This is a genomic window from Streptomyces echinoruber (genome assembly GCF_014651135.1).
Taxonomy (GTDB): Bacteria; Actinomycetota; Actinomycetes; order Streptomycetales; family Streptomycetaceae; genus Streptomyces; species Streptomyces echinoruber.
Window position 1 is genome coordinate 78398 of record NZ_BMWH01000016.1, and the last position, 85293, is coordinate 163690.

The window sequence follows — 85293 nt, forward strand, 5'->3', positions numbered from 1 at the left end:
CGGTGGCGGCTCCGCCCGCCTGACTACACTCACGTGGACGGGCCGCTGCCGCCACCGGCGCACCACGACGCAGTGAGGAACGCTCCCATGACCGACGCGAAGGACGCCCGCCGCCCGGCCGGCGAGCTGGAGGCGAGCGTCCTGGCCGTCCTGTGGGCCGCCGACGGGCCGCGCACCCCCGGCCAGGTGCAGCGCGGTCTCGGCGCGGGCCTGGCCCGCACCACGGTGACGACGATCCTGACCCGCCTGCACGACAAGGGCATCGTCGCCCGCCGGCGCCAGGGCCGCGGCTACGCCTACTACCCCGTCCAGGACCCGCAGGGCTTGACCGCCCGCCGTATGCACTCCGAGCTGGCGCGCGGCGGCGACCGCGAGCGCGTCCTGGCCCGGTTCGTGGAGCAGCTCAGCCCCGACGACGAGCGCATCCTGCGCGAACTGCTCGACCCGCGGTCCGGTGAACGATGACGGCCCTGCTGCTTGTGCCGCTGCTGCTGCCGTGCGCCGTGCCGCCGGCCGCCCGGCGCGCCCTGGCCCGCCTCGCCCCGGTCACCGCGCTGTGGGTGCTCACCGTCTGCGCCCTGGTGCTGGCCGCCTGCTCGCTCGCCGCACTCGGCACCTTCGTCCTGGTCGGCCTGCTCAAGCTGCCGGCCTGCGCCGCGCTCGGCGAACTCGTCCATCCCCTGCGCACGCCGTCCGACCTCGTCGTCGTGCCCGCGGCGGCGGTGTCCGTCGGCGCGCTCGCGGTGTGCGCCGTAAGCCTTGCGCGCAGTGCGCTGCGGCAGGCGCGGGCCTGGCGCGCCGCGCGCAGCGAGGCCGCGCGCGGGCCCGCCGCCGGCGACCTGTGCGTGGTGGACTCGCCGCACCCGGACGCGTACGCGCTGCCCGGCCGCCCGCACCGCATCGTCGTCACCACCGCGATGCTGCGCAGCCTCGACGCCGCCGAGCGCGAGGCGCTCTTCGCCCACGAACGCGCCCACAACCGCGGCGGCCACCACTACTTCCTCGCCGCCGCCGAACTCGCCGCCCACTGCCACCCCGCGCTGCGCCCGGTGCGCGCCGCGATCCGGCTCGCCGCCGAACGCGCCGCCGACGAGGCCGCCGCCCGCGCCGTGGGCGACCGGCGGCTGACCGCCCGCGCCATCGCCCGCGCCGCCCTGGCCGGCCGGGCCGCCCGCGGCAACCGCCCGGACGTGGCGGCGGCCGCCGCCGGCGGCCCCGTCCCGCAGCGCGTCGAGGCCCTGCTGGCCGGCCCGCGCGTTCCCCGGCCCTCCGCCGTCCGCGCCGCCGCCCTGCTGCTGGCCTGCGTCGCCGTCTCGTGTGCCGCCTCCACCACCGGCGTGGCCGAGGTGCACCACCGCGTCGAGGTCGCGCAGGGCGAAGCGCCCCGCTGAGGCCCGTTCCGGCCGCCGCACCGACCCCGGGCGGGAGCGGCTGGCGCCCGTGAAGTTTTACGTATAACCTCTCGCGTCGACCGCACCGCCGCCCCCGTCCCGGAAGGCCCGATGAGACGCATCGCCCTGGTCACCCTCGTCGTCGACGACTACGACGAGGCGATCGCCTTCTACACCGGCGCCCTCGGCTTCCGCCTCACCGAGGACACCCCGCGCCCCGACGGCTCCCGCTGGGTGGTCGTCGAACCCGGCGGGGACCGGCACGGCACCGGCCTGCTGCTGGCCCGCGCCCGGGACGGCGCCCAGCGCGCCCGGGTCGGCGACCAGACCGGCGGACGGGTCGGCTTCTTCCTGCACACCGACGACTTCGCCCGCGACCACGCCCGCATGACGGCCGCGGGCGTGGCCTTCCTGGAGGAACCGCGGCACGAGCCGTACGGCACCGTGGCCGTCTTCCGGGACCTGTACGGCAACCGCTGGGACCTGCTCCAGCCCACCCCCGACGAGCCCGACGAGGAACAGCACGCATGACCGCGCCCCGCATCGACACCGAGACCATCCGCCGGCTGCCCAAGGCGGTGCTGCACGACCACCTCGACGGCGCCCTGCGCCCCGCCACCGTCGTCGAGCTCGCGCGGGAGGCCGGCCACACCCTGCCCACCACCGACCCCGACGAGCTGGCCGCCTGGTACTACGACGCCGCCAACTCCGGTGACCTGGTGCGCTACATCGCCACCTTCGAGCACACCCTCGCCGTGCTGCAGACCCGCGAGGGCCTGCTGCGCGCCGCCGAGGAGTACGTCCTCGACCTCGCCGCCGACGGCGTCGTCTACGCCGAGGTGCGCTACGCGCCCGAGCTGATGGTCCGGGGCGGCCTGACCCTGGACGAGGTCGTCGAGACCGTCCAGGAGGGCCTCGCGGCCGGCATGGCCAAGGCGGCCGCCGCGGGCACCCCGGTCCGGGTGGGCACCCTGCTGTGCGGGATGCGGATGTTCGACCGCACCCGCGAGACGGCCGGCCTCGCCGTCGCCCACCGCGACGCCGGCGTCGTCGGCTTCGACATCGCCGGCGCCGAGGACGGCTTCCCGCCCGCCGACCACCTGGCCGCCTTCGAGTACCTGCGGCACGAGAACGTCCCGTTCACCATCCACGCCGGCGAGGCGCACGGCCTGCCCAGCATCCACCAGGCCGTGCAGGTGTGCGGCGCCCAGCGCATCGGGCACGGGGTGCGGATCGTGGACGACATCGTGGACGGCAAGCTCGGCCGCCTCGCCGGGTGGATACGCGACCGGCGCATCGCCCTGGAGATGTGCCCGACCTCCAACCTCCAGACCGGCGCCGCCGCCTCGATCGCCGAACACCCCGTCACCCTGCTGAAGGACCTGGGCTTCCGGGTCACCGTCAACACCGACAACCGCCTGGTGTCGGGGACCACGATGACGCGGGAGATGGCGCTGCTGGTCCAGGAGGCGGGCTGGACGGCCGAGGACCTGCGCACCGTCACCGTGAACGCCGTCAAGAGCGCCTTCCTCCCCTTCGACGAGCGCACCGCCCTGCTGCGCGAGGTCGTCCTGCCCGGCTACGACGCCGTGCTCTGAAGGAGCCCCTTGAGGTAGGCCGCCTGCCCGACGTGCTGCAGGTCGTCGGACAGGACGCTCACCAGCCGCACGCCCAGGCTGACCGGCGGGTCCCAGCGCTCGTCCACGATGCGCTCCAGGTCCTTCGCGCTCAGCCCGTGCAGCGCCGAGAGCGTCTGCTCGTGCACGGCGTCGTGGTAGCCGGCCAGCAGGCCGGCGCTGTCGACGCGGACCCGGGCGACCTGCGCGGGGGAGTGGCCGTAGCCCGTGTCGTCCCGGCGCAGGCCGAGCCCGAACCGCTTCTCCCAGCCCTGTGCGAGCCACACCTGCTCCAGGCCGAAGGCGTCGGCGACGTGGTCGTCCTGGACGCGGGTGAGGTGCCACAGCAGCCAGGCGACGGAGTTGGCGCCGGGCGCGGGACGGGCGTTGAGGTGCTCCGCGGTGAGGCCGTCGACGACGGCGTGGACTTCTTCCCGGATCCGGCCATAGCCGTCGATGAGGATGTCCTTCGCATGCATACCGTCCACCATGGCGCATCCGCCCGTCCCGCGCGTCCGGTGTCCGGCTTCCGCGGCGGCCGGGCGTCCGCCCGCCCGACCGGGCGGACGCGGGCGACCGGCGGGCCGAGGGCCGCCGGCTCCCGGGCGACCGGTGCGAACGCGCCTACCGGAGCCTGTCCTCCCCGATGCGCTGGCACCCGGCGCCCTCGGTCTCCAGCAGCCTCATCAGCGCCCGCGCCGCCGGGCTGGTGGCCTGCGGCGGCGGCAGCAGCGCCACCGTCTCGTACACCGCCTCGCCGGTGCCCTTCAGGGGCAGCGCGGTCAGCGACGGCCGCTTGTGCCGGAAGTGCCGCGGCACCACCGCGACGCCGAGGTCCTCGCCCACCAGGTCCAGCAGGCCGTGCACGTCGTTGACCTCCAGCGGCACCGAGCGCCGCACGCCCGCGGCGGCGAAGACCGCGTCGGTGACCCGGCGCGGCCCCCAGTCGGGGTGGAAGTCGACGAAGGGCTCCTTGCCGACGTCCCCGGGCGTGAGCGCGGCCCCGGCGCGGGCGAGCCGGTGGCCGGGATGGCACAGCACCGTCATCGGCTCGCCGGCCAGCGGCACCGAGCGCAGCTGATCGGTGTCCGCCCGCGTGCGGTAGGCGAAGGCCAGGTCGAGCCGTCCGGCGGCGACCTCCTCGGCCAGCGCGCACGACCCGGCCTGCCGCAGCCGCACCTCCACGTCCGGGTGCCGGCGCCGGAACGCCGCCAGCAGCCGCGCCACGTGCACCCCGGCGATGCACTGCTCGGTGCCCAGCGACAGCGTGCCGCGCAGCACGCCCTGCACCGCCGCCACCGCCTCGTGCGCCGCCCGCACCTGCGCCAGGATCCGCTCCGCCTCGCCCAGCAGCGCCCGCCCGGCCTCTGTCAGCGTCACCCGCCGTGTGGTGCGCACGAACAGCGGGGCCTGCAACTCCCGCTCCAGCGCCCGGATGGACGCCGACAGACCCGACTGGGACACCAGGAGCCGCTCCGCCGCGCGGGTGAAGTGCCGCTCCTCGGCGACGGCCACGAAGTGCTGGAGATGACGCAGTTCCACGACTGAGAAGCCTATGTGCTGAATCCCATCGGATTCTTCTGTTGGACCGCTGCGCCCAGGTCGCGCCAGAGTGGAGCGACGGTTTTCGGCGTTCTGGACCTGAGGGAGACGCGTTGTACACCCCGCACCCCGACCGCTACGCGGACATGCCCTACCGGCGCACCGGACGCAGCGGCCTGAAGCTCCCCGCGCTGTCGCTCGGCCTGTGGCACAACTTCGGCCCCGACCGCCCCGCCGCGGTCCAGCGCGCCATCCTGCGCCGCGCCTTCGACCTGGGCATCACCCACTTCGACCTGGCCAACAACTACGGCCCGCCGCCGGGCGCCGCCGAGTCCGCCTTCGGCGAGGCGCTGCGCTCCGACTTCGCGCGCCACCGCGACGAACTGGTGATCTCCACCAAGGCCGGCTACCTGATGTGGCCCGGCCCGTACGGCGAATGGGGCTCGCGCAAGCACCTGCTGTCCTCGCTCGACCAGAGCCTGAAGCGGATGGGCCTGGACTACGTCGACATCTTCTACTCGCACCGCCCCGACCCCGACACGCCCCTGGAGGAGACCATGGGCGCGCTGCACTCGGCGGTGCAGCAGGGCAAGGCCCTGTACGTCGGCGTCTCCAACTACTCCCCGGAGCAGACCCGGGAGGCCGCCCGCATCCTGCGCGAACTGGGCACCCCGCTGCTCATCCACCAGCCGCGCTACTCGATGCTGGACCGGCGCCCCGAGGAGGGCCTGCTGGACGTCCTCGACGAACTGCGGGTCGGCTCCATCGCCTACTCCCCGCTGGAGCAGGGCCTGCTCACCGCCCGCTACCTCGACGGCATCCCCGAGGACTCCCGCGCCGCGAGCGACAGCCCCTTCCTCACCGGTGACGCGCTCACCGAGGACCTGGTGGCCAGGCTGCGCGAGCTGAACGGCATCGCCGCCGCCCGCGGCCAGTCGCTCGCGCAGCTGGCGCTGGCCTGGGTGCTGCGCGGCGGCCGGGTCACCTCGGCCCTCGTCGGCGCGAGCAGCCCGCGGCAACTGGAGGACAGCGTCGCGGCCATCCGCAACCTCGACTTCGACGCCGAGGAACTGGCCCGCATCGACGCGATCGTCAAGCCGTAGCGCGCCGCACCGCGGGAGGAGGGCGGCGCGGCCGCCCTCCTCCCGCGTTCCGCGCGTGCGCCCGCCGGACGCGCGGTGTCGCCTTTCGGCCACGCAACGCGGTGAATATGCCAGGAGACTGGCCGGAAAGACGTGGTGACACTGATTCAGTAGTCAACATACTCAAAAGTCATGGGCGTCTCGCCGCCTCCGCACATCGTCAGGAGCCAGCCGAGCCGCCCGGGAGAGCGAGGCACGGCGAAGGCACCACCGGCGCACGACCGACGATGCGGGGGAGGGACGCGTGCACGACGAGTTCCTGTGCCATGTCACCGCGTACGGCGTCTGCGGCGGCCGCCGCATCGGCGTCCCCCTGGGCACCTACCGCGCCCCCACCCTGGCGCTGGCCCTGTGGTGGCTGCGCGACCGCGCCCTGTGGATCGCCGAGCGGCTCGACCCCCGGCCCGAGCAGGCGTACTACCCGCCCGGCGCGCTCGTCCCGGTCGCCGACACCGCCGCCGACGTGCCGACCGTGCTGCGGTCCTGGTGCGCCGACGTGGCGCAGCAGGAGCAGGTCGCCGACGAACTGGTCGCCGGGCACCTGGTGCGCATCGCCACCAGCGACGACACCACCGAGTACGAACTGCTCGCGGAGTCCGTGGACGCCCTGCGCATGCAGCGGATGGGCCCCTCCCTCGTCGTGCCCGCCTGACGCCCCCGGCCCCGCACCGCACAGGCACCCGAACGCGTGAACCGATGGCATCCGGGGCACGGCGCTACGGCCGGTCGTGCCGACCTCGCCTTCCGCGCCGTCAGGGCCGCCCCGCCGCCGAGGCCGCCGCGCCGCCGAGACCGCCGCGCCGGTCCGCGCCGGGCCGCGCCGGTCAGCGAGCCGTACGGCCGAGCCGCTCGGTCACCTCGCCGCGCCGCGGCACCGTGCGGGCCGGCAGCGCCCCCAGGAACCCGGCGGCCAGGCCCCACAGCACGGCCAGGCCCAGCGCCCGCCCCAGCTCCGGGCGCAGCAGCAGCCGCGCGGACAGCCCGCCGCCCAGGGCCGCGGCCCAGCCGTGCCGGGCCTCGGCCGGGGCAAAGGCGGCGCGCGCTCACACCGCCACGTTAAGCAGCCCCCGCCGGCCGCGCCCGCCGGGCGGCCGCGCACCGGAGGGGACAAGGGGACGCGGCGAAGGGCCGCGCCGGGGAGAAGACCTCGTGGGCGTCGAACCGCCGTCGTCGGGGACGTGACCGGAATCGCCGGGCCCGGCGGCAGGGACGGGAGGGGCGCCGGAGACCGTGGGGAGTGCGCGGCCCGGCTCGGGGTACGAGCACTGGTGCAGTAGCGACCGGCCACTCCGGCTTCGAGAGGGCTTCGAGAGAGAACAGCATGATCGACCACCTGGACGGGGCAGTGATACCGACCGGTTTCGACGTACCCGTGGAACCACTGCGGCGGGCGGCACACTTCACCGGAGAGCCCGGTTGCATCGCCGAGGCGCGGTCCTTCGCGGCGCTCTTCCTCGAACAGCTGAGGACCGAGTGGTGCGCGGAGATCGACCAGCGGGCCGACGGCGAACTGCTCCTCGTGGTGAGCGAGCTCGTGACCAACGCGGACCGGCACAGCGACGGGCCGTACATCCTCGAGCTGGAGGGCACCGACTCCGCGGTGACGGTGTGCGTCTACGACAGCAGCCCCGCCCTGCCCCGGCGTTTTCCCCCGGACCCGCGGCGGGTCGGCCGGCACGGCCTGGAGATCGTGCACGCGGTCGCCTCGCAGGTGACCGTGGAGCGGGTGCCGGTGGGCAAGCGGGTGCGCGCGGTCGTCGAGCTGAAGCGCTGATACCCGCGGACGATATCCGCGGACGGCACACGAGCCTTTCCGTCCCGTTCGTTCCCGTTCGTTCTGGTTTGTTCTGGCGCGTTCCGATCTCCGCCCCGGTTGCGCCTTCCGTGCCGGAACGCCGCACGGGTGGTGTCCCGCGTCCCGGTCTCCCGGAGCGGGGCACCACCCGTGCGGGTGCCGTGCGGCCGTGTGCGGGCGCGGCCGGGCGGACGCCGTCAGGCGCAGCCCAGCTCGCCCAGCATTCCCTCGCGCAGCCGTGTGATGATGCGCTTGATCAGGCGGGAGACGTGCATCTGCGAGCAGCCGAGCCGCTCGCCGATCTCCGCCTGGGTGGCCTCCTCCACGAACCGCATGTGGATGATCCGCCGGTCCCGCTCGCTGAGCTCGGCGACGAGCGGCGCGAGGGTCTGGAAGTCTTCGACGAGCCGGAGCCCGTCCTCCTCCACGCCGATGAAGTCGGCGAGGACCGCCTCGCCGTCCTCGGGCCCGTCCCCGGTGAGGGCGGCGTCCAGCGACGCGGAGTTGTAGCCGTTGGAGGCGATCTGTGCCTCGACGACCTCGCTCTCGGACAGGTTCATCAGGGTGGCGAGCTCGGCGGTGGTCGGCTCGCGGTCCAGGCGGCTGGAGAGCTCCTCGCGGGCCCGGGCCAGCTCCACGCGCAGTTCCTGCAGTCGCCGCGGCACGTGCACCGCCCACGTCGTGTCGCGGAAGAACCGCTTGATCTCGCCGACGATGTAGGGCAGCGCGAACGAGGTGAACTCCACCTCGCGGGTCAGCTCGAACCGGTCGATCGCCTTGATCAGGCCGATCATGCCGGTCTGGACGATGTCCTCCATGTCGTCGCCGCGGTTGCGGAACCGGCCGGCCGCGAACCGTACCAGGGACATGTTCATCTCGATGAGGGTGTTGCGCACGTACTGGTATTCGTGCGTGCCCTCCTCGAGTTCCGTCAGACGCTGGAAGAACTGGCGGGACAGCTCCCGGGCGTCCCGCGGGGCCACCGTCTTCGGGTCCACGACGCCCGGCAGCGGTCCGGCACCCGTCGGAGTGCCGGCGGTCTCCTCGACCGCCTCGGACCGGCTCACGTCAGTGGCGGCGGTGGCGGCGTCCATTACCTCTCCCACGAAAGTCACGGTGCGACCTTGTCTCGTCGACCTCTGCTCAGGCTCCACGTCGGGCTCTGCGTCCGTCCGTGCGTCACGGCCCGTGCGGGCCGCGCCACGCGCGTACCCGGGATCGCGGAAAGTATGCGTCTCACATCCGCGATGCTTCGGAACCGCTCCTCGTGCCGTCCGGCGTCCGCGCACCTCGTGGCGCGGGGACGTGCCGAGCGGATACCCCGGGTGACGCCCGTCATGCATTCCGCATCCGGCGACGGTGGAGAGCACCGGTACCGGTGGCCGCGTCCGCCCCGGGCGTCGCCCCGGGCTCCGGCGGTACGGCCGGCGCCCGGTGTTCGCGGCACTTCCGCGCCCCGCCGGAGACGTCCCGCGGCGCCGCCGTCGTTCTTCCCGCCTCCTGTGCCCTCTGCGTTCCTCCCGCCCTCCCGCGCCCTCCGCCCGGCTTCTCCCAGGGCGGAACGACGCCCCCTTCCCCGGGCGTTCGGAGCTCCTAGGCTGGGACGGTGAGCAACCAGGTGAGCAACCACGTGCCGAAGCCCGCCCGCCTCCTGTCGCCGCGCCCGCCCGCCGGGCGCCCCGACGCCTCCACCCACCCCGTGCCGCAGCGCCCCGACGCGGTCGCGCCCGCCCGCCGGGCGCCGCAGCGCCCCGACGCGGCCCCCGCGCCCCGCGAGCCGCTGTGGCGCGACCTCGTCGGAGAGGTGCTGCGCCGCGAACGCCTCGCCCAGCGGCGCACGTTGAAGGACGTCGCCGAGGCGGCGCGGATCTCCATGCCGTACCTGTCGGAGGTGGAGCGGGGCCGCAAGGAGGCCTCCTCCGAGGTCCTCGCGGCCGCCGCCCGCGCCCTCGGCCTGGGCCTGGGCGACCTGCTGGCCCGGACGCACGGGGAACTGGTGCGCGTCACCTCCCGTGCCGCGCACCAGGTCCGCCCCGTGCGCACCGCGCCGCGGGCGTCCCGCGACGGGCTGTGCCTGGCCGCCTGAGGCGCCCGGCGCGTCTCAGACGCCCACCAGCCGTCGGCTGAGCACCTCGTCGGCCAGTCCGTACGCCACCGCCTCCCGGGCGGTGAACACCTTGTCGCGGTCCATGTCCGCGCGCAGTGCGGCCACGTCGTGGTGCGTGTGCCGGGAGAGCACCTCCTCCACCTGCGCGCGGATGCGGATCATCTCCTGCGCCTGCAGCGACAGGTCGGACACCGTGCCCTGGCGCACCCCGGACGCGGGCTGGCCGAGCAGTACGCGCGCGTGCTCCAGCACGAACCGCCGGCCCGGGTCCCCGCCCGCCAGCAGCACCGCGGCCGTGGAGGCCGCCTGCCCCACACAGAACGTGGAGATCGGCGACCGCACGAACGTCATCGTGTCGTAGATCGCCATGAGCGAGGTGTACGAGCCGCCGGGCGAGTTGATGTACAGGGCGATCTCGCTCTCCGGCGCCGCCGACTCCAGGTGCAGCAGCTGCGCGATGACGGTGTTGGCCACCCCGTCGTCGATCTCGGTGCCGAGGAAGACGATCCGCTCGTTCAGCAGCCGGCTGAACACGTCGTACGACCGCTCGCCCTGCGCGGTGCGCTCCACCACGTACGGAACCGTGTACGTCCCCATCACCGCAGCCCCATCCTCGGCCGGGTGGCGGCCGGGCGGACGTCGACGAGCGACTCCACGACCCGGTCGACCATTCCGTACTCCTGCGCCTCCTCGGCGGTGAACCAGCGGTCCCGGTCGCCGTCCCGGGCGATCGTCTCCGGGCTCTGCCCGGTGTGCTCGGCGATGAGCCTCTCGATGGTCCGCTTGGTGTGCTCCAGGTTCTGCGCCTGGATCTCGATGTCGGCGGTGGTGCCGCCGATGCCCGCCGACGGCTGGTGCATCATGATCCGCGCGTGGGGCAGGGCGTAGCGCTTGCCGCGGGTGCCGCAGCTGAGCAGGAACTGGCCCATGCTGGCGGCGAAACCCAGGGCGAGGGTGGCGACGTCGTTGGGGATCAGGCGCATCGTGTCGTAGATGGCCAGGCCCGCGTGGACCGAGCCGCCGGGGCTGTTGATGAACAGGCTGATGTCGGTGCGCGGGTCCTCCGCCGACAGGATCAGCAGCTGGGCGCAGACCCGGTTGGCGGACACCTCGTCGACCTGCGTGCCCAGCAGCACGATCCGCTGCCCGAGCAGCTGCGCGGCCAGGTGGTCGTCGAACCGGGTCGGCGGGGTCTCGCCCTCCTCCGCCCGCGGCAGCAGGGCCGGCCACGGGCCCGCGGTGGGTGGGGTCATCGGTGTGCTCCTCGTGTCGTGAAAGTCGTGAAAGTCATGGGAGTTGTGGGAGGCGTAGGAGTCGTCGAAGCGGTGTGAGGGACGGCGATCGGCCGCGTGGACGCGACCGGTTGCGCGGGTGCGACCGGTTGCGCGGATGCGGCCGGTCCCTCTCGTCCCACTCTTGGCCCGCCGCCGCCCCCGGGACCCGTTTCTCTGCCCGCGGCAGATTCGCCGCGGGCGTAGCGCCCGCCCGGCCGGCGCCCCGTCCGGCCGGGCGGAAAAGGGCCGGGGCCGGGCGATGAGTTCCGGCGCGGGGCGGAGTCGGTACAGGTGACCGCTTTTTCCGCCCCACGAAGGAGGCCCCCCATGACCGACGACGGTTTCACCACGTGCCTGTGGTTCGACGGCCAGGCCGAGGAGGCCGCCCACTACTACGTGTCGGTCTTCAAGAACTCCCGCATCGGGCGCGTCACCCGCTCCACCGAGGCCGGACCGGGCCCGGCCGGCTCGGCGCTGACCGTGGAGTTCGTCGCCAACGGGCAGAAGTTCGTCGCGCTCAACGGCGGCCCGGAGTTCACCTTCAACGAGGCGATCTCCTTCCAGATCCACTGCGACGGCCAGGAGGAGGTCGACCACTACTGGGCCAGGCTCACCGAGGGCGGCGGGCAGCCCGGCCCCTGCGGCTGGCTCAAGGACCGCTACGGCGTGTCCTGGCAGGTCGTCCACAAGCGGCTGTTCGACCTGGTCGGCGACCCCGACCAGGAGAAGGCGGCCCGTGCCACCCGGGCCATGCTCGCCATGGGCAAGCTGGACATCGCCGCGCTGGAGAAGGCGCACGCGGGCGTGTGACCGGCGGGCCGGCGTGTGACCGGCGGCCGGGGCGCCGCGGCCGAGGCACCGCGGCCGGGGCGCCCCGCCCGGGGCGTCAGGAAAGGTCGTTGACCAGGACCGCGGCCCCGTCGAAACGGCCCGCCTTCAAGTCCCGCAGCGCCTGCGGCGCCTGCGAGAGCGGATAGGTGTGCGTCGTCGCCCGCACCCCGTGCCGGGCGGCCAGCGTCAGGAACTCCCGTGCGTCGGCACGGGTGTTGGAGGTGACGCTGCGCAACTCCTTCTCGTAGAACAGCTCGTCGGTGTAGTGCAGCGGCGGGATGTCGCTGAGGTGGATGCCCGCGACGGACAGCACGCCGCCGCGGTCCAGGGCGCGCAGCGCCGACGGCACCAGGTCCCCCGCCGGCGCGAACAGGATCGCGCCGTCCAGCGGCTCCGGCGGCATGTCCCGCGCGTCCCCGGCCGAGGCGGCACCCAGCTCCAGCGCCAGCCGCCGGGCGGCCGCGCCCCGCGTCAGCACGTGCACCGTGGCGCCCTCGGCGAGGGCGAGCTGCGCGCACAGGTGGGCGCTGCCCCCGAAGCCGTACAGCCCGAGCCGCCCGCCCGGCGGCAGCGACGTCCGTCGCAGCGCGCGGTAGCCGATGATGCCCGCGCACAGCAGCGGCGCGAGGGCGACGTCGGCCACGTCGCCGGGCAGGGGATGGGCGAACGCCGCCGGAACGGTCGTGTACTCGGCGTAGCCGCCGTCGGCGTCCCAGCCGGTGTGCTCGGAGGCCGGGCACAGGTTCTCCGCGCCGCGGGCGCAGTACCCGCAGGTGCCGTCGGTGCGGCGCAGCCACGCCACCCCCACCCGGTCGCCCGGCCGGAACCCGGTGACGCCCGCCCCGAGCGCCGCCACCGTGCCGACCACCTCGTGCCCCGGCGTGACGCCCGCCCGGCGCACCGGCAGGTCGCCCTCCGTCACGTGCAGGTCGGTGCGGCACACCCCGCACGCGCGCACGCGCACCAGCAGTTCGTCCTCGCCGGGCTCCGGCACCGGCCGGCGCACCAGCCGCAGGGGGTCCGCCTCGACCGGTCCCGGCTCGGTCACCGCCCAGGCCCGCATCGTCCTGCCGTCCGTCATGCCGTGCCCCGTCCGCCGTCCGTGTCCGCGTCCCGGTGCGGCCCGGGACCCCCGGGTGAGCCGGGATTCCAGTGTGGACCAGGGTGCCGGCGCGGACCGGGACGACAGCTCGGCGCGCGGTCCGGAACGGGCGTGACTAGCGTGAGGAAGCGGGTGGCCCCCCGATCCGCCGTCCGGCCCGGCGGCGCGAGACGGACGCGGGCCCCGTCCGAGCCGCCCGTCCGAGCCGCCCGACCGCCGACCGTCCGGGAAGGGACACAGCCATGGCCCCACCACCTGAGGGAACCCCCTGCTGGGTCGACGCGACGTTCCGCGACCCGGACGCGGCCCGGCGCTTCTACGGCGACGTCCTCGGCTGGAGCTTCCGCGGGGCGCGGTCGCAGCACGGCGACTACGTCCGGGCCTACGCCGACGGCAAGGCGGTCGCGGCCATCGTCCCGCCGCTGCCCGGCCAGGCCGCCCCGTCGCAGTGGTGCCTCTACCTCGCCTCCGCCGACGCGGCCGCCACCGCGCGGCGCATCCGCGACCACGGCGGCGAGGTGCTGACGGGACCGGTGAGGATCGGCGACTCCGGCACCATGTGCCTGGCCGGCGACCCCGGTGGCGTGGTCTTCGGCGTGTGGCAGGCCGGCCGCCACAAGGGCTTCGAGGCCACCGCCGGCCCGGGCGCCTACTGCTGGGCGGAGATCCTCACCCGCGAACCGGAGCGGACCGACGCGTTCTTCACCGCGGTCTTCCCCTACCACGTCCGGCGGATCGAGGACGACGCGACGGACTTCCGCGTCTTCGACCTCGGCGGCGACGGCGTCCTGGGCCGGATGCGGATGACCGACGCCTTCCCGCCCGGGACGCCGCCCTTCATCAGCGTCTACTTCACCGTCGCCGACTGCGACGACGCGGTGAGCCGGGCCACCGAGCGCGGCGGGGCGCTGCGCTTCGGGCCGGTGGACGGCCCGTTCGGCCGGGTCGCCGCGCTCGGCGACCCGCAGGGCGCGACCTTCTCGGTCATCGACGTCACCACCCGGCGCGGCGAGGCGCCCGCCATGACGGAGGTGCCGTAGCCGCGCACGGGGCCCGCGGCGGGGGAGGGGCGGAATCGTGGCATGATCGGGGCCATGCGTGAACGAGTGGTGGCCGCGTGCGACGGGGCGTCGAAGGGAAACCCCGGACCCGCGGGCTGGGCCTGGGTGATCTCCGACGACGCCGCGACACCGGCCAGGTGGGAGGCGGGGCCGCTCGGCCGCACCACCAACAACGTCGCCGAACTCACCGCTCTGGAACGGCTGCTGGCAGCGACCGACCCGGCCGTGCCGCTCGAGGTCCGCATGGACTCGCAGTACGCCATGAAGGCCGTCACCACCTGGCTGCCCGGCTGGAAGCGCAACGGGTTCCGGACGGCCGCGGGCAAGCCGGTCGCCAACCAGGAGCTCGTCGTGCGCATCGACGAGCTGCTCCAGGGCCGCTCGGTGGAGTTCCGCTACGTCCCCGCCCACCAGGTCGGCGGCGACCCGCTCAACGACTTCGCCGACCGCGCCGCCAGCCGGGCGGCCGCCGAACAGCAGCCCGCCGGCAGCGCCCTCGGCTCGCCCGAGCCCCCGCCCGCCCCCGCCTCCGGGGCACCCCGCTCCTCCCGCCGCCGCGGCGGCGCACCCGGCGCGTCGAAGTCCGGCGCGTCGCGGTCCGGCGGGGCGGGAACCGGCGCGTCGAAGGCGTCGTCGCGCACCATCAAGGCCAAGTTCCCCGGCCGCTGCGTGTGCGGCCGCTCCTACGCGGCGGGCGAGAAGATCGCCAGGAACGACACGGGCTGGGGCCACCCGGAGTGCCGCACCGCCGCGGCCGGATAGCCCCGGGCACGGAAAACGGCCTCCGGCAGGGAGGAAAACGGCCTCCGGCACGGAAACGACTCCGGGCGCACGGACGGAAACGGCCCGGGGCATGCGAAAGGGCGCCCCCGTCCGGGGGCGCCCCGCGCCACGAGTGCCGGTCAGACCACCGCGCCGCGCCAGCCCCCGGTCTCGCCGCCGCGGGACTCGATGAACTCCTTGAAGCGCTTCAGGTCGCCCTTGGTCTGGCGCTTCACGAAGCCGAGCCTGTCGCCGATCGTCTCGGCCACGCCCTCCGGTTCGAAGTCCATCTGCAGCATCACCTTGGTGTGCGCGTCGTCCAGGCGATGGAAGGTGACGACGCCGGCCTGCCGGGCCTCGCCGTCGACCGTGGTCCAGGCGACCCGCTCGTCCGGGATCTGCTCGGTGATCTCCGCGTCGAACTCGCGGCGCACACCGTTGACGCTGGTCACCCAGTGGGTGAGGGTGTCGGTGCGCTGCTCGATCCGCTCGACGCCGCCCATGAACTCGGGGAACGTCTCGAACTGCGTCCACTGGTTGTAGGCGGTGCGGACCGGCACGGCGACCTCGATGGACTCCTCCACCTGCGACATGGTTCCTCCTGTCTCGCGGCTGTTCGTCTCTTTCGGTACATGTCAGCGGGTACCGCGCGACCTGAGGGGAAAACCGCCGGGTCGCACCATCACGGGGTGCTACTCTGCGCTGTCTCTTGATCGCCATCGGTAGTTGTCAGGGGTGTGTGTGAAGGTCGCCTGTGTCGGCGGCGGGCCCGCCGGCCTGTATCTGTCGATCCTGCTGAAACTGCAGGACCCGTCCCACGACGTCACCGTCCACGAGCGCAACCCGGAGGGTTCCACCTACGGCTGGGGCGTCACCTACTGGCGGAGCCTGCTCGACAAGCTGTACGCGCACGACCCCGTCTCGGCGCGCGCCGTCGAGGAGCACTCGCTGTGCTGGACCGACGGCGTCGCCCACGTGGGCGGCCTGACCACCCGGCACCGCGGCGACCGGGGGCACGGCATCGGCCGCCACCGGCTCCTGGAGATCCTCGCCGACCGGGCCCGCGCGCTCGGCGTCCAGGTCGTGTACGAGCGTGAGACCACGCCCGGCGACCTGCCCGCCGCCGACCTCGTGGTCGCCGCCGACGGCGTGCACAGCGCGCTGCGCGGCCACCACGCCGACCACTTCGGCACCGAGGTCTCCCTCGGCCGCAACCACTACGTCTGGCTCGGCACCACCAAGGTCTTCGACGCCTTCACCTTCGCCTTCGTGGAGACCGGGCACGGCTGGATCTGGTGCTACGGATACGGCTACGGCGACCGGCGCAGCACCTGCGTCGTCGAGTGCGGCCCCGAGACCTTCACCGGCCTCGGCCTGGACCGGGCCCCCGAGGCGGAGACGCTCGCCCTGCTGGAGAAGCTGTTCGCCGGCGTCCTGGACGGCCACCCCCTGCTGGGCCGCTCCCCGGCCGGCGGCAGCTCCCCGGCCGACGGCAGCTCCCCGTGGCTGCGCTTCCGCACCCTCACCAACCGCACCTGGCACCGGGACAACCTCGTCCTGCTCGGCGACGCCGCCCACACCACGCACTACTCCATCGGCGCCGGCACCACCCTCGCCCTGGAGGACGCGATGTGCCTGGCCGGCGCGCTGCGCGAGCACGCCGCCCTGCCCGACGCGCTCGCCGCCTACGAGCGGGAGCGCCGGGCCGCCCTGCTGCCGGTGCAGAGCGCGGCCCGCTACAGCGCCCAGTGGTACGAGAACCTGCCCCGCTACATCCGCCTGCCGCCGCACCGCATGTTCGCCCTGCTCGGCCAGCGCCACTCCCCGCTGCTGCCGTACGTGCCGCCGCAGCTGTACTACGGGCTGGACAAGGCGGTGAGCCGCCTGGAGGTGCTGCGTCGGCTCAAGCGCTGGCTGGGTCCGAAGGTGGCGCGCACGGTGCACGCACGCGCCCTGGGTGAAAGGGAATTCACCCAGTAATTCATCCGGTAGGGTTACGCGCTGCGGTGAATTCCCATTCACCCGGTTTCCCCGGCGTCACCCACCGGAGTGCCCATGGAGCAGCCCGCCCCGATACCCGCCCCGCCGCCCGCCCGGACACCCGCCCCGGCATCCGCTTCCTCCGGGACATCCAGGACATCCGGGCGGTTCACCCTGCCGGTGCTGGCCTTCGCCGGCATCCTCATGGCGGTCATGCAGACGGTCGTCGTCCCCCTGCTGCCCGACCTGCCCCGGCTGACCGGCGCGTCGCCGGGCGCGGTGTCCTGGACGGTCACCGCCACCCTGCTGTCCGGGGCGGTGCTGACCCCGGTGCTCGGCCGGGCCGGCGACATGTACGGCAAGCGGCGGGTGCTGATGGCGGCGCTGGCGCTGATGACCGCGGGCGCCGTCCTGTGCGCCGTCTCCTCCGACATCGGTGTGCTCGTCGCCGCCCGCGCCCTGCAGGGCGCCGCGGCCGCCGTCGTACCGCTGTCCATCAGCATCCTGCGTGACGAACTGCCGCCCGAGCGGCGGGGATCGGCGGTGGCGTTCATGAGCGCCACCGTCGGCATCGGCGCCGCGCTCGGGCTGCCGCCGGCCGCGCTGGTGGTCCAGTACACCGACTGGCACGTCATGTTCTGGGCCACGGCCGCGCTCGGCGCCGCCGGCGTCACGGCCGTCGCCTGCGCGGTGCCCGAGTCACCGGTGCGGCAGCCCGGCCGGTTCGACGTGCCGGGCGCGCTGGGACTCGCGGCCGGGCTGGTGTGCCTGCTGCTCGGCGTCTCGCAGGGCGGCGAGTGGGGCTGGGGCAGCCCGCGGATCGCGGGTCTGTTCCTCGGTGCGGCCGTGGTGCTCGCCCTGTGGGTGCGGCAGCAGCTCAGGGCCCGCGCGCCGCTGGTCGACCTGCGGCTGGCGGCCCGCCCCCGGGTCGGCCTCGCCCATGTGGCCGCGCTGCTCACCGGGTTCGCCTTCTACGCCAACTCCCTGGTGACCGCGCAGCTGGTGCAGGCGCCGAAGGCCACCGGCTACGGGCTCGGGCTGTCCATCGTGGCGACCGGCCTGTGCCTGCTGCCCGGCGGCGTCGTCATGCTGCTCTTCTCCCCGCTGTCCGCCCGCATCTCGGCATCCCGCGGCCCGCGGGTCACGCTCGCCCTGGGTGCGGCGGTCATCGCGCTGGGGTACGCGGTGCGCATGGCCGACAGCCGCGACCTGTGGCTGATCATCGCCGGTGCGGCGGTGGTGGCGACCGGCACCACCCTCGCCTACTCGGCGCTGCCCACCCTGATCCTGTGGGCCGTGCCCGCCGGGCAGACCGCCTCCGCCAACGGCGTCAACGTCCTGATGCGCACCATCGGCCAGGCCACCTCCAGCGCCGCCGTGGCCGCCGTCCTGGTGCACCACACCCGGCCCGTCGGCGGCGCCCCGGTGCCCACGCTGCACGGCTACGTGCTGGCGTTCGCGATGGCGGGCACGGTCGCCCTCGCCGCCTGCGCGACCGCGCTGACCATCCCCGGCGAGGCCGCCCCGCCGGGCACCCGGCGGGCCCGGGGCGACACCCGGGGCACCCGGGACGAGGCGAGGGAGGGAGCATGACGGCCGTGCGCACCCCGCCCCCCGCGTCCGCGCCGGTGCGCCGGGACGCCGAGGCGACCAGGGCGGCGATCCTCAAGGCCGCCCGGTACCTCCTGGCCCGGCAGCCGCACGCCGACATCACCCTCAAGGCGGTCGCCGACCGCGCCGGGGTCAGCCCGCCGCTGGTGGTGAAGTACTTCGGCTCCAAGGACGCCCTCTTCGCCCGCGTGATGAACTTCGAGGCCGACGTGGCCGCCCTGCTGCAGGCGCCGCTCGACGGCCTCGGCCGGCACATGGTCCGGCACGTCCTGCTCAGCCAGCGCGAGCGGGGTGCCGACCCCGTCCTGCGGATCGTGTTCGCGCCGCTGCACGGCGAGCACGGCGAGGTGCTGCGCGCGAACTTCCGCAGCCAGGTCACCGAGCGCCTCGCCGCCCGCCTGACCGGCCCGGACGCGGGCCTGCGCGCCGAGCTCGCCGTCGCCGCCGTCCTCGGCCTCGGCGTGATGTACGGCATCGCCCGCGGCCCCCGCCTGCGCGCCGCCGCCGTCGAGGAGATCGCCGACCGGTACGGGCCGGTGGTGCAGGCGCACCTGACCCCCTGAGCGCGCCCGCGGCTCCCGCGCGGCACGCGCCCGGCGCGCCGCCGGCCGTGCGGGAGCCGCGGACACGCCGGCCGTGCGGGAGCCGCGGACACGCCGGCCGTGCGTGAGCCGCGGGCGCGCCGGCCGTGCGGGTCCGGCGCCGCCCGGCCTACGGGAACAGGCGGTCCAGGAAGGCGTCGCCGAACACCCGGTGCGGGTCGAGCCGCCGCAGTGTCCCGGCCGCCTCCTCCCACACGGCGCTCCTGAACGACGCGGGCACCGCCGTGCCCAGCACGTGCGCGTCGCTCCAGGCGGCCGTGTCCGTGTACGCCCAGCCCTTGGACCACTCCACCCGGGTCAGGGCGTGCGTGCCGTCGTACGTGCCGAACAGGAACTGTTCGAGCTCGCGCAGGAACCGCTCCGCGTACGGCGTGCCCGGCAGCGTCAGCACGTCCAGCCACACGGCCGTGTCCCACTCCGGCCGCCCGGCCACCGGCCGCACCGCGGACAGCAGCGGGGCGCGGGCGCCGTCGAGCCCGGCGTGCGCGGGGTCGTCGAGGCCGGTGACGCGGATCTCCACGGAGCCGTTGACGGGGAAGCGGCCGCGCGCGGCGTACGCGGCGAGCCGGTCGCGGTAGAAGGACGTGAACTCGTGCACCACCTGCTGCACCCGGGAACGGGAGGTCACCACCGCGTAGCCGTCGGCGGTCACCCGCAGGGTGGTGGGCCGGATGTACAGCAGCGTGTTCTTCGACGGCCCCCAGATGTCCGCGGACAGGGTCGCGGTCAGCCCGAGCGAGGCCGCCGCGTACTGGGCGGTGCCCAGCTCCGGCGCCAGGTACCAGGCCGCGTCGGCCGTCATCCGTCCGGCGAGGTCGGCCACCGGTCGCGGCACGTGGTCGGAGAACGGGTAGTTGTACGGCCCGGTGACGTGCCGGGAGGCGGCCGGCCGCCGCGGGGCGCGGCTCCACACCTTCAGCCACGGGCACGCGGTGAACGCGAACCAGATCGCCTCCACCCGCCCGGAGGTGTCCAGGAAGCCCGCGAAGGTGCGGCCCGAGGAGCCGGGCGCGGCGAACAGCTCGGCGGCCGGGACGTCCGTACGGCTGACGCAGCGCAGGTTCGTGTCGGCGCCGACGCGGAGCACCACCTCGGTCACCAGGCAGCGGCCGAGGTGGGCGAGGAGCGCGGCGCACTCGGCCTCGTCGCGGCGGAAGGTGCGCGGGGCGTAGACCTGCCGGTCCTCGTCCCACACCACGGCGGTCAGCTCCAGCACCAGGTTGCTGAGCGAGCCGTAGGTGTGCCCGGGCGGCCGCTGCTCGCCCGGCGCCGGTACGGCCGTGCCGTGCGCGTCGACGGCCAGCGCCCCGCCCACGGTGAGGTCGCCCGGCGCGGGCACCGCGGTCAGGCCCAGGCCGTGCTCCTCCAGGAAGGACAGCAGCGCCTCCATCGTCACGCCGGCGCCGGCCCGCACGGCGGTGGCGGACTCCAGGGCCAGGGACGTCAGGTGGGCGGAGGTGTCGACGAGCAGCACGGGGGCGTCCGCGCCGGTGCCCTCGGTGACCGTCAGCGGCGACCAGCCGTGCGAGCGGCCCCGGGCGCGCACACGTCTGCCGTTGCGCCGGGCCCAGTCGACGACGGCCGCCGCCTGCTCCGGGCCGGCCGGCGCGCAGGCCCACAGGCCGTCGGCGGTGATCTCGCCGACCCAGTTGCGGTACGCCGAGCGGTACAGGGCCACGTCCTCGGGGAAGTCCGGCAGCTCCGCCGCCGCGGCCGCGGGATCGGCGGCGAGCGCGGCGGGCACGGCCGTGAGGGCGGCGGCGGTGCGCAGGAAACCGCGGCGGGTCCACGCCGTGGGGCCGGGGTGCCATGGCGTGGACCCGGGATTCCGTGCCGTGGGGCCGGAGTCGCCCGGCAGGAAGTTGCTCCGTAAACGATCCGTCACGGCCGCCACGCTAGGGCGGGCGGCGGGCCATCGGAATCCCGCCACCGGAGACCACTCGAACGAGTGAAAGAGGGAGTGAAGGCGAGGGGGATGGGAAGGGGCGGCCGACCGGAACGGCCCGTTCCGTTCGCCGGGGCGGCGGATGACAGACTGGCCGCATGGAAGAACGAGTGATGGGCAGGTCGGGGCAGCGCGTGTCGGTCGTGGGCCTCGGCACCTGGCAGCTGGGCGCCGACTGGGGCGACGTGGACGACAAGCAGGCCCTCTCCGTGCTGGAGGCGGCGGCCGAGTCGGGGGTGACGTTCTTCGACACGGCCGACGTCTACGGCGACGGCCGCAGCGAGCAGACCATTGCGGCCTTCCTGCGCGGCAGGCCCGACCTGCGCGTCACGGTCGCCACCAAGATGGGCCGCCGGGTGGAGCAGATCCCGGAGAACTACGTCCTGGACAACTTCCGCGCCTGGAACGACCGCTCCCGGCGCAACCTCGGCGTCGACCGCATCGACCTGGTGCAACTGCACTGCCCGCCCACGCCCGTCTACTCCTCCGACGAGGTGTTCGACGCCCTCGACACCCTGGTGGAGGAGGGGCGGATCGCCGCGTACGGCGTGAGCGTGGAGACCTGCGCGGAGGCGCTGACGGCGATCGCGCGGCCGCACGTGGCCAGCGTCCAGATCATCCTCAACCCGTTCCGCATGAAGCCCCTGCTCGAGGTGCTGCCCGCGGCCCGCGAGGCGGGCGTCGGCATCATCGCCCGCGTCCCGCTCGCCTCGGGCCTGCTGTCGGGCAAGTACACCAAGGACACGGTGTTCCCCGAGAACGACCACCGCACCTTCAACCGGCACGGCGAGGCCTTCGACCAGGGCGAGACCTTCTCCGGCGTCGACTACGCCACGGGCGTGGAGGCCGCCGCCGAGTTCGCCGCGCTCGCCCCCGAGGGGTACACCCCGGCCCAGCTCGCGCTGCGCTGGATCATCCAGCAGCCGGGCGTCACCACCGTGATCCCCGGCGCCCGCTCGCCGGAGCAGGCCCGCGCCAACGCGGCCGCCGCCACGCTGCCGCCGCTGTCCGAGAAGACGCTCACGGCGATCCGGGACCTGTACGACCGGCGCATCCGCGAGCAGGTCGAACACCGCTGGTGACCCCGGCCGGAGGGCCGCCCCGGCTCAGGACCTGAGCACCAGCTGGCGCTCCTGCTCCTGGTCGCCGGCGGCGGTGCCCTCGTCGGTCACGCCGAAGGCCCGCGCCAGCGTCCGGCTCGCCGTGCGCACGGCCTCCGGCGATCCCTGGACGGTCACCGTGACCGGCGCGGACAGCCGTCCCGCCGCGCCGTCCCGCGCGGGCGGCGCCGACGGCGCGGTGCCGCCGAACGTGGCCGTGAACACGGTGGCCCGCTCGTCGGCGGGCAGCTCCTGCGCAGGTCCGAACGCGGGCTCCAGGGCGTGGACGACGGTCCGCGCGTCCGCGGCGCTGCCGCCGCTGAGCGTGACGGTGAGCGAAGTGCCGGGCATGGTCAACGGACTCCTCGGATCGATCGGTGTCGGCACCGCCGGGAACCGCCGCCCAGGGCGTCTCCCGGCGCACCCGCTTCGTGTAACCGCGGGGTGATCGCTCAAACGACGGCGGGGAGAGGGGGGAAGGCGAGGTTCCGGCGCGGGCGGCGGCTCGCCGCTCCGCGACCGGGACCGCCGCCCGTGCCGGTGCTGTCTCCCGTCGGACCGCCGCCCGTGCCGGTGCTGTCTCCCGTCGGACCGCCGCCCGTGCCGGTGCTGTCTTCGCGCCGGCCCGTCGCCCGCGCCGAAGACGTTCTCCGCGCCGCGGCCGCGCCCTCCTGCCGTCCCCGCCGTCGGCCGTGCGCCGGCCGTAAGCCGACCGTGCGGCGGCCTTGCGGCGGCCATGCGTCAGATCCGCCCGCCCGTCAGCCGGGTCAGCGGGCCCCGGGCGGCGCGCTCGGCGCGGCGGCCGGCGAGGTAGGAGGCGGTGGTGAGGGCGGTGAGCCCGGCACCGACGCCGGCGGCGACGGCCTTGCGGGCGGCCAGGACCGTCCAGGCGGTCCTGGCGGTGGCGGCGACTTGGCCGGAGGCGGAGGCGAGAGCCTGGCGGCCCGCCGCCACGGCGCGGGCGGTGCCCTGGGCGGCCCCGCCCGCCGCGTCGGCGGCGCGGCCCGCCCCGGCCCCGACGGCCGACGCGGCGTCAGCGGCCTTGCCGACGACGCCCTGTGCCGTGCCGGCGGACTTCTCGGTCACGTTCGTGTGCTTGTCCGTAGCGCTCATGGCATCCGCCTTGCCGCTCGCACGGCGGGCAAACACGCTCCGCCACCGGGCGTTTCCGTATCCGTCACCCCTGATCAACCCGGCGGCAAACGGGAACACGAGTCACCGGAACCCGCGAGAACCGCTGAGCTGGAGGAACGTTGTCGGACACGGAACACGGTGCGGAAGCGAGGGACCGGGGGCGCGACGAGACGGAGGAGGAACGGGCCGACCGCAAGTGGGGCGAGCTCATCCAGGAGGTCAGGGTCGCGCAGACCGGCGTGCAGATCCTCTTCGGTTTCCTGCTCACCGTGGTCTTCCAGTCCAAGTACGCCCAACTGCAGCCGACGGAGAAGACGATCTACATCGTGACCGTCGTCCTGGGCGCCGCCGCCACGGGGGCGCTGATCGGGCCGGTGTCCCTGCACCGCCTGGTCTCCGGGCGGCGGGTGAAGCCGCAGGCGGTCGAGTGGGCCTCCCGGCTGACCTTCGTCGGGCTGCTCCTGCTGCTGGCCACCATGACCGCCTCGCTGCTGCTGATCCTGCGGGTCGCCACGCACGACACGTACGTGCCGTGGCTGGTCGTGGGGGTGGTGCTCTGGTACCTGCTGTGCTGGTTCGTGGTCCCGATGCTGGCCCGGCGCCGGCACGGCTCCCGCTAGCGCGGCCCGGGCGCGCCCGGCCTCCCGCCCGGACGCCGGGGCGTGCCCGCACGGGGTGCGGCGGCTGCGGGGCGCGGGCGCCTCCCGCCCGGACGGCGCTTCTCGCGGGGCGCTTGCCCCGGGGCCACGGGGGTCACTTGCCCGTGAAGACCTCCGCCAGGAAGTCGTCGATTCGCACCTGCTCGCGGCCGGGCGGGACGATCTCGTGGGTCTGCCGCAGGAAGGCCGCCACCGCCGGCGCCCACGCGAACACCGCGGCGTGGTGCCGGCCCCCGCCGGGGCGGGCGTCGCCGAAGAAGTCCATCCGCAGTTCCTGCCACATGCCGGTCGACACGGGCCGGAAGCGGACGTCGCCGATGCCGACCGGGCGGGTGAGGCCGTCGGCGAGCATCTCCCGGTCGAGCCGCCACCGCGCCAGCACCCGGCCGTCATGGGTGAACACGGCGGTGACGGCGAACGGGTCCGCGGCGTCGTACTGCAGGTGGGCCAGGACGGGGAAGCGGTCGGCGGCGCCCGCCTGAAGCTGCATGACCAGGGTCTTGTGCACGAACGGGTTCACGAGAGGGCCTCCGGCGAGAACGGACTCAGAGCTCTCTGGTACCCAGGTCGCCGCCGAGGTTGCTCAGGCCGTCGAGTGATTCACGGCGCACTTCGCCGGGTGGCCCCTGCCCCGCCGCCTGCCGCTCGCCGGGTGTCGGCGGCCGGGCGTCGGCGGCCGGCGGGGTGTGCCGGTCAGCCGAAGGCGTCGCGCAGCGCGGGCAGCAGGGTCTTCTCCGACCAGTCCAGGAAGGCGTGCTGGGTCTCGCCGCCCACCTGCACCAGCGCCACCTCGGTGAACCCGGCCTCGACGTACGGGCGTACGGCTTCCACGAAGGTCTCCGGGTCGTCGCCGCACGGGATGGACTCGGCGACGTCGTCGGGCGTGACGAATTGGGTGGCCGACTCGAAGGAGTCCGGGTGCGGCAGCTCGGAGTTGACCTTCCAGCCGCTGCCGAACCAGCGGAACTGGGCGTGCGCGCGCTTGACGGCCGTGTCCCGGTCGGGGTCGTAGCACACCGGCAGCTGGCCCACGCGCGGCTTGCCCCGCCCGCCGTGCCGGTCGAACGCCTCCAGCAGGCCCGCCTTGGGCTCGGTGGCGATCACCAGGTCGCCGTACCTGCCGGCGAGGGCGCAGGACTTCTCGCCGGAGACGGCGATGCCCAGGGGCGGCGGGGTGTCGGGCAGGTCCCACAGCCGGGCCGACTCGACGTCGAAGTGGGTGCCGCGGTGGGTGACGTGGCCGCCCTCGAACAGTGCGCGGATGATGTGGACGGCCTCCTCCAGCATCTCGTGCCGCACGTCGACGGAGGGCCAGCCGCCGCCGACCACGTGCTCGTTGAGGTTCTCCCCGGAGCCGAGGCCGAGCCGGAAGCGGCCCTCGGACAGCAGGTGCAGTGTGGCCGCCTTTTGCGCCACCACCGCCGGGTGGTAGCGGAACGTCGGGCAGGTCACGTACGTCATCAGCGGGATGCGCGAGGTGGCCTGGGCGGCGGCGCCCAGCACGCTCCACGCGTAGGGGGAGTGGCCCTGCGAGCGCAGCCACGGGAAGTAGTGGTCGGAGGTCACCGAGAAGTCGTAGCCGACCTCCTCGGCCCGCACCACGTGCTCGACCAGCTCGCGGGGTCCGGCCTGCTCGGTCATCATCGTGTATCCGATTCGCACCATGCCGCCCGCGTTCCCCCCGACCCGGGGTGAAAACGGCCCGTCCGGGCGGCCCCGGCCCCGCGCGCCGCCCGGACGGACACGGGCCGGGCGGGCGGCCGGGCGTCCGCCGGGCGGATATGGAGCAGGCGGCCGGGCGGGCACGGGTCAGGCGGGCGGCCGGAACGTTTTGAGGAAGGTGGCCAGCGCCTGCCGGTTCGCCGCGGCGCCCCAGTCGCCGGCCGGGGTCGTCCAGCGCAGCGAGAAGCCGCGGTGGCCGCCGAGCAGGAAGCCCCGGCCGAAGGTGCGCGTTTGCCGGTCGCCGGTGCCGGAGAGCCACTCCATGTCGGCGGCGCTGCGGCCCAGGTACGTGGTCGCGCGGATGTCGCCCAGGCGCCGGTAGCCCGCGGTGCGCTGCAGGTCGGGTTCCACGTCCTCGCGCCAGACGGCGACCGGGTCGGGGCCCACCCGGGTGCTGTAGGTGACGGCGAGGGTGCGGGCGTCGGTGCCGCCGGGGCCGAAGACGACGCGGTAGGCGAGGTCCGAGACGCGGGAGGTGCGCAGCCGCCGGAAGCCTTTGGGCAGGGCGACGGAGAATCCCTCCGGTGCCCGCAGGACGCGGTAGCCCGCCGGCAGGGCGGCCGTGGCGGAGGCCGACGCGCGCGGCGGGGTGCCGGACGGGTCCCGGCCGGCTCCGGTGGGCGGGACGGTGACCGAGGCCGGCGGGCGGGGCGCCGGTCCCGCGGCGGAGGACCCGCCGCCCGTGCCGGGCAGCAGGTCGGCGGCGGCCAGCACGGCCACCGCCACCGCGACGAGGGCCACGGCGCCGCCCGCGACGGTGACGGCGGTCCGCCTGCTCCACACCGGGCCCGCGTGGCAGGCGGCCGCGTACGCCTCCCGCCACCGGCCGGGCGCCCCCGCCGCGCCCCCGGCGTCCCCGATGCCTCCGGTGTCCCCGCCCAGTGTCCGGGTGAGCAGGTACCACACCTCCGGCCGGGTCATCCGCTCCCGGGAGTTCTTGCGCAGCAGCCCCTGCACGGCCCGGGTCAGCCCCCCGGCGCGCAGCGGGGCCCGCAGCGGGAGCCGGTCCACGCCGCGCAGGGTGGCCTCGGGCCGGCCCCGGTCCCGGAACGGCGGGCGGCCCTCGACCATCGTGTACAGCAGCGCGCCCAGCGCCCACAGGTCGGCCGCGGGGCCGATGCGCTCGTCGCGGGCCTGCTCGGGGGAGGCGTACGACGGCGCGGTTAGCCGCGGTGCGAGGGTGGTGCCGGCCAGCCCGAAGCCGGTGACGACGATGTCGTCCGCCTCCCGCACGAACACCTGGCCGGGGCTCAGTTCGCCGTGCGTGACGCCCTCGGCGTGCGCGGCCTCCAGGACGTCGAGCAGCGCCAGCCCGATGCGCGCGGCCCGCTCGGGTTCCAACGCGCCTTCCCGGTCGAGGAGTTCGCCGAGCGGCGTGCCGTCGATCCACTCGGTGACGATCCACAGCCTCCCGTCCTCCGCCACGGCGTCCACCGCCGCCGCGACCCGTCCCGGCCGCAGCTCCGCCACGATCGCGGAGGTGCGCATCACGTGGTCCGTGATCCGCTCCTCCACCCCCGGTCCCGGCGGCAGCCCGATCTCGGTGACGAGGCAGGGGAGTTCGACCTGGATGTCCTCGGCGTACCAGCAGACGCGGTTGGTCTCGCGGTGGACCGCCTCCAGCAGCCGGTACCGTCCGCCGACCAGTTCACGGGTGCCGTCCGCGGAGACGTGCGCCTTGGCCATGGTCATCCCTCGCTGAAACCCCGGTTTCTCGTCTTTCCGGGAAGTACGGGAAGCACGACGGCATCCGTTCAACGCGCCGGCGACTCTCCGGCGCATTTTCGTTTTTTCACTGCGCGTTGGATCTTCTGTGCGAAAAGAGGGACCGTACGGCCGTGACGGCGCGGGCGCGCACCGGGCGAGGTCAGACGCCTCCCGCCGGGTGCGGCGGCGCCCGTCCGCCCGTACTCCCGAGTAACCGGCGGCGAACACGGGTGGGCGGCGCAATTCGCGTGCGGCCCGTGCGCGCATTCCCCGACGGACGTCTTGTCGGCGCACGGCTGGACGCCTTGTCGGCGCACGCCGGAACAGTGCCGGTCGCGGCCGTTCCGGCTTTTTCGAATTCCTGTCAACAGATCTTGCGCCAAAGGCCGGAGCCCGGCATCCGGCACCCGGCATCCGACCACCGGCATCCGGCGGTTCGGTGCTGCCGCGTCTTCTGCGCACCAGGCCCGGCCGGCCGTGCCCGCCGCCGATGCGAGATCGCTCACACCCGTTCCGGGGCAACCGGCCCGCGCCGCACCGCATCTTGCCGGTCGACGCGTGAGCGGCGCGCGGTCGACGCACGAGCGGTCGTGGTCGGGTGCGGTCGGTCGCGGGTGGTCGCCTGCCGGTCACCGAGGGGCGCGGGCGGGCGAAGGGTCGTCATGAATCGAGCAGGGAAAGGCATTTCCTGCTTTACATGCACATGACGCATCCGTAAGGGTTTCGCCCGGGGCCCGACCAGCCCCGTGGCGCGCGGCGCCGCGCCATGCCCCGCGGCGGCCGGCGGTGCCGGCCGCCCGTGAACGAAGGAACCCTTTCAGTGCGTAGTGCGCACATACGCAGCCTGGCGGTCGCCGTCGCGGTGACGACGGCCGCCACCGGCCTGGCCGGCACGGCCCACGCCGGCCCGGCCGGCGCCGGCCCGCACGCGGCCTCCGCCTCCGCCTCCGCCTCCGCGCCCTCGGCCGAAGACGTGGTGGCGGCCGCCCGGACCGCGGCCTTCGCCCACGCCTCGGCGACCGGCGTCACCCAAGGGGAGGAACTCCGGCCGCAGGACGTCCTGATCGACCCGGAGGGCGCCCGGCACGTCCGCTTCGTCCGCACCCACCAGGGGCTGCCGGTCCTCGGCGGCGACCTGGTCGTCCACCTCTCCCGGCAGTTGACCTACACCGGGGTCACCCGGGCCGCGGGGCACACCGTCCGGCCCGCCACCCTGCGCGCCCGGCTGACACGGCGTCAGGCGGAGCGGAAGGCCGCCGCCGCGGCCGGGGAACGGGCGGCCGGCGCCGCACTCGTCGTGGACGCCCGCGGCGGCGCCTCCGCCCTCGCCTGGCGGGTCCGCGTCGGCGGCACCGGGGCCGCCGGCTCCCGCACGGTGGTCGTCGACGCGCTCACCGGCCGGGTCCGCAGCAGCACCCCGGACAGCGACGAGTTCCTGTCCCCGAAGCTGCTGAAGACCCTGCACCGGCGCGGCGAGACCCTCGACCCCGCCACCGGCACCGCGCCCGGCACGCACAGCCTCGCCGCGGCGTCCGCCGCCCGCTACCCGGCGCCGGCCTCCGGCACCGGCCGCTCCCTCTTCGCCGGAAAGGTGAAGCTGACCACCACGCAGACCGCCCGCAGGAGCTTCCTGCTGAAGGACCCCACCCGCTGGGGCACCGAGACCCGCGACGCCAAGGGCCGCGAGCCGGAGAACTTCGCACGGGGGGCGAAGTTCACCAGCACCACCGACCAGTGGGGCGACGGCACCGTCGCCAACCGGATCAGCGCCGCCGTCGACGCCCAGTACGGCATCACCAAGACCCTGGACTTCTACCGGAAGACCTTCGGCCGCAAGGGCATGGCGAACGACGGCAAGGGCGCCCACGCCATGGTCCACTTCGGCCACAAGGTCGCCAACGCCTTCTGGGACGACCGGTGCGGCTGCATGCTCTACGGCGACGGCGACGGGGACACGTTCACAAAGCCGCTCGTCGTCCTCGACGTCACCGGCCACGAACTCACCCACGGCGTCGTCGACGCCACCGCCCGCCTGGAGCCGACCCGGGTGGACGCCGACGGCAACCAGTACGGCGAACCGGGCGCCCTGAACGAGTCCCTCGCCGACATCTTCGGCTCCGGCGTCGAGTTCGGCGCGCACAACCCCGAGAACCCGCCGAACTACCTCATTGGCGAAAAGCTCGGCCTGGCCCAGAAGTTCCTGCGCCGCCTGGACCACCCCTCCCTCGACAGGCTGGAGGGCACGGTCGACTTCTGGTCGCCGCAGGTGTACGACGCCGAGGTGCACGCCGGCTCCGGCGTCTCCTCGCACGCCTACTACCTCCTCGCCGAGGGCAGCGGCCGCCGGAGGATCGGCGCCGTCACCTACGACTCGCCCACCTACGACGGGTCCGCGGTCACGGGCATCGGACGCACCAGGGCCACGGCGATCTTCTACCGGGCCCTGACCCGCTACATGGTCTCCAGCACCGACTTCCACGGCGCGCGCGTGGCGACGCTGAAGGCGGCCAAGGACCTGTACGGGGCCGGCAGCACCGAATACCGGACCGTCGACCGGGCGTGGGCCGCGGTGAACGTCACCGCCGCCAACACGCCGGCGCCCCGGCACTGACCCCGCCCGCGCACCGGTGTTCCGGGTGCCCCGCCCGCGGGGGACCCGGACCGCGGGCACCCTGCCCCGGCCCCAGGGCCCGCGGCCGCCGGGCCGGCGCGGCGGCCTCCCCTTCCGGCGCGGCGCGTCCCGGCGGCCTGTCCCAGTGCGGCCGGCCCGGCGGCCTATCCCGGCGCGGCCCGGCCCGGCGCGTCGGGCTCCGGCGTGATCAGGCCCTCGCGGTGGGCGACGGCGACCGCCTCCGTACGGCTCGCGGCGCCCAGCTTGGTGAGGATGTGGGAGACGTGGACGCTCGCCGTCTTGGCGCTGATGAAGAGTTCCTCCCCGATCTGACGGTTGCTGCGGCCGCGGGCCAGCAGCCGCAGCACCTCCTGCTCGCGGGCCGTGAGCGCCGCCGGACTCCCCTCGGCGGGCGGCGCGTCGGCGAGCCGGCCGCGGCGCAGCAGGGCGTCCACCTGCCGCAGCAGTGGCCCGGCACCCAGCCGCTGCGCCGTGTGCCGGGCCGTGCGGGCCTGGCGGGCGGCCTCCTCCCGGCGCCCGGCGGCGAGCAGCGCCTCGGCGAGCCGCAGCCGGCAGCGCGCCTGCTCGTAGACGTCGCCGTACCCGAAGGCGTCGACCGCCCGCTGCCACGCCGCCGCGTCCGGGCCCGACACGGCCCGGTGCCACTCCGCCTCGGCCCGCGCCAGCCACGCCCGGCCCTCCGGCCCCTGCGGCATGCCCTCCTCCCCGTGCCCGGCGCACTCCCGGGCGACACCGACGAGCTCGTCCGCGGTCCGCGTCCAGTCGCGCGGCTCCCGGCCGGCCAGGCGCTCCTCGCCCGCCGCGTCCGCGACCGCGGACAGGGCCAGCGCGGCCAGCCGCACCGCGGCGTCGGGGCGGTGGCCCGCGTGCTGGGTGAGCGCCGCGACCGTCTCCCGCATCCGGCGCACGGCCTGCGCCGGATCGCCGCGCAGGGCGGCGGCGTCGGTGAGCACGATCCCCGCCACCAGCGTCGCCAGCCAGTCGAACGGCCCCGCCAGCAGGGCCCGGGCCCGGTCGGCGGCCCCGGCCTCGCCTCGCGCCAGCGCCACGTACAGGACCGGCCCGACCCAGTAACCGTCCGCCGCGGGCAGCGCGTCGGTGTCGGCCGCCGCCGCGCGCAGGCACTCGTCCCAGCGGCCCAGCGTGTACAGCACCAGCAGCCGCAGATAGCGCATCTCCAGCGGGTACGGCGACGACAGCAGCCCGGTACGCCGGGCGCGCTCCAGGCCCTCGGCCAGCCACGGCAGGCACTGCTCCAACTCGCCCGCCTCGAAGCACCCGATGGCGAGACTGAACAGCGCCCGCATCTCCACCGGCGTGTTCCCCGCCCGCCGGGCCAGCTCCCGCGCCTGCCGCAGCAGCGCGCGGTTCTCGGGGGAGCGGCGTCCGCCGCCCTCCAGGTGGGCCAGCGAGACCAGCAGATCGGCCCGGGCGTCGGGGATGCCGAGCTGCTCGGCGGCCCGCAGGGCCCGGCGGGCGATGCGCAGCGCGGTGGCGTCCTCGCCGACCTGGCGGGCCGCCAGCACGTGCGTGGCCGCCGCCCACACCCAGGTCGCCGAGGGCGGCTCGGCGGGGATCATGGCGAGCGCGTCGCTGCTGTGGGCGAACGCGGCCGAGAGGCTGTCCACGCCGAGCAGGTTGCCGGCGAGGGTGTACCGCACCCGGGCGGCCAGCTCCGAGTCGGCGTCCCGGCCGAGGGCCGCCAGCGCGTCCCGGGTGAGCGAGACCGCGCGGTGGCCGTCGCCGGCGTGCGCGGCCGCGGCGGAGGCGCGCAGCGTGAGCGTCACCCGGTCCACGCCGTCGCACGCCGGCCGCGCGGACGGCTCCACCGCCGGCCACAGGTCGAGGGCGGCCTCCAGGTGCCGCAGCTCCTCGGCGGGCGCGCCGAGGAGCCGGGCGTGGTCGGCCGCCTCCAGCGAGGCGGCCAGCGCCCGCGCCGGGTCGTGGCTCTCGCGGTAGTGGTGGGCACGCTCCGCGGCCGACTCGCCCGCGGGGCCGCGCTCCTGCAGCAGCCGGGCGAACGCGCCGTGCAGCCGGGAGCGTTCCCCCGGCAGCAGGTCCGTGTACACCGCCTCCCGGGTCAGGGCGTGCCGGAAGGCGTACGCGCCGTCGTCGCCGGGCACCAGCAGCCGGTGCTCGACGGCCTCCCGCAGGGCGGCCTCCAGTTCCTCCTCCGGAATCCCGACTGCGTCCCGCAGCAGGTCGTGCCCGACGCGGCGCCCGGCGACGGCGGCGGCACGCAGCACCTGCCGAGCGGTGCCGGACAGCTGCTCGAACCGGACCAGGAGGACGTCGGCGAGGGCGTCGGGCAGGCCGTCGGTCCGCGTGCCGGAGGCGGCGAGCAGCTCCTCGGCGTAGAAGGCGTTGCCCTCGGCGCGGTCCACGATGCGGCGGACCGTGGCCTTGGGCAGCTCGCGCTCCTGCAGCGCCCGCACCAGCCGGGCGACGTCGGCGTCGGGCAGGGGCCGCAGCTCCAGGCGCTCCACCGAGGGCAGCCGGACCAGTTCGGCCAGCAGCGGCCGCAGCGGGTGGCGGCGGTGCAGGTCGTCCGCCCGGTAGGAGGCGAACACCGCCGGGCGGTACGGGGGCGCACCCGATGCCGGCCGGTCCAGGCCGCCGCGGCTGAGCAGGAAGCGCAGCAGGTCGCGGGAGGACTGGTCGGCCCAGTGCAGGTCCTCCAGGACCAGCAGGATGGGCGCGGTGTGCGCGAGGTCGGCCAGCAGCCCGGCCACGCCCTCGAACAGCCGCAGCCGGTCGCCCGCGTCCCGTACGGCGCCGGCGCCGCCGCCCAGCAGCCGGTCCACCGCCGGGTGCGCGGCCAGGACGTCCGCGAAGCGCCCGTCGGCGGCGAGCGCGCCCAGGACCTCGGTGAACGGCAGGTACGGCAGGCCCACGTCGCCCACGTCGACGCAGTGACCGGTGAGGACGAGCGTCCCCGCCGCGGCGGCCCGCGCGGCGGTCTCGGACAGCAGCCGCGTCTTGCCGACCCCGGCGTCCCCGGAGACCAGCACCGCGCGGGCCTCGCCCCCGCGGGCGCGCTCCAGCACCCCGAAGAGGCGGGCCAGCTCGGCGTCCCGGCCGATCAGCGGCGCGGCGGAGGCGATCGTCGACACGGCATCCATCCTGGCACGGGCCACCGGCGTCCCGGCCCGTCGCCGCGTCCCGCCGCAACGGCTCGGGCGGGCCGTGCGGCTCGGGGCCGGCGACCGGGCGCGTCCGGCGCGCGTGCGCCGGCGGGCCGCCGCCCGTCCCGCGCGGCTCAGCGTGTCCGTCCGCCCGTGCCGCTCAGCGCAGCGTGTCGGCCCGTCCCGCGCCGCTCAGCGCAGCGTGTCCGCCCAGTCCGGCGGCACCCGGCCCGCGGGTCCCGGTACGGGCTGGTCCTCGGGGTGGCTGACCGGCGGGGCGAGGTCGGGGCCGGACGCGTACAACTGCGAGGTGGTGTAGTCCCAGAACCAGCCCTCGCCCGGTTCGAAGCTGCGGATCACCGGGTGCCCGGTGGCCTCGTAGTGCGCGGTGGCGTGCCGGGCGGGGGAGTCGTCGCAGCAGCCGATGTGCCCGCACCGGGCGCAGCGCCGCAGGTGGAACCACCAGCCGCCGGTCGCCTCGCACTCGGCGCAGCCGGTGCCGCTCGGCGGAACGTTCGGGTCGATACCGCTGTCGTGCGTCATGCCGGCTCCTCGAGGGGATCGGGTGCGTCGGTGCCGGCCGGGGCGGCCGTCAGCGGGAGCAGGACCTGGAAGCGGGTGTCGCCCGGCACCGATTCCACCCGCAGGGCGCCGCCGTGCTTGTCGACCACGATCCGCCGGGAGATGTCCAGGCCCAGTCCTGTGCCCTCGCCGACCGGCTTGGTGGTGAAGAACGGCTCGAAGACGCGGTCGCGGATCTCCTCGGGCACGCCGGGGCCGGTGTCGCAAAACTCCACCAGGAGCCGCTCCCCGTCCCGGGCCGTGCGCACGGTGAGCGTCCCCTCGCCGCCCGCGCCGTTGATGGCGCCGACGGCGTTGTCGATCAGGTTCGTCCACACCTGGTTCAGCTCGGCCGGGTAGCCGGGGACGCGCGGCAGCGTACGGTCGTAGTCCTTGACGACCCGGATGCGGTCGCCGATCTTCCCGGAGAGCATCAGCAGCGTGCTGTCGAGGAGTTCGTGCACGTCGGTCACCTGGTAGGGCGCCCGGTCCAGATGGGAGTACTGCTTGGCGGCGTCGACCAGCGTGGTGATCCGGGTGGTGGAGTCCTCGATCTCGTTCATCAGCAGCTCGGTCTCCACCGTGTAGTTGAGCCAGCCGATCGCGTTCGGCAGGATCTCCGGCGCGACGGACACGGCGACCTCCTCCAGCCAGTCGGTGTCCAGCCCGGCCTGCACGAAGGTGGGCGCGATCCGCCAGCCCTCGGTGATGCCGTGGTCGTCCAGCCAGTCGGCGAGCTCGTCCTCCCGGTCCGCGGCCTGCAGGGGGCTGAGCGCCGAGGTCTTGGCGACCCGTTCCACCGTGCGCTCCTGGACCTCCATCAGCTGCGCGAGGTCGTCCCGGGAGAAGGGGCCCTCGGCGATGACGGCGAGTTTGCGCCGCATCTTCGCCACCCGCTCCCGCAGGGTCGCCGTGGCCCGCACGGCCGCCGCGGCGGGGTTGTTGAGCTCGTGGGTCAGCCCGGCCGACAGGGAGCCCAGCGCCAGCAGGCGTTCCCGCTGCCCGAGGGTGCGCTGGGTGCTCTTGGAGCCGAGGAAGAGGCCCTCCAGCAGGTGGACCGCCATCGGGAACCACTCCCGCACGACGTCGGCGAAGGTGTCCGCGGGCAGCACGAAGAACCGCGTCGGCTCCGTCACGCGCAGGGAGCTGGTGTAGACCTGCGGCACCCTCTCCCCGAGGTAGGCCTGCGTGGCGCCGGCGTACACCCCGCGCTGCGAGGTCCGGTTGATCTCGACGTCGTCGCCGCCGACCCGGCGGGAGAGCACGACCGTGCCCTCCAGCATCACGTAGAAGCAGGTCGCCGGCTCACCCTCGGCGTACACCGGGCCCGGGTCGAACAGTTCCACCCGCCCCGCGGCGCACAGCCGGCCCAGCTGCTCGGACGACAGCTTCTCGAACAGGAACAGGGAGCCGATCTCCCGCGGGCTGCACGGCACCGGCCGCCCGCTCACGACTGCTCCAGGTAACGGTGGACGAGCATCACGGCCATGGCTCCCTCTCCGACGGCGGAGGCGACCCGCTTGGCGGACTCGGCGCGCGCGTCGCCCGCGACGAACACGCCGGGCACGTTGGTCTCCAGGTGGTACGGCGGCCGGTCCAGCTCCCAGCCCGCCGGCGGGCGCCCGTCGGGGGTCAGGTCCGGCCCGGCGAGGACGAACCCGCGCTCGTCGCGCAGCACCGTCCCGTCCAGCCAGTCGGTCAGCGGGGCGGCGCCGATGAACACGAACATCCACGAGGCGTCGACGCGTTCGGTCTCCCCGGTCAGGGTGTGACGCAGCGTCAGCTGCTCCAGGTGGCCGGAGCCGTGCGCGGCCGCCACGGCCGTGTGGTGGCGCACGGCGATGTTCGCCACCTCGTCGATCTGCTGGATCAGGTAGTGCGACATCGACGCCGACAGGTCCGCCCCGCGCACCAGCAGCGTCACCGACTTGGCGAACCGGGACAGGTACATCGCGGCCTGGCCGGCCGAGTTGGCGCCGCCCACGACGTACACGTCCTGCCCCTGGCAGGAGGCGGCCTCGGTGAGCGCGGAGCCGTAGAACACCCCGCACCCGGTCAGGTCGGCACAGCCCGCCGCGTCCAGTTGCCGGTACTGCACGCCGGTCGCGAGGATCACGCTGTGCGCGGCGATGGTCGAGCCGTCCGCGAACCGCACGACGCGCGCGGCGCCGCTCACCTCCAGGCCGGTGACCTCCCGCGCGGTGAGGATCTCCGCGCCGAACCGGGCCGCCTGCCGCCGCGCCCGCTCGGTGAGCTGGGCGCCGGAGACGCCGTCGGGGAAGCCGAGGTAGTTCTCGATCCGGGAGCTCTGCCCGGCCTGCCCGCCGGTCGCCGACCGCTCCACCAGCACGGTCCGCAGGCCCTCCGAGGCGCCGTAGACGGCCGCGCCGAGTCCCGCCGGGCCGCCGCCGATCACCACGAGGTCGTAGAAGCCGGCCGTCGGCGTGGTCGCCAGGCCCACCCGGGCGGCCAGTTCGGGCGCCTCGGGCTCGACCAGGGCCGTGCCGTCCGGGGTGACCACCAGCGGCAGCCGCCGTCCGTCCTGCCCGGCGGCGGCCAGCAGCCGCCGGCCCTCCGGTTCCTCCACCGAGTACCAGCGGTAGGGCACCTGGTTGCGGGCCAGGAACTCGCGCACGTCCGAGGAGCGCGCCGACCAGCGGTGCCCCACCACCTTGGTGCACGGCACCGTGCGGTGGTCGGCGGACCGCCAGGCCGTGAGCAGGTCGTCCAGGACCGGGTAGAGCTTCTCCTCCGGCGGGTCCCACGGCTTGAGCAGGTAGTGGTCGAGGTCGACAACGTTGATCGCGTCGATCGCCGCGTTGGTGTCCGCGTACGCGGTCAGCAGCACCCGGCGCGCGGCCGGGTAGACGTCCATCGCCGCTTCCAGGAACTCGATGCCGTTCATGCCCGGCATGCGGTAGTCGGCCAGGACGACGGCCACCTGGTCGCCGCGCAGCTTCAGCTCGCGCAGCGCCTGCAGCGCCGACTCGCCGGACTCCGCGCGCACGACGCGGTGCTCGCCGCCGTAGCGGCGCCTGAGATCACGGGCGACGGCCCGGGAGACCCCGGGGTCGTCGTCCACGGTCATGATGACGGTCCGCGCCGCCCCGGCGGCCTGTGTCATGACGTCCCCCACCCCGGGCGCCGGGTTTGCGGACCCGGTCCCTGCTCGTGCGTCGCCGCGCCGGTCATCGGCCCATCGTAGGCACGGCGCGGCCGCCGCGCGCGCCGGTTGGGGAACGGGGCCGTTCGGGGGCGCCGCGCGCCGGCCCAGGAAACGGCGGGTCCTCAGGGCCGTCGGGCGCCCAGGACGCAGAACTCGTTGCCCTCCGGATCCGCGAGGGTCACCCAGGGCTGCTCGCCCTGCCCGACGTCCGCGTGGCGGGCGCCGAGGGCGAGCAGGCGGTCGACCTCGGCCTCCTGGTCGTCGGGACGGAAGTCGAGGTGGAGACGGTTCTTGACCGTCTTCGCCTCGGGCACGGGCACGAAGAGCAGCCCCGGCAGCCGGTCCGGGGCCGGGCGGATCTCGACCTCGTCGGGCGCCTCGTGCACCACCACCCAGCCCAGCGCGCCGGCCCACCAGCGGCCCAGCGCGACCGGATCGGACGCGTCGACCACCACCTGCTCCCATTCCAGGCTCATGCGGTGAAGCGTAGGGGCGGAGGAGACTGAAACACAGAGGCGGGAGAGGCCGAAGCACAGGAGTGGGGGAGAGGGGAAGCGCGGGGCGGGGGAGAGGCGAGGCGCCGGGGTTGGGGAAGACTGACCCGGACACGACCACGACACCGGGAGGCACCCCGCATGACCCGCCCGATCACCGCAGGCGTCGACGGATCCGAGGAGAGCCTGGCCGCACTGGCGTGGGCGGCCCGGGAGGCGGTGCGCCGCGGACTGCCGCTGCGGGTGGTGCAGGCCTGGCGGTACCAGCCGTACGAGGCGGTCGACGTGGGGGACCGGGACACCCAGGAGCGGTGGGTGCGCCAGGCGCTGGACGGCGCGGTGCGCACCGTGGCCGAGCGCCACCCCGGCCTGGAGGTGTCCACCGACGTCCTGGCGGGCGCGGCCGTCGAGACCCTGGTCACCGCCGCCGGGGACGCCGAGCTGCTGGCGCTCGGCTCGCGCGGCCACGGGCCGGTCGTCGGCTTCCTGGTCGGCTCGGTCGGGCAGCAGGTGATCACCGAGGCGACGCGGCCCGTGGTCCTCGTGCGCGCCGGGGACGACCCCGCCGCCGAGGCCGCCGGCCGGGAGATCGTCGTCGGGCAGCACGGCGACGCGGAGGACAGCGCCGCCGCGCTGCGGTTCGCGTTCGAGACCGCGGCCGCCCGCGGCGCCACCGTGCGCGCCGTACGCGCCTGGACGCTGCCGCCGGTGTTCGCCTACAGCCCCGGCTCGCTGCACCTGCTCGACGAGGCCGGGGGCCTGGAGCCGTACGAGCGGCGGGCGCTGGCCGAGGCGCTGAAGCCGTGGCGCGAGCGGTTCCCCGGCGTGCCCGTGGTCGAGCACGTGGAGATGGGCAGCGCCGGGCAGGTGCTGCTGTCGGTGGCGCCGCGGGCCCAGCTGCTGGTCGTCGGGCGCCGCGCGCACCGCACGGCCGTCGGCGCCCGCATCGGCTCCGTCGCCCACGGCGCGCTGCACCACGCGACGTGCCCGGTGGCCGTCGTCCCGCACGACTGAGTCACGTGCGTCACGCGACCGGCGCGTCCCGTCCGGCACCGGCGCCACCCACGGGGTCCGCCTCCGCGTCGTCCCCGTCGTCCGCGCCGGTGCCGTCAGCGGGGGCCGCCTCCGCGTCGTCCCCGTCATCCCCGTCGTCCGCGTCGTCCGCGCCGGTGTGGTCGGCCGGGTCCGCGTCGGTGTCGTCGCCGGGCGGCCGCAGGGGCGCGCGCATCTTCGGCAGGATGTTCTCGACGTAGTCCGCGACGGCCGTGTCCAGGCCGATGTCGTGCTGCGCCCGCTCCGACAGGTACCAGCGGTGCTCCAGCAGCTGGTGGTACAGCTCGGCCGGGTCCATGTCGCCGCGCAGCTCGCGCGGCACCGCCCGCACGGTGGGCCGGAACACCTCCCGCACCCAGCGGTGCGCCAGCACCTCCGGGCGGGCGGCGTGGGAGTACCCCCGGCTCGAGCCGGGCCGAGAGCTCGGGGGAAGGTCGTCGGGCGCGTAGTCCTCCTGGGTCGCCATCCAGCTCTCCAGGTCGCTCAGCAGCCGCTTGGCCTGGTTCTCCTCGGTGTCCAGGCCGGTCAGCCGCAGCAGCTGCCGCTGGTGGTGGCCGGCGTCGACGACCTTCGGCACGAAGGTGACCGTGTCGCCGTTGGAGGAGTGCTCGATCTGCATCTCCGCCACGTCGAAACCGAGGTCGTTCAGCCGCCGGATGCGGCGCTCGATGTAGTGGTACTTGCCCGCCGGGTAGACGGAGGTGCGGGTCAGCTCGTTCCACAGGCTGCGGTAGCGCTCGCAGATCCCGGTGCCGAACTCGACCGGGTCCACCGACGGGTGCAGCGCCCCGGAGGCCTCCAGGTCCAGCAGCTCGCCGCTGATGTTGACGCGCGCCAGGTCGAGGTCGTACTCGCGCTGCCCGGTGCTCAGCCGCGGGTGCAGCTCGCCGGTCTCGGCGTCCACGAGATAGGCGGCGAACGCGCCCGCGTCGCGCCGGAAGAGGGTGTTGGACAGCGAGCAGTCGCCCCAGGCGAACCCGGCCAGGTGCAGGCGCACCAGCAGCACGGCGAGAGCGTCCATCAGGCGGCGCATGGTCGCCGGGCGCATGGTCGTCTCGAACATCGAGCGGTACGGCATCGAGCCGCCCAGGTGCCGGGTCACCAGCACCGGCTCCAGCGGGGCGCCGGTGCGGTCGGCGCGGCCGGTGACCACGGCGAGGGCGTCGACGGCGGGGATGCCGAGCCGGTCCAGGTCGCGCAGCAGCTCGTACTCGCGCAGTGCCGGGCGCTCCGCCAGCTCCTTGACGGCGATCACCTCCTCGCCCGCGCGGGCGTAGCGCACGACATGCCGGGAGATGCCGCGCGGCAGCGGCACCAGGTGCTCCTTCGGCCACTCCTCCAGGGGCACGTCCCACGGCAGTTCGAGCAGGAGCGCGGGGTGCTCGGGATTGGTGGCACTGATCTGCAGGGCCATGGAGGAGACCCTAGAACAGCCTCGGGAACGCCTTCTCCCGTGCCTGCTGTGCCGCACGTCGCACCGGGCCGCGGTGCAGCGGCCCGTGCCCGGGCAGCAGCAGGTCGGCGGCGAGTTTCTCGAACACCTCCAGGGAGGCCGCCGCGCGCTCGCGCTCCCGGTGGAACATGCCGGGCAGCAGCTGCGGCCCGCGCCGGCGGGAGGTGGGGTGGCCGGTGACCAGCGCGTCACCGGAGACGACCACGCCGGCCCGCGGCAGGTGGAAGGCGACGTGCCCGTCCGTGTGGCCGGGCGTGGGCACCGCGACCGGACGGCCGGGCAGGTCGAGCGGTTCGCGCACCGGGAACGGCCCGGGCGCGGCGACCGGTATGCGCGCGGTGCCGCCGGCGCGTACCGCGTGCAGTGCCCACGGCAGCACACCGGGCCGCCAGGCGTTGCGCAGCACCTGCCCGGGGGTGACCTGGTGCAGGAACTCCCGCCGCGCGTGCGGGACTTCGGCCGGGTGGAGCAGGACGGGCGTGCCGTGGGCCGCCCGCAGGTACTCGGCCGAGCCGAGGTGGTCGTTGTGGGCGTGCGTGACCAGCACGGCCCGCACCGCCTCCGGTGAACCGCCCACCGCCGCCAGGGAGTCCAGCAGCCGCCGCCGGTCACCGGGATAGCCGGTGTCGATCAGCGTCAGCTCGCCGCCCTCCGCGAGGACGACCCAGTTGACGATGCCGCCGTCCACCAGGTGGACACCGTCGGCCACTTCCCGCACGTCCGCCCCCATGATCCTCCCCACCTCCGCCTCCGCATCCGCCTTCGTATCCGCCTTCGGCGGTGCCGCGCTGCCGGGGACAGCAAACCAGACGGGGGCGCGGCGCGGGCGGCCGGGGAGAGGCCCGGCGCCCGCCGTGTCCTTGCGGGAACACATCGCCCTTCCCGCGTCGGGAACAAGTGGCCCTTTCCGCGTCGGGAACACGTCGCCCTCCCCGCTTCCGGCGCGCGCCCCTGTCGGATACACGCGTGCATCCGATACATTCGTGTATCGAATGGAGGGCGGGTGCGGACATGGCGGTCGAGGGCGGGACACGGCGCGTGACGCGGCGCCGGGTGCGCACCCGGGCGCGGCTGCTGGACGCGGCGTTCCGGGTGTTCGCCGCCAAGGGCTTCGGGCGGGTCTCCATCGAGGAGGTCTGCGAGGCCGCCGGCTACAGCCGGGGCGCCTTCTACTCCAACTTCGCCTCCCTGGACGAGCTGTTCTTCGCCCTCTACCGGGAACGGGCCGGGCTGATCGCCGAGCAGGTGGCCGGCGCGCTCGCCGTGGACGGCCCCGACCTGGACGTGCCGGCCTGCGTGGACCGGGTCACCGAGGTGCTGCTGCTCGACGTGGACTGGCTGCTGGTCAAGACGGACTTCCTGGTGCACGCCGCGCGCCGCCCCGACGTCGCCCGCACCCTGCTGGAGCACCGGGAGCGGCTGCGGCGGGCGATCGCCGGCCGGCTCGCCCGGGCCGCCGGGCCCGCGCTGCCCGCCGTGCTCGGCGGCGCCGACGGCGCCGCGCACGCCGTGGTCGCCGCCTACGACGGCGTCACCACCCAATTGCTGCTGGACCGGGACGTGGAGCACGCGCGCGCCTGGCTCGGGCAACTCCTCACCGCGCTGCTCACTGACGGCAGCACCCCCGCACAGTGAAGGGACACGGTCGCATGGACGCGGACGTCATCGTCGTCGGAGCCGGTCTCGCCGGCCTGGTCGCGGCGCACGAACTGACCAGCCGGGGCCGGAAGGTGGCCCTCGTCGACCAGGAGAACGCCGCCAACCTCGGCGGGCAGGCCCACTGGTCGTTCGGCGGGCTGTTCCTCGTCGACTCCCCGCAGCAGCGCCGGCTGGGCGTGCGGGACTCCTTCGACCTGGCCTGGAGCGACTGGCAGGGCAGCGCGCGGTTCGACCGGCTGGACGACGAGGACGCCTGGGCGGTGCGCTGGGCACGCGCCTACGTCGAGTTCGCGGCCGGCGAGAAGCGGTCCTGGCTCGCCGGGCACGGCATCGAGCTGCTGCCCACGGTCGGCTGGGCCGAGCGCGGCGACCTGCGCGCCGACGGGCACGGCAACTCCGTGCCCCGCTTCCACATCGCCTGGGGCACCGGCACCGGCGTCGTCGCACCGTTCGCGCGCTACGCCCACGACGCGGCGCGCGACGGGCTGCTCACCTTCCACCACCGCCACCGCGTCGACGAACTCGTCGTGCAGGACGGCGCCGTGCGCGGGGTGCGCGGCACCCTGCTCGCCCCGGACGACGCGCCGCGCGGCGTGGCCTCCCACCGCGACCGCGTGGGCGAGTTCGAACTCACCGCCCAGGCGGTGATCGTCACCACCGGCGGCATCGGCGCCAACCACGACCTGGTGCGCCGGTACTGGCCCGAGCGGCTCGGCACCCCGCCGCGCGAGATGGTCACCGGCGTGCCCGCCTACGTCGACGGCCGCATGCTGGACATCAGCGCCGCCGCGGGCGTGCGCCTGGTCAACCGCGACCGCATGTGGCACTACACCGAGGGCGTGCGGAACTGGAACCCGATCTGGCCCGGCCACGGCATCCGCATCCTGCCCGGCCCGTCGTCGATGTGGTTCGACGCGCTCGGCCGCCGCCTGCCCGACCCCTGCCTGCCCGGCTACGACACCCTCGGCACCCTGAAGCACTTGCGCACCACCGGGGACATCGCCGGGTACGACCACTCCTGGTTCGTGCTGACCCGGCGGATCGTCGAGAAGGAGTTCGCGCTCTCGGGCTCGGAGCAGAACCCCGACATCACCGCCGGGGACCGGCGCGCCGTCCTGCGCGAGCGCCTCCTCGGCCGGGGCGCGCCCGGCCCGGTGAAGGACTTCGTGCGGCACGGCGCGGACTTCGTCGTCGCCGACACCCTCGAAAAGCTCGTCGAGAAGATGAACGCCCTCACCGACAGGCCGCTGCTGGACGCCGCCGTGCTGCGCCGCCAGATCGAGGCCCGCGACCGGCAGATCACCAACCCCTACGGCAAGGACGCCCAGGTGCAGGGCATCCGCAACGCCCGCCGCTACATCGGCGACCGCCTCGGCCGCGTCGCCGCTCCGCACCGCATCCTCGACCCGGCGGCCGGCCCGCTGATCGGCGTCAAGCTGCACATCCTCACCCGCAAGACCCTCGGCGGCATCCAGACCGACCTCGACTCGCGCGCCCTCGGGCACGACGGCCGGCCCGTCGACGGGCTGTACGCGGCGGGCGAGGTCGCCGGCTTCGGCGGGGGAGGGGTGCACGGCTACAACGCCCTGGAGGGCACCTTCCTCGGCGGCTGCCTGTTCTCCGGGCGCGCCGCCGGGCGGGCCGCGGCCGCGCAGACCGCGTGAGGCGCGGGGGGTGAGGCGCGGGGGCGTGGGGCGCGCGGGGGAGCCTCACGCCTCCAGCAGGCGGGCCAGCACGGCGGCGTGGCTGCGGCCGGGCTCCCTGGCCGCGGTCAGCAGCGTCACGGTGCCCTCCTCGGCCAACCGCCGTACGCCGTCGAGGAGTCCGGCCGCCTCGGGAGCGGCCAGCTCCGCCTCGTAGCGGCGCGCGAACTCCTCGTAGGAGCCCTGGCCCGCGTGGTACCAGCGGCGCAGCTCGGCGGACGGCGTCAGGCCCTTGGGCCACTCGTCGACGTGCGCCGCGTCCTTGGCGACGCCCCGCGGCCACAGCCGGTCGACCAGGACACGGACGCCGTCGTCCGGCTCGGGCAGGTCGTAGATGCGGCGCACGCGCACGCTCACGGGACACGTCCTTCCTCGGCGACGTCGGTGCCGGGAGCGTAACCCCGCACCGGCCGGCGGGCGGTGCGCGCGGCGGCCGGCGCGGCGCGACTTGACCTGTTCGAGGGGGAACCGGAGGCGGCACGCGCCTAGGCTGACCGGTGATCATGCCACCCCCGACCCGAGGAGCACCCGTGAGGCCACCCCGGTCGCAAGCCGCCCGCCGCCGCGCCCTGTTCGGCGCGGCCGTCCCCGTCGCCCTCGCGGCCCTGCTCGCCGCCGCCGCGCCCGGGACGGCCGGCACCCCCGGCACCCCCGGCGCGCCCGGCGCCGGCGACCCCTACTTCCCGCTCGCCGGGAACGGCGGCTACGACGTCCGCCACTACGACCTGACGCTCCGTTACGACACCGCCGTACGGCACCTGGACGGCACGGCGGTGCTCACCGCCCGCGCCACGCAGCCGCTGTCCCGCTTCGACCTCGACCTGAAGGGCCTGAAGGTCACCGGCGTCCGGGTGGACGGCGCCCCGGCCGCCTTCCGGCGCAACGGTCAGGAACTGGTCGTCACCCCGCGCACCGTGCTGCGCCCGGGGCGGGACTTCCGCGTCACCGTCGCCTACGGCGGCACCCCGAAGCCGGTCACCGACCCGGACGGCTCCCCGGACGGGTGGATCCCCACCGACGACGGCGCATTCGTCGCCGGCGAGCCGCAGGGCGCCATGACGTGGTTCCCGGCGAACAACCACCCCACGGACAAGGCGTCGTACGACTTCACGCTCACCGTCCCCGCGGGACGCACCGCCGTCGCCAACGGCGTCCTGCTCGGGCGGCGCACCGCCCACGGGCGCACCACGTTCCACTGGCGGCAGCGCGAACCCATGGCCGCCTACCTCGCCACCGCCACCATCGGCACGTTCCACATCCGGCAGTACACCACCCGCGACGGCATCCGGGTCTACGACGCCGTCGACCCCCGCGAGGCGCGCACCGCCGCCCCCGTACTGAAGAAGCTGCCGTCCGTCCTGGAGTGGGAGAGCCGGCTGTTCGGCCCCTACCCGTTCCGCTCGGCCGGCTCGATCGTCGACCACGCGCCCGACGTCGGCTACGCGCTGGAGACGCAGGGGCGGCCCCTGTACGACTCGGCGCCGGACGTGGGCACCCTCGTCCACGAGAACGCCCACCAGTGGTTCGGCGACTTTGTTTCCCCGACCCGCTGGCAGGACATCTGGCTCAACGAGGGCTTCGCCACCTACGCCGAGTGGCTCTACCGCGAGCAGCACGGCGGCGACAGCGCCCAGAAGACCTTCGACGCGCTCTACGCCCGCCCGGCGAGCGACCCGCTGTGGGCGTTCCCGCCCGGCGACCCCGGCAGCGGCGCCCACCTCTTCGACACCCCTGTCTACGCCCGCGGCGCCATGACCCTGCACGAGCTGCGCCGCGCCGTCGGCGACCGGGTGTTCCCGCGCATCCTGCGCGCCTGGGCCACCGCGCACCGTCACGGGCACGGCACCACCGCGCAGTTCACCGCGCTGGCCGAGCGGGAGTCGGGCAAGGACCTCAACAGGCTGTTCACCACGTGGTTGTACGCTCAGGGCAAGCCCAACAGGGTTTAGCAGTTGCCGACTTCCCCGGCACGTTCCTCCGCACGTTCCCCCCACACGTCACGGCCGAGAACCACGCATGAGCACACGCACCACCCCGCGTCTCGCACTGCCCGCCGCATCCCTGCTCCTGGTCTCAGGACTGCTCACCGGATGCGGCGGCGGTGCCGCGGCGACGGTGGACCACGCCGACGGCGCCCACCGCGCCGGGGCGGAAGCCGGCCTCCGCACCCACGACCGCCCCGAGCGGGCACGGCCGGGCGACCTGCCCGGCCTCGGCCCGAGGACCCGCGCCGCGATCCCGGCCGACGCCCGCCAGGTCGTCCTGGTCACCGGCCGCGGCAAGCACTCCTCCGACTCCACCGTCGTCGTCCACCGGCGCACCGACGGCGGCTGGCGGGCCGGCCCGAGCCGGCCCGCGCACAACGCGCTCAAGGGCTGGACCGACCACCACACGGCCGGCGACCTGCACTCGCCCGTCGGCGTCTACACCCTCACCGACGCCGGCGGGCTGCTGCCCGACCCCGGCAGCCGCCTGCCCTACCACCGCTCGGCGGGCTTCACCGCCCTCGGCACCGGCTTCGAGGGCGAGCCGCTGGCCGGCGCCTTCGACTACGTGGTCGCCATCAACTACAACCGCAGGCCCGGCACCTCGCCCCTGGACGGCTACCGCCCGCTCGGGGCCGGCCGCGGCGGGGGCATCTGGTTCCACGTCGACCACGGCGGACCCACCCACGGCTGCGTCACCCTGTCCGAGGAGCACATGAGGGACCTGCTCACCACCCTCGACCCGGCCCTGCACCCCGTCGTCGTCATGGGCGACGCCGCGTCCCTGGCCCGCTGACACCCGGCGCCGACCCCCGGCGCTGACCCCCGGCGCTGACCCCCGGCGCCGACACCCGGCGCCGGCACCCGGCGCCGACACCCGGCGCCGGCACCCGGCCGGGGGACGTCCGCGGGCGGATTGATTCCCCCGGCGCACCACGGGTACCCCGACCGCCTGACGGCGCAGAGGGAGGTCACGCCATGAGCGCAACGGACGACCTGCCGGTCGTACACACACTCGACGACCTTGCGGGCCTGGTGGAGCGGCGGCAGGGCCTGTACGTGCGCTGGTCGCGCGGCCCGGCCACCGACCTCGGGGACGTCTCCAGCACCGACGAGCTCACCGGCGTCCCCCTGCCCGGCCTGTCCGCCAACCCCCTCGACGTGGAGACGTGGTGGCAGGACCGGTCCGTGAAGCTGTGGGTCGCGCGGCGCCTGTACGACTACTCGCACCTGCCGCACGAGAAGGGCCCCGACGTGCGGCCCTGGGTCCTGGCGGGCCGGGAGACCGGCCGCGGCCCGGACAACGAGCCGCTGGTCGCCGACTGCGAGCCGCTGTGCTGGATCGACACCGAGGTGATCGAGGCGGCGCAGCGGGAGGTGGCCCGCCAGGAGCACGCCTGGGGGCCGCTGCGCCGCGGCGGGCGCTGACGCGCCCCGCGGCCCGGCGGCCCCCGGGTGCTCCGCGGCGGTGGTGCGGCTCTAGGCGGAGCGCCGCCGCGCCCCGGCCCGCCGTCGCTGCAGCGCCCGCCGCTCCGTCTCGTTCGTGCCTCCCCACACACCGACGGCCTGCCCCATGCCGAGCGCGAACTCCAGGCACTGCTCCGTCACCGGGCAGCGGCGGCACACCGCCTTCGCCTGCTCGGCCTGCAACAGCGCCGTCCCGCCGGTCCCGACGGGAAAGAACAGCTCCGGGTCCTCGTCACGGCACGCGGCGCGGTCTCGCCAGTTCATGAATGTCCCCTGCGATCGGAATCGTCGTGTGTGTCCTTCGCGTCTTTTTGCTCCTGATCGGGTGACCGGCCGCGGCACGGTGAAACCGCCCGGCCCGGCCGCCGGGCGCACAGGCGGGGCTGCGATAGTGACACCGGCAGAAAGATGTAACCGACAACCAGGAAGCCCGTGGACACCAGCGAGAGCACCGGTCCCCGCACCGAGGGGCACGGCACCCCGTCCGAGCACGAGACCCCGTCAGACGACGGCACCCCGTCAGACGACGGCACTCCGTCAGGTGACGGCATTCCGTCAGATGACGACACTCCGGCCGGTCCCGGCCCGGGGCACCGGGCCCCGCACCCGCCGCGCCGCGGCTGGCGCCGCTTCGCCATGGACACCCGGCCCCTGCGCCGGCCCGCCTACCGCCGGCTGTGGTCCTCCACCGTCGTCACGGCCGTCGGCAGCCAGCTCACCGCCGTCGCCGTGCCCAAGCAGATCTACGACATCACGCACTCCTCGGCGTGGGTCGGCTCGGCGAGCCTGGCCGGCCTCGTCCCGCTCGTCGTGTTCGCGCTGTGGGGCGGCGCGGTCGCCGACGCCATGGACCGCCGCCGGCTGCTGCTGATCACCAACAGCGGGATCGCCGTCACCTCGCTGCTGTTCTGGCTGCAGGCCGTCACCGGGCTGAGGTCCGTGGCCGCGCTGATGGTGCTGCTGGCGCTGCAGCAGGCCTTCTGGGGGCTGAACGCGCCCGCCCGCAACGCCTCCATCGCCCGCCTGGTCCCCGCCGGCGAACTCGCCGCGGCCAACGCCCTGGGCTCCACGGTCATGCAGACCGGGCAGGTCGTCGGCCCGCTGCTCGCCGGTGCCCTGATCCCGCTCGTCGGCCTGCCGGAGCTGTATTTGATCGACGCCCTGGCGCTGTGCGTCACCCTGTGGGCGGTCCTGCGGCTGCCGGCGCTGCCGCCGCTCGCGGGCACCGCCGTGCGGCGCGCGGGCGTGCGGCAGATCGTGGAGGGCTTCCGCTACCTCTCCGGGCACAAGGTGCTGCTGCTGTCGTTCCTCGCCGACATCGTCGCCATGGTGCTCGGCATGCCCCGCGCCCTCTTCCCGCAACTCGCCGCGCAGACGTACGCCTCCTACGGCGAGGGCCTGGCGCTGGGCCTGCTGTTCGCGGCGATACCCGTCGGCGCGGTGGCCGGCGGCCTGTTCTCCGGCACCTTCTCCCGGGCCCGGCGGCACGGCCTGATGGTGATCGGCGCGGTCGTGGCCTGGGGCGCGGCCGTCGCCGGGTCCGGCCTGAGCGGCAACCTGTGGATCGCCGCCGCCTTCCTCGCCGCCGCGGGCGTCGCCGACATGGTCTCCATGGTGTTCCGCGGCGCCATCCTGCTCTCCGCCGCCACCGACGAGATGCGCGGCCGCATGCAGGGCGTCTTCACCGTCGTCGTGGCGGGCGGCCCGCGCCTGGCCGACGTGCTGCACGGCACGGCCGGCTCCGCCTTCGGGCCGCGCGCCGCCGTCACCGGCGGCGGCCTGCTCGTCGTCGCCGTGATGCTCGCCCTGGCCGCTGCGGTGCCGGCGCTGCGGCGCTACCGCGTCTGAACCGCCGCCTCCACGGAACGCCGCCGGGCCCGGGGAGAGGTGCCCGGTTCGGGAAAGCCGCCGAGCCCCGGGAGAGCCGCCGCGCCCGGGACGCCGTCCGGGTCACAGGACGCCGCGCCGGCGCGGCAGGCCGTACTGCTCCAGCAGCTTGTTGCGGGTGGCCTCCAGGCGGTGGGCGAGGATCTCGGCGACCGTGCGCACCAGCGTCAGCCCGAGCGCCGGATCCTCCTCGCACAGCCGCAGCACGGCCTTCGCGTCGAACTCGTAGGCGCGCACGGGGCTGAAGGCGACCGCGCCGAAGTCCCACTCGTACGGCGGGAACAGCCAGGACCAGCCGAGCAGGTCACCCGAGCCGAGGCCCGCCACCGTCACCCGCCGCAGGGAGTCGACCCGCTGGTCGAGGGAGACGGCACCGGAGCGGATCACCCAGAAGCGGTCGGCCCGGCCGCCGGCCTCGAAGATCCGCGTGTCCTCCGGGAAGGTAACCTCCCGGGCGAGTTCCATGAGGCGCCGGCGCTGCGGCTGGGGGAGGGCGGTCAGCAGTCGGGTGGCTCTGGTCATGGCGCTGGGGCTCCTCGCCGGCGGTGCGTTCGGGCGTTTCCTCAAGCTCCCTATGCCCGTTTCGACCGGTGTACTCCCGGTCGGCACCCGGCCGGACGGCACCGCCCCGCGACCCGCCGCCCGCCGCACCGGCGGGCCGCGCCCGACGCCGCGCGACCGTGCCGCCGGTCGGGTCGTCGGCCCGGCTGACGGCCGGGTCGGAGGGCAGGGCGCCGCGGTTCTGCGGGCAGAGAAAAGCCCTGGCCGGACGGGGGAAACCAGCCAGGGCGGTAAACGGTGACGTACGGAGGACGGTGCCGGTCGACTCCGTCGCCACGTGTGTATGAACGATAAACCATCCAGGAGCGTCATGCGAAGCCGGAACCGGGCCACGTGACCGGTTTCACGTTCCGGCCGCCGGTGTCCGCCTCCCCGGCCGGCTTTCCGGACCCCTCACCCGGCCTCCCCCGCTCGGCCGCCCGGCCGCCCGTCGTCCGGCACCCGCCGCTCGGCCTCCCCGCTCGCCATCCGTCACTCGGCCACCCGTCACTCGGCCACCACCCGGACCGTCTTCAGCTCCGGATCCCCGGGATCCGGCAGGTGCATGCCGGCGGCCGGCCCGCTGCGCAGGTAGCGCAGCACCGGCTCGGTGAGGCGCTCGCCGGGCAGCACGGCCGGGATGCCCGGCGGATACGGCGTGATCATCTCCGCCGCGACCCGGCCCGCCGCCTCGGCCACCGGCACGTCCTCGGCCGGGCCGAAGTACGCGTCCCGCGGCAGTACGGCCTGCTCCAGGCGCAGTTCGCGCGGCGCGGGCACCTCGATGCGCGGGCCGCGCGGCAGCTCCGGCGCGGCCCGCGCCAGGTCCTTCAGCGCGGCCGTCAGCTCCCCGGCCGTCTCCCGGTCGTCGCCGTGGGTGAGCTGGGTGCTGATCCGGCGGTGGTCGGCCAGGTGCGCGTCCACGTTCCGGTGGGCGCGCAGCCAGTCCGCGGCCTGGTAACCGGTGATGCCGAGCCCGCCGACGTCCACCACGACGGGCAGCGGGTCGAGGTCGTGGGCGAGGCCGGGGCCGCAGAAGTCGGCGCGGCCGTGCACGTGCAGCCCGTCGATGTCCTCGACCGCCCGCCGCACCTCCCGCGCGAGCTCCAGCGCGGTGCCCATCAGCTCCCGGCCCCGCAGCACCATCTGGCGCCGCCAGCCGTCCATCCCGGCGAAGATCAGCACCGACGGGCTGGTGGTGCCCAGCAGGTCGGAGCGGTTCTTCAGCAGCAGCGGCGGGACCAGGTCGCCCCGCAGGTGGAAGACCGAGCCCTGCTCCAGGCCGCTGCCCATCTTGTGGATGCTCGTCACGCAGATGTCGGCGCCCGCGTCCATCGCCCAGGAGGGCAGGTCCGGGTGGAAGGGCAGGTGCGCGCCCCACGCCTCGTCCACGATCAGCGGCAGCGAGCGCCGGTGGCAGACCTCCGCGACCGCCCGCAGGTCGGCGCAGGTCCCGTACGGCGTCGGACTGGTGATCAGCGCGCCCTTGGCGTCCGGATGGGCCCGGAAGGCCTCCTCGAAGTCCTGCGCCGACGGCGGGTGCGCCAGGTGCCGCTCCGCGTCCCACCGCGGCTCCACCCACACCGGTTCGATGCCGGCCAGCACCAGGCCCGACACCACCGACTTGTGCGCGTCCCGCCCGATCAGCAGCTTCTCGTGCGGGCCCGCGACTGCGAGCATCGCCGCCTTGACGGACAGGGAGCTGCCGCACGTGGTGAAGAACGTGTGCTCGGCGTGCACCGCGTCCGCCATCAGCTCCTCGGCGCGCTCCAGCACCCGCCCCCGGGTCAGCCGGTCGTCGAGCCCGCCCGAGGCCAGTACGTCCCCGAGGAACACCGCGTCCCCCAGCACCTCCCGCACCGCCGGATCGGCTCCGCGGGCCTGTTTGTGCCCCGGCGGCGTGAACGACAGCCGTCCTCGCTCCCGGTACTCGGCGAGGGCTTCCAGAATCGGTGCGCTCGTGTGGTCGACAGCCATGGCGCGACAGGTTCCCGCCGGCGGCGCCGCCCAATCGGAGCGCGGCGCCCGTCAGGGGGCGGAACGGTGCGCCGGCGCGCCCGGTGCCGCACGCCCCGCGGGCCCGGCGGCCCGCCTACCGGTGCTCCGACCCGGGATGCCGGCCCGGGGTGAGGATCTCGTCCAGCACCCGCAGCACGGTCTCGTACGCCACCACCCGTACGGCCGCGTCGCGTGCGCCGTTCGGATCGTTTGGGGAGAGCGCGTCACGGCGCGTGCGCCACACGCGCTCCTCCTGCACCGCACAGGCCCGGGCACGCTGCATACGCCGCAACAGTTCGTCAGAGTCCACGACATCGGTCATGGAATGCGCGTACCCCGGGCGGCCGCGGTCACGTCCCCGACTCGCGGTCGCGCCGGTCCGGGGGCCGGTCGCGCCGATCCGTGGGGCCGGGCGTGCCGGCTCATGGGGCTGGTCGCGCCGGCTCACGGGGCCGGGCGTGCCGGCCCGCGTCGCGCGCCGGGTGTTTGGCGGGGCCCGCAGAGGTGAGCCGGAAAGGGAGACCCGCCCTGCGCCACCGCGGGGAACCACCGGCCGCGCGGCGCGTCGGAGCGTCGTGCCGCCGGCACCCTGCCGGGTCCGGCTCGCTCCCTCTCACCCCCCAGGAGCACAGGGATGCACAAGAAGCACAGGACCGAACCCACCCTCGAGCCCCTCGGCACGGACGGGCCGGGTACGCGCAGGCCGTGCCGGCCGGCCGAGGCGCGCTGGGCCGTCGTCCGCGCCGTCACCGAACGCTGCCGGGCCACCGCGACCCCGTACGATGCCGAGGCCCTGGCCGATGCCCAGCTCGTGGCCTCCGAGCTCACCACCAACGCGCTGCTGCACGGCGGCGGCGTCACCGACTTCCGTGTCGAGGTCGACGCGCACGGCGTGCGGGTGTGCGTCAGCGACCGCAGCGACCGGCTGCCGCACCGCAGGCCGTCGCCGGCCGGCGACAGGCGCCGGCGGCCGGGCGGGCACGGCTGGCCCCTGGTGTGCCGGCTCGCCCGGGAGGTGCGGGTGACGGCGCTGCCGACGGGCGGGAAGCGCATCACCGCCGTCGTCCCCCTGACCGGACCCCTGACCGGACCCCTGACCGGACCCCTGACCGGAATGGCGCCCGCCTGACCGGGGCGCGCCGCTTTCCGGCGTTCCGGGTGCGTCCGGGTGCGTCCGGGTGCCATGCGGGTGCCATCCGGGTGCAAGGGGAACGCGAGGGAATGCGGGAAGCGGAGTTTTATCCCCCGGGGTCAGGGCAGACGGAATCTCGTGCTTCGGACCGGAGGCGCGCCAGTGGGAGCGGTACGGCTGCCCAGGGGTCTCCAGGTCCTCCGGGCAGCCGCCCGACCCGCGGTAAGTCCCTGAAACGACCGTTCAGGAGCGAATCCGCATGCACATCGATATGTCGACAAGCCGTCCCGGTGCCCCCACCACCGCCACCGCGAAGCGGCCGCACGACGACGCCCCCGACACCGCCGCCCTCTTCAGGCGGCTGGCGGAGCTGGAGGACGGCCCGGAACGGGAAGCCGTCCGCGACCAGCTCGTCGAGGCGTGGCTGCCGATGGCCCACCGCATCGCGGGCCGGTTCCGCGACCGCGGCGAGTCGATAGAGGACCTGCGCCAGGTGGCGGCGCTGGGACTGGTGAAGGCGATCGACCGGTTCGACCCGGAGCGGGGCGCCTTCGAGAGCTACGCCGTGCCGACCATCACCGGAGAGGTCAAGCGGCACTTCCGGGACCGCATGTGGGCGCTCAGGGTGCCGCGCCGGGTGCAGGAGCTGCGCAACAAGGTGCGCCTGGCACGCCGCGAGCTGACCCAGAGCCCCGGCTCGCCCGAGCCCACGATCGCCGACATCGCCGCGCACACCGGGTTGACCGAGGAGGAGGTCAACACCGGCATGGAGGCCCTGGACAGCTTCAGCACCCTGTCCCTGGACGCCGAACTGTCGGGCGACGGCGACGGCTACAGCCTCGCCGACACGCTCGGCGTCGCGGAGTCCTCCTACGACACCGTCGTCGACCGCGAGTCGGCGAAGGAGGGGCTGCGCAGGCTTCCCGAGCGCGAACGCGCCATTCTCTACATGCGCTTTTTCGAGGACATGACACAAAGCCGCATCGCCGACCGGCTGGGCATCTCGCAGATGCACGTCTCCCGCCTGATCAGCCGCAGCTGCGCCCGCGTACGGGACGAGGTGCTGGCCGAACGCGCCGGCCGCCGGGGCGGCGGACGCCCCGCGTGCGCCTGATCCCCGGAACCACCGAGGAGTCTCCCGCCATGCTCACCCCGCACCCCGCGCTACTGCGCCGACTCGTCGACGACTACGAGGAGGCCCTCGCGGAGGAGGCCGCCGACCCGGCGTCCGGCGCCGGCACGCGCGCGCAGGACCTCGCGTACACGCTGTGCGTGTCCACCGCCACCCGGGACGTCGAAGCGGCCCTGGAGACCGCCCGCCGCATCCTCGCGGAGAGCGCCACCGCCGTGGAGCCGGCGCCGTACGTCCCCGCCCCGGCGGCCGCGGACCCGGCGCGCGCCACGATCCGCCCCCCGGCTCCGGTGTCCGCCCCCGCGGGGCCGGCCCCGGCGGCGTACCCGCGCCGCGCCGTGCCCACGGCCGCCGAGCCGGCGCGTCCGTGAGAGCGGCGGCCGCTCGCGCGTGCGGGGCGGCCCGCAGGTGACGGGAGCCGTCCCCGGCCCCGAACCGTCCGGCCGGCGTGCCCCAAGGCGCGCCGGCCTTCCGCATGCGGTGCCCGGTGCGCTCCCCGCGTCCGCGCGGGTCTGCCTCCAGGCCGACGCGCCGGGACAGGTTCTCGAAGTGCGCTCCCCGCGTCCGCGCAGGTCCGTGCGACCGGAGACGCGCGGGCGGCACCGTGTGCAGCCGCCCTGCGGCGCGGCGCCGGGCGCCGGCCGCCCCGGCCGTACCGCGCGGCCGGGGCGGCGCGTTCGTGCCGCCGTGACGCGCTCCCCGCGCCCGCGTCCCGGGCGGTGTGGCCGCGCCTCGGCGGGGCATCCGGAGTGCCGGGAGGTCGAGGACGAGATGGACACGAGTGTGACGGCCCGGACGGGAGGGCTGCGGGCCCGGCGCGCGGCGCGGGGCTCGGTGACGGAGGGCGCCGCCCGTGCCGGGCTCACCGCCCGCGGGGTGATCTACCTGCTGGTCGGTGTGCTGGCGCTGCGGATCGCCTTCGGCGACGGCTCGCGGCAGGCGGACCGCAGCGGCGCGCTCGCCGAGATCGCCGAGGGGCCGTTCGGCCGGGTCCTGCTGTGGGCGCTGGGCGCCGGGCTGGCCGGCATGGCCGTGTGGCGGCTGTCGGAGGCGGTGTTCGGGTCGATCGGTCCGGACGGGCACAAGCCGCGCAAACGGCTGCTGGCGGTCGTCCGGTGCGTGTTCTACGTCTTCGTCGCCTACTCCGTGCTGGCGTTCGCGGCGGGCTCCGGCGGCGGCAGCCGCTCCAGCGATGAGCAGTCCAAGGACGTCACCGCCCGGGCGCTGCACCTGCCCGCGGGCCAGTGGCTGGTGGGCGTGGCGGGCGCCGGCATCGTCGTGGCGGGCGTGTGGATCGGCGCGCAGGCACTCCGGCGCACCTTCCGCGACAAGCTCAAACTCGGCGAGATGCCCTCGCGTGTCCGGCGGGCCGTGGACGTCGCCGGCGTCGCGGGCGGCGCGGCCCGCGGGCTGGTGTTCGCCGCGGTCGGCGCCTTCGCCGTACGGGCCGCCGTCGCCTACCGGCCCGAGAAGGCCAAGGGCGTCGACGACACCCTGCGGTCCTTCGCCGGCACCCCGGCCGGGCCGTGGCTGCTGGCCCTGGTGGCCGCCGGGCTGGTGCTGTTCGGCGTCTTCTCCTTCGCCCTGGCCCGCTGGCGCCGGGTGTGACGGCGATGTCCGGCGGATGGCAGGTCTGACCACCGGCACGCGGGGAACAAGACCCGGATGAACCCAGACGACTTTCCGCCGGACGCCCGCGCCGTGGACCTCTACCTGGATCTGCTGCGCATCCGGATGAGCGAGGAGGACTACCGCAGACTGCTCACCGTCGTCGGCCCGATCCTGCGCGCGATCGAACAGCAGGGCCTGGGCACGGTCGACTACGCGCTCGACGGCGAGCAGGCGCAGGAGCTGCCCCAGGAGATACGCGACGAGGCCGCCCTGGTCATCGCCACCGCCGTCACCGGCCGGATGGACAACGAACTCGTCGAACTCGACATCGAGGAGACCGGACCGGTCCGCGTGGTGACCGACGCGGCCACCGCGGCCGACCCGGACCGCCTGGAGGAGGTCGCCGCCTACATCCGCGAGCGGCACCGCCAGAACGAGGAACTGCGCGGCATCGCCGAGGCCAGCGACCTGCCGACCGACCTCTGACCTTCTGACCCTCTGACCCGCTGATCCGCTGATCCGTTGACACACTGACTGACACACCGACCTGCCGGCGCACTGGTCCGCCGGTCCGCTGATCCGTCGCCCCACCGGTCCGCCGGCCCGGATTCACCGCCCCGGCGCCGCCACCGGCACGTCGAGCGGGCGCGCCAGGCCCACCACGCCCTCGTCCAGCCGCTGCAGGTGCCGCAGCACCCGGTCGGTGATCCGCCCGTAGCGCGGCACGCCGCCGCTGCCGGTCTCCAGCAGTGACGCGATGCTGGGCCCGGTCTCCACCCGGGCGTCGCCGCGCTCGCCGCCCAGGTGCGCGGTGATCACGTCGATGTTGTGCGCGATGCGCCGGCACGCGCCGCGCAGCCGCGGGTCGGCCGCGATGGACGGATGGGTGGGCAGCAGCTCGGCCGTCGCGGCCAGCGACCGCGCGTGGTAGGCGCAGGTCTCCAGCAGCGCGACGACGTACCGCGCGGTGTCGCGCCGCCCCCGCAGCGGCGTCACCGGATGCGTCAGCGGCTGGGTGGCCGACCGCAGGTCCGCCAGCGCCTGGTCCAGATCGCGCGCCAGGTCCAGCAGGCCGGCCGCCGGATTGCCGCTGAGCTGGTCCACCGCCGCGTCGGTGACCTCCGCCAGCCGCTCGAGGACCGTTGTCAAAAGCTCGTTGGTCCGGTGACCGGTGCGCACCGGCAGCACGAACGCCGCCGCCAGCACACCGCAGGCCGCGCCCAGCGCGGTCTCCTCCACGCGCAGCACCAGCACCGCCGGGGTGTAGGTGTGCAGCAGCGTGTACAGCAGGCCGAGTGCCGCGGTGACGATGAACGACATCAGCGTGTACGACAGGGGAGCGGTGCAGAACACCGCGAACACGCACACCAGCACCAGCGCGAACGCGGTCCACGTGTGGTGCCCCGCCAGCACCGCCAGCCCGAGGCCCGCCACTACGCCCAGTACGGTGCCCACCAGCCGCCGGTAGCCCTTGACCAGGATCTCGCCCGTGGAGGTGGTGTTGAGGAACACGATCCAGCAGGTCAGCACCGCCCAGTACCAGCGCTGCGCGGAGAGGAGCTCGCCGCCCGCGATGGCCGCCGCCGACCCCACCGCCACCTGCACGGCGGCCCTCGTCGTGGGCCGCCGCAATCCGGTGGGCTCCTCCCGGTCCTCCTCGCCGCCGCCGATCGCCGCGTCCTCGGCCTCCAGCTCCTCGCGCGAGCGGGCGGTCGCCGGGGAGTCGCCGGACTCGTCCTGCGGCCCCTCCAGCGCCGTACGCAGACCCATGACCGCCCGCGCGGCCTCGCCGACGCCACGGAAGACGTCCTGCACCGCGCCGGAGGCGGGCGGCAGGTTCTCCTCGTCCCGGTAGCCCAGCAGCCGGTTGCGCACCTGCGCCGGCGCGGTCCCGGCCGCCTGCCCGACGGGCTGCTCCACCAGCCGGCGCAGCGCCTGCAGCTCCCGGCGCAGCGTGTCGGTGGCCTCGTCCCGCACCGGCAGGCGACCGCCCGAGGGCACGGGCGCGCCGGGCAGGTGCAGGGTGAGGGTGTCGGCGCGCTCGGCGCTGCGCGCGGTGAGCAGCAGCAGGCCCAGCCGCTCGGCGGCGATCTCCGCCTCCGCGATCCGGCGCTGCACCAAGTGCGCCGTCGCCTCGTCGGGGGTGCCCTCCGCCAGCCGGCCCTGGATCATCATGGCCGTCTCGTGCAGCCGCGCCGTGCGCTCCCGTACGGCCTTCAGGGCGTCCTCGACCTCGTCCGGGCCCGCGTCGAGCAGCGCCGACTGCGCCGTGAGCAGCCGGGCCAGCCGGGCGCGGAAGGCCTGCCGCAGCCGCCGCAGCACCCCGGCGGGCGTGACCGGCACCAGCGCGAACCGCACCACGGCGCTGCACACGAAGGCGACGGCGAGCACGCCGTACAGCCCCGGCAGCGCGTCCGTGGCGGCGCCGACGAACAGCGAGAGGAAGTAGACCTGGAAGCCGATCATCCCGAGCGCGGTGCCGCGGTCGCCGAACCGGCGGCCGTAGACCGCGCAGAAGATCAGCGCCACGAAGAAGACGTCACCAGCGACGACCCGGGAGTTCAGCAGCGCGCCCAGCGACACCGACGCCAGCGCCACCGGCAGGCCCAGGGCGAGCGTGACCGCCTGCCGCGCGGGCTGCCGCTCACGGATGGCGAAGGTCGCCGCCATCGCCGCCATGGCACCGGCCACCAGGTGCTTCACATCGGCCCGCAGCAGCGCCAGCACGGCCGGCGTCAGCGCGACGGCGCCCGTGGTGCGCAGCCCGGCGGCCAGCCGCAGCAGGCCCGGGTCCCACGCCGCGAGGCGGTCCTGCAGCCGCGCCCGCACCGACCGTCCCGCCGCCCGCACGCCGTGTTCTCTCCCGCCGTTGGTGATCACCGTCTCCCCGGATGGCACGTCCCCGCCGGCCGCCCCGCCCCCGGTCACCGGTCCCGCCGCCGGCACCGGTGGCCGGGGGACGGGGCCGGTGACCGGCGTGTCTCACGCGGGGCGCGGCAGGGTCTGCTCGACGTGTTCCCGCACCTGCTCCGGCGTCAGGTAGGCGTCGGTGAACTCGAAGTCCTTCAGCTTGGCGGGCTTGCGGGCCTGGAAGCCAGTGCGTACGAAGTCGTCACCGGCGACCGCGTTGAGCAGCCAGTTGGTCATCACCCGGGTCTTGGCGACGTTGGTGCGCAGCGCCCCCCAGTGGTAGCCGCGCGCCACCACCTGCGCCGGCAGGCCGTGCAGCTCCACGCCCAGCGGCTTGGAGACGGCGTCCTTGCCGCCCAGGTCGACGACCAGGCCCAGGTCCTTGTGCACGTACGGCTGCATGGGCTGGTTGCGCAGGGCCGCGATGATGTTGTCGGCGGCCCTGCGGCCCTGCCGCATCGCGTGCTGCGCGGTGGGCGGGCAGACCGCCCCGTCGCCCTTGGCGAGGTCCGGTACGGCGGCCGCGTCGCCGAGCGCGAACACCCCGTCGCTGCCCGGCAGGCACATCTCCGGGGTGACCGCGAGCCGGCCCTTGACGGTCTCCGCGCCGAGCGTGGCGATCAGCGGGCTGGCGACCACGCCGGCGGTCCAGATCAGGGTGCGGGTCGGGATCACCCGGCCGTCGGTGAAGGTGACCTCCTCCGGCCCGGCCTTCTCGATCGACACGCCCAGGGAGACCTCGATGCCGCGGCGGCGCAGGACCTCCTGCGCACTGCGGCCGAGCTTCTCGCCCAGCTCCGGCATGAGCCTCGGCGCGATGTCGATCAGGTGCCACTTGATCAGGCCCGGGTCCAGCCGCGGGTAGCGCTTGACGGCGGCGTGCGTCAGCCGCTGCAGGCAGGCCGCGGTCTCGGTGCCGGCGTAGCCGCCGCCCACCACCACGAACTGCAGCCGCGCGGCCCGCTCGGCGGGGTCCTGGCTGGCGTCGGCCAGGTCGAGCTGGGAGATGACGTGGTCGCGGATGTAGGCCGCCTCCGCGAGCGTCTTCATGCCGAACGCGTGCTCCGTCAGGCCCGGGATGTCGAACGTGCGGGTCACGCTGCCCGGGGTCAGCACGATGTAGTCGTACCGCTCGTTGACGATCTTGTCGGTGATCATGCGGATGACGCAGACCTTGGCCTTCAGGTCCACGCCGATGGCGCCGCCCGGGATGATGCGCGTGCGGTACTTCTCGCTGCGGCGCAGCGAGAGCGCGATCGACTGGGGCGTCAGCACACCCGAGGCGACCTGGGGCAGCAGCGGCAGGTAGAGCTGGTAGGCGAACGGCGTCACCAGGGTGATGTCGGCCTCGCCGGGGGAGAGTTTGCGTTCCAGCCGGCGCACGCACTCCACTCCCGCGAAGCCGGCGCCGACCACCAGGATCCTGGGTCGTGTCACGGTGTTCCTTCCCTTCTGCGGCTCCAGGCGGTCTGCCTCGACCTTTCGCGTGCCCGTGGATCGCGACTTCGCACCTCGTCGATCCCGCCGCGTCCCCGCCCGGCCCGCCGTCCGGGCGACGCGGGCGGGCGAACCGCCCGCCTCCACCCTGCCCGCGGGGCGCCTGCGGCGCATCGGAGCGGAACGGTTTATTCCGGTGAGGTGGCGTGTTCCGAGGGGGTGATGTGTTCCGGCGAGACGGCGCGTTCTGGCGAGACGGTGCGATCCGGCAAGGACGGCGTACTCCGGCAAGGCGGTGCGATCCGGTGGGCGGGGGAGCGCCTCAGCCCGCCCCGCCGGCCGCGTCGCTCACGTGGCACAGCAGCAGGCACACGTCGTCGTCGCGTTCGGAGTCGGACAGGAGGGGGTCGAGGATGCCGTCCGCGGCGGCGGCGAGGTCCGCTTCCAGGGCGCCGGTGCCGAAGGCGCCGAGGGACGCGGCGAGGCGGCCGATGCCGGGATCTATGCCGTGGGCGCGGCGCTCGACGAGACCGTCGGTGTAGAGGGCCAGCGTGGAGCCGGGGGAGAGGCGGACGGCGTGGTCGCGGATCTCCTGCCGCAGCGGGATGCCGAGCATGGCGCCCGGCTTGGCGTCGAGGACCTCGACACGGCCGTCGGGCAGGCGCAGCACCGGCGGCGGATGCCCCGCCGCCGCCCAGGTGAGAGTGGGGTCGTCCGGGCGGAAGCGGGCGATGACCGCGGTGGCGTACAGGTCGGGCTGCAGGTGGTGCAGGAACGTGTGCAGCCGGGTCAGCAGCTCCCCGGGACTGCCGCCGTCCACGGCGTAGGCGCGCAGCGCGGTGCGCAGCTGGCTCATCATGACGGCCGCGTGCAGCCCGTGCCCGGTGACGTCCCCGACGACGGTGATCAGGCTCCCGTCGGGCTGCCGGAAGGCGTCGTACCAGTCGCCGCCGATGTTCAGGCCGTGCGTGGCCGGCAGGTAGCGCGCGGCCAGCCGCAGCCCGGGCGTGGCCGGCAGGTCGGTGAGCAGGGCCCGCTGCAGCGTCTCGGCGATGTCCCGGTTGTGCTCGAACCGGCGGGCGTTGTCGATGGCGATGCTGGCCCGCCGGGTCAGCTCGATCAGCATGACCGCGTCGTCCGGGGCCCAGCGGTCACCGGGCGGCGACAGCGTCAGCACCCCCAGCGGCGCCCGCCGCGTGGACAGCGGGATGCACAGCAGGGGCCGGGCGGGGTCCAGCGCGGAGGGCGGGTGGTCGTCGACCCCGGGCAGGTTGCCGGGGTGGTCCGCGGCGTACTGCGGCCGTCCGGTGCGGGCCGCGACCACGGCGGCCGCCGGATGGGAACGCTGGTCGCCCGCCGCGCCGCCGTCCGCGCGGTGCGCGCCCGCGGGCGGCTCGGCCGGCGTCGCCGCTCCGGCGGTTCCAACGGTCCCGGTGCTCTGCGCGTCCCCCGCGCTCCCCGCGGATTTCGCGGTCTTCGCCGTCTTCGCGGTCTTCGCCGGCTTCTCGTCGTCGTTGTCGAACAGCCACACGTCGACGCTGCTCGCGTACCGGGGCACCAGCAGGTCCGGCAGCCGGCGCACGATCTCGTCGTGGTTGAGCGAGGCCGTCAGCACCGCGCTGGCGTCCGCGAGGAACGTCAGCCGGCGCCGGGCCTGCTCCGCCTCGGTGCGCGCCTTGCGCTCCGCGGCGAACGCCTCCCGCTGGGCCCGCCCGGCGGCGTCCAGCTCCGCGTGCAGCGCCAGCACGCCCTGGTTGGTCTGGTGCAGCTCCTCCCGGTGGAAGGCGACCAGCTCCTCCTGCTCGCGCAGCTTGTCCAGCGTCAGCGCCGTGTCCTCGTCGGCGCCCAGCAGTGCTTCCGCCAGCACCGCCGAGTCCTCCGGGACCTCGTCGCCGTCCGCGGCGGGCGGCGCCTCGGGGCAGGCGGCCGACACCCGCCACGGAGTCTCGCCGGCGGCACCGGTGTCGCGGGCCGGCGCCACCTCGATCCGCAGCCGGCCCTCCCCGCCGGCCGACGTGGGCGCCTGGAGCTCCAGCCGCCAGGTGCCGCCCTTGGTCAGGCACTGCCGCAGGTGGGCGCTGAGGGCGGTGGTCAGCCGGGTGCGTTCCAGCGGGGGCACGCCGTGGGCGGCGGCCAGGCGCGCGGCGGCGATGCGGGCCCGTGCCGCGTCGGTGACGGTGGTGATCTGCCAAGTGCGCATCATGGGCGGTCCGGCGGGTTCGGAGTCAGGACGGCCACCGTGGTGTCGTCCCTGACCGGGCGGGCGGAGCTGCTGGCGTCGCGTATCGTCACGGCGGCGACCACGGCGGGGTCGGCCGCCGTGGGACGGCCCGCGGGGGGCGGCGTCCAGCGGCTCGGCAGCCCGTCGCTGTGCAGGATGAGCAGCCTGTCGGCCGCCCACGGCACTTCCTCCTCGGCCACGGTCGCCGGCCGGTGCACACCGACGATGCCGGGCCGGGACAGCAGCGGCCGCCAGCCGTCCCCCTCGCGCAGCCGCGCCCCTATGTTGCCGATGCCCGCGAACCGCAGCACCCCGCCGCCCTCCCCGCCGCTCTCCCTGCCGTCCTCCTCCACCTGGGCGACGGCCACGGCGGCCCCGCGCGTGTCGCGCAGCGCCTCGTCCAGCCGGCGCAGCAGCTCGGCGGGCCGCAGGTGGGCGAAGCGGTGCACGGCCCGGACCGCCGCGCCGGAGGCGCGGGCCGCGGCCGGCCCGTGCCCGAGGCCGTCGGCCAGCATCAGCGTCAGCCGTTCCCCGGCGCGCACCCACGCCCAGGCGTCACCGGAGTACTCGGCCCCGGCGAAGGGCACGTTCACCCCGCCGGCCCGCACCCCGGCCGCCGGCGGCACCCCGGACACCGCGCGCCGCCGGACCGGGACGCCGATCCGGGCCAGGGCCACCGTGCCCCGGCCCGGGACGCTGTCCAGGTGGAAGTCGTCCGCGACGCGCCGGCAGGTGCCCAGGCCGGCGCCGAGCGAGTGCGTCGTGGAGAACCCGTCGCGCAGCGCGGCGGGGAGGTCGGCGATGCCGGGGCCGTGGTCCACCGCGGCGATCTGCACCATCCGGGCCCGGTCGGCCTCCGGGTCGCCGGCCTGGCCGGGCGGCACCGGCGGCGGCACCACGTCGATGAGGACCTGGCCGCCCTCGGCGTGCTTGAGCAGGTTGGTGGCCAGTTCCGTCGCCACCAGGGCGGCCGTCGCGGTGCGCGGTTCGTCCAGCCCGGCGAGCGCGGCGGCGTCCTCCACCGCGACCCGGGCGTCGCGCACCCGGGTCGAGTCGTGCACCGGAACGTCCCACACCCGGGGCATCACATCTCCTCACGCGGATGCGGCGGCCGGAGGGCCCACGAGACCACCGTGACCGTGGTGCCCGCCCCGGGCCTGCTGTCGATGGCGAACTCGTGCACCAGGCGCCGCGCGCCGCCCAGGCCCAGGCCCAGCCCGTCACCGGTGGTGTAGCCGTCGCTGAGGGTCCGGTCCACGTCGGGGATGCCCGGACCCCGGTCCGAGAAGGCCAGCCGGAGCCCCTGCAGGTGCCCGCGGGTCACCCGCGCCGACTCCATCTGCCCGCCCCCGCCGTGCACCAGGGTGTTGCGGGCCAGTTCGCTGGCCGCGGTGACCAGCTTGGTCCGGTCCACCAGGCCGAAGCCCAGCCGGGCGGCGGCCTGGCGCACGTGCTGGCGCACCCACATCAGGTCCATGTCGGACCGGATCGGCAGGCAGGCCTCCACGCCCTCGGCCGTCCGCATCACGCACTCCCCGGGCGCGTGCCGCCGGGGCGGGGGTCCGGGCCCGGCCGGGCGAGGAGCTGCATGGCCTCCTCCGTGCTGAGAGCGGTGCGCAGACCCGGCAGGGTCAGTCCCAGCTCCACCAGGGTGATGGCGACCGCGGGCCGCATGCCCGCCACCACGGTCCGCGCCGCCAGCAGCCGGGCCTGGGCGGCGATCTCGGCCAGGACGCGTCCGAGGAAGGAGTCGACGACCTCGACCCCGGAGATGTCGATGACCACGCCCGTCGCGCGGGTGCGGGCGATGGTCTCGCCGATGTCCTGCTGCAGCTGCTCCGCCGTGCTGTCGTGCAGGTCGCCCTGGAGCGTGACCAGCAGTACGTCACCGAGCCGCAGCACCGGCACGTGCCCCTTGCCGAGGTGGGGGAACTCGTCGGTCACCGGGGCTCGGCACCCCGTGGCGCGGCGTTCACGATGCCGGCGCCCAGCCGGCCCAGGGCGTACCCGAGGGCGTCGGCGAGGCCGGCCCGCGTGACCACGGTGCCCAGGTCCAGGCCGAGGTGCACGATGGTCTGGGCGATGGCCGGGCGGATGCCCGAGACGATGCACTCGGCGCCCATCAGGCGGGCGGCCTGCACCGTCTTCATCAAGTGCTGGGCGACCAGCGAGTCCACGGTCGGCACCCCGGTGATGTCCAGGATCGCGAACCGGGCCTGCTCGGTGACGACGGCCTCCAGCAGGGTCTCCATCACGACCTGGCTGCGGGCGCTGTCCAGCGTCCCGATCAGCGGCACCGCCACGATGCCGTCCCACAGGCGGATGACCGGCGTGGCGACCTCCAGCATCTGCAGCCGCTGCCGGTCCAGCATCGCCTCGCCCTCGTTCAGGGCGGTCTCCATCACGACCAGCCGCAGGGTACCCATGAGCGCCGTCAGGGCGTTGGTGCACTCCCGCACGAAGCCGGCCGGGGCGTCGTCGGGGAAGTCGGCGACGAGCAGGTCCACCGCGGGCGGCCGCAACGCGTCGACCTCGACGGAGATCTGAGCCGGCGTCAGTCCCGCGCGGGCGCGGGCGGCACCCATGCGCCCCAACTGCTCGCGCACGGTGGTGAACCCGGCGGCCGCGGGGTTCTCCGGGCGTCCGGTGCCGGCCACTTCGGCCAGCGCCTCCACCACGGCCCTGCCCGCCTCCACCGCCTCGTCGCGCGAGACGGTGAACACGGCACGGAACAGGGACTCGTCGGCCCAGCGCTGGGCGATCTGCTCACGGCGGCGGCGCAGGAAGTCCCGGACCTCCCACGTCGGCGATCCGTGCTGTCCTTCCGCTTCGTGCTCCGGCACCTGCTGTACTCCTCGTCCGCGTTTCATCCGCGTTGCACCGCCGCTGACTTGCTGAAGACAACGAGACGGCGATGTGACCCTTGCCGGGCGACAACTGTAACCACGGCCCGACGGCGAACGACACCTGGTCCGCCGCATGCGATCCGGTTGAGCGCAAAGGCGGTTGACGGACGAGGTGACAGATGTTCGAAGAGAAAACCGCTGTTCGGCCCGGCGGTGGCCGATGCGTCACCCGGGGTCGGCACGCGGACCCCGCGCGGCGGCGTCACGGGACCTCGCGGCGCCCCCGCCCCGCCGTCCACGGCGGGGTGGTGGGGCCGCGGCGGCACCCCGGCCCGGTGCCGGGCGGGCCGCTCAGCGCTCCTGCTCCGCGTCGGCCTCCTCCGTCTCCTCCGCCGGCGCCGCCGCGTCGGACCGCGGCTGCCGCGGGCCGTGGTCTATGAGGGCCAGCGCGTCCTCGACGCTCGGCGAGACCGGGACCGTGATGCTCACGCCGGTGAGGTCCAGGACCCGTCGTACGGCCGGGGCCGGGGCGATGACGTGGACGCTGCCGGGCAGGTCCCGCACCTCCTGGTAGATCCGCAGAATGATGTTCATGCCGGACGAGTCCATGAACGGGACGCCCGACAGGTCGAGCAGGAAGTGCCGTCGGCCGTGGTGGAGCTGGTTGGCCAGATGGGCCTGGAACTCCGTGGCCGTGTCGACGTCCAGGTAGCCCTGGACCGTGATCAGGGCGACATCCTCGCGGGGCAGGGTGACCTCGACGGACAACGGGTTCTGGGCGATGGGCACGAGTACCTCCAACGAGAGCGGACGGCCAGGGCTGGTTACCCCGTCCGGCGCCGTCGACGCACCCCTCTTCCCGGCCGTCTGCCGGTGGTGCGCACGTCCGGCGCCGGCACGCGGTGCTGCGGCCGGGCCGCGGGCGACGAGGCGCGTTTCTCGCTGTGGGGCTTCTCACACAGCCCGCATCACCTGCGGATCCCGGCTGTCACCGCGCACCCGCGCCTACCCCCGAACGGCCGCACCATGCACGCCGGCGCACCGCCGCCCGCGGCAGGGCGGGGCGGAACGCCCGCGCGTCCCGTCCCGCCCCGCTGCCCGCCCGTCCGGGACCCGTGCCCGTCAAGGGTGCCCGCCCGTCCGGACCCCGTGCCCGTCAAGGTGTTCCGACCCCGTGCCCGTCGTCAGGGCAGCGGGGTGCCGCCGGTGGCGTTCAGGATCTCCGCCGTGATGAAACTCGCCCGCTGCGAGGCGAGGAAGACATACGCCGGCGCCATCTCGGCCGGCTGCGCCGGGCGCCCGAGCGGCGCCTGCTTGCCGAAGTTCTGAGTGTCCGGCAGCGTCGCCGGGATCAGCGGCGTCCACACCGGGCCCGGGGCGACGGCGTTCACCCGGATCCCGTCCTCGGCGAGCATCTGCGCCAGCCCCTGGGTGAAGGTGACGATGGCGCCCTTGGTGGTGGCGTAGTCCAGCAGGTGCGGGCTGGGCTTGTACGCCTGCACGGACGTGGTGTTGATGATCGATGAGCCGGGCCGCAGGTGCGGCAGGGCGAACTTGCACAGCCAGAACATGCCGTACAGGTTGGTGCGCATCACCCGGTCGAACTGCTCGGTCGTGATCGCGCCGATGCCCTCCGGCTGGGACATCTGGTAGGCCGCGTTGTTCACCAGCACGTCGATGCGGCCGAACGCGTCCACGGCACGCTCCACGAGGGAGCGGCACTGCTCCTCCTCGCGCACGTCGCACACCACGGGCACGGCCATGCGGCCGGCCTCCTGAACCAGCCGGGCGGTCTCCTGCGCCTCCTTCTCCTCCTCCGGGAGGTGGGTGAGGAGCACGTCGGCGCCCTCGCGCGCGAACGCGATCGCCACCGCCCGCCCGATCCCGGAGTCCCCGCCGGTGATCACCGTCCTGCGGTCGGTCAGCAGCCCGCTGCCCACGTAGGAGTCCTCCCCGTGGTCCGGCGGCGGGTCCATGGGGCCCGTCCACCCGGGGTGCTCCTGGTCCTGCTGCGGGAAGTCCGGGCGGGGATGACGCCGGGTCGGGTCCTGCTGCTCGTGGGCGTCGGTCATGGGGGCACCTCCGCGGGACGGTCGTTTTCTGCGGGCACGCCCCAAGTGCCCCGGGGCGCGCCGCGCACACCCGCCGGCCCGCCCCGGCCCGGCTATCCCACCCGGATGCCGACGATGCAGGTGTCGTCGTCCGTGTCCGACCTGCTGTACGTCAGCAGGCGGTCCAGTTGCTGGTCCAGGCTGCTGGAGGTGGTGCGGGCCGCGGTGAGCAGGTGGGTGAGGGCCTCCTCCACGGACCGGTCCCGGCGCTCCACCAGGCCGTCGGTGTACATCAGCAGGGTGTCCTCGGCGGCCAGCTGCACCTCGGCCTCCTCGTACTCCGCCTCCGGCACCGCGCCGAGCAGCATGCCCTTCACCAGCGGCAGCGGCGCGGCCTGCGTGTCGCGGATCAGCACCGGCGGCAGGTGCCCGGCCCGCGCCCAGCGCAGGACGCGCCGCGCCGGGTCGTACAGCCCGCACACCGCGGTGGCGGTGACCGCGCCGTTGAGGTGGTGCGCCACGATGTTCAGCCAGGACAGCAGCTGCCCGGGGCCCGCGCCGGTCACCGCCAGGCCGCGCAGCGCGTTGCGCAGCACGACCATGCTGGTCGCGGCCTCGATGCCGTGCCCGGCGACGTCGCCCACGCACAGCAGCACCAGGTCGTTGGGCAGCACCACGGCGTCGTACCAGTCGCCGCCCACCAGCTGCTCGGTCTCCGCCGGCCGGTAGCGCACCGCCACCTGCAGCCCCTCCACCTCCAGCGGCGCCTGGGTCGGCGGCATGATCGCGTGCTGCAGCTGCAGCGCCAGCCGGTTGCGCTCGCTGGCCTGCTGCTCGGTGTGGGCGAGCTGGTCGCGGGTGGCGGCCAGCGCCACCTCCGTCCAGTGCTGGGCGGAGATGTCCTGGTAGGCGCCGCGCACCACGAACAGCCGGCCGTCGGTGTCCAGCACCGGCTCGGCCACCACCCGCAGGTGCCGGGTGACCCCGTCGGGCCGCTGCAGCCGGAACGCCGCCGAGGCGGGCCGCCGGTGGTGCAGCAGGGTGCGCAGGAAGCGGCGGATGATGACGGCGTCGTCGGGATGGGTGTGCGCGGGCAGCTCCTCCAGCGGCACCGGCGGCGCGGTCTCGGCGCGGCCGTACAGGGCGAACAGCTGGCCGTTCCAGGTGATCTCGCCGGTGAGCAGGTTCTCCTCGAAGCCGCCGATGCGGCCCAGCCGCTGGGCGTGCTGCAGCAGGCTCGCCAGGCGCGCCGTCTCGTCCTCGATGCGCCAGATCAGCAGCACGCAGGTGCCGTGCCGGCTGATGCTGATGTCCGCGACCGCCGACAGCGGCACCTGGTCGACCAGCGCCGTCAGGTGCATGCGCTCGGCGCGGAACGGCTCCCCGGTGGCGTAGACCCGCTCGATCCGCTGGAACAGCTCGCTCTCCCCGGCGGTCATCGGGTACGTCTCCAGCAGCAGCGAGCCGTTGATCATCGCGCGCGGCCGGCCGGCCGGGTCGAGGAAGCGGCTGTTGACGTGCTGGATGCGGAAGTCGGCCAGCCGCCCGGAGTCGTCCAGGTGCGGCACCAGCACCAGCGCCGGGTCGTGCAGCCCGTCCGCCAGGTCGGTCAGCTCGGCCACGTCCGGCACCACGCGCGGCTGCGCGGCGTCGTCGTCCCGGCACAGCGCGTACGTCTCCAGGGTGTGCGCGCACAGCTCGGCCAGCGCCTCCACCTGCCGCACGACCTGCGGCGGCTGCGGCTCGAGCGGCTCGGGCCAGGCGATCTCCAGCACGCCGTGGATACGGCCGCCGGTACCGGCCGGGACCGCGACCCGGCCGCCGTCGGGGTACCGGTGGCGGCCGACGGTCGGCAGCCCGGTCCCGGCGAGCGAGGTGATCCACTGCCCGTCGCGCTCGGTCAGCCCGCGGCGCGCCACCGTCGCCACGTCCGGCGGCACGTACCGCCAGCGCGCCGCCTCCGACGGGTCGAAGCCGGCACTGCCCGCCAGGGTGAGCGACCCGTCGGAGCCGGCGGACCAGATGGCCACGGCCACCGCGCCGAGCGGCCGCAGCGCGTGCTGCAGCAGCGAGTCGGCGACGGCCTGCGTGTCGGGCGCGGCCAGCGCGCCGCTCTCGGCCGCGCGCAGCCGTACCGCGGCGGAGCCGCCGTCGGCCGGGCCGCCCCGCCGGGCGCCGGCCGCCGCGGTGGCCGCGAGGAAGGCGTCCGTCACCTCCGACATGCGGTCCCGCGCGGCCTGGTTGATGACGTCGACCGCGAACTCCAGCGGGGTCGTCCTGGCCTGCTCGGCCAGCTCCGTGAGCTGCCGCGCCGCCTGCGCCGGGCCGCAGCCCAGCCGCTCGACCAGGATGCCCTTGGCGAGCTCGATCAGCGCGCGCCCCTCGGCCTCCGCGTGCGCCGCGCGCACCTCGCGCCGCAGCCGTTCCACCGTCGCGGCCAGTCTGCCCACGGGCGACGTGGACGCGCCGGCCGCCGCCCCGGCGGCCGGTACGGCCGGGGCGGCCGGGTGCGCGGTGGGAGGTACGGCCGGGGCGGCCGGGTGCGCGGCGGGGGGACCGGCGTCGCCGGTCCTCGGGGACGGCGGGCCGGCCGCGGGGGCGGCGGCCGGGGGAGTGGCGGCCGCCGGGGGAGTGGCGGTCCCCGGGTGCGGCTCGGGACCGGCCGTGTCGGGCGGCTGCTCGGATGTGCTCACGATGCGAAGGCTCCTCGGCTGGACGGCCCGGTGGCGCCGGGTGGGCGGTGCGGGGCGTGGCCCGTCCCGCGGGCGTGCGGGACGGGCGCCGGCGCGCTCACGCGGACAGCCAGCGCCGGACGCAGGAGATGAGGTCGTGGGTGTCCACGGGCTTGGTGACGTAGTCGCTGGCTCCCGACGCCAGCGACTTCTCCCGGTCGCCCGGCATCGCCTTGGCGGTGACGGCGATGATCGGCAGGTCGGCGTACTGCGGCATCCGGCGGATCTCCGCCGTGGCCGTGTACCCGTCCATCTCCGGCATCATCACGTCCATCAGCACCAGGGCGACGTCCGGGTTCTCCAGCAGCGTGTCGATGCCCTTGCGGCCGTTCTCCGCGTGCAGCACCCGGAAGCCGTGCAGTTCCAGGATGCCGCTGAGCGCGAAGAGGTTGCGCGCGTCGTCGTCCACGACCAGCACGGTGCGGCCGGCCAGGGACTCGTCCACCGGCTGCGGCACCGGACGCTGGGTGTCGTCGGTGCGCACCAGGGACAGCACCTCGCCGGGTTCCTCGGCCGCCAGGTGCAGGGCGATGCGCTCGCGCAGCTCATCCAGGCTGGAGAGGAACTCCACCGCCGCCCCGGCGCCGGAGTCGAGCACCTCCTCCCGCGCCGTGTCCGGCCGGTGCCCGCTGTGCACCAGCACCGGCACCCCCGCCGAGGCGGAGTCGCCCTGCAGCGCCCGCAGGAACCGGGTGGCCTCGCCGTCCGCCATGTCGAGGTCGACGACCACGCAGTGGCACGGCTCGGCCGCCAGGGCGCCGGCCGCCTCCTGGGCCCCGACGGCGGTGATGACGTCGACCTCCGGCTGCGGCGTGTCGTCACGGACGTGCCGGGCCAGGTCCGCCACCACGCTCTCCGCGACCAGCGTCAGCAGGCCGCGAGGGCGCTCCTCCACCACGAGCAGGCGGCGCGGGCGCTGCCCGCCCGGCCCGGAGGCGGGCCGCTGCTCGTCCCGCTCGTCCCGTTCGCCCTGCGCGGCCTCCCCGGCGGCCTGCGGCGGAGCCGACGACGGCTCGGCCGGCTCCGCGCCGCGCCGCTCCAGGACGCGGCCCCCGCCGATCATCTCGGCGAAGTCGGGCCGGGCCACCGGCAGGTACAGCGTGAAGGTGCTGCCCACACCCGGTGTCGAGTCCACGGTGACGGCGCCGCCCAGCAGGTGGGCGATCTCCCGGGTGATGGACAGGCCGAGGCCGGTGCCGCCGTACTTGCGGCTGGTGGTGCCGTCGGCCTGCTGGAAGGCCCCGAAGATCGTCTCCAGGTGCTGCTCGGGGATGCCGATGCCGGTGTCCTTCACCCGGAACGCCACCACCGCGCCGCCGCGCACCACGCCCTGCGGCACCTCCTCGTCCGCGGCGGGCTCGATGCGCAGCTCGACGCCGCCCTGCTCGGTGAACTTCACCGCGTTGGACAGCAGGTTGCGCAGGATCTGCCGCAGCCGCGAGTCGTCGGTGAGCAGGTCGGCGGGCGCGCCGGCGACCGTGGTGACGGTGAAGTCCAGGCCCTTCTGCGTCGTCATCGGCCGGAAGGTGGCCTCGACGTAGTCGATGAGCTGCTTGAGCGGCACCCGCTCCGGCGAGACGTCCATCTTGCCCGCCTCGACCTTCGACAGGTCGAGGATGTCGTTGATGAGCTGCAGCAGGTCCGAGCCGGCCGAGTGGATGATCTGCGCGTACTCGACCTGCTTGGGGGTGAGGTTGCGGGAGGGGTTCTGCGCCAGCAGCTGGGCGAGGATGAGCAGGCTGTTGAGCGGGGTGCGCAGCTCGTGGCTCATGTTGGCCAGGAACTCCGACTTGTACTTCGAGGCCAGCGCCAACTGTTGGGCGCGCGCCTCCAGTTCCTGCCGCGCCTGCTCGATCTGCAGGTTCTTCGCCTCGATGTCCCGGTTCTGCGCCGCCAGCAGCGTCGCCTTCTCCTCCAGCTCGGCGTTGGAGCGCTGCAGTTCCTCCTGCTGCGCCTGCAACTCGGCGCTGCGGGCCTGCAGTTCGGCCGTCAGCCGCTGTGACTCGCCGAGCAGCTCGTCGGTGCGGGCGTTGGCGACGATGGTGTTGACGTTGACGCCGATGGTCTCCTTCAGCTGCTCCAGGAAGTCCCGGTGAATCGGCGTGAACGGGGTGACCGAGGCCAGTTCGATCACGCCGAGGACCTGGTCCTCGAAGAGGATCGGCAGCAGCAGCAGCGAACCGGGCACCGCCCGGCCGAGCCCGGAGGAGATGGTGACGTAGTCCGGCGGCAGCTGCTCCACCGTGATGGTGCGGCGGCTGCGCGCGGCCTGCCCGACCAGCGAGCGGCCGAAGGGGATGCGGGTGGGCCGGGTGTCGTCGTCGGGGTAGCCGTAGGAGCCGACCAGGCGCAGCTCGGGCCCGTCGTCGCCGTCCTCGGCGAGGTAGAACGCGCCGTACTGGGCGGAGACCAGCGGGGTCAGCTCGTCCATGATCAGCTCGGCGACGACCGGCAGGTCGCGGTGGCCCTGCATCAGGCTGGAGATCCGCGCCAGGTTGGTCTTGAGCCAGTCCTGCTCCTGGTTGGCCCGCGTGGTCTCGCGCAGGGACTCCACCATGGAGTTGATGTTGTCCTTGAGCTCGGCGACCTCGCCGGATGCCTCCACGGTGATCGACCGGGTCAGGTCGCCCTCGGCGACGGCGCTGGCGACCTCGGCGATGGCGCGCACCTGCCGGGTGAGGTTCCCGGCGAGCTCGTTGACGTTCTCCGTCAGCCGCTTCCAGGTGCCGGAGACGCCCTCCACCTCGGCCTGGCCGCCCAGGCGGCCCTCGGTGCCGACTTCGCGGGCGACGCGGGTGACCTCGTCGGCGAAGGCGGAGAGCTGGTCGACCATCGTGTTGATGGTCGTCTTCAGCTCCAGGATCTCGCCGCGCGCGTCGACGTCGATCTTCTTCGACAGGTCGCCCTTGGCCACCGCCGTCGTCACCAGCGCGATGTTGCGGACCTGGCCGGTGAGGTTGTTGGCCATCGAGTTGACGTTGTCGGTGAGGTCCTTCCAGGTGCCGGCCACGTTCGGCACGTGCGCCTGGCCGCCGAGGCGGCCTTCGGTGCCGACTTCGCGGGCGACGCGGGTGACCTCGTCGGCGAACGCGGACAGCGTGTCCACCATCGTGTTGATCACGTCGGCGAGCGCCGCGACCTCGCCCTTGGCCTCGACGGTGATCTTCTGCGACAGGTCGCCGCGCGCCACCGCGGTGGCGACCTGGGCGATGGAGCGCACCTGACTGGTCAGGTTCGACGCCATCACGTTGACGTTGTCGGTGAGGTCCTTCCAGGTGCCGGACACCCCGCGCACGTGGGCCTGGCCGCCGAGGCGGCCCTCGGTGCCGACTTCGCGGGCGACGCGGGTGACCTCGTCGGCGAAGGCGGAGAGCTGGTCGACCATCGTGTTGATGGTGTTCTTCAGTTCGAGGATCTCGCCGCGGGCGTCGACGGTGATCTTCTGGGAGAGGTCGCCCTTGGCCACCGCGGTCGCCACCTGGGCGACGTTGCGGACCTGGCTGGTCAGGTTGCCCGCCATGAAGTTCACCGAGTCGGTCAGGTCCCGCCAGGTGCCCTTGACGCCCTTGACGTCCGCCTGGCCGCCGAGGCGGCCCTCGGTGCCGACTTCGCGGGCGACGCGGGTGACCTCGTCGGCGAAGGCGGAGAGCTGGTCGACCATCGTGTTGATGGTGTTCTTCAGCTCGAGGATCTCGCCGCGCGCGTCGACGGTGATCTTCTGAGAGAGGTCGCCCTTGGCCACCGCCGTCGTCACCTGGGCGACGTTGCGGACCTGCGCGGTCAGGTTGCCCGCCATCAGGTTCACCGAGTCGGTCAGATCCCGCCACACGCCGGCCACGCCGGGCACCTGCGCCTGACCCCCCAGGCGGCCCTCGCTGCCGACTTCGCGGGCGACGCGGGTGACCTCGTCGGCGAAGGCGGAGAGCTGGTCGACCATCGTGTTGACGGTCTCCTTCAGCTGCAGGATCTCGCCCCGCGCGGGCACGTCGATCTTCTGGGAGAGGTCGCCCTTGGCCACCGCCGTCGCCACCTGCGCGATGTCCCGCACCTGTGTGGTGAGGTTGCCGGCCATCGCGTTGACCGAGTCGGTCAGGTCGGCCCAGGTGCCCGACACCCCCGGTACCACCGCCTGGCCGCCCAGCGTGCCCTCCGTGCCCACCTCGCGCGCCACGCGCGTGACCTCGGAGGTGAAGACCGACAGCTGGTCGACCATGCCGTTGAACACGGTGGCGATGTCGCCCATGAGGCCGTCCGCGTCCTCTGGCAGCCGTGTGCCGAAGTCGCCGTCCCGCACGGCCGTCAGGCCGGCCAGGAGCTGCCTGAGCTCCTGGTTGCCCGGCACCGCGTCGGCGACCTCGCTCGTGTCGCTGGTCATGCGTACCCTCGTCCCGCTCCCCAGGAGTCCTCGCGACATGGACGGCGAAGACTCGAAACTCCGCCGGGCCGCTGCCTGACCTCGGCTTGTCGTGCTCGCATCTTTGCAGTTCACGGACCTGCGCGATGAGAAAATACGCCGCAGGCTAACCCACGCACCACGCCGCGGACAAAGCGTCCCTCCACCGTGCGGCCGCCGCGCATCCGCGCGGTGCGAACTGCGTATGAGAAGACACGACCCAGGGTATCCGGAGGGGTTGCGCACGGCCTTCCGCGGTCCGTGCGCGGCCCTGTGCACCCCGCTGCACCCCGCGCGCGGGCGTACGCGGTCCCGCCGAGCCAGTCGCGCAGGTGCCTGGCCGGCTCTGCCCCGTGCGCGGGCGTACGCGGTTCCCGCATCCGCCGGTTCTCGCCTTGGCGTGCGGCGCCCCCGGCCCGCACACTGGCGTCCGAAGGACCCCGGCCCCGGGACACCGCGATGACCACGTTGCAGCCGCCGCCGTTCCGCCTCACCGTCGACACCGGTACCGCGTCCGCCGTCGTACGCGTCACCGGCGCCCTCGCCTACGGCACCCACGACCAGCTCGTCCGCACGGTCACGGCGCTGCTCCTGCGCGGCCGGGCCGCCCGGCACCCCGTGACCGAGCTGCGGCTGGACTTCTCCGGCCTGCGCGACATCGACTCCTTTGGCCTGTCCGCGCTGCTGCTGGTCCGGCGCCGCGCCGACGAGGCGGGCGTCGCCCTCCGCCTCGACGCGCGCCCCGCGGTCATGGACCGCCTGCTGGAGATGACGGGCACGCTGGAGTACCTCACCGCCTCCCGGTAGCCCGGGCCCGTCGGACCCCGTCCGGTGGCGGGGCGGCGACCGGGGTCCGACGGGCCTGCCCCGGTGTGTCCGGAACGCGCGCCCGCTCCCGAATGCGGCTGCCGCGGCAGGGTAGTTGCTGCTGTGGAGCCGGGCGGACGCCCACCGTGCCGCCGCGGCCGATGACCGTCGCGATCGGGGACAGACCCGGGGAGGTAAGGAGGAGCGTGGCCATCGACAGAATCTGGTCGTACGCACCGCAGGTCGCGGCTGCCGCGGAGCGGGACCTGACGGGGTACACCGTCGTCGCCGCCGACGGGACCATGGGGCACGTCGACCGGCAGGCCGACCACTTCGGGATGCGGCACCTGGTGGTCGACACGGGGGTGTGGGTCTTCGGGCGGAGCGTCCTGGTGCCGGCCGGCGTGGTGACCGGCATAGACCACGAGGCGCAGAGGATCACGGTGTCCTGCACCAGGGGCGAGGTGAAGGCGGCGCCCCGCTTCCGGATCGACAGCGAGACCATGGACCCCGCCTACCTGACCAGCGTGGGCGACTACTACCACCATCTGCCGCCGCACGAGGCGACGACGGCCTGACCCGCCCGGCCCCGCCCACCGCCCCGTGCCCGGGCGGCGGGCGAGACCGGGCGGCGCCGTCTTCCCACCCCGCGCGTTTTCGCCGGTCGCGCGCGGGGACCCGCCACCCGTGGCGGCGTACGGCGCGGAGCAGCGGGTGCGGCTGCCCGCGGTGCGGACCGGCTGGGTGACGCAGACGTTCGTCCACTGGCCCTTCCCGCCGGAGGCGGTGCGGGCCCTGCTGCCCGCGGAACTGGCCGTGGACGAGTACGGGGGAACCGTCTGGGTGGGGCTCACGCCCTTCGTCATGGCGGACGTGCGCCCGCCCGGCGTCCCCGCCGCGCTGCCCGGCCTCCCGACGTTCGCGGAGACCAACCTGCGGACCTACGTCCGGCACCGTGACGGGCGCGACGGGCTCTGGTTCCTGTCCATCGAGGTCGCCTTCCTGCCGATGCCGGCGGCCCGCGTCATCGGCGCGCCGTACCACCCGGGCACCCTCGGCGTCTCCACGGACGGGGACACCGTCTCGTACGCCGGCGCGAGGGGGAGCGGTGACGCCTCCTACCGCCTGGTCGTCCGCCGCGGCGACCCGATCGAGCCGGCGGAGCGCGACGTGTGGCTCGTCTCGCGCCGGCGGGCGTACACGCGCCGGCTCGGGATGCTCTGGGAGACGCCCGTCGACCACGAGCCGTGGCCGCCGGCCGGCGCCGCCGTCGAGGTGCTGGAGGAGACGCTGACCGCCGCGGCGGGCCTGCCCGCCCCGCTCGGCGAACCCGTGGCGCACTTCTCGGAAGGAGTCCGGCACGTACGGCTGGGACTCCCCAGGCCCTGCGGCCGGGCCCGCCGGGCGGTGGAGGGCGGATGAAGCGGATGAGGCGGGCGAGAAGGGCGAGCGGATGAGCGGGCCGCCCGGTGAAGCGGATGAGGCGGGCGAGAAGGGCGAGCGGATGAGCGGGCCGCCCGGCGCGGCCGCCCGCCGCGCCGGGCGGTTGCGCTTCGAAGGCTGGATCGCCGGTACGGGCACCTCCTCCGGGACGCGCATCGTGCTCGGGCACTGGCAGCGGTCCCCGTTCGGGCCGTTCAGCGACGTGATGATCGAGCGGGCCGGCGGGGAGCGGCTGCTGCTGGCGCCCACGCGGGAGACGGCGGACTTCGTCAGCGGCACCTACGTGTTCGACGTGGTGCGCCTGGTCCCGGTCGACGTGCGGATCACCGGCGACACCTGGACCGTCGCCGCGGGCCCCCTGGAGCTGCGCTTCACCACCGGCCGGCGCCGCCTGCTGGGCTGGCTGCTGCGCGCCGTTCCCGGTGCGCTCGCCCGCCGTCCGGCGTGGAGCGCGCTGACGGACCGGCCCGCCCGCCTGCTGCTGCCCGGTGTGCGCACCCGCGGCAGCGCCGGCGCGGGCCGCCGCGAGTGGTACGGCGCCCGGGACCTGCGGTCGATCCGCTCGGTGTCGGCGGCCTTCGAGGGCACCGATCTGGGTGGGCCGGCGCCGGTCGAACCGCCCGTGCGCTTCGGGTTCGGTTCGGTGCCGAGGCGGCCCGCCGTCACCCGGGTCACGACGACGGTGGCGCTCGGCGCGGCCTGAGGGCGCCCGGCCGGCGGCAGGCGCGGCCGGGCGCCGGCGCAGAAACCGACGGAAGGGGGCGGCCGGGGCCGGCGCGGCGCGCCGGGTTCATCGGGGCGGGGAGTTCACCAGGGCAGGAAGACGTGTATGTCCTTGCCTTGCTCGTGGGTGACCACGCTGACCTGGTCGCACAGCGTGTGGATCAGGTGCCAGCCGATGCCGCCGCCACCCCGGCTGGGGTGGAACGGCCGCGGGGCCGGCGGCGTGGTGCTGGTGTCGCGCAGCGTGACGTGCACGCCGTCGAAGGTACGGCGCAGCCGCAGCTCGAACGGTCCGGGCGCGTACTGCACCGCGTTGGCGGCCAGCTCGGTGACCACCAGCAGAATGTCGTCCCAGTGCTCCGGAGCCGCCGGAGGTGAGGAGCGCGCGAGGTCACGGAGGAAGTCCTCCGCGGCGAGGCGCGCGTCCGTCACGTTGTGCAGAGCACCCGCGAAACGGGCGGTGCGGCTCGGAATCTCCTCGGAAGTCAGGGTGTCGTCCCAACGCGGTTCGGCTGCCATGTCGCCTTCCCCGGCCCGGCGTCAGCTGGGCGTTGTCCTTTCTTTCCCTTGCGCGTTCCCTCTGGTCGGTCTGCGGTGTCCTCAGGGTTTAGTTCCCGAGGGCGCACAGCCTACGCTTCCGGACCCGGAGGGACGCCTCCCGCCGGGTCGCTCACCGAGGGACGCGCCACCGATGGTGAAGGGTTCCGCGTGGCGGCCGGTGGAAACACCCGTCGGCGCGTGCGTTTTGGACTCCGCACAGGTTTCTCACGTCCCGGGCTCCATGTCCCGGGCTCAGCCGAAGGCGGTCCAGGCCGTCCCGCCGTGCACCGCCAGCAGCGCCGCCAGGACGACCAGGTCCGCCACGCCGAGCACGAGGCCCAGCACGGCCCGGAAGCGGCGGGGCGTGCCGCGGCGCAGCGCGGTGAGGGCCAGCGCGATCGCCACCGGGCCCAGCACGAGGTTCAGCACCACCAGGCCGACCAGTCCGAGTACGAAGGAGGCCACGGCCATGCCCTCGGTGTCCCGTCGTCCGGTGCGCTCCCGCGGGGGTGCCGTCAGTCGCATCGCTCACGCCCTCCCCGCTCGACCGCGTCGGCGCCGCTCACGCGCGGTGAACACCGCCAGCCACACCACCACGGCGGCGGCGAGGACCAGGGTCACCGGCCATGGCAGATAGGCGGCCGAGCCGAGCACCACGGCCAGCAGAAGGAGTGCGGCCACCAGGAAGAGCACCGGTCACCTCCCCGATCCGGGCGTGCGCGACGAGTACGGCGTGCGCGGCATACGCGGTACGCGCGGCATATGCGGCACATACGGCGTACGCGGCACATACGGCGTACGCGGCGTACGGGAAAGCAGAGTTCGACGTTTCTCGACCATGCGGCAACTGGTTTCCCGAAGTCCGCGAGATCACGCCTGCGCGAAGCACCCGGATGCCCCCAACTCGCCGCAACGGACGGGGAATCGGCCGGCCCCGCACGGTGCTGCGGCCCTGTCGCCGGAGGAACCCGGCGACAGGGCCGCAGCGGCCGGGTTCACCGGAAGACGTCGTCGGAGTCGTCCCAGGCGGCGTCGTCCGGCACCGGGCGGCGCGGAACGCGGCCGCGCGCCCGGTACATCGCGTCGATCTCGGCGGCGTAGCGCTCCACGATGGCGTCCCGGCGCAGCTTCATCGACGGTGTCAGCAGGCCGCTGGCGACGTCGAACGGCTCCGGCAGGATCCGGAAGACGCGGATGGACTCCGCCCGGGACACGGTGCTGTTGGCGGCCGCCACGGCCCGCGCGATCTCCTCCCGCAGCGCGTTCTCCTCCCGGGCCTCCCGGCCCGGCGCGTCCCCCGGCAGCGCCAGCGCCGCCCGCCAGTGCGCCACGAACTGCGGGTCCAGGGTGATCAGTGCCCCGACGCACGGCCGGTTGTCGCCCACCACCACGGCCTGGTGGACCAGCGGGTGCATGCGCAGCCGCTGCTCCAGCGGGGCGGGCGCCACGCTCGTGCCGCCGCTGGTGATGATGACGTCCTTCTTGCGCCCGGTGATCGTCAGGTAGCCCTCGGTGTCCAGCCGCCCGAGGTCGCCGGTGGCCAGCCAGCCCCCACGCAGCGCGGCCCGGGTGGCGGCCTCGTCGCCCACGTAGCCCTGGAACACGGACGGGCCGCGCACCAGGATCTCCCCGTCGTCGGCCACCCGGATCTCGGTGCCCGGCAGGGCCTTGCCGACGGTGCCGGACTTCTCCCGGCCCAGCGGCTGCATGGTGATGCCGCCGGCGGTCTCGGTCAGCCCGTAGCCGTCGTGGACGAACACGCCGATGCCCTCGTAGAACAGGGCGAGGTCGCGGTTGAGGGGGGAGCCGCCGGACGTGCCGCGCACGACACGGCCGCCGAGCACCGCGCGCAGCCGGCGGTAGACCGTCCGCTCGTACAGGGCGTGCTGCAGCCGCAGGTCCAGGCCCGGCCCCGGGCCCCGGCCCAGCCGGCGCCGCTCCTCGGCCGCGGCGAAGTCCCGCGCCACCTGGGCCGCCTTCTCGAACAGCGTGCCGCGGCCCGCCTGCTGGGAGGTGCGCAGGAACGTCTTGTAGATCTTCTCGTAGACGGACGGGACGGCGTAGAGGTACGTAGGTTTAAAGCTGCGCAGCGCCGACGCCAGCGCCGCCTCGCTCATGTCCGGCTCGTGGCCCAGCAGGAACCGGCCGCGGATGCACAGGCCCTGGATCATCAGGCCGTAGACGTGGGAGAACGGCAGGAAGGCCAGCACCGACGGCTGCTCTCCCGGCGGTGCGGCGGTGTGCCCCCAGCCCGCCAGCAGCACGTCGCACGGCGCGGCCAGGGCGCGGTGGCTGAGCGCGCAGCCCAGCGGGCGGCCCGAGGTGCCGGAGGTGTAGGCGATCACCGCCGTCGCGTCCGGGCCGACGATCCGGCGCAGCGAGTCCACCGTGGCCGGCGACACGGCCGTGCCCTGGTCCATCAGCCGCTGCAGCGCCCCGTCGTCGATCTGCCACACGTGCCGCAGCAGCGGCAGTGCCGCGCACACCGAGCCGACGGTCATGATGCCCTGCTCGTCCTCGACGACCACGCCCACGCAGCCGGCGTCGCGCAGGATCCACTCCACCTGGTCGCGGGAGGACGCCGGGTGCACCGGCACCACCTCCGCGCCCACCGCCCACAGCGCGTGGCTGAGGACCGTCCACTCGTACCGGGTGCGCGCCATGATCGCCACGCGGTGGCCGGGCGCGATCCCGGCCGCCACGAACCCCTTGGCCGCGCCGGCCACCTCGTCGCGCAGCTGCGCCGCGGTCACCGGCTCCCACACCGGGGAGCCGGGATCGGGGCGCCGGGCGACCACCGGCAGGCCGGGGTGCGTCTCGGCGTTGCCGAAGACGCTGTCGGCGAGCCCGCCCGTCAGGGGCGGGGCGGCTGGTGGAGCGAGGGCGAAGTCGCGCATGCGCTGGCTCCTGGTGTGTACGGGCTGTGACGCCGCCGGTGAGTACCGTCGTCGACGGTGCTCGAATGTAGCCCAGGTGCAGGCGGTCGGTGACCGGAACGGCGAACTCGCCCGTCCCCTGATGATCTCGGCCGGTTCGGGGGACCCGGCCGGTATGACGCAGCACGTGAATCCCGATCCCGAACCCGAACGCAGCACCGGACTGGAACCCGGCGGGGGCGTCCCGCCCGGCGAGACCCCGCCCGCGGAGAGCAGCATGCCCGAGGCGGGGCCCCGTGAGACGCACAATCCGCCCAAGGGCTGGGCGAAGGCGCCGCTGACGCTGATCCTGCTCCTGGTGGCGGTGGTCGCGGCCTTCTTCCTGGTGTACGCCCTCGTCCTGCTGCTGTGAGCGGCCGGCCCGGCGCCTGCCGTGAGCGGGGCCGGACCGGCGCCGGACGTCACCGCCGGGTGTCACCGCTGGACGTCACCGCTGGACGTCACCGCCGGGCGTCACCGCCGGGCGTCACCGCCGGGCGTCACCGCTGGGTGCGGCGCACGCACTCCGCGACGACGTCCCGCAGGCTGCCGGTCTCCTCCAGCAGCTCCCGCTGCACCCGGGCGCCGTTGCCGTCCCGCAGCAGCGCGGCCATCGCCTCGCGGGCGTGCTCCAGGTCGCCGTGGTCGGCGAGCGCGTCCGCCACGTGGTCCAGCAGGCCGTGCAGCACCCGGTCGGCCGGCATGCGCCGCATGGTCGTCGGGTGCAGCAGCTCCCCGGTGATCCCGCAGCGGGCGGCCTGCCAGGCGGCCAGCCGCAGCAGGCTGACGCTGTGGTCGGCCGGCTCGGCGCCCGCGCGCCACTCCCGGGCGGCGGTCTCCACCAGGCCGCGGGCCAGCGTCGCGACGAGCACGGCGGTGTCGGCGTTCAGGCACACGTCGGCGACGCGGAGCTCCACCGTGGGGTAGCGCGGGGACAGGCGCGCGTCGAAGTACACCATGGCCTCGTCGAGGATGACGCCGGTGGCCACCATGTCCGCCACGCGCCGGTGGTAGCGCTCCGGCGAGCCGAACAGCTCCGTCGGCCCGGCCGAGGGCCAGCGGCCCCAGACCCGGCTGCGGTAGCTGGCGTAGCCGGAGTCACGGCCCTGCCAGAAGGGCGAGTTGGCGCTGATCGCGGTGAGCACCGGCAGCCACGGCCGGATGCGGTCGACGACGGCGACGCCCTCCTCGTCGGACTCCACGGCCACGTGCACGTGGCAGCCGAGCACCATCTGCTCCCGGGTGGCGATGCCGTACTGCTGCTCCATCCACTGGTAGCGCCGGTTCATCGCGACCGAGGGGCTCACCGGCAGCGGGGAGGAGGCCAGGGCCGCCACCGCGCAGCCGATGTCCCCGGCGTGCCGGGCCGCCTCCTTGCGGCAGCGCGCGATCTCCGCGCCGAGCGCCGCCATGTCCGCCTGCGGATGCGTGGCGAACTCCACCATCTGGCGGTAGAGCTCCTTTTCGAAGACGTCCTGCTCCGGGTCCTCCAGAGAGGCGTGGGCGAGCACCGCGGCGGACAACGCCTTGGGTTCGCCGCTCTCGGGGTCCACCAGGAGAAGCTCCTCCTCCACTCCGACGGTGCGCACGGGGTGCCGCCTTTCTGTCCGGATGCCCGCCGCGCGGGGCATCGCCGAGGTCGTACGACCCCGGTTGCCCCCTCGGAGGCGTTCGGACACCTGGTGGCTCCGGGACGTCCGCGCCGGCCGGGCGGCCGGCGTCCTCACACGGCCGGCGTCAGCCAGACGGTGGCCAGCGGCGGCAGCGTGATCCGCACATGCCCGTCCTCCGGCTTCACCGGGGCGGGGTTGATCACGTCGCTGCCGCCGTAGCGGGCCGCGTCGGTGTTGAGGACCTCGGTCCAGCCGGGCACCTCCTCGGGCACCCACAGCGGGTGGTCGTGCCGGACGACGGGGGAGAAGTTCGACACCGCCAGCAGCGGGCGGCCCTCGGCGTCGAAGCGCAGGAAGGCGAGGACGTTGTCGTCGGCGGCGTCCACCGCCACCCACCGGAAGCCCTCGGGGCCGGTGTCGCGCTGCCACAGCGCGGGCGTGGCCCGGTAGACGGTGTTGAGGTCGCGCACCAGGTCGCGCACGCCCCGGTGGTCGCCCGCCGAGTGGTAGTCGTCCTCCAGCAGCCACCACTCCGGCCCGTGTCTCTCCGACCACTCCGCGCCCTGCGCGAACTCCTGCCCCATGAACAGCAGCTGCTTGCCGGGGTGTGCCCACATGAAGCCGAGGTAGGCGCGCAGGTTGGCGCGGCGCTGCCACCAGTCGCCGGGCATCTTCGACACCAGCGAGCCCTTGCCGTGCACGACCTCGTCGTGGGAGATGGGCAGCACGTAGTTCTCGCTGTAGGCGTACACCATCGAGAAGGTCATCTCGTGGTGGTGGTACTTGCGGTGGATGGGCTCGTGGCTCATGTACTGCAGCGAGTCGTGCATCCAGCCCATGTTCCACTTCAGCCCGAACCCCAGCCCGCCGCGGTCCGTCGGCCGGGTCACCCCGTCCCACGCCGTGGACTCCTCCGCGATGGTCACCACGCCGGGGCAGCGCCGGTACACGGTCGCGTTCATCTCCTGCAGGAACGCCACCGCCGCCAGATCCTCCCGGCCGCCGTGCGCGTTGGGCTCCCACTGGCCGTCCTCGCGCGAGTAGTCCAGGTAGAGCATGGAGGCGACGGCGTCCACGCGCAGCCCGTCGATGTGGAACTCCTCGCACCAGTACACGGCGTTGGCGACGAGGAAGTTGCGCACCTCGGTGCGGGCGAAGTCGAACTCGTACGTCCCCCAGTCCGGGTGCTCCGCGCGCCCGTCGTTGCCGGGCTCGTACAGCGGGTCCCCGTCGAACCGGGCCAGTGCCCAGTCGTCCTTCGGGAAGTGCGCCGGCACCCAGTCCATGATCACGCCGATTCCGGCGCGGTGGCAGGAGTCGACGAAGTACCGGAAGTCGTCCGGCGTGCCCAGCCGCGCGGTGGGCGCGTAGTACGACGTGACCTGGTAGCCCCAGGAGGGCCCGAAGGGGTGCTCGGCGACCGGCATCAGCTCCACGTGCGTGAAGCCCAGGTCCCGGACGTAGGCGGGCAGCTCCTCGGCGAGCTGACGGTACGTCAGACCCGGCCGCCAGGACGGCAGGTGGACCTCGTACACGGAGAACGGCGCCTCGTGCACCGGGACCTCGCCGCGCCGCGCCATCCACTCCCCGTCGCCCCACTCGTGGCGGGAGACGGTCACCACCGACGCGGTCGCGGGCGGCCGTTCCGCCTGCCGTGCCATCGGGTCGGCCTTGAGGAAGCGGTGGCCGTGGCGGGAGGTGATCTCGAACTTGTACCGGGTGCCCTCGCCGATGCCCGGCAGGAACAGCTCCCACACGCCCGAGGCGCCCATCGACCGCATCGGGAACGCCGTGCCGTCCCAGTGGCAGAAGTCGCCCGCCACCCGCACGCCGCGCGCGTTGGGCGCCCACACCGTGAACCGGGTGCCGGCCACGCCCTGGTGGGTCATGGGCTCGGCGCCCAGCGCCTTCCAGAGCTGCTCGTGCCGGCCCTCCCGGATCAGGTGCAGGTCCAGCTCGCCGATCGCGGGCAGGAAGCGGTACGGGTCGTGGGTCTCGTACTCGTCCTGCCCGTACCGCACCACCAGCGTGTAGTCGGGGATCCGCGCCGACGGCAGTACGGCGGAGAAGAGCCCGTCGCCCTCCGACACCAGCGGTGTGCGCTCGCCGTCCACGACGACGCTCACCGCGTCGGCGAACGGGCGCAGCGCCCGCACCGCGATCCCGCCCCGGACCGGGTGGGCGCCGAGCAGGGCGTGCGGGTCGTGGTGGGCGCCCGCCAGCAGGCGCTCCCGGTCGGCCGCGTCCAGCGGCGGGGCGGCCCCGGAGTGCGCGGCGCCGGGCGCGGCGGGATGGGGAGGCTCGGGGAGCGAGGTGTCGGACAGGGCCACGGGTCAGTCTCCTCTCACGGCGAGGCGCTCGATCGCCGCCATCGGCACGGGCAGCCAGTCGGGTCGGTGCCGGGCCTCGTACAGCACCTCGTACACGGCCCTGTCGGTCTCATAGGCGCGCAGCAGCGCGTGCTTCTTGCGCGGGTCCCAGCCGGCCCGGGCCGCGTACCCCGCGCAGTACGCCTCCCGGCAGCGCCGCGCCCACTCCGGGCGCCACGGGCGGCGCTGGCGGGCGGCGTAGTCGAAGGAGCGCAGCATGCCCGCGATGTCCCGCACCGGGGACTGGGCGCTGCGGCGTTCGGCCAGCGGGCGGGACGGCTCGCCCTCGAAGTCGATGACGAACCACTCGCGTCCGGCCCGCAGCACCTGGCCGAGGTGCAGGTCGCCGTGGATGCGCTGGGCGGGCGGCCCGGCGTCGCAGGTGGCCAGGGCGGCGAACGCGGTGCGCAGACCGGCGGCGAACGGGCGCAGCGCCGGCACGCTGTGCGCGGCGGCCTCCAGCCGCTCGGCCATCGCCGTCGCCGTGTGCGCGGTCTCGGCGTGCGCCGCGGTGGGGAAGGCCTCGGCGAGCGCCAGGTGCACCTCGGCCGTGGCCCGGCCCAGCGCGTGCGCCTGCGCGGTGAAGTCGTCGCCGGTGGCCAGCGCGCGCAGCGCCAGCGTCCAGCCGTCGGAGGCGTCGGGCAGGAACGGCTGCAGCAGGCCCAGCGTCGCCGCCGGGCGGCGCCGGGTGCCGAACCACGCCACGGGCGCGGGGACGCGGGTGCAGCCCTGCTCGGCCAGGGCCCGCGACACCTCCAGGTCCGGGTTGACGCCGGGCTGGATGCGGCGGAACACCTTCAGGATGAACGCGTCGCCGTACACCAGTGAGGAGTTGGACTGCTCCGCGTCCAGCAGTCGCGGCACCAGGCCCGCCGGGACGTCCGCGGCCGGGTCCGTCTCGAACCGCAGGGGGCCCGCCGTGCCCGGGTGGCGCAGCCGTTCCAGCAGCAGTTGCGCGGAGCGCGGGTCGTGCAGCGCGTCGTAGACGGCGAGGCCGGCCAGCGGGCCGTCCTGGGCGCGGCCGATGAGCGCCCGGTTCAGGCGCGGCGAGAGGTGCTCGCGCACCCCGAGCAGCAGCTGGTAGCAGTCGGCCGGCGGGGGAGTGCCGGCGGGGGCGGGCACCCCCGCGTGCACGGTGGGGGTGCCGGCGTGACCGGCGTGCACCAGCAGGTGCAGGCACCCAGGGAACAGCTCCGTCAGGGACAGCAGCCTGAGGTCGGTGACCGGACCGCGGTCCTTCCCGGCGAACCAGCGCTGGCGCGGCAGCCAGGCGCGCAGCAGGGGCCCGAGCGAGGCCAGCGGCCCGGCGAGGTCCGCGCTGCTCGGGTGGAGGGGGGGTGCGGTCTTCGGCATGGTCACGCCTCCTTTCGTCGGCCCCCGCGGTCAGACGCGCCGGCCGATCCGGGATGCGACTCGGGTGAGCCGGAACCAGTAGAAGCCGTGTCCCGCGAGGGTCAGCAGGTAGGGCAGTTCACCGATGGCCGGGAAGCGCACGCCGCCGATCAGTTCGACGGGGTGGCGCCCGCTGTAGGCCCGCAGGTCGAGTTCGGTGGGCTGGGCGAAGCGGGAGAAGTTGTTGACGCACAGGACGAGGTCGTCCTCGTATTCGCGC

78 protein-coding genes are annotated in these 85293 nt (G+C 74.9%); 34 read left to right on the forward strand and 44 right to left on the reverse strand.

Annotated elements, in window-relative coordinates; translation table 11 throughout:
* The first annotated feature begins 87 nt into the window (after window positions 1-87).
* The 4 genes from IE225_RS19150 (at window position 88) to IE225_RS19165 (ending at window position 2989) form a co-directional block, all read left to right on the forward strand.
* Window positions 88-465, forward strand: coding sequence for a BlaI/MecI/CopY family transcriptional regulator (locus IE225_RS19150; protein ID WP_190058782.1), 378 nt, complete (start codon window positions 88-90; stop codon window positions 463-465).
* Window positions 462-1391 (forward strand): M48 family metalloprotease, encoded by a 930-nt coding sequence (locus IE225_RS19155; RefSeq protein WP_190058783.1) that lies wholly within the window; start codon window positions 462-464, stop codon window positions 1389-1391. The genes IE225_RS19150 and IE225_RS19155 overlap by 4 nt, the downstream gene beginning before the upstream one ends.
* Window positions 1392-1502: 111 nt before the next feature.
* On the forward strand, window positions 1503-1922 hold the full coding sequence (locus IE225_RS19160; protein ID WP_190058784.1) for a VOC family protein: 420 nt from the start codon (window positions 1503-1505) through the stop codon (window positions 1920-1922).
* On the forward strand, window positions 1919-2989 hold the full coding sequence (locus tag IE225_RS19165; protein ID WP_190058785.1) for an adenosine deaminase: 1071 nt from the start codon (window positions 1919-1921) through the stop codon (window positions 2987-2989). Before IE225_RS19160 ends, IE225_RS19165 begins: the two co-directional genes overlap by 4 nt.
* On the opposite strand, the gene IE225_RS19170 is transcribed toward IE225_RS19165, so the two are convergent.
* Both IE225_RS19170 and IE225_RS19175 read right to left on the reverse strand, forming a co-directional pair.
* Complete coding sequence (locus IE225_RS19170) at window positions 2971-3486, reverse strand: mycothiol transferase (protein WP_190058786.1); 516 nt, start codon at window positions 3484-3486, stop codon at window positions 2971-2973. The two genes, IE225_RS19165 and IE225_RS19170, sit on opposite strands and share 19 nt — an antisense overlap.
* Before the next feature lie 145 nt (window positions 3487-3631).
* On the reverse strand, window positions 3632-4549 hold the full coding sequence (locus tag IE225_RS19175) for a LysR family transcriptional regulator (RefSeq protein ID WP_190058787.1): 918 nt from the start codon (window positions 4547-4549) through the stop codon (window positions 3632-3634).
* 113 nt (window positions 4550-4662) lie between these two features.
* Here IE225_RS19175 and mgrA point away from each other — a divergent pair, with 113 nt between their 5' ends.
* From mgrA to IE225_RS19190, 3 genes are all read left to right on the forward strand, one after another.
* Window positions 4663-5652: an L-glyceraldehyde 3-phosphate reductase gene (gene mgrA / locus IE225_RS19180; protein WP_190058788.1), complete on the forward strand. Its 990-nt coding sequence runs from the start codon at window positions 4663-4665 to the stop codon at window positions 5650-5652.
* A gap of 283 nt (window positions 5653-5935) precedes the next feature.
* On the forward strand, window positions 5936-6343 hold the full coding sequence (locus tag IE225_RS19185) for a hypothetical protein (RefSeq protein WP_190058789.1): 408 nt from the start codon (window positions 5936-5938) through the stop codon (window positions 6341-6343).
* A gap of 669 nt (window positions 6344-7012) precedes the next feature.
* Complete coding sequence (locus tag IE225_RS19190; RefSeq protein ID WP_190058790.1) at window positions 7013-7465, forward strand: ATP-binding protein; 453 nt, start codon at window positions 7013-7015, stop codon at window positions 7463-7465.
* A 218-nt stretch (window positions 7466-7683) separates the two neighbouring features.
* On the opposite strand, the gene IE225_RS19195 is transcribed toward IE225_RS19190, so the two are convergent.
* The gene (locus IE225_RS19195) at window positions 7684-8580 is read right to left on the reverse strand and encodes an RNA polymerase sigma factor SigF (RefSeq protein WP_190058852.1); all 897 of its coding nucleotides are present in this window, start codon (window positions 8578-8580) and stop codon (window positions 7684-7686) included.
* A 524-nt stretch (window positions 8581-9104) separates the two neighbouring features.
* Between IE225_RS19195 and IE225_RS19200 the strand changes: the two genes are divergently transcribed.
* The gene (locus tag IE225_RS19200; protein WP_190058853.1) at window positions 9105-9572 is read left to right on the forward strand and encodes a helix-turn-helix domain-containing protein; all 468 of its coding nucleotides are present in this window, start codon (window positions 9105-9107) and stop codon (window positions 9570-9572) included.
* Window positions 9573-9587: 15 nt separating this feature from the next.
* Here the strand turns inward: IE225_RS19200 and IE225_RS19205 are convergent, their stop codons facing one another.
* Both IE225_RS19205 and IE225_RS19210 read right to left on the reverse strand, forming a co-directional pair.
* A complete protein-coding gene (locus IE225_RS19205) occupies window positions 9588-10190 on the reverse strand; it encodes a ClpP family protease (protein ID WP_190058791.1) in 603 nt (200 codons plus the stop codon).
* Entirely contained in the window at window positions 10190-10846 is a 657-nt protein-coding gene (locus tag IE225_RS19210; protein WP_190058792.1) for an ATP-dependent Clp protease proteolytic subunit, read from the reverse strand. The genes IE225_RS19205 and IE225_RS19210 overlap by 1 nt, the downstream gene beginning before the upstream one ends.
* 348 nt (window positions 10847-11194) lie before the next feature.
* Between IE225_RS19210 and IE225_RS19215 the strand changes: the two genes are divergently transcribed.
* Entirely contained in the window at window positions 11195-11677 is a 483-nt protein-coding gene (locus tag IE225_RS19215) for a VOC family protein (protein ID WP_190058793.1), read from the forward strand.
* A gap of 76 nt (window positions 11678-11753) precedes the next feature.
* Here IE225_RS19215 and IE225_RS19220 read toward each other — a convergent pair whose 3' ends face one another.
* Entirely contained in the window at window positions 11754-12761 is a 1008-nt protein-coding gene (locus IE225_RS19220; protein WP_190058854.1) for a zinc-binding alcohol dehydrogenase family protein, read from the reverse strand.
* Between the two features lie 281 nt (window positions 12762-13042).
* On the opposite strand from IE225_RS19220, the gene IE225_RS19225 reads away from it, so the two are divergent.
* On the forward strand, window positions 13043-13840 hold the full coding sequence (locus IE225_RS19225) for a VOC family protein (protein ID WP_190058794.1): 798 nt from the start codon (window positions 13043-13045) through the stop codon (window positions 13838-13840).
* Window positions 13841-13882: 42 nt separating this feature from the next.
* Window positions 13883-14623 (forward strand): ribonuclease H family protein, encoded by a 741-nt coding sequence (locus IE225_RS19230; protein ID WP_190058795.1) that lies wholly within the window; start codon window positions 13883-13885, stop codon window positions 14621-14623.
* 140 nt (window positions 14624-14763) lie between these two features.
* Here IE225_RS19230 and IE225_RS19235 read toward each other — a convergent pair whose 3' ends face one another.
* A complete protein-coding gene (locus IE225_RS19235; RefSeq protein ID WP_190058796.1) occupies window positions 14764-15216 on the reverse strand; it encodes an SRPBCC family protein in 453 nt (150 codons plus the stop codon).
* A 142-nt stretch (window positions 15217-15358) separates the two neighbouring features.
* Here IE225_RS19235 and IE225_RS19240 point away from each other — a divergent pair, with 142 nt between their 5' ends.
* The 3 genes from IE225_RS19240 to IE225_RS19250 all read left to right on the forward strand — a co-directional run bounded on the left by IE225_RS19240 (window position 15359) and on the right by IE225_RS19250 (window position 18777).
* Window positions 15359-16603 (forward strand): FAD-dependent monooxygenase, encoded by a 1245-nt coding sequence (locus tag IE225_RS19240; RefSeq protein ID WP_190058855.1) that lies wholly within the window; start codon window positions 15359-15361, stop codon window positions 16601-16603.
* 75 nt (window positions 16604-16678) lie between these two features.
* On the forward strand, window positions 16679-18196 hold the full coding sequence (locus tag IE225_RS19245; RefSeq protein WP_190058797.1) for an MFS transporter: 1518 nt from the start codon (window positions 16679-16681) through the stop codon (window positions 18194-18196).
* On the forward strand, window positions 18193-18777 hold the full coding sequence (locus IE225_RS19250; RefSeq protein WP_190058798.1) for a TetR/AcrR family transcriptional regulator: 585 nt from the start codon (window positions 18193-18195) through the stop codon (window positions 18775-18777). Before IE225_RS19245 ends, IE225_RS19250 begins: the two co-directional genes overlap by 4 nt.
* A gap of 148 nt (window positions 18778-18925) precedes the next feature.
* Here the strand turns inward: IE225_RS19250 and IE225_RS19255 are convergent, their stop codons facing one another.
* Window positions 18926-20587 carry a cholesterol oxidase substrate-binding domain-containing protein gene (locus IE225_RS19255; RefSeq protein WP_373303231.1) on the reverse strand — a complete coding sequence of 554 codons (1662 nt, stop codon included), beginning with the start codon at window positions 20585-20587 and terminating at the stop codon, window positions 18926-18928.
* Window positions 20588-20859: 272 nt separating this feature from the next.
* Between IE225_RS19255 and IE225_RS19260 the strand changes: the two genes are divergently transcribed.
* Window positions 20860-21843, forward strand: a complete 984-nt coding sequence (locus tag IE225_RS19260) for an aldo/keto reductase (RefSeq protein ID WP_190058799.1) — start codon at window positions 20860-20862, stop codon at window positions 21841-21843.
* 24 nt (window positions 21844-21867) lie between these two features.
* On the opposite strand, the gene IE225_RS19265 is transcribed toward IE225_RS19260, so the two are convergent.
* Window positions 21868-22212 (reverse strand): hypothetical protein, encoded by a 345-nt coding sequence (locus tag IE225_RS19265; protein WP_190058800.1) that lies wholly within the window; start codon window positions 22210-22212, stop codon window positions 21868-21870.
* Between the two features lie 390 nt (window positions 22213-22602).
* Entirely contained in the window at window positions 22603-22974 is a 372-nt protein-coding gene (locus IE225_RS19270; RefSeq protein ID WP_229879712.1) for a hypothetical protein, read from the reverse strand.
* 140 nt (window positions 22975-23114) lie between these two features.
* On the opposite strand from IE225_RS19270, the gene IE225_RS19275 reads away from it, so the two are divergent.
* A complete protein-coding gene (locus IE225_RS19275) occupies window positions 23115-23615 on the forward strand; it encodes a DUF6328 family protein (protein WP_190058802.1) in 501 nt (166 codons plus the stop codon).
* A 133-nt stretch (window positions 23616-23748) separates the two neighbouring features.
* On the opposite strand, the gene IE225_RS19280 is transcribed toward IE225_RS19275, so the two are convergent.
* The 3 genes from IE225_RS19280 to IE225_RS19290 form a co-directional block, all read right to left on the reverse strand.
* On the reverse strand, window positions 23749-24174 hold the full coding sequence (locus IE225_RS19280) for an SsgA family sporulation/cell division regulator (RefSeq protein WP_190058803.1): 426 nt from the start codon (window positions 24172-24174) through the stop codon (window positions 23749-23751).
* 173 nt (window positions 24175-24347) lie between these two features.
* Window positions 24348-25319, reverse strand: a complete 972-nt coding sequence (locus IE225_RS19285) for an LLM class F420-dependent oxidoreductase (protein ID WP_190058804.1) — start codon at window positions 25317-25319, stop codon at window positions 24348-24350.
* A 144-nt stretch (window positions 25320-25463) separates the two neighbouring features.
* Window positions 25464-27068 carry a protein kinase domain-containing protein gene (locus IE225_RS19290; RefSeq protein ID WP_190058805.1) on the reverse strand — a complete coding sequence of 535 codons (1605 nt, stop codon included), beginning with the start codon at window positions 27066-27068 and terminating at the stop codon, window positions 25464-25466.
* Window positions 27069-27903: 835 nt separating this feature from the next.
* On the opposite strand from IE225_RS19290, the gene IE225_RS19295 reads away from it, so the two are divergent.
* Window positions 27904-29694: a M4 family metallopeptidase gene (locus IE225_RS19295; RefSeq protein WP_190058806.1), complete on the forward strand. Its 1791-nt coding sequence runs from the start codon at window positions 27904-27906 to the stop codon at window positions 29692-29694.
* A 164-nt stretch (window positions 29695-29858) separates the two neighbouring features.
* On the opposite strand, the gene IE225_RS19300 is transcribed toward IE225_RS19295, so the two are convergent.
* From IE225_RS19300 to IE225_RS19320, 5 genes are all read right to left on the reverse strand, one after another.
* A complete protein-coding gene (locus tag IE225_RS19300; RefSeq protein ID WP_229879714.1) occupies window positions 29859-32828 on the reverse strand; it encodes an ATP-binding protein in 2970 nt (989 codons plus the stop codon).
* A gap of 204 nt (window positions 32829-33032) precedes the next feature.
* Window positions 33033-33383, reverse strand: coding sequence for a UBP-type zinc finger domain-containing protein (locus tag IE225_RS19305; RefSeq protein ID WP_190058808.1), 351 nt, complete (start codon window positions 33381-33383; stop codon window positions 33033-33035).
* Complete coding sequence (locus IE225_RS19310; RefSeq protein WP_190058809.1) at window positions 33380-34852, reverse strand: ATP-binding protein; 1473 nt, start codon at window positions 34850-34852, stop codon at window positions 33380-33382. The genes IE225_RS19305 and IE225_RS19310 overlap by 4 nt, the downstream gene beginning before the upstream one ends.
* Entirely contained in the window at window positions 34849-36525 is a 1677-nt protein-coding gene (locus IE225_RS19315; RefSeq protein ID WP_190058810.1) for an NAD(P)/FAD-dependent oxidoreductase, read from the reverse strand. Before IE225_RS19315 ends, IE225_RS19310 begins: the two co-directional genes overlap by 4 nt.
* A 164-nt stretch (window positions 36526-36689) precedes the next feature.
* A complete protein-coding gene (locus tag IE225_RS19320; RefSeq protein ID WP_190058811.1) occupies window positions 36690-37043 on the reverse strand; it encodes a VOC family protein in 354 nt (117 codons plus the stop codon).
* A 159-nt stretch (window positions 37044-37202) separates the two neighbouring features.
* On the opposite strand from IE225_RS19320, the gene IE225_RS19325 reads away from it, so the two are divergent.
* On the forward strand, window positions 37203-38075 hold the full coding sequence (locus IE225_RS19325; RefSeq protein WP_190058812.1) for a universal stress protein: 873 nt from the start codon (window positions 37203-37205) through the stop codon (window positions 38073-38075).
* A gap of 10 nt (window positions 38076-38085) precedes the next feature.
* Here the strand turns inward: IE225_RS19325 and IE225_RS19330 are convergent, their stop codons facing one another.
* Both IE225_RS19330 and IE225_RS19335 read right to left on the reverse strand, forming a co-directional pair.
* Entirely contained in the window at window positions 38086-39528 is a 1443-nt protein-coding gene (locus IE225_RS19330) for a DUF4032 domain-containing protein (protein ID WP_229879716.1), read from the reverse strand.
* A 10-nt stretch (window positions 39529-39538) separates the two neighbouring features.
* Entirely contained in the window at window positions 39539-40297 is a 759-nt protein-coding gene (locus IE225_RS19335; protein WP_190058813.1) for an MBL fold metallo-hydrolase, read from the reverse strand.
* 281 nt (window positions 40298-40578) lie between these two features.
* On the opposite strand from IE225_RS19335, the gene IE225_RS19340 reads away from it, so the two are divergent.
* Window positions 40579-41202, forward strand: a complete 624-nt coding sequence (locus IE225_RS19340) for a TetR/AcrR family transcriptional regulator (protein WP_190058814.1) — start codon at window positions 40579-40581, stop codon at window positions 41200-41202.
* Between the two features lie 14 nt (window positions 41203-41216).
* Window positions 41217-42890 (forward strand): FAD-binding dehydrogenase, encoded by a 1674-nt coding sequence (locus IE225_RS19345; protein WP_190058815.1) that lies wholly within the window; start codon window positions 41217-41219, stop codon window positions 42888-42890.
* Between the two features lie 45 nt (window positions 42891-42935).
* Here IE225_RS19345 and IE225_RS19350 read toward each other — a convergent pair whose 3' ends face one another.
* Window positions 42936-43286 carry a DUF488 domain-containing protein gene (locus tag IE225_RS19350; RefSeq protein WP_190058816.1) on the reverse strand — a complete coding sequence of 117 codons (351 nt, stop codon included), beginning with the start codon at window positions 43284-43286 and terminating at the stop codon, window positions 42936-42938.
* 173 nt (window positions 43287-43459) lie between these two features.
* Between IE225_RS19350 and IE225_RS19355 the strand changes: the two genes are divergently transcribed.
* From IE225_RS19355 to IE225_RS19365, 3 genes are all read left to right on the forward strand, one after another.
* Complete coding sequence (locus tag IE225_RS19355) at window positions 43460-44878, forward strand: M1 family metallopeptidase (RefSeq protein ID WP_229879719.1); 1419 nt, start codon at window positions 43460-43462, stop codon at window positions 44876-44878.
* 67 nt (window positions 44879-44945) lie between these two features.
* Window positions 44946-45710: a L,D-transpeptidase family protein gene (locus tag IE225_RS19360; RefSeq protein WP_190058818.1), complete on the forward strand. Its 765-nt coding sequence runs from the start codon at window positions 44946-44948 to the stop codon at window positions 45708-45710.
* 182 nt (window positions 45711-45892) lie between these two features.
* Window positions 45893-46342, forward strand: coding sequence for a DUF6098 family protein (locus tag IE225_RS19365; protein ID WP_190058819.1), 450 nt, complete (start codon window positions 45893-45895; stop codon window positions 46340-46342).
* Between the two features lie 51 nt (window positions 46343-46393).
* Here the strand turns inward: IE225_RS19365 and IE225_RS19370 are convergent, their stop codons facing one another.
* Window positions 46394-46645, reverse strand: coding sequence for a WhiB family transcriptional regulator (locus tag IE225_RS19370; RefSeq protein ID WP_190058820.1), 252 nt, complete (start codon window positions 46643-46645; stop codon window positions 46394-46396).
* Between the two features lie 285 nt (window positions 46646-46930).
* Between IE225_RS19370 and IE225_RS19375 the strand changes: the two genes are divergently transcribed.
* A complete protein-coding gene (locus IE225_RS19375) occupies window positions 46931-48229 on the forward strand; it encodes an MFS transporter (RefSeq protein WP_229879743.1) in 1299 nt (432 codons plus the stop codon).
* Window positions 48230-48331: 102 nt separating this feature from the next.
* Here IE225_RS19375 and IE225_RS19380 read toward each other — a convergent pair whose 3' ends face one another.
* The 3 genes from IE225_RS19380 to IE225_RS19390 form a co-directional block, all read right to left on the reverse strand.
* Entirely contained in the window at window positions 48332-48790 is a 459-nt protein-coding gene (locus IE225_RS19380) for a cyclic nucleotide-binding domain-containing protein (RefSeq protein ID WP_190058821.1), read from the reverse strand.
* A 525-nt stretch (window positions 48791-49315) separates the two neighbouring features.
* Window positions 49316-50785: an aminotransferase class I/II-fold pyridoxal phosphate-dependent enzyme gene (locus IE225_RS19385; protein ID WP_190058822.1), complete on the reverse strand. Its 1470-nt coding sequence runs from the start codon at window positions 50783-50785 to the stop codon at window positions 49316-49318.
* Window positions 50786-50900: 115 nt separating this feature from the next.
* Complete coding sequence (locus tag IE225_RS19390) at window positions 50901-51128, reverse strand: hypothetical protein (RefSeq protein ID WP_190058823.1); 228 nt, start codon at window positions 51126-51128, stop codon at window positions 50901-50903.
* A gap of 312 nt (window positions 51129-51440) precedes the next feature.
* On the opposite strand from IE225_RS19390, the gene IE225_RS19395 reads away from it, so the two are divergent.
* The 5 genes from IE225_RS19395 (at window position 51441) to IE225_RS19415 (ending at window position 55167) form a co-directional block, all read left to right on the forward strand.
* A complete protein-coding gene (locus IE225_RS19395; protein ID WP_190058824.1) occupies window positions 51441-51935 on the forward strand; it encodes an ATP-binding protein in 495 nt (164 codons plus the stop codon).
* A 262-nt stretch (window positions 51936-52197) separates the two neighbouring features.
* Entirely contained in the window at window positions 52198-53052 is an 855-nt protein-coding gene (locus IE225_RS19400) for an RNA polymerase sigma factor SigF (RefSeq protein WP_190058825.1), read from the forward strand.
* A gap of 29 nt (window positions 53053-53081) precedes the next feature.
* Window positions 53082-53441, forward strand: a complete 360-nt coding sequence (locus tag IE225_RS19405) for a DUF5133 domain-containing protein (RefSeq protein ID WP_190058826.1) — start codon at window positions 53082-53084, stop codon at window positions 53439-53441.
* A 400-nt stretch (window positions 53442-53841) separates the two neighbouring features.
* On the forward strand, window positions 53842-54678 hold the full coding sequence (locus IE225_RS19410) for a DUF1206 domain-containing protein (protein ID WP_190058827.1): 837 nt from the start codon (window positions 53842-53844) through the stop codon (window positions 54676-54678).
* 57 nt (window positions 54679-54735) lie between these two features.
* Window positions 54736-55167, forward strand: a complete 432-nt coding sequence (locus tag IE225_RS19415) for a hypothetical protein (protein ID WP_190058828.1) — start codon at window positions 54736-54738, stop codon at window positions 55165-55167.
* Window positions 55168-55290: 123 nt separating this feature from the next.
* On the opposite strand, the gene IE225_RS19420 is transcribed toward IE225_RS19415, so the two are convergent.
* From IE225_RS19420 to IE225_RS19475, 11 genes are all read right to left on the reverse strand, one after another.
* Entirely contained in the window at window positions 55291-57531 is a 2241-nt protein-coding gene (locus IE225_RS19420; RefSeq protein WP_190058858.1) for an FUSC family protein, read from the reverse strand.
* 132 nt (window positions 57532-57663) lie between these two features.
* Window positions 57664-59055: an NAD(P)/FAD-dependent oxidoreductase gene (locus IE225_RS19425; protein ID WP_190058859.1), complete on the reverse strand. Its 1392-nt coding sequence runs from the start codon at window positions 59053-59055 to the stop codon at window positions 57664-57666.
* Between the two features lie 295 nt (window positions 59056-59350).
* Window positions 59351-61231, reverse strand: coding sequence for a PP2C family protein-serine/threonine phosphatase (locus IE225_RS33280; protein ID WP_229879721.1), 1881 nt, complete (start codon window positions 61229-61231; stop codon window positions 59351-59353).
* Entirely contained in the window at window positions 61228-62334 is a 1107-nt protein-coding gene (locus tag IE225_RS19440; RefSeq protein WP_190058829.1) for an ATP-binding SpoIIE family protein phosphatase, read from the reverse strand. The genes IE225_RS33280 and IE225_RS19440 overlap by 4 nt, the downstream gene beginning before the upstream one ends.
* Complete coding sequence (locus IE225_RS19445) at window positions 62334-62774, reverse strand: anti-sigma regulatory factor (protein WP_190058830.1); 441 nt, start codon at window positions 62772-62774, stop codon at window positions 62334-62336. Before IE225_RS19445 ends, IE225_RS19440 begins: the two co-directional genes overlap by 1 nt.
* A complete protein-coding gene (locus IE225_RS19450; RefSeq protein ID WP_190058831.1) occupies window positions 62774-63193 on the reverse strand; it encodes an STAS domain-containing protein in 420 nt (139 codons plus the stop codon). The genes IE225_RS19445 and IE225_RS19450 overlap by 1 nt, the downstream gene beginning before the upstream one ends.
* On the reverse strand, window positions 63190-64092 hold the full coding sequence (locus IE225_RS19455) for an STAS domain-containing protein (RefSeq protein ID WP_190058832.1): 903 nt from the start codon (window positions 64090-64092) through the stop codon (window positions 63190-63192). The genes IE225_RS19450 and IE225_RS19455 overlap by 4 nt, the downstream gene beginning before the upstream one ends.
* 354 nt (window positions 64093-64446) lie before the next feature.
* Window positions 64447-64884 carry an STAS domain-containing protein gene (locus tag IE225_RS19460; RefSeq protein WP_190058833.1) on the reverse strand — a complete coding sequence of 146 codons (438 nt, stop codon included), beginning with the start codon at window positions 64882-64884 and terminating at the stop codon, window positions 64447-64449.
* 395 nt (window positions 64885-65279) lie between these two features.
* Window positions 65280-66167, reverse strand: a complete 888-nt coding sequence (locus IE225_RS19465; RefSeq protein WP_190058834.1) for an SDR family oxidoreductase — start codon at window positions 66165-66167, stop codon at window positions 65280-65282.
* Between the two features lie 92 nt (window positions 66168-66259).
* Window positions 66260-68839, reverse strand: coding sequence for a SpoIIE family protein phosphatase (locus IE225_RS19470; RefSeq protein ID WP_229879727.1), 2580 nt, complete (start codon window positions 68837-68839; stop codon window positions 66260-66262).
* 97 nt (window positions 68840-68936) lie between these two features.
* A complete protein-coding gene (locus IE225_RS19475) occupies window positions 68937-73253 on the reverse strand; it encodes a HAMP domain-containing protein (protein ID WP_190058835.1) in 4317 nt (1438 codons plus the stop codon).
* Window positions 73254-73730: 477 nt separating this feature from the next.
* Between IE225_RS19475 and IE225_RS19480 the strand changes: the two genes are divergently transcribed.
* From IE225_RS19480 to IE225_RS19495, 4 genes are all read left to right on the forward strand, one after another.
* Window positions 73731-74078 (forward strand): STAS domain-containing protein, encoded by a 348-nt coding sequence (locus tag IE225_RS19480; protein WP_190058836.1) that lies wholly within the window; start codon window positions 73731-73733, stop codon window positions 74076-74078.
* A gap of 206 nt (window positions 74079-74284) precedes the next feature.
* The gene (locus IE225_RS19485; RefSeq protein WP_190058837.1) at window positions 74285-74656 is read left to right on the forward strand and encodes a PRC-barrel domain containing protein; all 372 of its coding nucleotides are present in this window, start codon (window positions 74285-74287) and stop codon (window positions 74654-74656) included.
* Window positions 74657-74765: 109 nt separating this feature from the next.
* A complete protein-coding gene (locus IE225_RS19490; RefSeq protein WP_229879728.1) occupies window positions 74766-75500 on the forward strand; it encodes a YqjF family protein in 735 nt (244 codons plus the stop codon).
* 82 nt (window positions 75501-75582) lie between these two features.
* A complete protein-coding gene (locus IE225_RS19495; protein WP_190058862.1) occupies window positions 75583-76224 on the forward strand; it encodes a hypothetical protein in 642 nt (213 codons plus the stop codon).
* A gap of 104 nt (window positions 76225-76328) precedes the next feature.
* Here IE225_RS19495 and IE225_RS19500 read toward each other — a convergent pair whose 3' ends face one another.
* From IE225_RS19500 to IE225_RS19515, 4 genes are all read right to left on the reverse strand, one after another.
* Window positions 76329-76763: an ATP-binding protein gene (locus IE225_RS19500; RefSeq protein ID WP_190058838.1), complete on the reverse strand. Its 435-nt coding sequence runs from the start codon at window positions 76761-76763 to the stop codon at window positions 76329-76331.
* A 273-nt stretch (window positions 76764-77036) separates the two neighbouring features.
* Window positions 77037-77309, reverse strand: a complete 273-nt coding sequence (locus IE225_RS19505; protein ID WP_190058839.1) for a DUF4190 domain-containing protein — start codon at window positions 77307-77309, stop codon at window positions 77037-77039.
* 3 nt (window positions 77310-77312) lie between these two features.
* A complete protein-coding gene (locus IE225_RS19510; RefSeq protein WP_190058840.1) occupies window positions 77313-77477 on the reverse strand; it encodes a hypothetical protein in 165 nt (54 codons plus the stop codon).
* 302 nt (window positions 77478-77779) lie between these two features.
* Window positions 77780-79681 carry an AMP-dependent synthetase/ligase gene (locus tag IE225_RS19515; protein ID WP_190058841.1) on the reverse strand — a complete coding sequence of 634 codons (1902 nt, stop codon included), beginning with the start codon at window positions 79679-79681 and terminating at the stop codon, window positions 77780-77782.
* A gap of 154 nt (window positions 79682-79835) precedes the next feature.
* Between IE225_RS19515 and IE225_RS19520 the strand changes: the two genes are divergently transcribed.
* On the forward strand, window positions 79836-80072 hold the full coding sequence (locus IE225_RS19520; protein ID WP_190058842.1) for a DUF6480 family protein: 237 nt from the start codon (window positions 79836-79838) through the stop codon (window positions 80070-80072).
* A gap of 127 nt (window positions 80073-80199) precedes the next feature.
* On the opposite strand, the gene IE225_RS19525 is transcribed toward IE225_RS19520, so the two are convergent.
* The 4 genes from IE225_RS19525 to IE225_RS19540 all read right to left on the reverse strand — a co-directional run.
* A complete protein-coding gene (locus tag IE225_RS19525; protein WP_190058843.1) occupies window positions 80200-81288 on the reverse strand; it encodes a glutamate--cysteine ligase 2 in 1089 nt (362 codons plus the stop codon).
* A gap of 134 nt (window positions 81289-81422) precedes the next feature.
* Window positions 81423-83642, reverse strand: coding sequence for a 1,4-alpha-glucan branching enzyme (gene glgB, locus IE225_RS19530; protein WP_190058844.1), 2220 nt, complete (start codon window positions 83640-83642; stop codon window positions 81423-81425).
* Between the two features lie 3 nt (window positions 83643-83645).
* Complete coding sequence (locus tag IE225_RS19535; protein ID WP_190058845.1) at window positions 83646-85034, reverse strand: maltokinase N-terminal cap-like domain-containing protein; 1389 nt, start codon at window positions 85032-85034, stop codon at window positions 83646-83648.
* A gap of 30 nt (window positions 85035-85064) precedes the next feature.
* Window positions 85065-85293, reverse strand: a 229-nt coding sequence (locus IE225_RS19540; protein WP_190058846.1) for an alpha-glucosidase C-terminal domain-containing protein, incomplete at its 5' end; no start/stop codon positions are given.

Coding starts and splice junctions, on each gene's coding strand:
- IE225_RS19330 (WP_229879716.1), bottom strand. CDS start 39,528: ATGGCCCTGCAGATCAGTGCCACCAATCCCGAGCACCCCGCGCTCCTG.
- IE225_RS33280 (WP_229879721.1), bottom strand. CDS start 61,231: ATGATGCGCACTTGGCAGATCACCACCGTCACCGACGCGGCACGGGCC.
- IE225_RS19415 (WP_190058828.1), top strand. CDS start 54,736: ATGAACCCAGACGACTTTCCGCCGGACGCCCGCGCCGTGGACCTCTAC.
- IE225_RS19395 (WP_190058824.1), top strand. CDS start 51,441: ATGCACAAGAAGCACAGGACCGAACCCACCCTCGAGCCCCTCGGCACG.
- IE225_RS19400 (WP_190058825.1), top strand. CDS start 52,198: ATGCACATCGATATGTCGACAAGCCGTCCCGGTGCCCCCACCACCGCC.
- IE225_RS19190 (WP_190058790.1), top strand. CDS start 7,013: ATGATCGACCACCTGGACGGGGCAGTGATACCGACCGGTTTCGACGTA.
- IE225_RS19440 (WP_190058829.1), bottom strand. CDS start 62,334: ATGCCCCGGGTGTGGGACGTTCCGGTGCACGACTCGACCCGGGTGCGC.
- IE225_RS19155 (WP_190058783.1), top strand. CDS start 462: ATGACGGCCCTGCTGCTTGTGCCGCTGCTGCTGCCGTGCGCCGTGCCG.
- IE225_RS19445 (WP_190058830.1), bottom strand. CDS start 62,774: ATGCGGACGGCCGAGGGCGTGGAGGCCTGCCTGCCGATCCGGTCCGAC.
- IE225_RS19405 (WP_190058826.1), top strand. CDS start 53,082: ATGCTCACCCCGCACCCCGCGCTACTGCGCCGACTCGTCGACGACTAC.
- IE225_RS19250 (WP_190058798.1), top strand. CDS start 18,193: ATGACGGCCGTGCGCACCCCGCCCCCCGCGTCCGCGCCGGTGCGCCGG.
- IE225_RS19305 (WP_190058808.1), bottom strand. CDS start 33,383: ATGACGCACGACAGCGGTATCGACCCGAACGTTCCGCCGAGCGGCACC.
- IE225_RS19320 (WP_190058811.1), bottom strand. CDS start 37,043: ATGAGCCTGGAATGGGAGCAGGTGGTGGTCGACGCGTCCGATCCGGTC.
- IE225_RS19500 (WP_190058838.1), bottom strand. CDS start 76,763: ATGGCAGCCGAACCGCGTTGGGACGACACCCTGACTTCCGAGGAGATT.
- IE225_RS19245 (WP_190058797.1), top strand. CDS start 16,679: ATGGAGCAGCCCGCCCCGATACCCGCCCCGCCGCCCGCCCGGACACCC.
- IE225_RS19150 (WP_190058782.1), top strand. CDS start 88: ATGACCGACGCGAAGGACGCCCGCCGCCCGGCCGGCGAGCTGGAGGCG.
- IE225_RS19220 (WP_190058854.1), bottom strand. CDS start 12,761: ATGCGGGCCTGGGCGGTGACCGAGCCGGGACCGGTCGAGGCGGACCCC.
- IE225_RS19170 (WP_190058786.1), bottom strand. CDS start 3,486: ATGCATGCGAAGGACATCCTCATCGACGGCTATGGCCGGATCCGGGAA.
- IE225_RS19210 (WP_190058792.1), bottom strand. CDS start 10,846: ATGACCCCACCCACCGCGGGCCCGTGGCCGGCCCTGCTGCCGCGGGCG.
- IE225_RS19480 (WP_190058836.1), top strand. CDS start 73,731: ATGACCACGTTGCAGCCGCCGCCGTTCCGCCTCACCGTCGACACCGGT.
- IE225_RS19385 (WP_190058822.1), bottom strand. CDS start 50,785: ATGGCTGTCGACCACACGAGCGCACCGATTCTGGAAGCCCTCGCCGAG.
- IE225_RS19370 (WP_190058820.1), bottom strand. CDS start 46,645: ATGAACTGGCGAGACCGCGCCGCGTGCCGTGACGAGGACCCGGAGCTG.
- IE225_RS19265 (WP_190058800.1), bottom strand. CDS start 22,212: ATGCCCGGCACTTCGCTCACCGTCACGCTCAGCGGCGGCAGCGCCGCG.
- IE225_RS19160 (WP_190058784.1), top strand. CDS start 1,503: ATGAGACGCATCGCCCTGGTCACCCTCGTCGTCGACGACTACGACGAG.
- IE225_RS19505 (WP_190058839.1), bottom strand. CDS start 77,309: ATGCGACTGACGGCACCCCCGCGGGAGCGCACCGGACGACGGGACACC.
- IE225_RS19410 (WP_190058827.1), top strand. CDS start 53,842: ATGGACACGAGTGTGACGGCCCGGACGGGAGGGCTGCGGGCCCGGCGC.
- IE225_RS19340 (WP_190058814.1), top strand. CDS start 40,579: ATGGCGGTCGAGGGCGGGACACGGCGCGTGACGCGGCGCCGGGTGCGC.
- IE225_RS19230 (WP_190058795.1), top strand. CDS start 13,883: ATGATCGGGGCCATGCGTGAACGAGTGGTGGCCGCGTGCGACGGGGCG.
- IE225_RS19225 (WP_190058794.1), top strand. CDS start 13,043: ATGGCCCCACCACCTGAGGGAACCCCCTGCTGGGTCGACGCGACGTTC.
- IE225_RS19285 (WP_190058804.1), bottom strand. CDS start 25,319: ATGGTGCGAATCGGATACACGATGATGACCGAGCAGGCCGGACCCCGC.
- IE225_RS19325 (WP_190058812.1), top strand. CDS start 37,203: ATGACCCGCCCGATCACCGCAGGCGTCGACGGATCCGAGGAGAGCCTG.
- IE225_RS19235 (WP_190058796.1), bottom strand. CDS start 15,216: ATGTCGCAGGTGGAGGAGTCCATCGAGGTCGCCGTGCCGGTCCGCACC.
- IE225_RS19270 (WP_229879712.1), bottom strand. CDS start 22,974: ATGAGCGCTACGGACAAGCACACGAACGTGACCGAGAAGTCCGCCGGC.
- IE225_RS19335 (WP_190058813.1), bottom strand. CDS start 40,297: ATGGGGGCGGACGTGCGGGAAGTGGCCGACGGTGTCCACCTGGTGGAC.
- IE225_RS19195 (WP_190058852.1), bottom strand. CDS start 8,580: ATGGACGCCGCCACCGCCGCCACTGACGTGAGCCGGTCCGAGGCGGTC.
- IE225_RS19215 (WP_190058793.1), top strand. CDS start 11,195: ATGACCGACGACGGTTTCACCACGTGCCTGTGGTTCGACGGCCAGGCC.
- IE225_RS19520 (WP_190058842.1), top strand. CDS start 79,836: ATGACGCAGCACGTGAATCCCGATCCCGAACCCGAACGCAGCACCGGA.
- IE225_RS19205 (WP_190058791.1), bottom strand. CDS start 10,190: ATGGGGACGTACACGGTTCCGTACGTGGTGGAGCGCACCGCGCAGGGC.
- IE225_RS19475 (WP_190058835.1), bottom strand. CDS start 73,253: ATGACCAGCGACACGAGCGAGGTCGCCGACGCGGTGCCGGGCAACCAG.
- IE225_RS19165 (WP_190058785.1), top strand. CDS start 1,919: ATGACCGCGCCCCGCATCGACACCGAGACCATCCGCCGGCTGCCCAAG.
- IE225_RS19515 (WP_190058841.1), bottom strand. CDS start 79,681: ATGCGCGACTTCGCCCTCGCTCCACCAGCCGCCCCGCCCCTGACGGGC.
- IE225_RS19345 (WP_190058815.1), top strand. CDS start 41,217: ATGGACGCGGACGTCATCGTCGTCGGAGCCGGTCTCGCCGGCCTGGTC.
- IE225_RS19290 (WP_190058805.1), bottom strand. CDS start 27,068: ATGACCATGGCCAAGGCGCACGTCTCCGCGGACGGCACCCGTGAACTG.
- IE225_RS19380 (WP_190058821.1), bottom strand. CDS start 48,790: ATGACCAGAGCCACCCGACTGCTGACCGCCCTCCCCCAGCCGCAGCGC.
- IE225_RS19535 (WP_190058845.1), bottom strand. CDS start 85,034: ATGCCGAAGACCGCACCCCCCCTCCACCCGAGCAGCGCGGACCTCGCC.
- IE225_RS19390 (WP_190058823.1), bottom strand. CDS start 51,128: ATGACCGATGTCGTGGACTCTGACGAACTGTTGCGGCGTATGCAGCGT.
- IE225_RS19315 (WP_190058810.1), bottom strand. CDS start 36,525: ATGACACAGGCCGCCGGGGCGGCGCGGACCGTCATCATGACCGTGGAC.
- IE225_RS19360 (WP_190058818.1), top strand. CDS start 44,946: ATGAGCACACGCACCACCCCGCGTCTCGCACTGCCCGCCGCATCCCTG.
- IE225_RS19495 (WP_190058862.1), top strand. CDS start 75,583: ATGAGCGGGCCGCCCGGCGCGGCCGCCCGCCGCGCCGGGCGGTTGCGC.
- IE225_RS19365 (WP_190058819.1), top strand. CDS start 45,893: ATGAGCGCAACGGACGACCTGCCGGTCGTACACACACTCGACGACCTT.
- IE225_RS19260 (WP_190058799.1), top strand. CDS start 20,860: ATGGAAGAACGAGTGATGGGCAGGTCGGGGCAGCGCGTGTCGGTCGTG.
- IE225_RS19465 (WP_190058834.1), bottom strand. CDS start 66,167: ATGACCGACGCCCACGAGCAGCAGGACCCGACCCGGCGTCATCCCCGC.